The following is a 112,575-nucleotide window of genomic DNA, read 5'->3' as shown; positions in this document are numbered from 1 at the left end:
CTCGCGCCGCGCAGCCCCGCTTCAATACGCGCTATGAAACGCCGCCCCTGACCCTTCTGGCCGAGCCGAAGAAGCAGGCGAGCGGCGTCAAGCTCCCGCAGGAGGCGCTCGAGCACAACGCGCGTCTGCTCGAAGGCGTGCTCGAGGATTTTTCCGTCAAGGGCGACATCATCAACGTCCGCCCCGGGCCGGTGGTCACGCTCTATGAGCTGGAGCCGGCGCCCGGCATCAAGAGTTCGCGGGTCATCGGCCTCGCCGACGACATCGCCCGCTCGATGTCCGCCATCTCCGCCCGTGTCGCCGTCGTGTCGGGGCGCAACGCCATCGGCATCGAACTGCCGAACCAGCGTCGCGAGATGGTCTATCTGCGCGAACTCATCGCCTGCGAGGATTTCGTCCGCTCCAACCACAAGCTCGCCATCGCGCTTGGCAAGACGATCGGCGGCGAGCCGGTGATCGTCGACCTCGCCCGAATGCCGCATCTCTTGGTCGCCGGCACCACCGGCTCCGGCAAGTCGGTCGCGATCAACACCATGATCCTGTCGCTGCTCTATCGGCTGAAGCCCGAAGAATGCCGGCTCATCATGGTCGATCCGAAGATGCTGGAGCTCTCCGTCTACGACAACATTCCCCATCTGCTGACGCCCGTCGTCACCGACCCGAAAAAGGCGGTCGTGGCGCTCAAATGGGCGGTGCGCGAGATGGAGGATCGCTACAAGAAAATGTCGAAGCTCGGCGTGCGCAACATCGACGGCTACAATGTCCGCGTCGCCGACGCGCAGGCCAAGGGCGAGACGATCACCCGCACGGTGCAGACGGGCTTCGATCGCGAGACCGGCGAGGCGATCTTCGAGCATGAGGAGATGACGCTCTCGACGCTGCCTTATATCGTCGTCATCGTCGACGAGATGGCGGATCTTATGCTCGTCGCCGGCAAGGACATCGAGGGCGCGATCCAGAGACTGGCGCAGATGGCGCGCGCCGCCGGCATCCATCTGATCATGGCGACGCAGCGCCCCTCCGTCGACGTCATCACCGGCACGATCAAAGCGAATTTCCCGACGCGCATCTCCTTCCAGGTGACCTCAAAGATCGACAGCCGCACGATCCTGGGCGAACAGGGCGCCGAGCAGCTGCTCGGCCAGGGCGACATGCTCTACATGGCGGGCGGCGGCCGCATTTCGCGCGTGCATGGGCCTTTCGTGTCCGACCGCGAAGTCGAGGACATCGTCGCCCATGTGAAGACGCAAGGCGCGCCGCAATATCTCGACGCCATCACCGCCGAGGACGATGTTGGCGAAGACGGCGAAGCGCCCCTGCCCGGCTCGATGGACGCGGAGGAAGGCGGCGATCTTTACGACCGCGCCGTCAATATCGTGTTGCGCGACAAGAAGTGCTCGACGAGCTACATCCAGCGCCGCCTCTCGGTCGGCTACAACAAGGCCGCTTCGCTCGTAGAGCGCATGGAGCAGGAAGGCGTCGTCTCCGCGCCTAACCACGCCGGAAAGCGCGAAATTCTCGTTGGCGGCGGCATCGACCGGGGCGCCTTCGATATCGAGGCGGCGGAGTAGGCTTCGCCCCCAATTCCGCCAACTTATGCTAGGAAGACGGCGACAGCTTCCCCAGAATCGGAACCCGCCGTGACATACGTTCACTTTGCCGCCCTGCTCGCCGCGCTTTCACTCGCCGTCCCGGCCGCCGCTGCGACCATCGCGCGCGCTGCGCCGCCGTCGCAGGGAGGCGTTCCGGCTGTCGCTGAGAATAAAGCAGCGGAGGCGAAGCCTGCCGGTCCCGCGGACGCAAGGTCGAAATCGGCTGAGGTCAAGCCTGAAGACGAGAAGAGCGGAGACGCCAAGCCCGTGACCGTCAAGCCCGTGACGGCCAAGCCCGGCGAGGCGAAGCCCGCAGAGCCCCCGTCAGCCGGGAAGAAGGGCGCCAAGCCATCCGCGCAGGGGCCCTCCCCCTCCTCTGCCGCCGCCACGATCGCGCCGCCGCCCGCGCCGGAGCCGGAGAAGCCGCTCACCCGCGCCGAAGCGCTCAAGCGCGCCAACGCATTTTTCAACGCTTCGCCGGTGATGACCGCCGATTTCGTGCAGATCGGCGGCGACGGCAAGCGTTCGGAAGGCAAGCTTCACGTTCAGCGCGCCGGCCGCGTGCGCTTCGAATACGCGCAGCCGGCGACGATGGAGGTCGTGGCCGATGGCGCGCAGGTCGCAGTGCGCGACCGTAAGCTCAACACGCAGGATCTCTACTTCATCACCCAGACGCCGCTCAAATTTCTGATGAAGGACAAGATCGACCTCGAAAAGGACGTCATCGTCGAGGATGTGAAGATCGACGATTCCGGCGTCACCGTCTCTATCGAGGACAAGGCGACCTTCGGCGGCACGTCGCACGTGCGTCTGATCTTCGACCCCAAGACCTTCAAATTGAAGCAATGGGAGGTGAAGGACCCGCAAGGCTATGAGACCTTGATTTCGGTCTTCAACATCGACCAGGCCAAAGTGCCCGATCCGGCGCTGTTCAAGATCAACAAATAAGCCGTTGCCGTCGGCCCATTTGGCGGTGATGATCGCCTTCGGGCGTTAGGCCGCCCTTTTCTTAGGCGCGAGCAGCTTGCGGTTCATCAGGACTTCCGCGATCTGAATGGCGTTAAGCGCCGCGCCCTTGCGCAGATTGTCGGAAACGCACCACAGAACCAGCCCATTATCGACGGTCGGGTCGGTACGGATTCGCGAGACATAGGTGGCGTCTTCGCCCGCCGCTTCATGCGGCGTGATGTAGCCGCCGGCTTCGTGCTTGTCGATCACCAGCACGCCGGGCGCCGCGCGCAAAATATTACGCGCCTCGTCCGCCGAAATCGGCTTTTCGAATTCGATGTTCACCGCTTCCGAATGGCCGATGAAGACCGGCACGCGCACGCAGGTGGCGACAAGCTTGATCTTGGGGTCGAGTATCTTCTTCGTCTCCGCCACCATCTTCCACTCTTCCTTTGTGAAGCCGTCCTCCATGAAGACGTCGATCTGCGGAATCAGGTTGAAGGCGATGCGCTTGGGAAATTTCTTGGCTTCGACGGGGTTGGCGACGAACACCGAGCGGGTCTGCGCGAAGAGTTCGTCCATTCCCTCCTTGCCCGCGCCGGAGACCGATTGATAGGTCGAGACCACGACGCGCTTGATCGTCGCCGCGTCGTGCAAAGGCTTCAGCGCGACGACGAGCTGCGCCGTCGAGCAGTTCGGATTGGCGATGATGTTCTTTTTGGAAAATCCCGCCGCGGCGGCGGCGTTCACTTCCGGCACGACCAACGGCACGTCAGGGTCCATGCGCCAGGCCGAAGAATTGTCGATGACGACGCAGCCCTGAGCGCCGATCCTGGGCGCCCATTCCTTCGCGACGGAGCCCCCCGCGGACATGAGACAAATATCGACGTCGGAGAAATCGTAGGAGTCGAGCACCTTGCACTTCAGCGTCCTGTCGCCGAAGGAGACCTCCGTGCCAATCGAGCGCGGCGACGCCAGCGCAACGACCTCCGAAACCGGGAAGCGGCGCTCGGCGAGAATATCGAGCATCTCGCGGCCTACGTTGCCCGTAGCGCCTACGACCGCAACCTTATACGCCATGATCAACTCCAGCCGGCAATCCCGGCGCTGAGATTTTTAGAATGGGAGGCCGACGGACATATTCCCCGAAGGCGAAACGCCAATAGGCAATCCGCCTTTTGGCTGGCTCGACTTCTCTTCTTCCTTCGGCTTTCCCCCGGGCGGCGCCTTGCCGGGGGACCAACCCTCAAGCTCGCCAAACTGGCGGTTGCCGCCGCCTCCCTGCTGCTGCTGGCCGGCGCTTGCGCCGGCGTTGGCGCGCGGGGATTGCTGCGCCTTCGCTTTCTTGGCCTTCGGCTGCGTCGTGACGGAACCGGAAGCGTCAGGCGCTCCGGGATCGGCTTGAAGCTGCTGCGCCGAGGCGGCCTGAGGGCCGCCGGCGATCAGGTAGGCGGCGATGAGAAGCGAGGCGCAACTACGACGAGCGCTGGTCGACATGGCGCAGATCTCCGAAGACGTTTGTTCCGTCCTAAACCGGCGGCGCGGCGGGATCAAGGCGGCCCCGCGCTCAGCGCGACTCCGCTTCGTCCTGGGCGATGGCCATGTTTTTGAGTTCCGCGATCGCCTTGGCCGGCGACAGGGACTTCGGGCAGACCTGGGTGCAATTCATGATCGTGTGGCAGCGATAGAGGCGGAAGACGTCGTCGACATAGGAGACGCGGTCATTCGTCGCTTCATCGCGCGAATCCTGCACCCAACGGAACGCCTGCAGCAGCGCCGCGGGACCCAGGAAGCGATCGGCGTTCCACCAATAGCTCGGACAGGCCGTCGAGCAGCAGGCGCACAGGATGCATTCATAGAGCCCGTCGAGCTTGGCGCGCTGCTCCGGCGACTGCAGCCGCTCCTTCTCGGGGGCGGGTCCGCCGCGCAGCCAGGGCTGGATCGCCGCGTATTGCTCATAGAAGATCGTCAGATCCGGCACGAGGTCCTTCACCACCGCCATATGCGGCAGCGGATAGATTTTGATCGCGCCGTCGATTTCATCCATGCCCTTGGTGCAGGCGAGCGTGTTCAGCCCGCCGATATTCATCGAGCAGGAGCCGCAGATGCCTTCGCGGCACGAGCGACGGAAGGCGAGCGTCGGATCGATTCGGTTCTTGATCCAGATCAGCGCGTCGAGAACCATCGGCCCGCAGTCGTCGGCGTCGATGAAATAGGTGTCGATCCGAGGATTGGCGCCGTCGTCGGGGTCCCATCGATAGATGCGCAATTCGCGCAGGCGCTCGGCCCCTTCGGGCTTCGGCCACGTTTTGCCTTCGGCGACGACGGAGTTCTTGGGGAGGGTGAATTCGACCATCTTAATACACCCGCGCCTTCGGCTCGATGTAAGCGACCTCATTCGTCATCGTGTAGCTGTGCACCGGGCGATAATCGATTGAGGTGGTCTTCCTCTCGCGATCGATCGTCGCGAGCGTATGCTTCATCCAGTTCTTGTCATCGCGATTCGGGAAATCCTCGCGCGCATGCGCGCCGCGCGATTCGGCGCGGTTGGCCGCGCTTTCCATCGTCGTGACGGCCTGAACGATAAGGTTGTCGTATTCCAGCGTCTCGACGAGATCGGAGTTCCAGATCAGCGAGCGATCGGTGATCTTGACGTCGGCGCCGTCGCGCCAGACGGCGTTGATCTGTTCGACGCCCTCGGCGAGGACCTCCCCGGTGCGATAGACGGCGCAGTGCGACTGCATCGTGCGCTGCATCCTGTCGCGCAATGTGGCTGTCGATGTCCCGCCGTTGGCGTTGCGGAAAAAATCGAGACGCGATAGCGCGAGATCGGCCGAATTCGCGGGGAGCTCCGGCTGCGTATCGTTGGGCTTGATGAGTTCGGCGGCGCGCTGCGCCGCGGCGCGGCCGAAGACGACGAGGTCAATAAGCGAATTCGAGCCGAGGCGATTGGCGCCGTGCACGGAAACGCAGGCCGCTTCGCCGAGCGCCATCAGACCCGGCACCACCTCGTCGGGATTGCCGTCGCGCTTGCGCAACGCCTCGCCGTGATAATTCGTCGGTATGCCGCCCATGTTGTAATGCACGGTTGGAATGATCGGGATCGGCTGGCGCGTCACGTCGACGCCGGCGAAAATTTTCGCGCTTTCTGAGATGCCCGGCAGCCGCTCATGCAGAATCTGCGGATCGAGATGCTCGAGATGTAGATAGGCGTGATCCTGATTCTTGCCGACGCCGCGGCCCTCGCGAACCTCGACGGTGATGGCGCGCGAAACCATGTCGCGCGGCGCGAGATCCTTCACCGAGGGCGCGTAGCGCTCCATGAAGCGCTCGCCTTCGCTGTTTGTCAGATAGCCGCCTTCGCCGCGCGCGCCTTCAGTGATCAGGCAGCCCGCGCCATAGATGCCGGTCGGATGAAACTGCACGAACTCCATGTCCTGCAGCGGCAGCCCCGCGCGTAGCACCATGGCGTTGCCGTCGCCGGTGCAGGTGTGCGCCGACGTCGCAGAAAGGTAGGCGCGGCCATAGCCGCCGGTCGCGAGCACGGTGAGCGCTGCGCGAAAACGATGGATCGTTCCATCATCGATCTTCAGGCACACGACGCCCCGACAGGCGCCGTCCTGATCCATGATGAGGTCGAGCGCGAAAAATTCGACGAAGAACTTCGTGTCGAGCTTCAGCGCCTGGCCATACATCGTATGGAGCATCGCGTGGCCGGTGCGATCGGCGGCCGCGCATGTGCGCTGCGCCGGCGGGCCGTTGCCGAAGTCCGTCGTCATCCCGCCGAACGGACGCTGGTAGATCGTCCCTTCGATCGTGCGCGAGAAGGGCACGCCCCAATGCTCCAGCTCATAAACGGCGGGCGGGGCGTTACGGCACATATATTCGATGGCGTCCTGGTCGCCGAGCCAGTCGGAGCCTTTGACGGTGTCGTACATGTGCCATTTCCAATTGTCCGGCCCCATGTTGCCGAGCGCGGCGGCGATGCCGCCCTGCGCCGCCACGGTGTGCGAGCGGGTTGGAAAGACCTTGGTGACGCAGGCGACATTCAGTCCCGCCTCGGCGCAGCCGACGACGGCGCGAAGGCCCGATCCGCCTGCGCCGACGACGACGACGTCAAAGGTGTGGTCGACGATCGCATAGGCGCGACCGCCCACCGACACATTTGATGCAGGACCCTTTGCAACCATTGATCAAGCCTTCTCGAATCTCATTCGCGCCGCGCGCAGCGTCGCTGCGTCGTCACAAGACGGGATCATTGCGATCAAAGCAGCGACGTCGCGCTGCTTCCTGCTCTCGCCTGTCACGTCGACGTCCGTGGATTGCATCGTCCGACTACTTCGGCGCAGCGATGAGGAGGATCGCGAGGACCCAGATCGCTGCGATGGCGCGCGACGCCCATGTGTTGGCGACGATCGCCTGCGCCTTCAACACTTTGTCGTGCACGTAATCTTCGATGATGTCGTCCATGCCTTGTCGCGCATGGATCATGCCGACCACGCCGAACGCAAGAAGCACCAGTGCGGGAAACGGTCTGCCGATTTCGGCGCGCACGCCTTCAAGCGACTTGCCGGCAAGTCCAAGAATCCACCAGGCGCTCAGCACGCCAAGCGGGACCAGCGCATAAGACGTCAACCGCATGAAGCGTGCGTGAGGCGAACCGCTATGGTCGGAGACATAGGCGTCGCCGGGTCCGGTTCGACCGCTCTTGAACCTTGTCGCAACCGTCATGAGTTCGCTCCGCTCAGCCCGCCAGCGTCTTGAAGATGAAGACGAGCAGCGTCAACAGGATGCCGCCAACGAGCGTCCCTTGCGCCAGCAGTTCCCGCCCTTTCGCGTCCATGTATAGCCCGCGGTCCCAGAGCGCGTGACGCACGCCGCCGAGCAGATGGTGGAAAATCGCCCAAACGATCATCAGCACCAGCAGATTGCCGATGAAGCCCGACCCGATCCAGGACACGGCGGAGAAGGCGCCGCCGCCAACCGCGGCGCCGAGCAGGAACAGCGCCAGAAGCGCCATGCCGACGTAAAGCCCCGCGCCGGTGATTCGATGCGCGATCGACATCATCATCGTCAGGATGGGCTTGAAGACCGTCAGATGCGGCGACAGCGGCCGCCGCGCGGCGAGCCCGTCAGTGTCGGCGTCTGCCATGTAGAACCCTCTCGCGTGCGGCCGATTTCTTCTCGGAACGCTTCCAAAGCAGATAGTTCAATTGTTGCGGCGCCGCAACTACGCGGGCGGCGCCTTCGACGGCCACATATGCAAAAGCCCCGTCGCCGGGGCTTTTGTCGCTCATCCTTGTAGCATTCGCGTTCAGTAGGCGGCCATTGGAGGGCCGGGAGGCGCAAGCAGCCAGTTGAAGCGATAATTGACGCCGGCGCGCACAGTATTGAGATGCGCGCGCTGCTGGGATTCGACGATGAAAGGCGCAACATAGATAGAGTCGTAATTCGCGCCGATGTTTGTGTAGAGATATTCGACCTTCGCCGACCAGTTCGGTAGGAAGGCGTATTCGAGCCCTCCGCCCGCCGTCCACCCGGTTCCCACGCGGGCCTGAGAGCCAAGCCACCCGTAGTTGAGACGCAGGTCGCCATAGGCGAAGCCGCCCGTGCCGTAAAGGAGCAGCTGCGCGTTCAGCAACGACACGCCCGCGCGCCCGCGCACTGTGCCGAACCAGTCGACGCTGCGCGTTGCGCCCCACCCCTGATTGCCGCCGCCGCCGACGCCCGATCCTTGAAAATCGGTTTCGAGACCGACGACGAAGAGCGGGGTCAGCTGATAATTATAGCCGATCTGGGCGCCGCCGACGACGCCGCCACTGTTCGACGCGCTCGAGGGCGCCAGCCAATGTCCATAGTCGTATCGATCAAGCCACCCGCCGCCAAGATTGAGACCGGCGTAGACCCCGGTCCAGGTGAAGATGGGCGGCGGCGGATAATAGACGGGCGGCGGCTCTTTGCGCGAAGGCAGGTCTGCGGCCGACGCCGACAGGACGGAGAGGCAAGCCGCGACGGCGACGCCGAAAGCTCGTTTTTTCATGAGAACCTCGATGGTGCGTTCTTTGAAACGCCAGCGCCCCCGCCAGTTCTGAAATGAATGATCAACAATGGCGCAATTGCGATAATTTATCGTTCATTTTCAATGTTTAATTGACATGCTTAGCCATCCGTTAACCGGCCTGAATTCCGCCGTGAAGTTCTTAACGCGCCAGCTCCCCCCGGCGTGGGGACCGGCCGATCCGACCGCCGCCCGCCGCGAGCCCGACGAGCGCCAGCGACGCCAAAAGCGCGCCCGCCCAGAAGGCGGACGCGGACCCAAAGGCGTCCCAGAGCGCTCCGGCGCCGGCGCTGGCTGCGAGCAGCGCGACGCCGCTTGCAAGGTTGAAAACGCCGAAGGCCGAGCCGCGTAACGCCGCCGGCGCGACGTCGGCGACGAGCGCGGCGAGGAGACCTTGGGTGAGGCCCATGTGCAGGCCCCAAAGCGCCACGCCGAGCCACACGAGCGGCATATGATCGGCGACCGCCAAGGCGGCGTCGGCGGCGACCAGCGCGACAAGGCCCGCCATCAGCGGCGTTTTTCTGTCGCCGCGATCCGAGAAGGCGCCAACCGGATAGGAAGCGCCGGCATAGACGACGTTCATCACAACGAGCACCAGCGGCGCGAGCGCCACCGGCAGTCCGACGTCGCGCGCCTTCAGGATCAGAAAAGCCTCGGAAAAACGCGCCAGACTGAAGACGACGCCGATCGCCACAACGATCCAGAAGGGGCCACCGAGCCGACGGACTTCCTCGATGTGCAGCGGAAAACGCGCCGGCCGCGGCGGCCGGGAGGCTTCCGGCTCGCGCACGCCGAACGCCAGGACTACGACGGCGAGAGCCGCCGGAATCGTCGCGATCCAGAACACGAAGGGGATGCTGTTGGCCGAGAACCACATCGCGGCCACAGCGACCGCCGGCCCGAGAAAGGCACCAATCGTGTCGAGCGACTGGCGAAGTCCGAAGGCCGCGCCGCGAATGGAGGCCGGCGCGATATCGGCGACGAGCGCGTCGCGCGGGGCGCCGCGTATGCCCTTGCCGACGCGATCGATGAAGCGGGCGGCCATGACCCAGGCGACATTCGGCGCCAGCGGGAACATCGGCTTGGTGAGCGCCGCAAGCCCATAGCCGATGATCGCCAGCTGTTTGCGCCGTCCGAACCAGTCCGACAGCGCGCCCGAAAAGATTTTCACGATCGAGGCGGTCGCCTCGGCGACGCCTTCGATGATTCCGACTTCCGCCATCGAGGCGCCCATCGCGCCGACTAGATAGACGGGCAACAGCGCGTGGATCATCTCGGATGAGAAATCCATGAGCAGCGAGACGAGCCCGAGCGCCCAGACGCCGGAAGGTATGGCGCGCAGACGCGAGACGCCGCTGGAGTCGTTCATGAACTTACAAGGCTCGCGCGCGCTAACCTCTCCCACGGAGAGGGTCGGTCCAAAGGACCGGGATGAGGGTCATGGCCACTTCGCAATACGCAAACTCACGCGAAGCGGAAACCCCTCACCCGGTTGCTTCGCAACCACCCTCTCCCGACGGGAGAGGGTTGGCGCGCGCTGCATTAATAGCGCGCGTTAAGCGCTACGCTTTCAGCGCCTGCGCCAGCCGGGCGATCCCGGTCTCGATCTCTTTTTCGGTAAGCGCGACGAAGCCGAGCATCAGCAGCCGATCGCCGCCATTGATGTCGTCAAAGCGCAGCGCCGAGCCCGTCGCCAGCGAACAGACGCCAACGCCGGCGGCAAGGCCTCTTTTCTCCACCTCGGCGGCGTCCGGAAAACCGTCCGGCAGCTTCCACACGAGATGCATGCCGGCCTGGTCGCCATAGATCTCGCAGTCGCCGAAATGATTCCGCAGCGCGCCCAGCAGCGCGTCGCGCCGATCGCGATAGAGCTGGCGAATGCGCCGCAAATGGCGCCCGAACTCGCCGCTCGACATGAAATCCGCCATCGCCGCCTGTTCGAGCCAGCTTTGGCCGTTGTTCATCAACATTTTCATGCGCCGCCCGGCTTCGGCGAGACGGCGGGGCAGCACGACATAGCCGAGCCGCAGGCCGGGTCCCATGCACTTGGAAAAGGTGCCGAGATAGATGACGCGCTCGTTGCGATCGAGCCCCTTCAGCGCCGTCAGCGGCGAACCGACAAAACGGAAGTCGCTGTCATAGTCGTCTTCCATAATGTAGGCGTCGTACTGCGTCGCCCAGGCGAGAAGCTCGAGCCGCCGCTGCAGGCTCATGGTCACGCCGATCGGATATTGGTGCGACGGCGTCACATAGGCGACGGCGCCCCTGGTTTTCGGCAGCCGCGACACGTCGAGTCCGTCCTGGTCCACGGGCACTGGATAAAGCGTCGCCCCAAGGCTTTCGAGCACGAAGGCCGCGCCCTGATAGCAGGGCGATTCGACCACTGCGGTTGACCCCGGGGTCACGAGCAGCCGGCCGACGAGATTGAAGCCGTCCTGGCAGCCGCCGACAATGACGATCTGCTCCGGATCGGCGACGACGCCGCGCGCCGGCGCAAGATGTTTGGCGACGGCGCGCCGCAGCTCCATCAATCCTGCGGCGTCATTGTAGCTCGTGAGATTGGAGCCGACCGCCTTCAGCCGATTCTTGATGTGATGCGACCAGGCCTTGAGCGGAAAGGATCGCGCGTCCGGCCGGCCCACCCAGAAATCGGCGGCGAGACGACGACGCTCTGGGTCGGCGAGGCGATGAGTGCGCAAAACACCGCAGGGCGGTGGAACGTCAATCGCGGCGCCCTGCTCTTCCTTCTGCGGCGCGCGGTGATCGGCCGACAGAAACGCTGTGTCCGGCAGATCCGGCGAAACGAAGGTGCCCACATAGGGCTTCGTGCGAATGTATCCTTCGGCGATCAGCCGCTCATAGGCCAGCACGGCCGTATTGCGTGAGACGCCAAGTTGGCTGCTCAGCTCGCGCGTGGTCGGCATCGGATCGTCGCATTTGAGCTGACCGTTGAGAATCATCGAGCGGATCTGATCGAAGATCTGGTTCTGCAGAGTGTTCTTGTCTGACTCAGCCAGAATGATCGACAGTTGCACATGCCCGCTCTTGACGATGGGCGCTGGACGATCCGTGGTCGTTAAGGTCATCGCTGCAATCTCCCCTGGGCGGAAGCTAATGCGCTTCTAACCCGCGCGCATAGGTCCACAGGGAACGTAAGCATTGGCGCCAACTTTCGAGCCCATTGCTAACTAGCACGCCAGCCAGAGAGGAGAACCGTTTCGATCTGGCGCCATCAGGTTGCTTGCTCCTGGCGCTTTTACTTGGACGCACATTGGGGAAAGCTGCGTTCGTCCCAGTTAGAAGCGCCTGAGCAAAGGGAGACCAAAATGCCGTTTTCGAAGTCGCGCTTCGTGCCCGTGGCGTTTTGGGTTGGCTTTTTGGCGTTAGGTCTTGCGACCAACAGCAGTCATGAGCAAAAGGCGCGCGGGGTCGCCCACAGCAGGCAGGAGATGAGCGTCGCCAGCGCCTCGGCCAAGCGCCTGCCCCTGCTGATCCAGGATCGCAATCAGATCGTTCGCGACTGAGCGCGCGGACAGATTTGCTCCTCTGCGCCGCGCGAGCGGCGTTTTTTTTTGCGCTGAATTCCTATGGTTTGCGCAGGGGCACGAGGCGATTCAGCACGGTGATGGACAGGAAGCCGCCGACCCAGGCGCCCACCGCCGCGAACGCCACATAGGCCCAGTTTGACGTATAGCTGATCACCGCAAAGGCCGAGAGCAGATACCAGATGCTGCTCCAGCTCGCGGCCGCGACGCGCCGACGCTCCGACACGGCGGCGTTGAAGAACACATAGACCGCATCGGTGATGGCGGTCGAGACGGCGACGCCAATTCCGATCAGCGGGTCAATCGCAGGCAGGTCCATGGTCTCCTCCGCTTTCGCCCGGTCAGGGCGAACGGGAGCAGCTATGGACGCCGCAATGGACCGAGGCAATCGACAGGGCGAACGCGCCTTAGCCGCGAGCATTTATTCAGCGCCGCCGACCTGAGCGGGCTCCTTTCCACACGCCCAAATGCATTTCTTCGCGGATTTGCCATCGCAGAACGGCTGATAAAGGACGTAGTACCAGACCGAGTAAGGGATCTGACCGTAAGGGCGCGTCGGGGCGCCCCCTGGCGTGCGAAGGATCGGCAAGCACTTTTTGAGCGCCTTTGCTTGATCTTTCGACTGAGCCTCGCCGGCGGCAAAGGTGAGGCCAAGCAGGATGAGGAGTTGATACTTCAACATATGCCGGCCCTGCATCTTCAACCGAAGCAAGACGCCAGATGGCGCGCGGATATGCTGGGGCAAGCGACCAGCTACAGTTTTGCGCGCCACGTCGGGGTGACGCACGCTTTTTTCCAGGCTTTGTGGCGATGGCGAACCGAAATAGGCCGCTTGGATGGTGGGCGCGACAGGGATTGAACCTGTGACCCCTACGATGTCAACGTAGTTGATTAGAGATTATCTGGGTTTATCCTGCTTCCATGACTTTACCAAGCAACTGATTTATGAGATATTCCCCCTTACGTTCATGTATCGAGTTTACCCGGATTTTCCGCATTCTGCTTCCAACCTGCTTCCAAGATCGGCCCCGCCCATGCCCAGGCTCACCAAGACGGTCGTCGACGCGCTCGACCCAGCCGGCAAGAATTCCTTCGTTTGGGATAGCGACCTTTCCGGCTTTGGCGTCCGCCTCATGGCGTCAGGACGGATGACCTATGTCGTGCAGTATCGGACCGCCGCGGGTGCGACCCGCCGGCTGACGCTCGCCAGTGTTGGCGCCATCGCGCCAGACGAAGCGCGCAAAGTCGCCCGGCTTCGGCTCGCCGATGTGGCCCACGGCCGCGATCCGTCCGAAGAGCGGCGCGCAGCCCGTGAAGCCAGCCGGCCGATGACCGTCGCCGAGCTGTGCGAGCAATATCTCCAGGCCGCGCGCCATGGGCACGTCACGACGCGCTTCGGCCGATCGAAGCGCGCCGCGACAGTCGCGATCGACGAAGGCCGCGTCTCACGTCACATCGTCCCGCTCATCGGCAAGAAGCCAGCCGGCGAGCTGACACGCGCTGACATTCAGCGCATGGCCGACGCCATCGCCGCCGGCAAAACGGCGACTCATGTCAGGACGCGAGCCCGCGGCGTCGCGCGCGTCACCGGGGGCCCGGGAACCGCCGCGCGCGTCGTGGAACTGTTAGGCGGCGTCTGGACGTGGGCCGAGAAGCGCGGATTGGTGTCGGGACAGAACCCGGCGCGCGGCGTCGACAAGGCCCGCGGCGAGGCCCAGGAGCGCGTTCTTTCGATCCATGAGCTTGGCGCGCTCGGCGAGGCGATGGAACGCGCCAGAGAAGCCGCGCCTCTCGCTGTGGGCGCGTTGCGCCTGATAGCGCTCACCGGCCTGCGGCGCGACGAAGCTTGCGGCCTACGATGGAGCGAAGTGGACTTCGAGGGCTCGTGCCTTCGCTTGGCGCAGACCAAGACCGGCCGCTCAACGCGCGCGATCGGCAAGGCGGCGATCGAGCATCTGCGCTCCCTGCCCCGCCTCAGCGACGAATTCGTATTCCCGAGCCGATCGGGCAAGACCTACGCGGACCTGAAGAAGCAGCTCGCGGCGATCTTCGACGCCGCAAAGCTGACCGACGCGCGATCGCAGGCACTGCGCCGGACGTTCGCGACGTCGGCGGACGAGGCGGGCTACGGCGACGCGACGGTCGGCGAGCTGCTTGGGCACGCGAAGCGCGGAGTGACGCAACGATCCTATGTGCGCCGGCCAGACGCGGCGCTTGTCGCCGCGGCAACCAGGGTCGCGCAGACGATTGCCAACGCGATCGACCGGACCGGCGGAAAAGTGGTCGCGCTACACCCGCTGGGAATTGCAACAGATGGTTGAGAACCCTTCGCTACAACCGCGTTTCACAACCGCGTTTCACCACTCTCGCTGGCAGGCCACTTGAAACGCAGATGAAACGCTGGCGCGCTAACATATTGTTTTTGCGTCACGTTTCACTTTTCTCGCCGATTAGTCGGAAAAATGAAACGCGGATTGAAACGCGAGCCATCTAAAACATTGTTTTTACACTACGTTTCAATGAAACGCGGTGAAACGCAGGGTGAAACGCCGCGTCACGTTTCATTCACCCCCCTTAAGGGGTGAAACGTGAAACGCGGCACGAAACGCGGTTGAGAAATCCGGCCATCATTCTCGCCTCTCTGAGGCACCACCATGCGCCCCGTTCCCCGCCCCGCCCCACCACCTTCGCGACGCTCGAACGGACATGCGCCATCTGCCCGGCGGACTTGTTCCTCGCGCGCGCGTAGGATCGGCCGTGTGAAAGAACGACTTGCGGAACGTCATCGCGCTGACAGCAAAAGCGCGATCTTGGGTAGAAAATCTAGCCGCCCAATCCGCCGTATGGGTAGATTTCATACTCGTTTTCTTCTTTAAAATCAGTTATTTACATCAAACGCAAGCGCTGCTATGAAGATGCAGCCGGGCTAGACGTTGCAGCGCCGAGCCCGGCTTATCCACAGCTCGTTTCGGAGACCGAACCATGGCTAATGCTCAACATACCCGAATTGCGTGCGCGCAAGCATCCCCGCGGCGCGCCGGTCCGTCCGGCGCGGACCCGATCTTTGCGGCGATCGCCGCGATGAAGCGCGCGACGACTAAATACATAGCCGCGGAAGCCGAGGCCGAGTTATCCGCCACTCACGACGAAGCTGCGGATGCCGCATGTAGCGCTAAATTTGACGCCGAGTTCGCCGTCATCGGCATGGAGCCGACGACGCGCGCGGGCGCCATAGCGCAGCTGCGCGTCCTCGCCACGCTCCTCGACAGAGAGACGCCGGCCGACGCCGTCGTGGTGGGGACCAGCGAGACGATCCGTCGCGCGCTTGCCGTCGTCGAGAGGAACGTGCGCTGATCGTCGGCGGCCGCAACTGAACGCTGACACAGGGCGCGCGAGCATGTCTCGCCGCCTTTTCCCGAGGGGCTGTGCAGACTGGCGGGGCGCCGGCTGCCCATCGAACGCCACAAACAAATCACTCAACAACGAACATCTCGCAATTTCAGCGCCTTGTCGCAAAGGTAAAAATAATACACCAAAAGTCTGCCGCGGCTTGATAGATGACATACAGCTGGCAAAACTGACGTTTCGATGCATAACCTATTGAGTTGACTCTTGCACGTTGAGCAACGTTGGACGAATACTTTGGTATATTTTATACCCTTTACCGCATATATTTTCTACCACTTTGGCTTTTATTTATATCCCTGGTATCATCTCCGTATATTCAATAAAGCGGAGACGCGACGTGACCGCCCCTAAGAAACTAATCACGCCCGAAAAGGCCGTTGAGCTCTTGCGCGAGCGCTATGGTTTCGGGTCGGTCGCCTCGCTGGCGAAGTGGAGAACGATCGGCGGCGGCCCGTGTTTTCGAAAACTTGATCGGTTCGTTCTTTACGACCCCGACGAACTAATTGCGTGGGCCGAGGCGAAGATCAGCGCACCTTTCTCGTCCACCAGCGAGGCCGGAAGCGGCCAACCCTGCCCCGAAGGTCGTCGCCGTGGCAGGCCAAGGAAAAGGCCACAAGAAGAGCGTCAGGAGCCCGCCGGGACGGCGTAGTCGAGTGCAGGAGAGTAGCGAGTTAGTCGCAGCCGCCGGCACCAAGGACGCCGACAATGAACGCCCCCGCCATTGCCGCGAAAGCCGGTCGCTCCCGCGAGATTGAAGCGACCGGCCCGAGCGCGAATTACAGCACAGACGAAACGAAGCTAGCGCCGGGACCGTCGAACGTCGCCGCACCGTCGTTGCTGCAATGCGCCCGCGCGACGCTCTATGCGACGCTGCCCACGCCCGAAGGTAACGCGTATCGCCGCGAGATCGGAACCGACTGGCGCACGATCGAAGCGGCGTGCGGATGCCTTGTCGTCGCCCCCGTGAAATATGCAGCGGATCGGACGTTCGATTTCCTCGAGCCCCACGAGCGAGGCGGCGTAATGTCAGCCGTGATCGAGTGCTTCGGCGCCGACCGCGTCGACACGATCGACCTTTGCGCATGGCCGCTCAACCGCCCCGAAAAATTCGCGACCTATCTGCGCCGCGCCGATGGTCTCGGGGTGCACGCTCCAGTCGACGGCTATTATTTCGGCGGCGGTGGCCTGCATGTCTTCCGAACCCCGGAAGCGTGGCTCCGCGCGCACTGCTACGGCTCCGTGATCCTCAACTCGGCAAACGCTCCGCGCTGGCTCGCGGCGGCGAAGGGAAATATCGCGGCCGAGGACGTCGAGCACGGGCGCGAAATCGCGCGCGCACTGCATGGCTTCTTCGATCCGCGCCGCATCCTTGCTCCGCTCGCCGGGAGCGCCGCCGCGTGAACGACTTCGCCCCTATCACCGATGAGCGGCATTACGCGCCAGCGCCGAACGATCGCCGCGGAAGCGGGAGGTCGCGCCCCGAGCGCTTTAAGCTCACGCACTTCGATGACGTAACGCCGGACCTCAGCGCTGACTACCGGATTAAGGGCGTGCTTCCGGAAACCGGTTTGGTCGTGGTTTGGGGTCCGCCGAAATGCGGAAAATCTTTCTTTGTGCACGATATGACGATGCACGTCGCCCGCGGTTGCGAATACCGCGGACGAAAAGTGAAGCAAGGCGGCGTCGTTTATTGTGTCCTCGAAGGGCAGCGCGGGTTTCGGCGACGACTTGAAGCTTACCGCCGCGAGAAGATGAACGGCGAGCGCAGCGCGCCATTCCATCTTATGGAGGCGCCGCTCAACTTGGTCGCCGATCATGTCCATCTCGCTGCTGCGATCCGCGAGCAAGTCGCAGAAGAGCCGCCGGTTGTGATTGTGCTCGATACCCTTAATCGATCGCTTGTCGGATCGGAGAACGACGACAAGGACCTTGGCGCTTATGTTCGCGCGGCAGACGCGATAGGCCGAGAATTTAAATGCCTCGTAATCATCGTTCACCACTGCGGGCATGGCGGAGATCGTCCGCGCGGACATTCGTTACTCGGCGGGGCGCTCGATCTTCAAATTAGCGTGAAACGTGACGCGGCAAACAACGTCATTGCCGAAATAGATGCGGCCAAAGACATGGACTCGGGGCTCGTCATAACAAGCCGGCTCAAGCAGGTGCAGATCGGCATAGACGACGAAGGCGACGCTGTTACGTCGTGCCTCATCGAGCCGGTCGACAATGCAGAAATTGCTAATCGACCTTCCACACGCGGCGACAAGGGCTCCTTGCATAAAGCATTCATCGAAGCTTACGAGCGTCTCGCCGACAGCGCGAAGCCGACCCCTGGATTTGACGGCAAGCCTGTCAGGAAAGTTGACGCGGACGATCTGAGAGAAGACCTGAGGGACCGCGGTTTTCTCGAAGTCGACGACGATGGAAATATCACCGACACCGGCCGGCGTAATTTATTCCGAGCCAAGAAGTCGCTGCTCGACGCCAAGCGCTTCGCGGAGACGGGACGCAAAATTTGGAGGATCGCGCCTTGACCCGCCGCCTCCCTAACCGCCGCGCCCATGAAGCGTTTGCTTTCACCTTTCGCGGCCTCTCCTACGCGTCCGGCGTTGGCGCTCTCGACTTGCTTGCGGAGAATTCTCGATGACCGCACGCGCCCTCGTCACAGGAACGCTATTCCGCGCGCCGGAGCGCAAAGTCTCGCGCGGCGGTAAACCCTATGTCAGCGCAACGATCCGCGTTCGCGAAGGCGATGCATCGCAATTCTGGCGAGTGACGATCTTTTCCGAGAGCGCTGGCGAAGAAATGATGAGCCTGTCAGACGGCGATGCCGTGTCAGCGCAGGGCGCCATGCGCGCCGAACTCTATCGCCCTGACGACGGCGAGCCGCGACTTTCGCTTTCTATCATCGCCGATCAAGTTCTCGCCCTGCGGCAGCCCGCGCGCAAGCGCGAGAAACAGCCCGCCGACGCGCCCGGCAAATCAACCGCCTGCACCGATCGCTCGACCAGCGCAAGACCCGTCAGCGGCCATCGCTCGCCCTACGCCCCGCACGGGATGCACGAGACCGACCGCTCGCTCGACGACGACATTCCTTTCTAAGAGGCGCCCGAACATGATCAGCTCTGCGACCAACCCGCGAAAGGCCGAAGCGCTGGCGAAACTGCGCCGCGGCAAAATCACGATCCCACAAGCCGCCAAACTCACGGGCGCGCCGATATCGGGCGTCGTGGGCTGGATGAAGCTCGCCGGCCTGGAAATCCCCGAGGAATATCGGCGGCCCCGACGCGCGCCGCGCGTGGTGCGTTGAGACCAAAATTGCTTCGCGCGTAGAGATCAGCCCGACTGGATCAGAACCGGCCGATAGCTGATATGAACGAGACGCAGGAAACCGAAGCGCCGCGGAACCGACTGCAGGTTCTCGGCCATCAGCGCGCGTCGAAGAAGAAGCCACTGACCGTGCTCGACGCAAAGGCGCAATTGCTTATTTCTTATTTAATTCATGGATGCCAGCACGACTACGTCACACAAATCACGAGAGCGGCGCCAACCGAGTTCGACCCTGACGCGCGACGGCCGCTCGAACCCGGCGAGCCGATGAAGCTCGAAGAGGCGGCCGACCTGTTGCGCATTCGCCGGCGTCACGCGCGCTGGATCATGGCGCAGCCGATCGCACAAAAAGAACTTGCGCTGCAGCTGCAGTCATTGCGCTCAGGAATGAAAGCGCAGGCTTTGATGACGGTGGGCGAGATCATGACCGAACGCGGCGAGAATTCTGCGGCCGATAGAAAGGTCCGTCTCGCCGCGGCGCAAACGATCATGGGCGACGAAGCGCGCGGACCTGCCGTCAACGTCAATGTGGGGGTCGGCGTCCAGCTTACCGCGGGCATAGTCGTGAGATTGCCGGCCAACGTTCCGCAGACGCCTCTCGAAAGCGGCGCCGAGCCCAGATCGATCATCGACACGCACCCGCTGACACGCGAGCAGCGAATGCTCACGCGCGTGGAAAGCAACGAGGTCGCCGATGACTGACATGCGCGCATTCATCAAGAGCCTGCCGAATGCGGGCGACCTCGACCCCGCTAAACGCACGGCGAACGAACGCGAGATCGAACGCCGTGTAAGCTCGTTGCCGGCCAGCGAGCGCGCGAAGTTTGAGACGACGCTCCGGGATATGGCCAGCGAGCAACATCGCAGCCTGAATTTCGAGACGAAATGGACCGCGGCGCGACACGACGCGGCGCTGAAAGAGCAGATCACCCAAGGAAGGGGAGAAAAATAGATGGCGAATATTCTTGCAACCATCGCTGGCCCGGCCGGCATTTTGAGCGCGCTGGACTATCGTGCCGCGCAGCGCAACGAGTCGCGAGCTAAACTCTTGTCGCGCGCCGGCATAACGCAAGGCGACTGGGATGCGCTCGCAACGGCGCTCGGCGGCGCAAACGCCGTGAACTTGCGCCGTCTCTTGAATGCGTCTCAGGCGGCGCTTTGCGTGATTGAGCAATCGACCGCCATCCCGGAGGGCAGTTCAGCCTCCCACAACGGTCCCATTGTCTCGAGCTTCGGCGACTTGAGCTAATGACCGACGCGCCGCCCGACCGACCATCACCATGGGCGCCGTGCGAGCGCGTCTTTCCCCTAGAAGGATATCGCCGCCCGCAAACGGCAGAGGAAATCTGGCAGGAACACGTCGATCGCAACTGGCAGCGGCGTAACCTTCCCACCGAGGACGAAGAACGCGAAGCAATTCGCAGGAAGCGCTCAAAGCGTCGAGTTTGGTGAACATGCGCTAGCAGTGCGATTGTAAAAGGAAAAGAGCAATGGAAAATCGTGGTTACGTTCGATTTGTTGGCGGCGAGACAAAAGCCTTCGCCAGCACGTCGAAGCCGAAAGGAATTCTCGCCAGCATCTTGCGCACGCTTGAGACTCGCGGCGTCGGCCGGCGTCAGATCGAAGACGCAGGCGTTGACCTTGAAGCTATGAAACAAGCCTTCGCAAAGATCGACGAGCGTCAATTCCAAATGTTGCTCAACCTCGATAGCTTTCACCCCGTCCAGATCGTCACAATCGAGGCGATGGAGCGGCACGCTCAGGGCGTGCCGATAGACTCGCGCGACCCCGGCACGATGTTTGGCCGGTTCTGACATGGAAGTCGGGCGGCCTGTCAGCCTCTATGCGCTGAACATTTCGTCGGTCGGCGCTGACATCGCCGGGCTGCATGCTATCCTGTTGCGCAGCCCGGCGATCCGTGACGCGCTTTCGTTCATTCCCTACCAGTATTTCGTCAAATCCGATCGCAGCGGCGGCGAACTCGCGCGGCTCTTGCAGCCGGTCATCCCCGCCCACTTCGCCGTGCTCGCGCTGCGCCCCACCGAGAGCAGCGGCGTGCTTCCCCCGCATGCGGTCGACTGGATCGAGCACGAGCCGTCGCCGACACGCGGAGAGGCCCATCAGCCTTCGCCTTTCGACATTGCGATGTTGCCTTCGCTGGACTGTCTTCTCCCCACCGAGGCCGAGCGGCAGATGCACGCCATGATCCTGGCCGAACCCCAGGGAGTCGCCTGACATGGGTCTCGCCTCCGGCATTTCTCTCGCTGCAACGGGCCTGCAGGCGTTCGGCTCCTACAGTCAAGGCCGCACAGCCGCCTCGAACGCGCGCGCGCAGGGCCAGAGCACGGGGTTCTCGCGCTTCTATGACGCCATGCAGGCGCAGGTCGCGGCGCAGGCCGGAGAGTTGAAGGCGACCGAGACTGACACCTATCTGCGCCGCCGCACCGAGGGCGCGCTGGCGAACATCGATGCGGTGCTGGCGGGAACTGGAACCGTCGACAGCTCGCCGTCGTCATGGGCGGTCAAGAACCGCTTCGAATACCTTGCCGACGAGGCCCGCACGACGCAGACTGGCAATATCCGCCGGCAGGTCACGGCCGATCGCAACGCGGCGCAGCTCTATGCGCTGAGTGGCGTGAATGCGATCAACGCCGCCAACGACAACGCGGGCGCATTAGACGTGACAGGCCTGCTCTTCGCGGGCGGATCGCTCTTCAAGCGCTTGCCCAATTCCGGGGGCGGCCAGTACTACTGAACAGTCGCAAGCCGGACTGACGACGAAGACGTGAAGCACATCGCCAACAATCTCGGCATGGCTCATGCTGGCCCGGCGCCGAAGGTGAACGCCAGCGAAAGCAGGATCAATTTGTCCGACCTTCCATGGCCAACCATTAAGCGCCTCAACGAATTTACGGAACTCGACAGAGAGGTTTACCGTAGGGCATGGGAGCGCCGGCGGCCTTACTTGCCCAAGCAGACGTAATTGAAGCTCGCCGAGCTGGTGCCAGCGCCCAGCGTGATGGTGAAGGAGGCCGCCGCCGGAGGCGAGACGCGCACCGTCGTTCCAACTGCAGCGGCATTGGCAGCTGTGACGGTGCAGGCAGCAGCAGTCGGGTAGGCGTTGGCGAAGGTAAGCGTGCAGGCGGTCGGAGACCCCGTGCCTGTCGTGAAATTGCCGCTGACGTTGGTTGAGTTGGCGTCAACGGCAGGGGTTGTCCCGCACGACGAGGGGACCGGGACCGCGCTGGCGGAGATAATGTTTCGGCCGATAAGGTTTGTCAGGGATGTGACGTTGCCCGCCGCGTAGAAACTCTGGTTCGACACCAGCAGATTTGACGCCGCGTCACCCCAGAGCCTGACCGACGAAGTCCCATCGGATTTCATCCACGCGATTTCAGCGAGCGACGGCAACTCCGCGAACACACCGCCGCCGGAAAGGCCATAAGTCTTGTCAACGGCTCCGTCGAGCAGAACAAAGCCTTTTTGGGCGATCGCCGTAGCAGGCAGCCCAGCGCCGACGCCCCCGGCCATGAAACCGAACGCCGTGATTTCATGCGGCACATTGTAGGTAGCGGTGTGCACGCCGGACTGCGACCCGCTCGCGTTGATCGCCGCGCCGCCGGGGGTCGCCGACACCTGATAGGTATCGGCGGTCTTGTTGATGATGTAGTAGGTCGTTCCCGCCGTCAGGCCAGTCGGCAGCGCTCCTGTCGTCGTGAATGTGATCGTGTCGTCATTTTTTCGATTATGCCCGACATGCGTGATAATGCCGGGAGAGGCAATCGAGATTGTGACCGTGCCGGACCCGCCATTAGCCACGCCCGTCGTCAGCAAGAACGGATAAATCAGACCGGCCGATACGGTGTTCAGCGCTGCATAGGGGCGAAGGGTTTGGAACGTCGGACGTAGGTTTATCGCATCAAACTGGTTTGTTGCGATGCCTTCTCCCTTTGCGGCTCTGATGGCTCGAACGTCCACGCCAACTGCGATGCCGTTCGCATCGTCGTTGACGCCGATAAACACGCCGCCCTCGGCCCCGGCAGTCGGCGTTCCCGTCCATGTCCTATAATCACTGGTTCGCGCATAGCCGGTGATGGCAAGCGCTCCCATAGGAGAGCCGGCGGCAAGCGTGGCGACGGAGGTCGCGCGCGGCACATATTGCTCGATCCACGAATAGGGCGGGTTGGCGCCGGCGTAGCCGGCGCCGCCGCTGGACAGCGCTGCCTCGCCGAAAAAGCCCCGGTTAAAGCGATGCACTTTGCCGATCGTCGGCGTGCCGTAGAAATCGCCTTCGAAAAACCGCTGCAACGAAGCGATGATAGTGCTGGCGTCTGTGATCTCCCCCTTTGTATTGATCGTGGTTACGAGAGGGGAGCCCCAAGTGTTGGTGGCGGTCCACACATTGTTGGCGTTGAGCCGCGGGATGTTCGGGATGTCTGCTAAAGAAAATACATCGACCACGCGCGATTTTCGCGTCGCCCCAGACTGCACAACCGGGAAATACTCATTCCCTATCAGCGGTGTCGCCGCTGTCGGTAGCGAGCTGATCGGCAGCGTCGACGTTTGGGCGAGCGCGGAGACGGAGAGGGCCGCGAGAAAGGCGGCGGCGAAGAGGGAGGCGAGTTTCGATTTCATGCGAAGCATGAGGGAGCGGGAAGCGCCGAGTTTCAACGCACCGGGGGGCGCACTTTTCGGTGGCATCGATGAACTGCGCGGGTGCGTGGCGCTGACCGAGCCCGGCTACTCCCTCGTCTCGCGCTGTTTTTTGAACGGGATCATCTGCCACGAGTAATCGAAATTCAGGATGTCGGTGTTGATGATGATCACGCAGGCGCCGTGGGGGTCCCTAAGTTTGACGATCCGGCGTTTGCCAGCGGTCGAAATGGTCGCGGAGAAGGGCTGATGATTGAAGGTGCTGGTGCCGAACCTGTTCAGCCGCTCAATGTTCTCCGGCGAGAAAAACGCCAAACAGTCTTTCACCCGCTCGGCAAACCGCACATAGTTCTTATCTGCAAGTTGCAGGCTCGCCACCGTCGCGTGACGTTCGGCGTCGGTCATCTCCGCAATGAAATCGATGGCGTCGGCTTCGTCTCCCTCAAAATTGAGGAAGCTGATGTTCCGCTCGACGTCGTGAAGCTCCTTGATGGGGTGGTAACTTTTCATGACCGCGGTAGTGCCCGTCATGAAGCCGAAGTCCACGTCGCGGGTTTCCGCGGCGGAGTCGCCGTGACCACGAAAGCCGGCGGGCCCGTAGTATCCGTCGCTTTCCTCATCTTCCGCGCTGCGGATGATGTCATGGAGGACCAGCCGCGCGTTCGCTTTTTCCTTGATGGCCCTGAGCCTAGCTTGCAGGTCGGGCATGTCTCTCCTCAACGTACGATAAGCCGTCAGGGTCTGCTCTGCCACAGACCTAGCAGCGCGAACCGTGTCACGCTTCGATGAGAGAAACTTGAAAGCCTCCATAAGGTAGCTTTCTTCGTAGTACTTCCGCTCCTCGCGCTTGAATTGCCGTTCCGCCTGGACTGCATGGTCGGCGCAACATCTTCCTATTACTGCTGCCACCTTCATTCCTGGCACGTAAACAAGGTCTCCTTCGAGGAACCTATTTGGTGTGCACATGGGACACGGGGCCATGTCGCCATTAGGGCGTTTCTTGCCGTCGATCTTGACATGTCGAAGGATTATGTACTCGGCATCCTTTGGGATTTTGCCGTGGTACAAGTCTGGATGTTTTTCCGGCTCTGCCGTCTTACCAAGAAACTCTGTTACATCATCACAGAAAATCTTAGTCGGTCGGCCATTGAATACTCGGTGACCCATCGGCAGCTCCGTTCGAACAAAACCAGAAGATCATGATCTGTTCTGCAACGCGGACCTACAACGAATCATTCTCTAGCGGCTTCCGCCCCACAAGGCAACGGAGATATTACTGGATATAGTGGCTCAGGGCTTTATATCCGCATGATTTTGATGCAAATCTCCCGCTCAGGCCGAGCTAAGTAATACCGCCGCTGTCAGGTCTTCTCGCAAGAAAAAACACAGCTTTGCCTTGCCGTTGGCGTATCCAGCTTGCGTCGTAGGTCTAAGGTCGAACGCAAGGCGCGAGGCGCAGCTACGCTAAGTTTCGCGGCATTCATTTCGGCTGCTGGGCTTCGATCGCCTTCACGCCGAATTTTGCAGCCTCCTCGGCGCCGGCGTTCGGTCCCTCGGGCGCGCAGCGTGTCGTCGGCGGGCTCCCGCACTTGCGCCAATATCCGCCCAGCAGAGGCGGCCTGAAGCCATCCGCAGGCTGCTGGAAAAGGTTTGGGCAGCGAGATCGCGCGCGTCGACCGGCCGTCAGAACTGAAAAACGCTGACAATAGCCAAATCGGTTGCTCTGTTCTCGTCCACATCCTCCTGGATTGAGATCGCATATTTTCCTGGCAGACCAATCAAGTCGACCGAATAGGCGGTGAAGAATGAAAAGCCTTGCCGCTCTTCGAGGAGCTTCTGAACTTTGTATAATTTTTCGACTTCGGCCTTAAGCGCCGAAGGCAGGATGTTTCGAGCGCCGACGCTGCAATTGTCGCTGGCAAACCCGTCGATAATTTTCTTTCCGGCGAAGACAAAATACATCCCGTCAAGAGTGTTAGTTGCTTTGTCCACTCTTGCCACCAGCCATGAAGCGCTATTGCTCCCGCCAGCCAACAATTTACTAAACTCATCATGAATATCGCGAGTGGCGAGAGCCGATCTCCACTCAGGAGGACGATCAAATATCTTTACTGCAGATGATATCTTCTCGCCATTTATCCCAGTCATGACGCAGACCGTATCGAAAATCCTGAGCATGTCGCGCGGCTGCTCGAGCGCGGCAGACTCCGTTGTGAATGTCGCCAGCAAAGCAATTAACGCGCATCTCTGCATCCGCCCGCCCCGAGTTAATCGCACGCCTTCCTGCCTCGCGGCAGTCGCGCCAGACGCAAGAGCGCCAAGCCTATCCTGCGCTTGGCGCGACTCGCCCTTCGTTCTATGATGCAGCCTTTCCAGCATCGAGGTTTGAATATGCGAATTTTTTTGATCCTGATCTCGACGTTGATCCTAAGCGCCTGCGCTACGACCATCCCGGTAGCCGTCATTACGCACGATGGGCATATCCTGCGCGGAGAGAATACAGTCTCGATGGCGAGCGGCACGTTTTCCGTGTCGGACGGGAGGCTGACTTGCACAGGCAGTTACAACCCGCTCAATGAGTCGCGCACGATCACGGTGACGGTGACCTGCAACGACGGCCGAACAGGGATCGCGATCGCTACTCGCGATACACCAATGAGCGGAGGCGGAAAGGTGACCCTGTCAGACGGATCGGAGGGAACATTTATTTTTGGCGATGCGGCCAGAAAAATTTAGTGGCGGACGCCTCTCAAAATTCCTGACACGCCCAAAATTTCCATGTCAGCCGGGGTTCGGCGAGGGAGACTTGCGCGGGGGAGACACGAGATAGGGGTCGGCGACTGACTTTTCCCCCACCCCGGCCCTTTCGCGAGAGGCCCCCGGGGGGGCGGCGCTGACTGCGCGAATTACGCTGCGAGGTTGGCTTGGTCGGCGGCCTCGGCAATCTTGCGGTCGAGGCGGCCGTCCACGCGGTGAAGAGTGCGCGAGGCAGCGAGGCGCTTCGTGAGTGACGGGATCAGCGCGTCATCCGCAACCAGCGTGAGACGCAACCCCAGGACGGCCAGGAGCGACGACAAGGCAAGGTCGCCGATCGGCTCCGACTCCTCGAGCAGGTGCGGCGCATCTTCGAGCGCGACGACGAGCTTCATGCCCAACGCGCCCAGGAGGGCCGCAAGCGACATATGGCCGAAGTTCTTCATGCGGCCCGGCCCGAGAAGCTTTGCGGCGTAGCCCGATTGAGTGCCCGCTGCGTCGTCCAGTTCGAGCATCGTGAGGCCGACCTGGCGTCTGCGCTCAGCAATCGCGCGGCGTAGGTCGGCAGTCGTCTGGACGATCGTGTAGGGCTCCACGAGGCCTCCGCGTGCAAATCATGTCGCGCCGGGAGTCTATCGCAAGCGCGGCCTGCTTCCAACCTGCTTCCAATGTGAGGGGGTGTTTTCCGAAGCTTTTCGTAAGCTTTTGATTTTTATGGTGGGCGCGACAGGGATTGAACCTGTGACCCCTACGATGTCAACGTAGTGCTCTCCCGCTGAGCTACGCGCCCCCAGGCCCGTGGGCCGGAGCGCCCGTCTATACTGACGTACGCGGCGACGCGCAAGCGGGCTTCGCCTGCGACGTTGGGAATCAGCCTTGACCGCAAGCCACGGAAAGAATTGACGTTCCGTAAAGGCCGTGGGCTTCGCGTGCAAAAGTTTTGTGACGTTGGGCGATTTCGAGTCTTGCGGCGCGCCCGCTTTGTGGCAGACTTAACGCCGCTCCCGCTTGTCGAGCGGAGAGAAGTTAAGGAGGTTTCGCATGTCCTTGCAGGGCCATATCGTCGAACTCCAGCGCCGCCATGACGCGCTCAAAAAGGAGATCGAGCAGGAACAGCTGCATCCCCAATCGGACGAATTGAAGATACTGGAACTCAAACGCAAGAAGCTGCAGATCAAGGACGAGCTCGCCAAATTGTCGATTAGCGAAACGCGACATTAGCGTTTCCCTTCGCTCACTTTCTGCTTCACGCCATGGGCGGAGAGAGATCTCCGCCTTATTTTTTTGGGCGTTCGCGCCGCGGCGCGCGATTTGCGAGACCCGGTCCTTATGCCCGTCACCGAGCTTTATCGCCCCGAGACGTTACACGAAGGTCTGGGTGAGCCCTTCTTCGACCGCGTCGCACCCGCCACGTTCCCCGAACATCGACTCCGCTACCGCAATCAGCGCTGGGCGGCGCGGGTCGGCCTCGACGGGCTGAGCGATGCGGAGTGGATCGAGCATTTGGGGCGTTTTTCGCCGCTCCCGGGCGGGTTCGCGCATCCGCTGGCGCTGCGCTACCACGGCCATCAGTTCCGCGTGTACAACTCGGATCTCGGCGACGGTCGCGGCTTCCTCTTCGCCCAGCTGCGCGACGCCAAAGACGGCCGTCTGCTCGATCTCGGCACCAAGGGCAGCGGCCAGACTCCCTGGTCGCGGCGCGGCGACGGGCGGCTGACGCTCAAGGGCGGCGTGCGCGAGATTTTGGCGACGGAAATGCTGGAGGCGCTCGGCGTCGACACCTCCAAGACCTTCAGCCTGATCGAAACGGGCGAGGCGCTGATGCGCGGCGACGAACCCTCGCCGACGCGCTCTAGCGTGCTGGTGCGCCTGTCGCATTCGCATATTCGCATTGGAACGTTTCAGCGCCTCGCGTTCCATGACGACGCCGCGGCGATCGAGAGGCTGCTCGACCACGTCTGCCGCCACTATTTTCCCTCTATCGCCGATCTGCCGGCGCCGGAAAGAGCCCTCGCCTTTCTCGAAGAGGTCACAGCGCGGGTCGCGCGGCTCGGCGCCGGCTACATGGCGTCTGGCTTCGTTCACGGCGTGCTGAATTCCGACAATATCAACGTCACCGGCGAGAGCTTCGACTATGGCCCATGGCGCTTCGCGCCCGTCTACGACCCGACCTTCACCGCCGCCTATTTCGACGAAAGCGGGCTTTACGCCTTTGGCCGTCAGCCCGGCGCGCTCGGCTGGAATCTGTCCCGTCTGGCCGAATGTTTGATCCCCCTTATCGGGCTAAAGACCGCCGAAAAGGTTCTGGCGACCTTTCCCACGCGTATCCAGCAGGAGTTTCGCGCGGCGCTGCTCAATCGGCTCGGGCTCGCCTCGGCCGGCGAGGAAGCCGACGCGGCGCTGGCGAAGGCCTTCGTCGATTTTCTGACAATGACGCAGGCGCCCTTCGAACGGACCTTCTTCGACTGGCGCGGCGGCATGGCGTCCGCCGCGCGCGCCAAACACAGTCCGTCGGCGGCGCATTACGAAGCGGAAGCTTTCACGCCGCTGCGCGCCGCTTTGGCTGAACACGAGCCGGCGCCGACTGCGCGCCTGGATCACCCCTATTTCAGGGGCGCGGCGCCCTGTACGATGCTCATCGACGAGGTCGAGGCGCTTTGGGCGGCGATCGCCGAGCGCGACGACTGGGCGCCGCTCTACGCCAAGATCGCTGCAATCGAGGAGATGCGGAGCGCCTATGAATGACGACAGAGCAATTTGCTTGAACGCGCCATGGCTGCGGCGCGATAATTGCGCTCTAGAGCCATCGATTCCCCAGCGTTCAATGGCGCTCAACGGCGGCTGTCAATGAACGACACGAGCGATATCGACATGAGCGCGACCCGCGCTGAAGTCGCACGGCTTCGGCTGGAGCATCACGATCTGGAGACCGCGATCGACGCATTGCTGGCGGTCGGCGTCGCCGATCAGCTGCAGATTCAGCGGCTGAAAAAACGCAAGCTGCTGCTGCGCGACCGCATCGCCTATCTCGAAGACCAGCTCACGCCCGATATCATCGCTTAAGCTGGTTTCCTCTTCCGCCGCCCCGATCGCCGATTACCGTCCGGGCAGGAAGCCGAGCGCGCGGAGCAGCAGCGGCATGGTCAGGCCCTGGACCACAATCGAGAAACCGACCACTGCAAAGGTGGTGGCGACGATTTCGTCCCGTAGCGGCAGATCGTCGGAGAGCGACAGCGCCAGAGCGAGCGCAAGGGCGCCGCGCAACCCGCCCCACCACAGCACATGCTGCTCGCGCCACGAGATCTTCCATCGTGACGCGAAGAACAGCGAACTCAGCGGATAGACGGTGACGGCGCGCGCCGCCAGAACCGTCGCGATCGCCAGAGCCAGAGGCGTCGCTCCGACGGCGCCGAATGGAATCGCGGCGACATCCGCGCCAATCAGCAGAAACACCACTGAATTGGCGAGGAAGGCCGCGAAATCCCAGAAGGACAGAACGAATTCGCGTCCCTTGAGACTGATGTAGCCGCCTTCCTGCTCGCTCAAGAGGCCCAGATTGCCCATGACGAGGCCAGCCGTCACCGTCGCCAGCACGCCGGAGACATGGAAGTACTCAGCAACGAGGAAGGAGCCGAATGCGGCGATCGTCGTCAGCGCCGCTTCGATCAGATGTTCGGAGGTGCGCAGCGAGACGAGGATGGCGGCGCCGCCAAACAGCGCCCCGACGACGACTCCGCCCAGCACGATTTTCCCCAGAGTCAGTGCGGTGGCCACGGCGGTCTGATCCGCGCCGCCGCTGCGCGCATAGGCGAGCGCCATGACGAAGAGCACCGCCGCCGCGCCATCATTGAGCAAGCTTTCGCTTTCGACCAGGAGCCGCATACGGCCCTTGATCCTGTTGTCCTTGAACATCGCGATGATTGCGACCGGATCCGTGGCGGCGATCAGCGCGCCGAAAACGATCCCCGAAAATAAAGGCCATCCCAGCAGCGTGGTCATCGACGTGGCGACGAAAGCCGCGGACGCCAGCGTTCCAAGTCCGGCGAGCGCCAGCAAAGGCAGCGAGTCGCGAACCAGTTCGCGCCAGGACAGAGTCAGCGCCGCCTCAAACAGCAGCGGCGGCAAGATCAAATCGAAGATCAGATCATGCGTGAGATGCGGCGCGAAGTCGGCGCCCGACAACGCGACGACGGCGCCGACGATGACCAGCCCGACGGTATAGGGCAGTCTGATTTGTCGGGCGGCGATCGCCACGATCATCGCCACCGCCAGCACCGCGACCGCTTGCCTCAGGCTTTCGTCCATAATTCGTCCACGCCGATAGAGAGAATGCTGTGGAGTCTTAGCGCGGGCGCCGCACTCTCGCGAAGCGAAATCGGCCCCCGATCGACACAGATCGCGCGCTTGCCTATCGAGAAGCCATCGTCTATGCCGCATGGCTTCCCTTCGTAAAGGAATGCAGAGTGGGGAAGTCGAAACCGCCTGTCGCCGTCATCATGGGGTCGCAATCCGACTGGGCGACGATGCGCCACGCGGTGGAAACTCTCGCGGCGCTCGATATCGGCCACGACGCGCGCATCGTTTCGGCCCATCGCACGCCCGATCGACTGGCGGCGTTCGCGAAGGGCGCCGAATCGGAAGGCTTCCAGGTCATCATCGCCGGAGCCGGCGGCGCCGCGCATCTGCCGGGCATGACAGCCGCGATGACGCGGCTGCCGGTCCTCGGCGTGCCCGTCGAATCGGAAGCGCTGAAGGGCCTCGATTCGCTGCTCTCGATCGTGCAGATGCCGGGCGGCGTGCCTGTGGGAACCCTCGCCATCGGCAAGGCCGGGGCGATCAACGCCGCGCTGCTCGCCGCCGCAATTCTTGCCCTCGCCGACAAGGCGCTCGCCGCGCGACTCGCCGACTATCGCGCGCGTCAGACGGACAATGTAGCGGCGACGCCGCGCGACGGCGCTTGATGCTCGCGCCGGGCGCGACGATTGGCATTCTTGGCGGCGGCCAGCTCGCCCGCATGCTGGCGCTGGCGGGCGCGCGGCTCGGACTGAAGGCGCATGTCTTCTCTCCAGTGTCCGACGATCCGGCCTTCGACGTGTGCGCCGCCCGTACGCAAGCCGGCTTTGACGACGAAGCCGCTCTCGCCGCCTTCGCCGAATCTGTCGACGTCGTGACTTACGAATTCGAGAACGTGCCCGCCCGCACGGCGCACGTGCTCGAGGCGCATCGGCCGGTGCGGCCCAATCCGAAGGCGCTGGCGCTCACCCAGGACAGGCTCGTCGAAAAGCAGTTCGTGCAAAGCCTCGGAATCGCGACGGCCGACTTTGTCCCGGTTGACAACGCGGGCGCGCTTGCGCGCGCCGTCGCGCAGCTCGGCCGCAACTCGATCCTGAAGACGCGGCGCCTTGGCTACGACGGCAAAGGTCAGACTCAGTTGCGCGACGGCGGCGACCTCGCGGTCGCCTTTCGCACGCTTGGCGGCGCGGCATGCATTCTGGAGAGCGTCGTGCCGTTCGAGAAAGAAGTGTCGGTTGTCGCCGCGCGTGGATTGCACGGCGAATTTCGCGCCTATGACGTCTCGGAAAACCTCCACGAGCATCACATTCTGGCGATGACCTTGGCGCCCGCCGAGATCGCCGACGAAACGGCGACACAGGCGATCGACATCGCTCGGCGCCTCGCCGAGGCCGCCGATTACGTCGGCGTGATCGCGGTCGAATTGTTTGTCGTCCGCGATGGCGGCCGCGAAACCTTGATCGTGAATGAAATTGCGCCGCGCGTGCATAACTCCGGACATTGGACGCTCGACGGCGCGTTGACCTCGCAATTCGAGCAGCATATGCGCGCGGTCGCCGGCTGGCCGCTCGGCGCCACGCGCCGGCACGGTCGCCGCGTCGAGATGCGCAATCTGATTGGCGACGACGTCGACGCATGGCCGGAGCTGGCGCGTGAAGACGGCGCCTGTCTGCATCTTTACGGAAAAAAAGAGACGCGCGCGGGCCGCAAAATGGGTCATGTGACGCGCGTATTCAACGATTAGATCAGCCAGTCCCGGGCGCTCTCGAGGATGGCTGCGACTCCCGCGTGCTTGATTTTTCTCTGCGCGGTGATCGCATAGAATCGCTCAGTGACGCCGTCCAGCGTCGCGATATATCTGACGCCATATTGCTCCTCGACCTGAGCGCGAACGGCGGTCGGCGCCATGAAGACGCCGGCGCCCCCCGCCCCGAATGTCTTGAGCAGGGCGCTGTCCTCGACTTCCGCGACGATCTTCGGAAAGAGACTGTTGGCGTCCAGCCATTGGTCGAGCGAACGGCGCAACGCCGTGTTCGTCGTCGGCAGCAAGAGCGGCGCGCCGTCAAGGCAACGCGGGAAATTCTTCCGATAGCGCTGCTGCAGTTCGAGCGTCGCAAATGCAGCCACCCCGCATTCGCCGATCGGATGATTGTAGATCCGCGCATCCGCGGCGCCTGTCGCAGGCCAGTCTGAAAACACGAGATCGACTCCGTGCACTGGCAGTTCGGCCAGGAGGCGCTCGGTCTTATCCTCATGACAGACGACTTGATTATGCGCGGCGAGAGCGGGTTCGAGCAGACGATAGACGAGGAGTTTCGGCAGGGCGTTGGAGACGCCGACGCTCAGCCTGACGCTTACCGCCCCGGCGCGGTTCTTCAAGGCGCTGCCGAGTTCGCGGCCCAGCGAAAATATTTCGTCGGCGTAATTGAACACCGTGCGTCCGGTTTCGGTCATCACGAGATTGCGGCCTTCCTTGCGGAAGAGCTGCGCGCCGATCGACTCCTCCAGAACCGCGATCTGGCCGCTGATCGTCGGCTGCGCCAATCCGAGCTTTTCGCTGGCGCGGGTGACGCCGCCCTCCCGGGCGACGTTCCAGAAGTAGAACAGATGCTGATAGTTGAGACGGTCCATGGTTCCATAGCTTTTATCGATGTAACTAATTTATATATCCTTATTTTCAATATCAATCCCCTGCGCCATCTTTGATGACGTCAGCGTCGCGGCGGCGCTCGACGAAAAGGAGAACAGGCAATGGCGCATCGCTCCGCACTCATCGCGCTGGCCTTGGCCGGTGCGCTGGCGTCGCCCGGATTCGCCAACGGGCGCGAATTCATCGACGGCGCTCCTGGACACTGCCTGCTCTGCGACCTTTTTAGCCAATTGAGCAAGCGCAACGCAGATGCGGATTGCCGACCGCCGACGGCCGACGACCTGGGCGCATCGGAGCAGGCGGATGAAGGAATCGGCGGCCTGAATTGAGGCGGCCGCCAGAGACGCTCGGGCTGTTTTCATGCGGTTGGAGCGCGACTTCACCGGCGCGATCTCACGCTAAGCAATAGGAGTTCAAGGTGCAGCGGTTAATCGAAGGCCTACACCACTTCCAGTCGCAGGTGTTCGGTAGCCAGCGCGAATTATTCGAACGCCTGGCCCAAGGCCAGGCGCCGGAGACGCTGTTCATCACCTGCGCCGATTCGCGTATTGACCCATGCCTGCTCACCCAGTCGGCGCCTGGAGACCTTTTCATCCTGCGCAACGCCGGCAATCTCGTGCCGCCCTACGGCGCCGTACGCGGCGGCGAAGCGGCGACAATCGAATTCGCGATCGCCGGCCTTGGCGTCAAGGACATCATCGTCTGCGGCCATTCGCATTGCGGGGCGATGAAGGGCCTGCTCGATCCGCCGCCGGCCACAGCCTTTCCCGCGCTGAGCGACTGGCTGTCGCACGCCGAAGCCACACGGCGCATCATGCACGAAAAATACGCGGACAGAACCGGGGCAGAACAGCTCAACGTCGCCATCCAGGAGAATGTGCTCGCGCAACTCGAAAACCTGCGCACGCATCCTGTCGTCGCCTCCGCTCTCGCGCAAGACAAACTGAGGCTGCATGGCTGGGTCTACAAGATCGAGACAGGCGAAGTCTTTGTTTATGACCCCGCGACGCGCCAGTTCGCGCGCGCGCCGACGCCGTCGGAAGCGCCTGCGCGCGAAGAGAAAGAACGCGTCAGCGTCGAGGTTTGACCTCGCGCCGCTTCCGCGAACCTGTACCATTAAAGGATGCGAAAATGTCTTTAGAACTTGATGTCGCGCCTTCTCGTCTCTCGAGGATTAAAGACGACGTCTTCGCTTCCATCGTCGTGCTGCTCGTCGCCCTTCCCTTGTCGATGGGTCTCGCGCTCGTCGCCGGCTTTCCCTTCGAGAACGCCGCCGCCGTCGGCCTCATCAGCGGCGTCATCGGCGGCATCGTCGTCGGCATGCTTTCGGGCTGTCCTCTGCAAGTGAGCGGCGCGGCGAATGGCGCGGCAGTGATGGCCGCCGTGTTCATTAAGGACCTCGGCTTCGAGGTCTTCGGGCTCATCGTGATAATGTCGGGCGTGATTCAGATTGCGGCCGGCGCCCTGCGCTTCGGACCGGTGTTCCGGGCGGTCGCGCCCGCGCTGATTCAGGGCATGCTCGCCGGAATCGGCTTGCTGATTTTCGCGTCGCAATTTCATGTAATGGTCGACGATACGCCGCCCGGGACGGGACAGGAGTTTGGCGGCGTCATCAATCTCTGGTCGCTGCCGCTTGCCGTCTGGAAGGGCGTGACGATGGAGGCGCACCAATCCGCCGCCGTAATCGGGCTGCTCACCGTCGCCGTTATTCTCTCGTGGCGCCGCTGGGCGCCGAGATGGCTGTCCTTTCTCCCCGCCCCGCTTATCGGCGTAGGCCTGGCGACGGCGGTCGCGGCGTTCTTCGCCCTCGACATCAAATATGTCCCGGCGCCGGACGATCTTTTGGCTGCGGTGAATTTGCCGACAACTCACACCCTTGGCAGGATCGGCGACGGCGCGCTGTGGGCGGCGGCGCTGTCGCTCGCGTTCGTTTCGAGCGCGGAATCGCTTTTGACGGCGACCGCCGTCGACGCGATGCAGCGACGCACGCCGCGAACCCGCTACAACAGGGAGCTGGTGGCGCAGGGCGTCGGCAATTTCCTTTGCGGAATTCTTGGCGTGCTGCCCATATCGGGCGTCATCGTGCGCAGTTCGGCCAATGTCACGGCGGGGGGGCGCACGAGACTTTCGACCGTGCTGCACGGCCTGTGGATTCTGCTGTTCATCACCCTCGCGCCTGACGTGCTCCGCATCATCCCCGTGGCGAGCCTCGCGGCAGTGCTGGTCTACGCGGGGATCAATCTGATCAATCTCGGATTCGCGCGCTTTCTCTGGGGTCAGGACCGTATCGAGACCGGCATCTACGCGGCGACGTTCGCGACGGTGGTCGCGACCGACGTATTGACCGGCATTGCGGTTGGCGTCGGTCTGGCGGTCGCGCGCTTGCTCTACACCTTCTCGCATCTCAACATCCGCAGGGAGCAGATCAACGGCATGACCGTGATCCACCTAGAGGGCGCCGCGACTTTCATACGGCTGCCGCAACTCGCCGCCGCTTTCGAAGCCCTGCCGCGGGGCGCGCGTCTCCATGTGCATCTCAACGAGCTGAAGTATATCGATCACGCCTGTCTCGATCTGCTCGCGAGCTGGGACGAGCAACTTCGCAGCGACGGCGGCGAACTGGTGCTCGATTGGGATGCGCTGCACGGCCTGTTCCGGGAGCGGGCGCGTCCCACGCCAACATCAGTCGCGGCCTGATCTACCATCTCTGTGGTTTGACTGGCGTGAGAGGAGTCGCTCCAATGCGCTGGGTGCTCGATTTCCACGGAGACGGCGGTGTCAGCGGCGACAATTCACAGGACGAGGCGGGTCGCCGTTTGCGGCGGGTCCTTGCTGGGAATTTTCGCGACGGCCGGCCCAGCGGCGGCCGTCGACGAAGATTTCAGGATCTGGGAAAACGTCACGACCATCGCCAAGCTCGGCTCGATTGATCCGAGTCTGGAAAAATGGCGGCTGTGGCTGGAAAGCCAGGGGCGCTTTCGGAACGATGGCGCTACCGCCGATCAGGCGCTCGGCCGCGCCGGCGTCGGCTATGCGCTATCCGACAAGGCCAGCCTGTGGCTCGGCTACGCGCATATCGCGACCTTTCCGCAAGACGCCAAAACGCAACATGAAAATCGGATCTGGCAACAGGTCCTGCTGACCGACAAGGCCGCCTTCGGCGACCTGACAAGCCGCACGCGCCTTGAGCAACGCTTCATTCAGAACGTGAACCCCGTCGAATGGCGCCTGCGCCAATTTGTGCGCTTTTCGCATCCGCTCTGGGAAAACGCCCCGTTGAGCGCCGTGCTCTGGGATGAGGTGTTTGTGCGGCTGAATTCAACGACGCCTGCAACGCGATTTGGCTTCGATCAAAATCGCGGCTTCGCCGGCCTCGGCTATAGTTTCAGCGAGAAGGCGCGCGTGGAGATCGGCTACATGAACCAGCTCATCCAATCGCGCGTCGTCTCGCGGCGAGAGCAGCGGTTCGATCACCGGATGAATCATATTCTCTCGGTGAGCATGTTCCTCAATCTGTAGCCCGCCGTCAGCGCGCGACGCCTTTTAGGCGAACTCCATGATCACGGCGTCGACAGCAAGACTGTCGCCGGCCTTCGCCAGGATCTTCTTGACGGTCACGTCGCGCTCGGCGCGCAGCACGTTCTCCATCTTCATGGCTTCGACCATGCACAAGGCTTCCCCGGCCTTGACCTCCTGACCTTCGGTCACGTCGACGGTCTTCACCAGGCCGGGCATCGGACACAAAAGGTGCTTGGAGGCGCCGGCGTCCTTCTTCTTCGGCATGAAGGCGACAAGTTCCGCCTCGCGCTTGGTATAGACGCGCGCCGTGACGTCGACCCCCTGATGCGACAGCGCATAGCCGTTGAGGATGGGCCGCGCCTGCACATAGACCGTGCGGCCGTCGACATCCCCTTCGAGCACGAGTTCGCCCGGACGCCACTGGGTCGAAACGCGATGGGCGCGCTGATCGCCGTCGGCGAAACGCACGATGAGCGCTTCGCCCTGCGCCTCGACGCTGACGTCGAATCTCTGATCGCCGAGCATGCACACGCGTTCGCGCTCGAATTCGACCGGCCGTCCGCCGCGCAACTGCCCGGAGATCTTGCGTTTACGCTCATTGCCGATGTGGTCCATGAGCGTCGCGATCGCGGCAAGCGTGTGCGCCAGATCTCCGCGAGGCTCGGGCGAAGAAAATCCTTCCGGATATTCTTCACTGATAAAGCCGGTCGAGAGATTGCCTGAGCGCCAGCGCGGACTCTGCATGAGCGACGACAGAAACGGAATGTTGTGCCGGATTCCGTCGATCACGAAGCGATCGAGGGCGTCGGCCTGCGCCACGATCGCCCGAAGGCGGTCCGGCGCATGCGTCACCAGCTTGGCGATCATCGGATCATAGTGGATCGAGATTTCGCGGCCTTCGGTGACGCCAGTGTCATTGCGCACGGTGACGCCGCCTTCACGCTTCTCTTCCGGCGGCCGGTATTTGACCAGTCGTCCGACCGAAGGCAGGAAGTTGCGCGTGGGGTCCTCGGCATAAATACGGCTCTCGACCGCCCAGCCGTTGATCTTGACGTTTTCCTGCTTGAGTTGCAGCGGCTCGCCGGCCGCGACGCGGATCATCTGCTCGACAAGATCGATGCCGGTGATGAGTTCCGTCACCGGATGCTCGACCTGCAGGCGCGTGTTCATTTCAAGGAAGTAGAAGCTCTTGTCCTGACCGGCGACGAATTCGACCGTGCCCGCCGAATCATAGTTCACGGCCTTGGCGAGCGCGATGGCCTGCGCGCCCATTTCGCGACGAGTCTTCTCGTCCAGCAGCGGCGACGGCGCTTCTTCAATCACCTTTTGATTGCGGCGCTGAATGGAGCACTCGCGCTCGTTCAGGTGGATGACATTGCCGTGCTTGTCGCCGAGCACCTGAATTTCGATGTGGCGCGGATTGACGATGAATTTTTCGACGAAGACGCGGTCGTCGCCGAAGGAAGACGCCGCCTCCGAACGCGCGCGCGTGAAACCTTCGATCACTTCGGCGTCGGTGAAAGCGACGCGCATGCCCTTGCCGCCGCCGCCAGCCGACGCTTTCAGCATCACCGGATAGCCGATGTCCCTGGCGATCGTAACGGCCTCTTCGGCGTTCTCGATGACGCCAAGGTAGCCGGGCACGACGCTGACATTGGCGGCGGAGGCGAATTTCTTCGACTCGATCTTGTCGCCCATCGCCTCGATGGCGCGAATATTTGGGCCGATGAAAACGATGTTCGCCTCTGCGAGCGCATTGGCGAAGGCGGCGCGCTCGGACAGAAAGCCATAGCCGGGATGCACCGCCTCGGCGCCGGTTTCCTTACAGGCGGCGACGATCTTATCGATCAGCAGATAAGACTGGGCGGCGGGGGGCGGGCCGAGACGGACGGCCTCGTCGGCCATTTCGACATGCAACGCGTCGGCGTCGGCGTCGGAATAGACGGCGACGGTTGAAAGTCCCATGCGCTTCGCCGTCTTAATGATGCGACAAGCGATCTCGCCTCGATTGGCGATTAGAATTTTACGAAACATGCGCGCCCCAGTGCCCCAATCCCTCAACTAATTGGCGCCGGACGCTCAGAAAACGCGGCCGACGCCTTCAGCGTTTAGCGCTTGGCGTCGCTCTCGTCGTCAGGCCGTCGCTCCTGAACGGCGTCGACGATTCCGAAATTCCGCGCCTCTTCCGCCGACATGAAATGATCGCGGTCAAGCGTGCGCTCGATCGTCTCATAATCCTTGCCCGTGTGACGGACATAGATGTCGTTGAGGCGCTTTTTGACTTTCAGAATGTCTTCCGCGTGGCGCTGGATGTCCGACGCCTGACCCTGAAAACCGCCGGACGGCTGATGAAGCATGATGCGCGCGTTGGGGAGCGCATAACGCAGACCGTCGGCGCCCGCGGCCAGCAGAAGCGAGCCCATCGACGCCGCCTGCCCGACGCAAAGCGTCGAGACCTTCGGCTTGATGAATTGAATCGTGTCGTAGATGGCGAGGCCGGAGGTCACCACGCCGCCCGGCGAATTGATGTAGAGCGAGATTTCCTTTTTGGGATTCTCGGACTCCAGAAACAACAGCTGCGCGATGATCACCGACGCCATGTGATCTTCGATCGGCCCGGTGATGAAAATGATGCGCTCGCGCAGCAGGCGGGAATAGATGTCGAAACCGCGCTCGCCGCGCGAAGTGTTCTCTATCACCTGTGGGATGAGATATTGGCTGTAGTTTTCGATTGGGTCGCGCATCGCGTATCGCCTCTGTGGTCCGGCGGAGGCTGATGCGCCTGCGCCGTGAACTCTTGACCCGTCATATATCTGCGCCCGCGCCGGACGCAAAGACTCGATTGCGGCCGTCACGCCACGATTTCCGCAGCGCGCCGTGCGCATGAGCCTGAGATCCCGGATTTCCTCGCGGAGCGCCGCCGCCTGCGGGGAAGACAGCCGGACGACCGACTATTCCTCGTCTTCCCTGAACAGCTCTTCGCGGGAGACGGTCTTGTCGGCGATCTTGATCAGCTTGGAGAGGTGGTCGACGACGCGCTCCTCGTAGATCGGGGCGCGGAGCTGGGCGAGGGCCTGCTCATTGTTGCGGTAATAGTCCCAAACCGCCTTCTCCTGGCCTGGGAACATGCGCGCCCGCTCGACCAAAGCGTCAGTCAGATCCTTTTCGTCCACCTTCACTTCGGCGCTTTTTCCGATCTCCGCCAGTACGAGCCCCAACCGCACGCGTCGTTCGGCGATCTTGCGGAACTCGGCCTTCGTCTCTTCCTCCGTCTTGCCGTCTTCGGCGACGGATTGGCCTGCCCGCTGGCTTTCCTGCTCGTGCTGGCCCCAGATATTGGCGAATTCCTGCGCGACAAGGCTCTCGGGCAGCTCAAAGGAATAGCGTCTGTCGAGCGCGTCGAGGAGCGCGCGCTTCATCTTTTCGCGCGACGCCTTGTCGAAATCGGCTTCAAGATTGCCGCGAACGGCGGTCTTCATCGCTTCGAGCGACTCGAAGCCGTATTTCTTGGCGAGCTCCTCGTCGAGCCCGAGCGTCTTTGGCGCCGCAACGGACTTCACCGTCACGTCGAACTCGGCATCCTTCCCGGCGAGCTGCTTGGCCGCATAGTCCTCGGGGAACCGGACCTTGACGACCGGCTGGTCGCCGGCGGCGGCGCCCTCGAGCTGCTCCTCGAAACCGGGGATGAAGGTTCCCGCGCCCAGCACCAGATCGACGTCCCCGCCCGCGCCGCCCTCAAAGGGCTCGCCGTCGAGCTTGCCGGTGAAATCAATCGTCAGTCGGTCGCCCTTCTCCGCCTTGCCCCCTTCGGGCCTGGCCTCGAATTCCTGAGCACGATCGGCGAGAGATTGCAGCGCCTTCTCGATATCGTCATCCGCCACTTCGGCGACGGGACGCTCCAGGGAGATGTCGTCGAAGGCGCCGATGTCGAACTTCGGCAGCGTTTCGAACGTGACGACATAGGAGAAATCGCCTTCTGCCGTTAGCGCGCGCTCGACTTCCTCCTGCCCGCCGGGGAAATCGATCTTCGGCTCGAGCGCGATTCGCAGCTCGTTTTCCTCGACGATCTTGCGGTTGGCGTCATTGACCGCCTCCTGCAGCACGTCGCTCATGATGCTCTTTCCGTAGAGCTTCTTGAGATGGCCGATCGGCGCCTTGCCGGGACGAAATCCCTTGATCTGACTCTTCGCCTGGATCTCGGTGAGCTGGGCGGCGAGCTTGGCGGCGAGTTCGCCGGCCGGCAGGACCACCTTGTATTCCTGCTTCAAGCCCTCCGAGGAGGTCTGCGTTACTTGCATCTCGATTAGCCTTCTTGATGACTGCGACGTCGCCGGCGCGCGACGACGATTATGCGACTGCCACGGTAGGCGGCTCTGGTGCGGGCGGAGGGAGTCGAACCCCCACGACTTTCGTCACCGGAACCTAAATCCGGCGCGTCTACCAGTTCCGCCACGCCCGCGATCGGCGGTAGGGCCGCCTCAATTCCCTGCCCGTGAACCGGGATCGCTTGAGATGAAATCGAACCGTTCGACTCCCTCTCAAACGATCCTGTTCCCCCGAAAAGGCGCAGTCCCTTGCGCGTCTGAAGGCGCGCCAAGGCGCTCCCAAGCGCGAACTCGATTCGTCGGGCGTCGCTCTATAGCATGGACGCGGCGCGATGCCAGCCGCCGCTGGCTATTGTGGTGCCACGCGGTGATCCGCCCCCTCGAGGCCGCGGATCAGCGTAATGACCTTTTCATGACCCTGGGGATCGCGCCATTTGGCGTTGCAGAGCGTCGGACCGCAGACGACTTCCGGAAACTTATATAGGGGCTTGCCGCGGGCGGTTTTCAGCCCGTAGCCGACGTTGGGCTTCCAGCCGCCGGCGATCAGCGACTGGCGATAGTCGGAATAGCCTTGCGAAGCCTGCGCCCACGCGGCGAGCGGCAGTAACCCGCACGCGCTGCAGAAGCCTAAAATAGCGGCAGTCTTCTTCATGCGCGCAGCGCTCATGTCTCTAGCCTCCTCGTGTTTTGGCCGTTCTCGCGCTCCCCTCACGGCGCGTGAGACGTTGAAGCTCTCAATCATTGCCCAACGGGCCGGGCTGCGCCATAGCTAGATGGCGATGTCACAACCTCTCTCCCGCCGCGTCGTTCTTTCCGGCGTCGCCGCCAGCCTGGCGGCGCTTCCGGCGATGGCGCAGTCGCCGCCGCGCTCCCTGCGGCAGCTCGAGGCCCGGCCGGGGAAGGCGCGCCTGTCCGGCGGCGGCGACACCAGTATTCTCGGTTTCGACGGGATCACGCCGGGGCCCGTCCTGCGCTACCAGCAGGGCGACGAACTCGCCGTCCGTTTCCTGAACAAGCTTGATCAACCCGCCACCATTCACTGGCATGGCTTGCGGGGCGACAATGCGATGGAGGGCGTCGCGCCGCTGACGCAGGCGGCGGTCGCGCCTGGCGGGTCCTTCGATTACCGCCGCACGCTGGCCGATCCCGGCCTATTCTGCTACCGGCCGAGCGTCTACGGCGCGACGCCGGAGCTTGTCGGGCGCGGCCTCAAGGGCCTGCTGGTCGTCGATGAGCCGACGCCGCTGCCCGCAGACGCCGACCTGCTCCTCGTCCTCGACGACTGGCGGCTTGATGACGCAGGCCAGATCGTCGGCGGCTTCAACGATGCGGCGGCGGCAAGCGGCGTCGGCCGGATCGGCCCGCTGCTCTGCGTCAACGGCAAGGCTGCGCCAGCCTTGCAGACCCTGGCGCCCGGCGCCAGGGTGCGGCTGCGTCTGGCCAATCTTAGCAATGCGCGCATCATGGTGCTGTCCCTGGCGGGCGCGCAGCCTTTCGTGATCGCCATCGACGGCCAGCCGTGCGACGCCTTCGAACCCATCAAGCGCAGCATTCCCGTCGCGCCTGGAGCACGTTTCGAGCTGATGTTCGACATGCCGGAGACCGAGGGCGCCAAGGCCAGTTTGATCTTGCGCGGACCGAATGGCGAGGATCGCGACCTGTTCGTTGCGGACGCCAAGGGCGCAAAGGCGTCGAAGCGTCCGCCGATAGCGTCGCTCCCGCAGAATGCGGCGCTTCCTGCCGAGATTAAGCTTGCGAGCGCCAAAAAAGTCGATCTCGTAATCGAACCGCGCAGGAATGCGGCGGGCGCCGCCTGGACGATCAATGGCGCGTTGACGAAAGGCTACGAAGGCCAGCCTCTCTTCAAAGTGGCCCGCGGAACCCCGGTGACGCTGGGATTCGTCAATAAGTCGGGAGCGGCGCTCGCGATGCATGTTCACGGGCAGTGCATGCGCCTTCTGCATGACCTTGATGACGGATGGGAGCCCTATTGGCGCAACGGCGTGATCGTTCCCCCCGGAAAAACCAAGCACGCCGCCTTCCTCGCCGAATCGCCTGGAAAGTGGGCCATTCATGATGATATTCTGGAGCACGAAGCGAGCGGACTGGCGACTTGGTTCGAAGTCGCCTAGAGCAAGCGTCACAAAGGTTAATAGAACACCGAATTAGACCCACGTTTTTTCCGTCTGTTCAGACCTTCGTCTGAACTTCTGTGACGGAAAATGCTTCGAATACGAGTTGAAGGCATTGCCAAATGCTGGATCAAACTCACTTGAAGCTTGGCGGCTTAGCCCGCCCGCGCCGCCGCGCCTTGCGTCGGGACCCGGACGGCTCTTTTTTTTGCGTCATCGAGGGGGGAGGCCTTGGCCCCGAAGTACCGGATATGATCGGCGCCGCGCACCTACGGCACCCTCCCCAAGATTTTCCGCACTGGCGCTTCGCACACCTAGAGATTGAATATGACGCGCCGACGCAATCGGTGTGGATGAATTATCGCGCAGACTCGCCGCACTGTTACACTTTGCGGATGTTGCAGGAGGCGATCGAGTTCCGCGACGCGATCAAACGTCTGGCGGAGACGGAGGGCTCGAAGTGGCCGATCCGCTACATCGTGATGGCCTCGAAGAAGCCGAATGTATTCAGCTTGGGCGGCGATCTTGCGACATTCGTTTCCTGCATCAGGAACAATGACCGTGATTCCCTGTTAACCTACGCCTACGCCTGTATCGAGGTCATGTACACGCTGACCTCGGCTTTCGATCTTCCTGTCCTGACGCTGTCCGTCGTCAGGGGACAGTGCATGGGCGGCGGCTTCGAAGGGGCGCTGGCCACCGATTTTGTCATCGCCGAGGAGAGCGCGCGTCTTGGAGTGCCCGAGATTGCCTTCAACACCTTTCCGGGAATGGGCGCGGTGACGTTTCTCACCAGGCGCGTGGGGCCGGCGCGAACACAACAGATTCTCTCGGCCGGCCGCGTTTATACGGCGCGCGAACTGTTCGATCTCGACATTGTCGACGTCGTCGCGCCGGAAGGCCGGGCGCTCGAAACCGCCCATGAGTGGATGTTCGACCCCGACGGCGCGAACTGGCGGCGCCGTCAGGCCCTCGTCAACTTTCGCAAGCAGTGTTTCCCCGTGCGCAAAGAAGAATTGCTTCGGGTGGTCGAGCTTTGGACGGATTGCTCCATGGCCATTTCACGGCACGACCTGCGTTATATGGAACGGCTTGTTTCGGCGCAGTCGCGTCTTCCCCGCGACGAGCTTCCCTCCGGCAAGGGCGAGGCTTTGAAAGAGCCGCCGCCTTCCAAAGAGGATTAGCTCATGCTCGTCCGCGCGAAGCCAGCCGCCAGCGAAAGCACCGATGTTCAAATCCATAGCGACTTGGTTGAAACCCTGTTCGGCACCGCCGGTTCGTTTTTTGCGGGCCTTCTCGGCGGCCTCATCGCGCCGGCGCTCGCTTGGCTCCTTCTCGGCGATCGAATCTACCTCTACTTCGTGGTGTTGATCGCCGTTCTCGGCGCCTTTCGCCTGTACGTTTTCTTTGCGCATGCGAGCACGCCGGTCTCGCTTCGCCGACGGGATTCGCTGGAATGGGAGAGGCTCTACGCGATCGGCGCGGTCGGCTTCATGACGGCGGTCGGTGTGTCCGTCGCGGTCCTGTTCTACAATCACTACAACGACGTGCTCGGCATTTACAGCATCGTCATTATGATGAGCGGCCTTAGCGGACTCGCGGGTCGCAACGCCGGCCGTCCCTGGATCGTTCTCGCGCAATCGCTCGGCCTCGCGCTTGCGATCGCCGCGATGATGCATGAAGAACGGCGCTACCTCGGCCTTGCGCTGATTGTCGTGCTGCTGATCGTGTCCATTCATTCAACGACGAAATTTCTGCACGGCAATCTGGAATCGGCGCTGCGCAACGGCTTGGACGCCACCCGCCAGCGGCAGAAATTCAGCCTCGCGCTGAACTCGATGACGCACGGCCTGTGCATGGGCGACGCCGACCTGTCCGTCACGGTCGTGAATCGCCGCGTGATCGACTTCTTCGGCATCGTGGCGGCGGCGACGCCGATCCGGCTCGAAGCGCTGGCGCATGCGATCGGCAAGAGCGTCGGCATGTCGCCGCAGGAAGGCAAAATCTTTTTTGAGCGATGGAAGCGGCACGTCACAATGCCGCGTGCGAACATCTTCACGCACAAGCTCGGCGAACGTTTTTTTGAGTTTCACTGCGAACGCGCCGAAGCGGGATCCTTCATTACCGTCATCGAGGACGTGACGATCCAAAAGCGCGCGCTCCGTGAGATCGAGCGCATCGCGCATTTCGACGATCTGACCAATCTCCCGAACCGCTATCAATTTCAGGAGACGCTAGAGGAGGAAATGGTTCAGCTCAGGCAACGCGGGCTCCACGCCGCGCTGCTCAACATTGATCTCGATCGGTTCAAAGACGTCAATGACACGCTGGGCCACTCCATCGGCGATCAGCTGCTGTCTGCGGTCGGAGCGCGTCTCGCCGCCTGCGTGCCGCATCCGCATGTCGTGGCGAGGCTCGGCGGCGACGAGTTCTGCGTGCTGCTGCGCGCCGGCGAACAGCTTTCTGACGTTGATGAACTCGCCGCCAACATACTTGCCGAGATGCATCGCACCTTCATCGTCGAAAACCACGTCATCAACATCGGTGCGAGCATCGGCATGGCTGCGGCGCCCAAAGACTCGGAGACCTCCGGCGGCCTGCTCAAATGCAGCGATCTCGCGCTTTACCAGTCGAAAGCCGAAGGGCGCGGCAAGGCGATTTGGTATTCCCAGGAGATGCAAGATGCGCTGACCCGAAAGCGGGCAATCGACACCGAACTGCGTCACGCGTTCCTGGCGAACGAATTGATCGTCTACTATCAGCCGGTCGTCGATTCCCGCACCGCGACCATCGTTTCCATGGAAGCGCTGCTGCGATGGCGCCACCCGACCCGAGGAATGATCTCACCGGGCGAATTCATTCCTGTCGCCGAAGAAACCGGCATGATCATCGAACTCGGCGCCTGGGCGCTGCGGCAGGCGTGCAATGACGCGAAGTCGTGGCCTTCGAACGTCCGTGTCGCCGTCAACATCGCGCCGAGGCAGTTCCAACAGAAGGATCTCGCCGAGATGGTCGCGGCGACGCTCCGCGAATCTGGATTGGAGCCCGATCGTCTGGAGCTCGAAATCACCGAAACGACGCTCATGGTGTCAGATGACGTCGACAGTAAATTACGCGAGATCGAAGCGCTCGGCGTCCGTCTCTCGCTCGATGATTTCGGAACCGGCTACAGCAGCCTCGGCTATCTCAATCGTTTCCCGGTCAAGAAGGTTAAGATCGATCGCTCCTTCGCGCGGCAGGCGATCGAGTCGCCGAAGACGCAGGCGATCATTTCGGCGATCTCCGCGCTGGCGCGGGATCTGTCCATCGATCTCGTCGCCGAGGGCGTCGAAACTGACGCTCAACTCGCCTTCATGGCGAGCAAGAATATTTTTCTCATTCAGGGATATCTATACACGAGACCGCGGCCAATCGAGGAGCTGAGACCGCTCCTCAAGTATTGGCGCGACGCGCCGCGCCTCGTCAGCGCGGCGTGATTACGCTCAACAAGCATCAGTTGCGCTCAAGCGCCACCAGGCTCCGCCGATCAACCCCAGGTTGCACCATACGTTGCGCGCGAAAAATCGCGTGCGAGGCGTTATAGCGTCGACCGAATTGAGCGAGGTAGCGCTCTATCGCAGCGGCGCCATTCTGCGGTTCGACGACGTCTCTGACGATCAGCAGTTCATGGGCGTCTTCGGCGGCGACCGCCGTATTGCTCTCCATGAGACGTTCCGCCTTGACGAAGCCGAGCGTCCGGCCAACCGCCGCGTAAAGTCCCATGAGATCAGAGGGATCTCCCGAGAAGGAGAATTGCGCGTCCCTTTCGGCGACGATGGCGGAGCAATGCATCGCGAAGTCGAAATCGGAGCCGCTCATCAGGCCGCGCGCCCAGGCGATCGTGATCACCGGCGTATCGACGATCAGCTCGGAATTTTCGGCAGCCATCTCTCCGAAACCCTCGGCCGGCCTCGGCGCCTCTTGCACGCCATGCGCGAAATCATAGACGAGGTAGCGGAGCTCGTTCAGCTCGCCTCGGTCGATCGCCGATAAAATCTCGGTGATTGTACGGATCGTTAGCGCGTCAAAACCCGGCCGAGTCTTGCGCAATACTAGAGCCTGGTGGTCTTTCAACCAGATGGTCGAAAGGCAGCCGCCGGTGACAGAAAGTTCAGCTTGGTCGCGCAGATAAGGAAAGTTCAACATGTTTCCCGCCATAGTTGGTGAAGGCTCGATTAAGTTAAATGAAAATTTAACTTCGCCAACCCTGGCGCTCATGATTGCATTGAAATTGCGCCGAAGTTACGCCAAGTGCATGACGTTTAAGCAACTTCTCTAACGGCAGCTTCTTACGAAAAAACATCGTCAGGCGACAAATTTGTACAATAAAAGGCCGCATAAACTTTTTTCGCGCGCGTGTGGCCCTTGGTCGCGGGACAAGTGAGCCCAGCTAATTTATATTAACTAAAGCGCTGCTGGAGGTTCCGGAATCTCGACCGTCGCAGCTCGCATTCGCTCAAAGGGTGTGCGAAAACTGGCGCGTCGGAACCGGACCTGCGCGCCAAGAAGAGACCGCTCATCGCAGAGCGGCCGGTTCAGAAGGGAGAAAACCAGATGATCATGCGATTTTTCGCGGTTTTGCTGTTCGCGGCGGCCGGCTGGGTCACGCAAGCACACGCGCATGGCGACGTCGGCATCAATCAGGGCCAGTGCCTGATGAAACTCGGCCCCGATACAATGACTTTCACAGGGTATCAGCCGCAAAAGTCGCGCGAACAGTTCTGCGACGACATTCCAGACGCCGGGCCCACCATTATCACCCTGGATGCGCAGCAGGACGAACTGCGAGACATGAATCTCGAAATGCGCGTCGTCCGCGACGTGGGCCAGAAGGACGACACCGAAAATCTCGAGGCGAATACTGAGTATTATTCTCCGCCCAAGAAGTATAAGTCTGGCACACTCACCTTCGAACACGTCTTTCCGCAGGAAGGCAAGTTCATCGGACTGGTGAAGGCGAAAAGCGACGATGGCGCGAAAGAATATGTCGCTCGCTTCCCCTTTTCTGTCGGCTTGACCCAATCCAGGGAAATAACGATCGCCGTGTTCTTCGCGGGTCTGGCGCTGGTTGGCTTCGGGCTCTGGTACAAGAATCAATTCATCGACAAGAAGAAGTCTGCGCCGAAGGCATAAATCGGCTTCAGCTGAGCAGCTCTACTCGACCGTCGCGTAAGGTTACGCGGCGGTCCATTTGTTTGGCGAGCTCCAGATTGTGAGTCGCGATGAGCGCGGCCAGTCCGGTGCTGCGCGCAAGCGCCAATAAAGTCCCGAAAACATGCTCCGCGGTGCGCGGGTCGAGATTGCCCGTCGGTTCGTCGGCAAGCAAAAGATGCGGCGCGTTGGCGACCGCGCGGGCGATGGCGACGCGCTGCTGTTCGCCGCCGGAAAGCTCCGAGGGACGGTGCGACGCGCGGGGTCCCAGACGCAAATAGTCGAGCAATTGTTGCGCCCGTAGGCGCGCTTCATTCGCGCTCAGGCCATTGATCATCTGCGGCAGCGCCACGTTCTCGAGCGCCGAGAACTCCGGCAGCAGATGGTGGAACTGATAGATGAAGCCGACGGTGGCGCGCCGCAGACGCGTGCGCTCGGCGTCTGACATGCGCGACGTCGGCGCATTCTTGATCAGCACTTCGCCGCCGTCCTGGCGCTCCAAGAGTCCGGCGATATGGAGGAGCGTCGACTTGCCGGCGCCAGAGGGCGCCAGCAGCGCGACCGTCTCGCCCGGGTAGATGGACAGATTGATGTCCATCAGAATGTCGAGCCGCGCCTCGCCCTCGCGATAGTGGCGCGCGATGCTGCGGAATTCGAGAACGGCCTCGCTCATCGCGACTACTCGTGGCGCAGCGCTTCGATCGGATCGAGCGATGCGGCTTTCCAGGCTGGATAGATCGAGGCGAGAACGGCGAGCGTGAGCGTCATGGCCACGATCGCCGTCACCTCGCGCGGGTCGACGATCGCCGGCAACCGCGAGAGAAAATAAAACTCCGCGGGGAAGAGATTGGCGTCGAAAAGCTTATTAACCCCGAGGCGGATGGTGTCGAGATTTTTCGCCAGCGCCAGACCTAGCGCAAAGCCGGCCAGTGTGCCGACGACGCCGATCGAAGCTCCGATAATCAGGAACACGCGCAGGATCGCGCCTCGCGTCGCGCCCATCGTGCGCAGTATGGCGATATCCTGAGTCTTGTCCTTCACGAGCATCGTCAATCCGGAGATGATGTTGAAGGCCGCGACCACGACGATCAAAGCGAGAATGATGAAGAGGATGTTTTTCTCGACCTGCAGCGTGTCGAAGAACGTCTTGTTGCGCTGGCGCCAATCGGTGATGATCAGCGGCCGGTCGATCGCCTTTTCGACGTTGATGCGAAAATCGTCCATCTTCTCGGGATCGGTGACGAAAGCTTCAACGACGGTCGCCTCATTCTCCCTGTTGAAGAAGAGCTGCGCCTCGGTGAGCGGCATATAGACGAAGACGCTATCGAATTCGGACATGCCGATAGAGAAGATCGCGACGACTTTGTAGGCTTTGATGCGCGGCGCGACCCCGAAAGGCGTCTGCGCCCCCTTGGCGATGAGCAGGCTGACCGAGTCGCCGACGCCGACGCCGAGCGTCTCCGCCAACCGCTGACCGATGGCGACGCCGCCGGCCTTATCGAATCCCGCGAGCGCGCCGCTCTTGACGTTGCCCGCCACGCCGGGAAGCCGCGTCAGGTCCTTCTCGCGCACGCCGCGCACGAGCACGCCCGATTGGCCGAACTGAGTCGATATGCCGGCCGCGCCCTCGACCATGGGAATTGCAAGCTGGACGCCGGGCAGCTTCGCCGTCTTCGCGGAGACCCGGTCCCAGTCCGTGAACGGAGTCTCCACCGCCTGCAAAAAGGCGTGGCCGTTGATGCCGATGATCTTGTCCATCAGCTCGCGATGGAATCCGTTCATCACCGAGGTGACGACGATGAGAGTCGCGACGCCCAGCATGATGCCGAGGAATGAAAAGCCGGCGATGACCGAGACGAAGCCGTCGGCGCGGCGGGCGCGCAGATAGCGCAGCGCCACTATCCGCTCGAAGGCCGAAAAGGCGCCGGCGCCTTTTGCCGGTTGCGCCGCTTCGGTCATGCCTGAGCCTGTCTCATTGCGGCGACGATGCGGGTGACGGCGTCCTGAGGCGCAAGAAGCTCCCGCTCTCCGGTGCGGCGCTGCTTCACCTCCACCTTGCCCTCAGCGAGGCCCTTGGGCCCGACCAGGACCTGCCAGGGCAGACCGATGAGATCGAGAGTCGCGAATTTTGCGCCGGGACGTTCGTCGCGGTCGTCATGCAGCACGTCCAGTCCCGCGTTCTCGAGCTGCTCGACGAGATCGGCGCAGACCTTGCCGGTCGCCGGGTCTCCGACTTTCAGATCGGCGACTCCGACATGGAAGGGGGCGACGGATTCGGGCCATATGACGCCATTGTCGTCATGGCCCGCCTCAATAATGGCGGCGGCGAGGCGCGACGGTCCGATGCCGTAGGAACCCATTTGCACGACGACCTCCTTGCCGTCCGGTCCGTTGACGACGGCCCTCATCGGTTCGGAATATTTGGTTCCGAAGTAGAAAATATGGCCGACCTCGATGCCGCGCGCCGCGACCCGCGCGTCCTCGGGAACCGCGGCGAAGGCGGCGGCGTCATGCATCTCGCTCGTCGCCGCGTAGCGGCTGGTCCATTTGTCGACGACCGCCTGCAACGCCGCCGCATCGTCGAAGTCGATCGAAGCGGGCGGCGGCGCGAAGGACAGAAAATCTTTGTGGCAAAAGACTTCGCTCTCGCCGGTCGAGGCGAGGATAATGAATTCGTGGCTGTTGCCGCCGATGGGGCCCGACTCGGCCGCCATCGGAATGGCGGTCAGGCCCAGGCGCGCGAAAGTGCGCAGATAGGCGACGAACATCTTGTTGTAGGAGTGCTGACCGGCTTCCGCCGTGAGATCGAAGGAATAGGCGTCCTTCATCAGGAATTCGCGCGAGCGCATCACGCCGAAACGCGGCCGCACCTCGTCGCGAAACTTCCACTGGATATGAAAGAGATTGAGAGGCAGATCTTTGTATGAGCGCACAAAGGCTCGAAAGATCTCGGTGATCATCTCTTCATTAGTCGGGCCGTAGAGCATCTCGCGGTCATGGCGGTCGGCGATGCGCAGCATTTCCTTGCCATAGGCGTCATAGCGCCCCGACTCGCGCCACAGATCGGCAGACTGAATAGTCGGCATCAGACATTCGATGGCCCCGGCGCGGGTCTGCTCCTCGCGGATAATGGCGTTGATCTTGTTTAAGACCCGCAGCCCGAGCGGAAGCCAGGCGTAAATGCCGGCCGACTCCTGTCGGATCATGCCCGCCCGCAGCATCAGCCTGTGCGAGACAATTTCCGCCTCTTTCGGCGTCTCGCGCAGGATGGGCAGAAAATAGCGGGAAAGGCGCATGTGGGATCCAGTGGGGCGAATCGAAGGAGCGGCGAACATAGCCCGTTCGCCGCCCGGAAAAACGGCGCGGGCGGAGCTTTTGAACCCGGCGTGGCCAAAAACGCAAGCCGAAGGCGCCTTCCCTTTTAGCCGAGCCCCGCCCATTTCGGGATCATGAACGCTTGAGGAGGCCGGCATGAGCGAGGCTATGGGCAAGGCTAAAGGTGAGACTGCGAACAGACATCCCTGGGGAAGCGTACGCGACAATCCCGAGTTCAGTCGCTTCGAACTCGACATCGACGGCGAGACGGCGCTCGCCTATTACCGCATCGACAATGACGTGATGGTCTTCACCTCAACGCAGACGCCGCCAAGCCTGCGCGGTCAGGGCGTAGCCTCAGAGCTCATCCGCAACGCGCTGGAATTCGCGCGCGCCCGCGGCCTGAAGGTTCAGGGCGATTGCGCTTTCGTCGCGGATTATGTGGAAAGACATCCTGAATTTCAGGATCTGCTGCCCTAAGCGATCGACTCACCGGCGGCCCTTCTGTGCTCCGGTGTCAAAAAAGAGGCCTCGACACTGCGTCGAGACCTCTTCATTTTGTTGCCTAGCTTGATGGCGCTGGCCTATTTCACCACCGGCATGGTGTAGGACAAACCGCCGATATTGCCCTTGTCGCCTTTGAAATGCGCATGGCACATCACGCAGTTTTCGGACACGACGGGTATCCCCGTCGCCATGCGCAGATAGCGCTTGCCGTCCTTTTCCATGATCTCTTCATAGGCCTGCTCGCCGCCGCCGCGCAGCCTTTTCGCCGCCGTCTTTTCAAAGGCGTCTTTAGGCTCGTCGTCGGGATCGCCGACTTTGTCCGTCAGCCCGATCAGCCTGACGTCGTACCAGCCGTTCTTTTTCATCGCGGCGAAGAGCGCCTTGGCCGCCGACGCGGCGGATGGGTCCGACGGGTGTTTGACGTAAGTTTCGTCGATCAGCACCACGGCCGTCTTGAAGACGTCATCGAGCATTTTGATGTGCTGCCGCGTGCGCTCGATCTCGGGATCCTTGATCGGGGCGGCGTTTTCGGCGGATGCGGCGAGCGTCACGCCGGCCAATCCGCCGACCATCGCAACCGCCATAACAATCTTTCTCTTGATTCCCTTGGTCATCTCTTCCTCCCGGCCCCGGGCGACCGCCTGTGGGCGCATGGCGCCAACTTCGCTCACGACTGCTGCGTGACGGTCATTGGATGAACGCGGGCGGAAAAGGTTCCCGAATTTTTATGTGGCGATGACAATCGCGCCAAAACGGCGCGCACGCTTTGGGCGCAGCGCGCCCCTCCGAAAGGAAACGCCTCCATGACGAAAGGGCCGATGTCCTTTTCCAGCTGGTCGCGAATGAGACGGCGGGCGCGATGCAGGCGAGTTTTTACGGTCTCCGGCCGTAGTTCGAGGATGTGCGCGACCTCGGCGACGGAGAGCCCCTCAATGACGCGCAGGACGAAAACCAGGCGAAAATCCTCGGGAAGCCTCTCGGTCGCCTGCTCGACGAGGCGCAGAATTTCGCGCTGGGCCAGAGATTTCTCGGGATCGTCGCAGTCTTTCGCCTGTGATGAGAAAACGCCGTCCGAGTCGCTTTTCTGCGCGCCGAAGACATGAATGAGCTTCGCCCGGCGCCGGACTCGCAGCCGCGCCGCGGCCTCGTTGATCGTGATCCGCGCGAGCCAGGTGGCGAGCGCGGCCTCGCCGCGAAATTCGTCGAGATGGGTGAAAGCCTTCAGGTAGGCCTCCTGGACCACGTCCTCGGCCTCATGACTATCGAGCACGATGCTGCGGGCGATGCGGTAGAGACGGCGATTGTTGTCCGCCATGATGAGGCGCAGCGCCTCTTCTTCACCCGCGAGAGCGCGGGCCGCCAGCCGGCGCTCGTCGCGCCGATCGGTCTCTTGCGTCAGTTGCGTGGCATGCGCCGTCCCGTCCATTGATTGGTCCTCTTCGCCAATCAAGGATAGGCCTTCTCGCGCGTGCCCATAGATCCAGTGGAGGCGCATTGGTGCTGGCCAGCGCCGAGCGCGCCATTGGGCCTAAAGGTCCGAGCCGACCGCTCCTTCGTCGCGGATTATTGCCCCTTCTCCCACTTTACGAACTATTTTGGCGGCAGCGTTTCAATAAAATCGACCGCGAGTTGCGCATAGCTGGAAAGCTGAGCATCGGTCCGAATGGCCTCGGGGAGTATTGTAGCCCATCCCTTCATAACCTTGCCCGTCAAGTCCATGGGCTTGACGCCTTCGCGGGTCAGTAACTCCTTAGCTCGCGTTTCGCCGACACGAAGAATTAGGTTCGTGTTGTGGACGCCAATGCACATGTTGCCGTTTAGAGTGAAGCACGCGCCGCCAAACATGCGGCGCGCTTCGACGTGCCGGTGGCGCGCGAGAACAGCTCGTAGTCGTTCAACAAGAGCGGGGTCGGACGCCATTCGGGCCTAGCCCTTCATCATAGGCGGCATTTTTTCGAAGCGCGGCAAATTTGTATCGGAGATATCCCAAGACGCGCCGCGGCTCGCGTAAACGACCATTTGAGGTTTGAACACCTCGAGATCGTCGAGGCTCGACGCCCTGAGGAAGATCAAATCGGGCATTGCGTCGTTTAGCGAATATATCGGCGCGCCGCAGCGAGGGCAGAAAGCGCGCGAGACCACATGCCCGCTGTCAGCCGGTTTGTCGTAGACGGTTACGTCCCCCGATATGGTCACAGAGGTGCGAGGAACGGCGAGATGCGAGCTATGACCCGTCCCGCTGCTCTTGCGGCAATCAGCGCACTGACAATGACCGGACATGAGGGGATCGGCGTTGCATTCATAATGGACAGCGCCGCAAAGACAGCGGCCTTGGAAGGGTCCCGGCATTGGATTTCCTCCTCGATTGTGCGTTCATGCCGCACCAGATTAGATAAGTGACTTGTTGCAAGTCACTGCCAGCCAACGATGCGCGCCTTGAAAAAACTCAGGTCGGGATGCCCGATAGCCACCGCTCTCGATATTTTTGGCGACCGATGGACGCTTGTCATCATGCGCGATCTTGCAATGGGGAAAACGCGGTTTGGAGATTTCTCTCAATCCCCTGAACGCATTCCGACGAACGTGCTGACAGATCGACTCTTACGATTGGAGGAATTCGGACTTATCGAGAAGAGTCCTTATCAGGAACATCCAATCAGGTACGACTATGCCGTGACGCAGAAAGGAGCCGAATTGCTGCCCGTGCTGCAAGCCGTTTGCAAATGGGCGAATAAGCATCTGCCAGGCACATGGAAAACGCCGGATAAGTTTCTCTCGCTGAAGCCGTCAGACCTCACGGTTAAAAAAGCCAACCAGTGAGTAGGCTGACGCCATATCAGTTAAACTTCCGCCTCGGCGGCCAGCTCCAGCCATTGTTCCTCGGCGGCGGCGAGCGCCTGCGCGAGTTCCTCGCGCTGCGACGCCAGCCGCGCCGCCTCCTGCGGATTGCGCGCGAAAGCGTCGGGCGCGGCGAGCGCCTCGTCGACGCGGGCGATAAGCTGCGTGAATTTCTCGACGCGCGCCTCGGCGGCGGCGAGCTTGCGCCGCGCCTGCCCGGCGTCGCGGCGCTTCGGCGCCTCTTGCTTTGATCCCTCTTGCGCCGGCGCAACGGGAATGCGCTTGGGCTCTTCATCGCGCGATTTCGAGAGCACCTGCCGCGCATAATCGTCCATATCGCCGTCAAAGGCGCGCACGGTTCCGTCGTCGACCAGCCACAGGCGATCAACGCAGGCCTCGAGCAGATAGCGGTCATGCGAGACCAGAACGACGGCGCCCTCGTAATCGTTGATCGCCTCGATCAGCGCGGCGCGGCTGTCGATGTCGAGATGGTTCGTCGGCTCGTCGAGGATCAAAAGATGCGGCGCGTTGAAGGTGGCGACGCCGAGCAGCAGCCGCGCCTTTTCGCCTCCCGAAAGCTTGGCGATAACGGTTTCGGCGCGCGCGCCGGAAAATCCGGTCTGCGCCGCGCGGCCGCGAATGCGCGCCTCGGGGGCGCCCGGCATCAGCCGCGCGAAGACGGCGTAAGGCGTCTCGCCCTCATTCAGATCATCGACCTGATGCTGCGCGAAAAATCCCGCCTCCAGCTTCGGCGCGCGCACCATCTCGCCGCTGCAAGCCGCCAGCCGCCCGCCAAGCAATTTGGCGAAGGTCGACTTGCCATTGCCATTGGCGCCGAGCAGGCCGATGCGATCGTCGTTCGAAATCGACAGCGTGAGCCGCGACAGCACGATTCGATCGCCATAGCCGACCGCCGCTTTCTCCAGCGCGATTATCGGCGGCGACAGCGGCTTTTCGGGCGACGGCAGGCGGATCGGCAGGACCGAATCGTCCACGATCGCCGCGATCGGCTCCATTTTGGCGAGAAGCTTCAAGCGCGACTGCGCCTGGCGCGCCTTCGTCGCCTTGGAGCGGAAGCGATCGACGAAGGCCTGCAGGTGTTTGCGCTGCTCTTCCTGCTTCTTGGCGCCCTTGACGGCGAGGAGCTGCGCCTCGCGCCGCTGCTTTTCGAAGGAGGAGTAGTCGCCCTTATAGAGCGTCAGCTTTCCACGCTCGAGATGCAGAATATGCGTGGCGATGTCGTCGAGCAGATCGCGGTCGTGGCTGATGACGACGACGCTCGCCGGATAGCGCGACAGATAATCGACGAGCCACAGGGTGCCTTCGAGATCGAGATAATTGGTCGGCTCGTCGAGAAGCAGCAGGTCGGGCTGCGCGAACAGCACCGCCGCCAGGGCGACGCGCATGCGCCAGCCGCCGGAGAATTCCGACAGCGGCCGGCGCTGCGCCGCGGCGTCGAAGCCCAGCCCGTGCAGGATGGCGGCGGCGCGGGCGGGCGCCGAATGGGCGTCGATGTCGGCGAGCCGCGTCTGAATGTCGGCGATGTCGTGCGCATCATGCGCGGCCTCGGCCCGCGCCAGCAGGTCGGCGCGCTCGAGGTCCGCCGCCAGCACGAAGTCGATCAGCGCCGTCGGACCGCCCGGCGCCTCCTGCTCGACGCGCCCGAGCCTTGTGCGGGCGGGAATCGAGATCGCGCCGCTTTCCGGGGCGATCTCGCCGCTGATCAGCCGGAACAGCGTGGTCTTGCCGGCCCCGTTACGGCCGACGAAACCCGCGCGGGAGCGTCCCGGCAGGAAAACCCCGGCGTGGTCGAACAGCAGCCGGCCGCCGAGCCGGTAGACGAGATCGTTGATCGTGAGCATTGCTGCGATGCTTAGGGCCTGGCCCCAAGGGGTGCAAACGCGAGGCCATGCGCGGCGATCTGGCGCCGCCGGTCGGCCTTGTCTTGCGCCGCCCGCGCCTCTATACACGCCCTCGCGCCGCCGCCATGCGGCCGCGCAGCCGCGCCCATCGTCTAGAGGCCTAGGACGTCGCCCTTTCACGGCGAAAACAGGGGTTCGAATCCCCTTGGGCGCGCCACTTCGGAACAAAACTGGGAATGCCAAATCCCGCCGTGTTCCTGCTTGATGCGGCGACAAGCGTGCGCAGGGGCGCGCTCTTGTGGCCCGTGCACGATTGATTCGGCGCCAAAATGCTATGCGGCCCATCCCACCTCAATATTTACATATGAGGGTGGCGGCGATGGTCGTTGGCTCGCCATGGAAGAGAGCGCCGTTTGAGGTCCAGTTCGGGCGGTTGGTGAGATTTGCCGCGTTGAGTTCGATTTTGAGATTGTCGTTGAAGCTGTAGGCGAGCGTGGCGCCGAGCATCTGTTGCGGCGCCAGGGTGAAGCCGTAGGTGTTGGGCAGCGTCGCCTCGAGGCGGCTGGCGTAATAGTAGCTTGCGCCGAATTCGAGCCCTTTCAGTTCGCCCGTGTCGAAGGCGTAACTGGCGGAAAAACTATAGACGCGTCTTGGCGCGCCCAGAAGATCGCTGCCCTGTTGCGAGGGGATGTTGTCGTCCTTCGACACGAGCGCATGCAGGAAAGTGGCGGCGGCGTTAATTTTGAGGTTCGGCAGGATCTCGCCGCCGAGATTGACCTCAACGCCATGGCTGTGCTGCTGGCCGGTGACGACCGAATAGAAGCCGCTCGGATTGGCTGGATTGGGGATCGCGACATTGTCGCGGGTGATGTCGAAGAGCCCGACTTCGAAACTCATCTTGCGATCCAGAAACTCGCGCCTGAAGCCGAGTTCATACTGGGTGTCCTGCTGCGGCGGCGGCGCTTCGCCGCTTTGAATGCGCACGCCGGTGTTGGGGATCAGCGATTTGCCGTAAGCGGCGAAGAACTGCGTCTCTTCGTCGGGCCGATAGAGAATGCCGGCGCGCGGCGAAAAATAGCCCCTGGTCCCTTTGCTCAAACTCGATGTCGGCTCGCCGGTCAGCGCCCCGAGCGGGTCGAACACGCGTTCGCGCTGGGCGAGGAGATCGTAGCGCCCGCCGATCAGGATGCGCCAATTCTCGTTGAGATCGATGAGGTCCTGGCCGTAGACCGAGCGGCTGATAGCGCGCGCCACGCCATTCGACCACAAGGCGCCGGCGTAACTGACGCCCGGCGAGTAGACGGGCGCGAAGATATTGAGCGGCGCCGCCTCATAGCGCGCGACGTCATTATTGTAGCCGAAATAGAAGTCCCAATGTTCGAGGCCGAGAAACACCGTATGGGACAGGAAGCCGGTGTCGAAGCGGCCATTTAAGCGCAATTGCGCGTCGAAGCTGCGGTTGGCGGTCCGCGCGCGGACCGGATTGCCGAAGACGACCGACTGGAAACCGTCATAGCCCCAGCCGGTGAACCAGCCCCAGCGGCTGGCGTAGAGAAAATAATCGACGACCGCGGCGACCTTCCAGTCGGCGTTGAAAGCATGCTCATAGCTGAAGGTGAGATCGTCGAAGAAAGGCGTCTCATGCTCATTGGCGGGAAGCCCAGCGTAGAATTCGCGCGGGATGTGCAGGAAGACCGGATCGGCCGGCACGCCATCGCGCCACACCCGCCGGGCGCCATTATGTTCGGCGCGTAACGTCGCCCGATCGCCGTTGTCGGCCGTGAAGGCGATCATCGGCGCAACGTCAAAAGTGCGGGAGCCCACGAAATCGACGAAGCTCCCCAAGCTCTGCGCCGAGCCGGTGAGGCGAAACAACAGGCTCTTATCATCGTTGAGCGGCGTATTGACGTCCACCGTGAGACGGCGCACGGCGAAGCTGCCAAATGTCGATGCGGCGCGCGCGAACCTCTCCTGCGTCGGCGCCTTTCTGATGTAATTCGCCGCGCCGCCATAGCCTCCGAGCCCCTTGCCGAACAGCATGGCGCTCGGACCTTTGAAAAATTCGACGTGATCGACAGTCGAGAGATCGACGTCCTGGGCGGTGAAGCCATGTGACGCGCCGTCAAAGAGCGTCACGCCGGCCGGAAAGCCCCGCATGACGAAGCTCGGCGAAAAAGCGGAGTTTGTCGCCGGTTCGTTGACATAGACGCCACTCTGGTCACGACCCAGCGTTTGCGCATTGGGCGCGTCGGAGCGCCGCTCGACTTGGCTGCGCTCCTTGTTACGTTCCTTGTTCTGTTCCTTGCCTTGCGGCCTGCTCTCGTCCGTAGCGCCGGTCTCTTCCTTATCGCGCTGTTTGTGGTCGCTTTGCAGTTTCTCCTTGCGCGCCTCCTCCCGCACTTCCTCGGCGCGCGCCTGCGCGGCGCCGACGCATAGGCAAAGCAGAGCGGCGAGCGTCGCCTTCATTCCGCGCTAGGCGGTGGCGCCTGCCGGCGACGCCCGGCGCTCAAGCGGGCGGGATGTCTGCGCTGAAGCGCGACTTGCGCCAGCGGCGCGATGAAGCTTGAGGCCTCGCCATCCTCGGCGATGGCGAAGCGGCACATCACGCCGCCCGCCGCGCCGGCGTCGAAAATATCGAGGACGACGAGCCGTGGCGCGCCGCGCGTGACGACGCCGCGTTCCCGCAGAAAGCCGATGAGCGCCTGCTTAGGATGCGCCGAGAGCGGCAGCGCGCGGCGCAGATTCTGGACAAGACTTCCCTTCTTTGCACAATCGAAATCCAATTGTCGCTCCATCGCAATAAACAACACATCCGCATCAAAACTGCAGGCCGTCACTCCGCCGGCGCAGGCTGCGGCGCCGTACGCCGCTCATGCGCCAACCGCGCCGCCCGCTTCTTCCACCAGATGTAAACGCCCGTGGCGGAGAGCATCACAATGACAAGGCCAAGGAGGCAAACGAAGATGCGATAGGGAAGACCAAAGAGATTAGCCATATGCAGTTCGACCAGCCAGGTGGTCAGCGTCGTTCCGCTGCGTTGCCCCGTGGGCAGGCTAAGGGTCTTCAGTTCGCCCGAGCGCGAATCGAACAGGATCGAGGTCGAACCCGCCTTGTCGCCGATGTCGCGCGACGAGCGCACGCGATATTCGTAAAGGCCCTTGTCGCGCAGATTGTAGAGCGCCAGCGGGCGTTCGATCGTAAAGTCGTGTCGGCGCCCCTGCTCCGCCATCAGCCGCTCGCCGGTCGCTTGCGCAGCTTCCCATTCCATCGGCGCGCGCGCATCATTCTGCGGCGTTCCGTCCTGCGCCCAGACGGGCGCCTCGTAATCGAGGACGAGTTGCGTCGCGCGCGTATAGAAATTCGGCAGTGTGAAAAACACGCTCGACCAGGCGTAGACGAGCAGCATCGCCCAGAGCCACAGACCGCTCGCGCGATGCAGATCGAAGTTGGCGCGATAGAAAGAGCTCTTGAGCTTGATCAGCCAAGACGGCTTCCAGCGGACGAAGAACCCTTTTCGTGAACGCTCGCCGCCCGCCGGCAACGTCAGGTAGAAGCCGACGAAACAATCAAGCGTCCAGATGAGCGCCACCGCGCCGAGTATCCAGTCGCCGATCCCGCTCATCGCGAGATACATGTGCAGGCCATAGACGAAGGGCATGATGTCGTTCTTGCGTCTCGGCAATCCATGCCACGTAACGCGCCCGAGTTCATGGCCGTCGACCGGATCGAGGTGCAGAAATTCGAAATCGAGCGGCGACGCGCCGTCGCGCGCCTCCATGCCGATCGAGACCGAGCCTGGATGGCCCATGTAGACGGTCGCTGCGCGCGCCTGCGGGACGATGGATTCGGCGCGGCGCGCCAGCGTCGCCGCGTCGAGCTCTATCCCAGCGCGTTGAGCGGGATAAAGTTCCGGCGTCAGCCAGTGGTTCAACTCGCCCCAGAACGCAAGCAGGCTTCCCGTCAGGCCGACCACGATCAGGAAGCCCGCCATCGCCAATCCCGCCCAGCGATGCAGCCATACGAACAGCGCGCGCGGCATCGCTAGAACTCCACTCTGATCTGCCCAGTCGCGGTGAAGGGATTAGCGGGAATGGCATTCAGCGGTGGAACATTGTAGTTGAAGAAATCGTCCACACCGGTGAAATACTGCGCGTTATTGATGTTCTTGAGATTGAGTTGCGCCGTGAGCTTATAGCCTTCGACCAGCGTCGCGTAGCTCGCGAAGGCGTCGAGTCGCGCCCATCCCGGCAGCACAAAGGTATTTTGGATATCGCCCCACGCCCGCGTCGAGGCCGTTACGCCGCCGCCGACACGCAATCCGAGGCCGTTGTCGCCAAAAGAGTAGGTCAGAAAGATTTTGCCCGAATGGCGCGGCACATTATCGAGGTGGTTGCCGAGAAGGCCGCCACCTTCTCCGAAGATCGTGGCATCGAAAAAGCCAAAAGGGTTCAATCGATTCACCGGATTGTCGGCGATAACCTTCGCGTCGATAAATGCGTAGTTGCCCACGATGGTCATGCGTTCGGTAACGCGGCCGATTACGTCAACCTCGATTCCGCGGCTGCGCTGCAATCCGGCAAGCTTCTGCGCGATCGGGGCCAATGACGCGAAATCCCGTGTCGGCACCCCGGATTTGGTGATTTGGAAGACGGCGAGCGTGGCGCTCAGGCCCGGCAGAGGCTCGGCCTTCAGACCGACTTCCCATTGCAGGCCGCGCTGCGGCCCCAAAGGCTGTCTGTCGGCGGTAAAGCCGTTGTTCTGGCCGAAGGATCTTGAGTAGCTGCCGTAAACGCTGACCTGGGGAAGGACATCGTAGACGACGCCAGCGCGCGGACTCCAACCCCTGTCGATGGCCGTCGGCGACCTAAGTCGACTGGCGATCGCCAAGTCCTTGCTCGCATCGTAAACGCCGCCGCCGTTCTCAAAGCTCGAAGATGTTCCTATCGTTAGGTCCGCTACGTCGTATCGCACGCCTGCGAGCACATGCAGACGATCAAACCATGTGACATAATCCTGGACATAAAGCCCTTTTTGTCTGGCGAGAACAGACGAATGAAATTTGCCTCCCGATCCAATTTGTGAATCGAAATAGGCAAAGGACGGGACCGTTCCATAGATCGGGGAAAAAATGTCTATGGGATACAGGGCGGCGCCGTTGGCGAAGTAGTAGTCGTAATAGGTGTTCAGATAATCGAGCCCCATCAGAAATGTGTGTTTGCCGCCGAGCGCCTCAAACTTTCCTTCTAGGTCAATATTCGTGGAGAATGTCTGGGCGGAGGCGAACTGGTATTGCCCGATGCGTTGCAGCGTGCGCCCATCCGCGTCGACGCACATCGGCGTCACGCAGAGCGGCGTGATATTGGGCTTATCGAAAATGGGGGCGGCGGCGTAAAGAAAGCGGTTGGTGACCTTCCAATCCTCATTGAGATTCTGACGGAGTTTATAACTGATTAGATAGTTCTCGAAGCGGTCGCGCGGATCATTAGCCTCCTGGAACGAGCGGCTCAACGGGACTGGCGCGGGTCTCGGCCCGATTGTCGGGATCCCGACGTCGCTTTGCGCCTTCAGACCTGAATACTGTGCTTCTAAGGTGAATTCGGTCCAGGCGCTTGGACGGTAGCTTACCACCGGCGCGACGAGCACGCGCTCGCCACCTCCCGAAAATCCGCGAAATGAGCCATTGTTCTGATAGGCGCCCGAGAAGCGATAGGCGAGCCCTGGAACTTCAGCGACAGGAGCGGTGAAATCCCACTGCGTGCGATACCAGTTGAACGATCCGAACTGTTGATCGACAACGTAGCGGGCCCGATCGAGCGGCTGCTTGGTCACCAGATTGATCAATCCTCCGGGCTCGGCGCGTCCGTAAAGTATCGACGCCGGCCCCTTGAGCACCTCAATGCGCTCCAGATTGGCGGTGTCGAGCATGCCGGGGTTGACATTGCCGAAGGACAGATTGTTGCGATAGATATTGAGGCTCTGAAAGCCGCGAATCTTGAAGTTGTAACCTTCCACCTCATTGTTGTTGGACCGCACGCCCGGCACGTTCTCTAGCGCTTCCTGGACCGTTGTATTGTTTTGGTCGATCATCACTTGCTTGGGGACCACATTTACCGACACAGGAGTTTCCCTGATTGGGATGTCGGTCTTAGTGGCGGTAATGGCGTCGTTTACGACATAGCCTTCAGCGGGCGTCTTCGGCTCGCTCGGAAAATTGGACGGACCCGAATCGGATGTTGCGGGCTCTCCCGTTGGTGGTCCCGACACGTGAGTCGATGGCGGGCGCTGCCGCCCTCCGATGCTGATCGTAGGCAAGGCTTGCTGAGCGCGGGCGCATTCAGAGGCGAAGGCGAGCAACAGCGCGACGGCGGAAACGCCGCGCAGGAGAACGGACGAGTTCATTGAGAAACTCCAGAGCGACGGTCACGGCGCTCGAGCAGACGAGAAGAAAAAGCAGGTTGAGCTTAGGACGCGAGTCGCGAATCAGGCCTGCCGCGGCGGGGCGCGCGAGGACCAGGCGCTCGCCCAACCGGCAAGCGCGAGTCGGCTGCGTGCGGAAGCGCGCGGCTTAGCAGGATCAGCCCCCGATCGGTTCCACGACGCTAGGCTAAACGCCGTTGCCGCGAGACCAAACGACGCGTGTCCGTCGCAACTCGCCAAGCAACAGAGCCCAGCCAAAGAGCACTTATGCGGGTAACCGTCGCTCGCTGGCGAGCGCGTGTCATCTTGCGCACAATCGACGACGGCCGCGATCGAGACTGCGGCAATCTCTGCATGAGAAGCGCTTCGCGCCCAGGACGAGGCGAAAACAATACCCTGAATCGCCATGACAAATGCGATAAGGCTGAGCAGGATCGCGCGGATGCGTCCGAGGCGCCTGCGTGCGCTCTCGTTCGTCGTTGTCGTATGGCGTGGAATTTGCCGCATCATCGCCGTGCTTCGCCTGGTGGAGAATAAATAGCCAAAGTGGGACTGATGCGCCTGACATGGGTCTGACGCGAGAAATTTTGGCGCGAATTCGAAACGCTGTGTCTTTCGGGCAACAGCCGGCCGTTCGCGGGGGTCTGTCCTGTCTTGCGAATTTAGCGACCAAATTCGATAATCGACGGCGCGAAGGGGAGCGGCGCCCACATGCGGATATTGTTGGTTGAAGACGAGCTGGATGCGGCGCGTTTGACGGCGTCGTTAGTCGCCCAAGCCGGTTTCGACGTTGATCAAGCCCGCTGTCTGAGCGCTGCGCGAGAAGCCGTCGAAGGCTCGAATTACGACCTCCTTCTGCTCGATCGTCGTCTTCCTGATGGCGATGGCCTGTCGCTCATGCCGCTCGCGCGAGAACTACGGCCAGGCATTCGTATCATGATGCTGACGGCTATGGACGACATGGCGGACAAAGTGTCGAGTTTCGATCTCGGCGCCGACGATTATGTGACGAAGCCATTCCAGGGAGAGGAGTTGGTCGCGAGAATACGGGCCTGCGTTCGGCGTCCGGGAAGCGGCGCGCCAAAGCCGATCGTCGTGGGCGCGCTATCTTTTGACCCGACGACGCGTGACGTCCGTATCTCGAACAGAATCGTCACGCTGCACCGGCGGGAATTGGTCCTGCTCGATTCTCTTCTGCGGCGCGTCAATCGTGTGGTTTCGCGCGAGACTCTTCTCGACGAGGTCTTCTCTCCACACGACGACGTTCAGGACAACACGCTCGATATGGCGGTGTCGCGCTTGCGGCGACGGCTCATCCTGTTGAACGCTGGCGTCGCCATTCACACTATTCGCGGCGTTGGCTATATGGCGACGGAGCCGTTCAATTGAGACGGCATTCGCTCGTATTGCGCATTGTCGGCTGTCTATTCGTTGCACAGATTATAGCCTTTCCGATCGCTTGGCTGGTAACGATCGGCATCGGCCTTACGGGAGTAGAATTTTTCGCCACATCGCTCGATGAGTTGTCGGCGATTCGCGCAAAAAAGCAGATCATCGCATCGTTGGCGATGAATGAAGATAAAATGCTGGAGATCAGGCCGACGCCGGACCTGCTAGAAGATCTGAAGCGCGCGCCGACTATGAAGTTCGCGGCGTTCCGAAGCCTGAGCCGTGACCCAATCGCCGGTTCCTCGCCAGAGCTCATCGCGATGCTGAAGCCTCTCATCGAGATCAGCCCGACCCATGTGCATTTCATCCTGCCTGGCGATCCAAGCGCTATTCGTGCGGGCCTTATGGAACCAGAATGGACTCCCTTCGGGCGCCTTCACATCGCCGTCTACGGACAGAAATTTCGTTGGGGCGACATTGTCGACGCCGCCATTGAGGAAACGCGCTGGTTGACAGCCTACCTGGTCATGGCAATTTTGATGTCGGCAGGCGCGGCCTGGTTCGCCGTGCGGTGGGGATTGAGGCCGCTCAGACGCGTGGCGGTACAGGCGTCACGAATCGACATGAACAGCCTGGACCAACGCCTCGATGCAAATGACGTATCGAGCGAAGTTGGACCCCTCGTCGACGCGGTAAACGACGCTTTGGCGCGGCTCGACGCCGGCGTCGCCCGACAACGGCGTTTTACGGCAAATGCGGCGCATGAACTCCGCACGCCCATTAATGTGCTCGGCGTGCGACTTGATGCGCCTGAGGAGCCGACCTTTAAGAATGATCTAAAACGCGATCATTGGCGAATACGCAACATCGTCGAGCAACTGCTAGCTTCCGCGCGGCTCGATCAACAATCGACAAAGCTTGATCACACGATCGACCTCGTCGCGTTGACGAGAACCATCATTGCGGACGCAGCTCTTCTGGCGCTGAAGGCGCGGCGCCAGATCGTTCTCGACGCGCCCAGCGCGCCTGTTCTTATAGAGGGGAATCGGCCGGCGCTTGAATCCGTCATCTCGAACGTTATCGACAATGCTCTTCGCGCCGAGCCGGAAGGCGGCACGGTACATGTTCGCGTCGCCGAGAACGCAACGCTGGAAGTGATCGATCACGGTTGCGGCGTCGAGAAGGCGGATCGCGATCTCATCTTCGAGCCATTTTGGCGGAAGAATGACTCGATCCCTGGCACGGGCTTGGGGTTGGCCATCGCCAAGGAGCTGATCGAGGCGCATAATGGTCGCATCTGGGTCGAGGCGACGCCAGGCGGCGGGGCGACGTTCAAGCTGTCATTTAACAACCCGAAGGCGGCCTGACTAACCGGCGGAGTGCAATATCTCACGGAACCGAAAATTTATTGTCGGAGTTGCGCTTTTTTTTGCCGTTCTGCTTCCTCTCCAGAGCGGTGCGCAAGATCCAATTGATCGCGTCACCGGTTTCGAGCGCGAAGCGATCCACACCGCCGCCTGGCCTGGCGGCAAAAAGGTCGCGGTCAGCTTCGCGTTCTTCGTGGAGGAGTTCGGATTCGGCCAAGGTCCGATCTTCCGCCCAGATCTTGCGTCCCGCAATCCTGACCTCGTGAACGAGGCGTTCCGTCAATATGCAAGCGACTGGGGCATTGTCCGCGTCGGCCGGCTATTTCAAGAACTTCACGTGCCGCTCACTGTAGTGGTGAACGCGGAATTTTTCGGCAGGCGCCCATCCGTATGGAAGGAGTTCCGTTCGATGCTGCCGAACGCGCCGATCGTCGCGCACGGCATGAACAACACGACCCACATGTTGCCGCTCCGGAGTGGGATCGCCGCGCAGAAGGCGTACATTCGCCGCACATTGGATCTCATCGCCGAAGCTACCGGCGTCAAGCCGACCGGCTGGTCGAGTCCGAGCGTCTACGCCAATCGCGACACGATGCGGGCGATGGCCGCCGAAGGCGTCGCCTACACGCTCGACCAGATGGATTCCGATATCATCTCACGTTTGAAGACGCCGGAAGGTTCGCTCATCCTGCTGCCCTATCCGACCGTTACAGTCGACATGGGGCAATATCTTGCGCGGATGAAGACGACCCGAGAGATCGAGGCGCTCTGGTTGGACTATGTATCGGAACTGGTCATTGAGGCTCGCGCCAACCCCGCGCGAGGCGCCACGACTGTGGTCATCGGAATTCATCCATTTGTCGTCGGCACGCCTGACGGAGCCCTGGCGCTGCGGCGCGTTCTTTTGCGCCTGAAGTCGGAGGACGCAGTATGGCTGGCTGACGTCGACGCCATTTTGCAGGCGGCTGGCCTGAGATGAGCGTAGCCCGTGGCGTTCGACTCGCCATGGCGCAATGAAGCTGGCCCCCGCCGCAAACTCAGGAACATTTCGCGCCGTGATCGCGGCTGGGGGGTCGAATTCACGGAAGATCGCTCAAGCTCTTCGCGCCGGGCCCCGGCGTGATCAGCGTCGGCCATTGGTGCGAGCCGAACGGCACTTGCGGCGGCAGCACCACATTCATCTTGCGCTTCGCGTCTTCGTCGATGATCGCTTGACGCGCGTCTCCGCCCATCAATTCAAAATCCATGAGATGGTAATCGCCGAAGAATGCGGCGCCCACCGAGCGGTCGGCGATGATGCGCGTCAGCGATTCCAGCATATCGTCGGGCGTCGTGGTGAAGGATATCGTCTCGATCAGCATCAGGCGATCATTGATGGCCTCAGGGCCGAAGAACTGCGCGAGCACGCTAAACAGGACATTGTTCTGGCGCGCGACATAGATCGTATTGCTCGCCGCATAGGTTTTGTCCCAGTCGGCGCCAAGCGTCTCTTTCCAACCGGCAATGACATCCATCCAATGAGCGACCTGGGTCTGCGCCGCCCAGGCGATATTTTTCTTCAGCAGCGGCGACTGCTTCTTGGCGAATTTTTGCAGGCCTTCCGCTGAGATCGCGTTGTTCTTCAGACACTCGTCCATGAACGCGATATTGTTCTGCAGAATGCTTCGATTGTTTGTTCGCCAGTCTTTTTGCATGCCGCTCGCGTCAAGCGTGTCGAGCGCGGATCGCATGCGGCTCCTATACGCCGCCAAGGCGCCGCGCCAAGTCGTGTCCTTGGGACTGTTCAGATAGGGAACGACGACTTCGGCCAACGCCATGGTGCTGTGGCCAACCGATTTCAACAACTGGTAGACGATCGGCGCCTGCGGCGCCTCAATCGGCGCCATGCCGGGGCGATAAAGGATAAATCGCCCGCCGGCGCCGGAAAACAGTCCGAGAATGACCGGATGCTTCGCGAGGATGTTTTTCTTGAAGATCTGCGCGGCGTCGCCATACAGCTGGAACATCGTCGTATTCAGCTGCAGCACATTTTTGTTGGCGATGTCGGCGGGGCTGGCCGTCTCGGCGCCGACAAGTCCTGTGAAGTAGCTTGGCAGCTCCGTCGCGCACGCGGGCGAAGCCGATAATCCAAAAACGACAACCGACGACAGCAGCGTGCGAAGACGGCTTGTCGCGAGCGTGGTGGGCATCATGAGACTCTCCAGTGAGATGAGGACAGCAAAGGCGCAGGGTGACCGTCACGACGATAGATGCGGGGACATCGTGCGATCGCCGCCGGAAGCCGCGCCGTTCGCTTATCCTCCGCTATTTCGGGCACACTGCCCCGGTGTTGATCCAAGCTTCGACGAGCGCCCCAGCCTCCTTCTGCGTTCCCGGCGCGGGTTGGCGACCAAATCCGGGCGACCAAGCCCAGCCTACGAGCGTGTCGCCGCCAATGTGGCGTGCAAGCGCCTCCAGCGAACGGCCGCCGTTGCGCGCCTGATCTTTGATCTGCGCGCAGATCTCACCGAGCGTTTTGCCTTCCCAGCCCATCTCTCGCGGCGCGAGACGCCATTCGTGGTGACCGGGAACGCGGCCGGGATCAAAATTGGCGTCCTGATGGCAGATCGGACAGCGCATCGCCGTGAGGCCTCGGCCATCCGGTCCCCGCTCGACCGGCGGCTGGTGACTCCGGCCCAGTTCGCCCTGATGCGGGCGATCGCCGGCGGGATGGCAATTGACGCAGCGCGGGTTGGTCAGGACTTTGCCGAGTTCGGTAAACAAAGCCGCGGAACGCGCCGCGGCGTCGCCGATGCCGGCAAAATTTTCTGGGGCTGCAAGCGTCGCCGATCGGCAGTCGGACGTCACGCATGTCATTAGCCCCACGACCGCTGCGAGAACCGCAAATTTCATCTTCGGTCCCCCTCCTGCGCCGCACTCATGCGAAACGCCGTTTCGCTACGTCAGATATCGTCCCGGATCGGCGAGAACGACGGCGCGCATAGCCTCGTGATATTTGAAGTAGCCGGTGCAGCGGCACAGATGTCCGTCAAACGCGTCCGCGATCGTTTTCTCGAGATCGGCGCGCGCCACCGGCGTCTTCGCCAGACGCTCCAGCAGAACCTGTCCCTCGTTCAAGAAGCCGGCTGTGCAATAGCCGCATTGGAATGCGAAATGGTCGATGAACGATCTTTGCAGCGTAGTGAGTTCGCCGTTCGTCGCATGGCCTTCCACGGTACGAATGGATTTCCCGTTGAAGCTCGTCGCCGGAACGATGCAGGTTGGACTGGTGTGGCTCGTCCCGTCCGGATCGTCGATGATCACTGCGCAACTGAGGCACTGCCCGGCGCCGCAGCCAAACTTGGTGCCGGTGAGCCCAAGGCTCTCGCGCAAGAAGTCATTCATGGTCAGCTCGTCGCGCACCTTCACCGGGCCATATGCGCGTCCATTGATCCTCATGCGCACAGTCGTCACGTGAGCGCTCCCTTGAGCTCTTGTTGAGTCACCGGCAAGGCGTGGAAGCGACGCCCCGTCGCGTCGAAGATCGCGTTTAACAACGCGGGAACGATGGGAATCATAACGACCTCAGCCATGCCCTTTGGCGGATCGTTCGGCAGCGGGGGCAATATTTCGATCTCGAGCGCTTGCAAAGGCAGGTCGGACCCGCGCGCGATCAGGTACTGCCCGAGATTCCATTGCCCGTTGCCGGGACCATCTTCGTAAAGCGGCAGCGATTCGAGCAGCGCGTAGCCGACGCCCATCGCGAAACCGCCCTGCGCTTGGCCAAGAACGATTTCGGGCGTCAGCGCGCGACCACATTCGAGGACAGTATATGCCCGGTCGATGCGCAAGGCGCCGGTGTCGCGTTCGATCTCGACACGAACCAGCGCGCCGCACAACGATGTGTAGGAGGTCCCGATCCGGTTGAACACGGTGGGCGGGTATTTGACGTCGGCGCGATCTAAGCGAACGAATTTTCCTGAGCCTTTTCGCACCGCCAGCGCATCAATTTCCGCCGTCCACTCTTGCCCGCCGATCGCAAAGGTCGCTTTCGACCATGACCAGCGCGAGAAGCTGTGCGCCATCGCCGCTGTCACGCCTTTACGCGCATGGGCTCTTGCGGCGATTTCCGATAGCGGCAAGGCTCTCAGCGCCGGCATCACCAGCCGCCCCTGCTCCCAACGCGCCGCGTCCCAATTCGCGGCTCTCGGATCGGTTGGCGCGAGTCCCCACAGTTCGAGCGCCGCGGGCCACAAGCCGAACCGATATATGACGCGGGCGGCTTCGGACGCCGAATGAGTCCCGACGTGCGCGCCAATCGAGGAACTGGTTGGCGAACTTATCGCCGGAACCCAGCGCGGATCGCGTTGCGCGGCGTCCTGCGTCGCCTGGTCCATCGTGTAAGGGTCGCCGGAGGTGACGAGCCCGAGCGCGGCGAAACGGTCGACTTCCGCGACGGCGACTTCGTCGGCCACGGCGCCGAGATGGGCCGCGACTCGGTTCGCAAGCGCCGTCCCTATGCCGTTCCCCATCTCGACGTGATCGCAGCGGATCGAGATCCGACCCTTTGGGTCGACCTCAACTGACGACAAAGAAGTGTCGGCGCCACTGCCGTAATCCTTGGTGACGCAAGCCACGCCCGTGCCGACAACACTCCCTGGGCGCCGCCCACGCGCTTTCTCTTCGGCGCGCTGTCGCCAGATCGCATGCTTCTCGAGTCTGTCGAGGATCTCGGGCGTGCGAACCACGACGTCATACGTGTTCCCCGCCATCGTCCGACCGCCGGTCTTCAGCGCGTTGCGTCGGCGAAATTCGATCGGATCAATCGCCAGCGTCGACGCCGCCTCGTCAATCAACACTTCCAGCGCCGTCATCGTCTGCAGCGTGCCATAGCCGCGCATCGACCCGGCCGTCACGCCGCGTGAATGCAGCGCGACTGTGGTGACGTCGACTTTTGGAACATCGTAGATGCCTATCGCGGCATTGGCGGAAACCGCCGCCACGCTCGCCGAATAATTGGCGAGGCCGCCGCCATTCAGCACATGGTCAGCGGCGAAGGCGGAAATTTTGCCTGTCGCTCGATCGACGCCGATGCGTGTGCGCATCTTGAACGCATGCCGCTTAATTCCCCCCTGGAACTGCTGATAACGATCTTGGGAGAGCCGCACGGGGCGACCGGGAAGGAACATCGCCGCCAGCGCAACGTAAAGCGGGAATGGCGTGTGGTCGCGTCCCCCAAATCCGCCGCCCATATAAGCGAAGTGCGCGTTGATATGCGCCGGCTTGAAGTTGGCGCGGGCGTTGCCCAGCAGAGTTGCGACGGAGGTTGCGGCGTCGTACGGCGACTGCACGCCGAGAACGAGTTCGAGGTTTTTGCGCTCAGCATCATACCAGGCGAGACCGCATTCGGGCTCGAGAAACATTGGATCAACGGATTGGGTCTCGAATTCGCGGTCGAGAACGAGAAGATTTGGAGTGTCGGCCTCAAGTTCGGCGCGGATCTCTTCGCCGTAGCTTGCCGCATTGGCGTAGGCTGCCCCTGTCGGCACGGGGAGCCGCGCCCATATTGGGCCGCCCCCGTCTTGAAAGAACCCTGGACTGACCCAGCCATCCTTGACTGGCGAGTACACGTCGGGCGCGTCAGGCGTCGCGCCGGCGACGCGCGTGAATCGAAACGCGCCGTAGTCGCGCTCGACGACGGGACCCGTTTCGGCGCCGAATTTCAGAAGCGTTTCGTTGCGTAAGGCAAGCCGCCGCGCCTGATCGAAATTGTCGAAGCTTTCATAGATCAACAGAGCCGCCGGCTGACCGAGATACAAGGGCGTCTTGCCAACCGGGCAGAACAGGTCGCCTGAATAGAATTTAGGAACGCGAGCGCCGATGCGCGCGAGATCAGCTGCGGTAATTATCACGGAGGGTTTCAAAGCGCCGCTCATGCGCGCGAGATCGACGCCCTCGTAGATATGCGTGGCGTTCGCCGTCCGGATGAGCATGGCGTGCGCGGTATGCGTCGGCCATCCCGGGAGATCCGCGGCGCGGAAATCGGACGCGTACAGCTTCGCCCCTGTGACTTTGGCGACTCCATCAATCCGGCCTGCGCCCGTGGCGGCCGGATTCCAGCGCTGTCTTCCGGGCAGCGTCTCGCGTGCGGCGAATTCAGGTTCATTCGCTAGGGCAAGACGCGACAGGCTGAGCGCAATGCCGCTCGCGGTGACCAATTTGGCGAACTCGCGTCGAGAAGCCTTCACGCTCCGACCTCTTGGTTCCACCTCGGCGACCGCCAACGGCGATGCTTTCATTCGCACGGGCATAGATCGCCAGCAAGCTCGGCTCTCCGCGCCTTGGCGTTCCGCTGATCCCCCCGAGATCAATCCGACCCAATTGACTCAGTCGCCGTAAGCGCTTCGCGCGAGGGGTTGGCATCGACTGCGACAGCGTTATCGCGGTCGTCGATCACAGCGAAGGGATCGCGCCTGCGACGAAGTGCCGGCCGACGAGCCTCGCGCCCGCTACGCTGCGGCGCGCAGTTGCGCGACCCGCACCGGCACGGGCGGATGCGAGAAATAGAAGGTGGCGTAGAGGGGGTCGGGCGTCAGCGTTGCGAGGTTGTCGCGCGTCAGCCGGGTCAAAGCCGAGATCATCGGCTCCTTGCCGACGATATCGCGGGCGAAGGCGTCGGCTTCGAACTCCGCGCGGCGTGACCGCCACGCGAGCAAGGGCGACAGGACATGCGAGATCGGTTCTCGTGCAAGCAGCAGCGCGACAAGCACCACGCCGGAGTCATTCGGCAGTCCGAACCAGCCGGCGAAGACATCCGAGCCGAAGGCCCACCACAGCACCGCGAAACCAACGAAGGCGATCGCGGCCGCCAGCGCCAGCATCTGCCGCACATGGCCGAATTTGAAATGGCCGAGTTCATGAGCGAGAATCGACTCGATCTCGTCCGGCGAATGTTTCTCGAGCAGCGTGTCGAAAAAGACGATGCGCTTGGCCTTGCCGAAGCCGCTGAAATAAGCGTTGCCATGCGTGGAGCGCGTCGAAGCGTCCATCACATAGAGGCCGTTCGACTCAAAGCCGCATCTGGCGAGCAGCGCCTCCATGCGCCGCTTCATGGCGCCGTCCTCAAGCGGCGAAAATTTATTGAAGAGCGGCGCGATGACGGTCGGATAGATGACTGTCATCGCAATCGCGATGGCGATGAAGACGACATAGGCGATGAGCCACCATGTGTTGGGGGCGGCGCCCAGAAGCCAGAACATGCCGAAGAGCAAGGGCGTCGAAATGGCGAGTTCCAGCGCGCCGGACTTTGCTTGGTCGACGAGAAACTTTTGCGGCGTCAGCCGATTGAATCCGAACCTGTCTTCGAGCCAGAAGGCGCGCGCTGCGGCGAAGGGCATGTCGATCAAACTGCCGATCACGCCGAAGACGAGAACGAACAGAACGCTGCGAACGAGGCCCGGTTCGACGAAGGCGGCGATCGCCGCATAAAGCGGCGCGAGCCCCAGCGCCAACCACGCGATAGACATCGCGGCGTCGAAAATCGTTTCGGCGACGGAAAATTTTGTTTTTGCGATCGTGTATTCGGCGGCGCGGCGATGATCGTCGAGCGTGACTTCTTGCGCGAAATCCGGCGGCACCTGATCGCGATGGGCCTCTACCGTCGCGGTCTGCCGCATGCGCAGATACACGCCAAGTCCAGCGGAGGCGGCGATCGCCAGACAAATCACGACGCCCATTGCGCTCATTCTTCTCTCCCGCAAACTTTCATGCGGCAATATAGGAAAGCGCGCCCGGCTTTGCGAGAGCGCCGCCTTATGTCGCGCCAAGCTGGGCCGCTGCGCGCGCGCTCGTCGCTAAAGCTGATCTCGCCTTTCATGCAGACGAGAACCGTTGCAGTGAAACGAAAGCCTGGACACCGGTATGTCGATCCGTCTGCGATACGACGGCTGCAGGGGGCGATCCGGCATGAAGAACGCTGGTCGATTCTGCTCGATGTCTATAATTTGGCGATGACGCCTGCGACTCTCCTTAAGGTTGAGAACGCCCAGCGGAGGCGCGAAACGGAGTTCGCCATTGAGACTGTCGTTCGCCATCGCGACGATCGCCGCCCTTCAAGGAGCGGCCGGCGTGTCTCTCGCCGCCGCCGCGGCCCATGCCGACGCGAGTCCTTTTCTCGCCACGGCAAGCCAATTTCTCATGATCCACGCCGCCGCCGGCGTCGGCCTCGCGGCGCTTATCCGCACGACGCCGCGAGCAAAGGCGAAATGGCTCGCCGCTATCGCGCTGGCGCTCCAGGCGGGGGTCACGCTGTTCGCGGGCGACCTTGCCGCCCGGGTCTTTTTATCGGGAAGGCTGTTTCCTTTCGCCGCGCCGACCGGCGGCGGGCTGACGATCCTGAGCTGGTGCGCTCTGGCCGTCTGGGCGGCGTTCGCCATGTTCGCAGCAAATTCGCTGCAAAAGCCGCCCGAAAGCTAGACAACTGCGGCATTCCGCCCCACCATTTATTCATGTCGGTTTCCAGCTCCGGCCTTTCGTCTTCGGCCGCTCCGAGAGATGACTCCCAGCGCACGAGCGATCCTTTGCTCGGGCGACGGCTGCTGATTGTCGAAGACGATCCCTATATCGCGCTGGCGCTGGAAGAGACGCTCGCGGAATTCGGCTTAGTTATCGCGGGGATGGCGCGCAGCGTCGACGAAGCGGTGCGGTTGTCCCGCGAGGATGGAGTCGATCTGGCTTTGCTCGACGTCAATATCGGCCACGAAAGGATTGATCCGGTCGCCGACGCGCTCGCCGCCCGCGGCTGCCCCTTCATTTTCACGACGGGATGCGGGCGCGCAGGACTGCCCGAGGCGCATCTTGAGCACGCCATGGTCGAAAAACCATTCTACGTCGAGGAGATCCTGACCGCGCTCCGCAGCGAACTGTCGCGCGCCGAAGCGCGCTAGGCTCGGCCATTCGCCACTATATCGCCGCCCTTGGCCGCGACAAGCGACGTCCGAAGACTCGCTTCAGGAGCACGGCTGCTGCCCTCCGCCATAACCGACAAGCCTTCCGCATCGCTGAAAGCGCGCCGCCCTTCAGGCGCTGCGCTTCGGCTATTGGCGACGTCCTTGGCGGCGGGGGCAACCCTGGCGGCGATCGCCGCCGTTGTTGCGCCGTGGCTGTTCTCGCCCGGCGCTCTCATGGACGCCGTCGCCGACCAGCTCCAAGGCTCTTCGGGGCTTTATGTCGCCGCGCGCGGCCGAACGAGCTTCTCGCTCTTTCCGCGTCCGAGCATTGCCGTCCAAGGCGTCGCTTTCGCCGACCGGAATGGCGCGCTGCTCATCGAGTCGAGCGAGCTTCGCGGCGACGTCGACGTTCTGCCGCTGATCGCGGGGCGCCTCAAAGTCGCCTCGGTGAAGCTCGTCCGGCCGCGCGCCCGCATCGATCTGGACAAAAAGCCGGCCGGCGTGGCCGGCGTAGCCGCCCGAGCGGCCGCCGCAAAGCCGGCGACGCTGGAAGCTGCGGCGGCCGATAATGTGCGGTTTGGGGTGGTGTCGATCGTCGACGGCGACGCTCGGATCACCTACCGCGGCCGCGTCTACGCGCTGGAGCGAATCAACGCGAATTTTGAATGGCGCCGCATCGGCGAGGCGGCGGCGCTGACGGGCGCGTTCGATTTGAACGGCGAACGGCTCGAGGCGATCTTCTGGGTCGCGCGTCCAGGAGCGCTGTTGCGTGGAGAACCGTCCGTCGTGACGGGCCGGCTTGACGGCGAGAGCCTTCGGGTTGAAGCGCAAGGCGTGGGACAACTCGGCGCCAACGCCCGCTTCGAGGGGCGCGCGGCGGCCAGCGCGCCTTCGGTGCAACAGGCGCTGCAGCTCTTTGGCGTCGCCGCTCCCCTGCCCGGCCCCTTCACTGACGCGCAATTCTCCGCGCAAGCGACGCTCGCGCCCGGAGAGGCGCACTTCAAGGGCGCACGTCTATTTGTCGACGGAAACGAATTTCGCGGCGATATCGACCTTCAGAAGGAGGATGGCCGCCCGACGCTGACGGCGGCCATCCAAAGCGAGTTCCTCTCCCTGCGGCCGTTTCTCGCCGACGCGCCGCCGCTTGTCGCCGCGAACGGACAGTGGAGCAAGCAGCCGTTCGATCTCCCGGACCTCTCCGGCGCCGACGTCGATCTGCATCTCGCCGTCGGCCATGCCAGACTTGGCCGGCTGAAAGTCGAAGACGCCGCCATCGAAGTCACGTTGCGCGACGGCGCCGCCGAGTTCGCGATAACGCAGGCGCACGCCTATCGCGGCGGGCTCAAGTTTCGGGCTTCCATCGCGCCGTCGCCCGACGGGCTGGCGCTGCGCGCCAATGCGCAAATGACGGCGGTCGAAGCGGGCCCGCTGCTCTGGGACGCTTATGGTAAACCAGTTCTGGCGGGCTCGCTTAACGCGACTCTCGCGGTCGACGGCGTCGGCGACCGAATGGCGACGCTGATGCAAAACCTGAACGGGCGCGCCAGCGTCGCTCTGGTCGACGGGGAGATCTCCGGCGTCGATCTTGAGAAAGCGCTCCGCCGACTGGAGACGCGGCCCCTATCGAGCGCGTTTGACATCCGCTCGGGCCGTTCGACGCTCGACGCCGCAAGCGCCGCCGTAAAGATAGAGAACGGCGTCGCGGACATCTCCGAGGGCGTCGCGCGCGGACCCGGCTTTACGCTTGCCTTCGGCGGCTCGGCGCGCCTCCCGGAGCGCCACCTCGCAGTTAAAGCCATCGCGCGCGAAGCCGACAGCGGCGGACAAACCGCCGACTCTGCGCCGGGCATCGCGCTCGAACTCGCCGGCCCCTGGGACGAATTGGCGTTGGGGCTGGACGCGCAAGCCTTCATCCGTCGCTCCGACGCGGCCGCTCCGCTGCTGCCGCGACTGGACCCGCCGCCCCCTAAGGAACCCGCGGGGCGATGACCCGGGAAGGTTAGACGTCCTCCAGCTGCGTCTCGTGCAGCAGCCTCGTCAGTTCGTCGGGGATATCGAGATAGCGGAAGCGGCGAAGCTCAAAACCAACCTCAACGACGCCCCATGGCGGCGCATAAGTCCGCCAGGGCGAAACTTCGCCGAGAATGACGACGTGACCGCCATCTATGCCGCGGGCGATCCGCGCAACCGTGTAAATAACGCCACGGGCCAAGCCCTCGCAACGGCCATAGGGGCCCGCAGTCGCGTCTACGCAAACTACCTCGGCGCCGGGAGGCGTTTCAGGACTAATCATTTGGCGACCTCGTTCTGCGGCGCGATGAACGCGCGCTCCTAAAATTAATTATGGAGCGCGCGCCGGCCGACGAAAGAGCCGACGCGCCGCATAGCGATCACCAGACTTTCAAAAAGCCTAAAAAGCCTCGCTTCAGCTTCTTGCGGTCGAGTGCGCTGAGTTCGTCGTAGACGCGGCGCGCCGACGCCCGCAATTCCAGAAGCCTGTCATCCGAGACGTCGAAATCAAGAACGGCGGATTTCAACTCGCGGCGCGCCTGGTCCAGCCGCGCCTGCGCATCCGCAATCAACGCATTCAGCATCGTTACCCTCTTCGATGTGATGTCGCCCCAACTATACCGCAACTGCGAAGAAACCGAACCCAAATGCAGCGCGTATTGACCGCGCGGCCTGCTTCTTCTGCGCTATCGTTAAGTGCGCGCCTTGAAATTATGGCGCCAAATTCTCGCGTGAGAAAGGCGAGGCCTCGGAGGGAATCGAACCCCCGTACAAGGATTTGCAGTCCTCTGCGTAGCCACTCCGCCACGAGGCCTTAGCACGGCGTGCGCCGCGTGCGACCGCTCATACAGGAGGGCGTGATGGCGAGCAAGCCAGCTCGCGCGTCCGCGCATCAGTAGGGACGGCCGTCCTTGTGCGTCATGATCCAGTGGCCGTCCGGGCCGAGCGCCGCAGCGAGGTCGTCGTCGGGATAGGTCGCCGCGTCGCCCGCCGACCGGTCGCCAATTTCCAGATAGACGACGTCGCGCTCGGTTCTGTTGACGAGGCAGTGGGCTGCGCCCTGCGCGGGGAAGCCCGCGCACATGCCGGCGCGCAGGAGTATCTCCTCGTCGTCGCGCAGGAGCGTCGGCTCTCCCTCGAGGATAAAGACGAATTCGTCCTGCCGGCTGTGGCGATGCTTCAGCGCCGACTGCGCGCCGCGGGCAAGCGTCGTGAGATTGACGCCAAAATTGGTCAGGCCAAAAAAGTCGCCAAGCGACCGTTTCTCGCGGCCACGAACCCGCGCCGCGAACGGCTCGGGATAGCTCGAGCGCTTGGCCCGAGGGGCGACATCCACCGCCTTGACTGCGGCCGACAGGGACCTGCTCGGCTTTTCCATGGCGCAGCTTTCCTTCCGGCCCCTGGACTAGTCAATTTGACAGGGGGCGCCCATTTTGACCATCTTCCGCCGCTCGCCAAGCCGGCGCACCTCCTGGAATTATCACGAAATGAATGTCGTCATCGTCGAATCAGCGGCCAAAGCGCAGACGATCAACAAATATTTAGGCAAGAATTTCAATGTGTTGGCATGCTACGGCCATGTTCGCGACCTTCCCGCCAAAGACGGATCGGTCGACCCCGACCAGGATTTTCTCATGGTCTGGGAGATGGACGCCAAGGGCGCAAAGCGCGTCGCCGCCATCGCCGAGGCGGTGAAGGGCGCCGACAAAGTCATCCTCGCAACCGACCCGGACCGTGAGGGAGAGGCCATCTCCTGGCACTTGCTGGATATTTTGAACAAGAAGCGCGTGCTCAAGGATAAGAAGATCGAGCGCGTCGTCTTCAACGCGGTCACCAAGTCGGCGATCCAAGAGGCGATGGCGCATCCGCGCGAAATCGATCAGGCGCTGGTCGACGCCTATCTCGCGCGCCGCGCGCTCGACTATCTCGTGGGCTTCACCCTGTCGCCGGTGCTGTGGCGCAAACTCCCCGGCGCCCGTTCGGCCGGCCGCGTGCAGTCCGTCGCGCTTCGCCTCGTCTGCGACCGCGAACTCGAGATCGAGAAATTCGTCGCCCGCGAATATTGGTCGCTCGTCGCCCATCTGAAGACCAAGGCGGGCGAACCCTTCACGGCGCGGCTGGTCGGCGCCGACGGCAGGAAGATTTCGCGGCTCGACATCGGCGCGGGTCAGGAGGCCGAGGACTTCAAGAAGGCGCTGGAGACCGCCGCCTTCGTGGTGCGCTCGGTCGAAGCGAAGCCGGTGAAGCGCCACCCTTACGCGCCCTTCACGACCTCCACCCTGCAGCAGGAGGCCTCGCGAAAGCTCGGCCTCGCGCCGGCGATCACCATGCGCATCGCCCAAAGACTCTATGAAGGCGTCGACATTGGCGGCGAGACGGCGGGTCTCATTACTTATATGCGAACCGACGGCGTCGACATGGCGCCCGAGGCGGTCGCCAGCGTGCGCGGCGTGATCGGACGGGAATATGGCGAGCGTTTCGTTCCCAAGGTTCCGCGCAAATATACGACGAAGGCCAAGAACGCGCAGGAAGCCCACGAGGCCATCCGCCCGACCGACCCGGCGCGATTGCCCAAGGAAGTGGCCAAATATCTCGAACCCGAGCAGGCCAAGCTCTATGAGCTGATCTGGACGCGCACCATCGCCAGCCAGATGGAGTCGGCCGAGATGGAGCGAACCACCGTCGACATTGACGCCAAAGCCGGCGCCCGCGCGCTCGAGCTGCGCGCGACGGGTCAGGTCGTTCGTTTCCCGGGCTTCCTTGAGCTCTATCAGGAAGGCCGCGACGACGGAGAGGACGAAGACGGCGGTCGCCTGCCGGCGATGGCCCAGGGCGAGCCCTGCGCGCGCGAAAAAATCGACGCCACCCAGCATTTCACTGAGCCGCCGCCGCGCTTCACGGAAGCGACGCTTGTCAAGCGCATGGAGGAACTCGGCATCGGGCGCCCTTCGACCTACGCCTCGACGCTCGCCGTGCTGCGCGACCGCGACTATGTGCGGATCGATAAGAAGCGCCTCGTGCCCGAGGACAAGGGACGCCTCGTCGTCGCCTTCCTCGAAAGCTTCTTCTCCCGCTACGTCGAATTCGACTTCACCGCGGATCTCGAAGAAAAGCTCGATCTCGTCTCCAACAATGAGATCGACTGGAAGCAGGTGCTGCGCGACTTCTGGAAAGATTTCTCGGCGGCCGTCGACGGCACCAAGGATCTGCGCGTCAGCGAGGTGCTCGACAGCCTCAACGAGCTGCTGGGCCCGCATGTCTTCCCCTCAAAGGAGGACGGAAGCGATCCGCGCCTCTGCCCCGCCTGCAACAGCGGTCAGCTCTCGCTCAAGATCGGCAAGTTCGGCGCCTTCGTCGGCTGCTCCAACTATCCCGAGTGCCGCTACACGCGAACCCTGTCGCCGCCGACGGGCGACGCCGCCGACGCGGCGAGGCCGGGCGTGAAGGTCCTGGGCGTCAATCCCGAGACGGGCGCGGAGGTCACGCTGCGAGATGGCCGCTTCGGCGCCTATGTGCAGGAAGGCGAGCAGGAGGAAGGCGGCGAAAAGCCCAAACGCGCGTCGCTCCCCAAGAGCATCAGGCCTGACGATCTGACGCTGATGCAGGCCATCGCCCTGCTCGCGCTGCCGCGCGAAGTCGCGAAACATCCGACGAGCGGCGATCCGATCGTCGCCGGCATCGGGCGCTTCGGGCCCTATGTCCAGCATGGCAAGACCTACGCCAATATCGGCCGCGACGACGACGTGCTGAGCATCGGCGCCAACCGCGCCATCGATCTCATCGTGCAAAAGGAGTCGGGCGGCGGGGGCTCCCGTTTCTCGCGCGGTCCGGCGGAGCCGGCGCGCGTGCTGGGCGATCACCCCCAGGGCGGATCGGTGACCGTCAAGGCAGGCCGTTTTGGTCCTTATGTGAACTGGGGCAAGATCAATGCGACGATCCCACGCGCCATCGATCAGGCGTCGCTGACGCTGGAACAGGCGCTCGAGCTTCTCGCCGAGAAGGCCGCCGGCGGCGGCGCGACGGGCGGCGGGGGACGCTTGCTGGGCGAGCATCCCGAGGGCGGCAAGGTCACGGTGCGCCCCGGCCGCTTCGGCGCTTACGTCAACTGGGGCAAAATCAACGCGACGCTGGCCAAGGGCGCCTCGGCCGACGACGTGACGCTCGAAGAGGCCCTGCAATTGATCGAAGCCAAGGGCGGCGCGCCGAAGAAATCGGCGAAAAAAGCGCCGGCCAAGAAAGCGGCCGGTAAGAAGGCGCCGACCAACGCCAAGAAGAAAATCGAAGACAGCGACGAGGCGCCTTTTGATGAATCGCAGCCCGTGAAGGTCGCGCCGACGGTCGCAAAGAAAGCTGCAGCCAAGAAGGCGCCCGCCAAAAAGCTGGCGACGAAAAAAGCCGCGGCGAAGTAGAGGAACGCGCTCTCGAATTTCGCCGATCTTTAAGCAGCGTTTCAACTTTGCCGCCGGCGTCCTATATGTGTGATGCCGAGTCCGGTTGAAGTGCACGCCCGCCGCGTCGACGGCGATTTTATTGCCTCTTTTGAGCGAGCCCTTGGCGAAAGACGACACAGCAAAACACACGCCCTCTCGCGAAGACATCTTGGCCTTCATCACCCGCGAAACCGAGGCGGGCGGCCCGCGCAAGATCGGCGTGCGTGAAATCGCCCGCGCCTTCGGCGCTGCCGGCGACGACCGCATCGCCATCAAGCGCCTGCTCGCCGAGATGGCGGATGAAGGCCTCCTGGAAAAGCGCGGCAAGCGCGTGAACCGCAAGGGGACGCTGCCGCCGGTGGCGCTCGTCGACATCATCGCGCGCGACCGCGACGGCGAGATGGTCGCCGCGCCGGTCGAATGGGACGAGGACGAACTGGGGCCGGCGCCACGCATCCGCATCCACGCGCCGCGCCGGGCCCGGCCGGGCGAGCCCCTGCCCGGCGTCGGCGACCGCGCGCTGGTGCGCGCCGAGCCCGACCGCGACGCCGGACCGGACGAGCCGCCCTATGTCGGACGCGTCGTCAAACTCCTGTCGCGCCAGCGGCAGCGTGTGCTCGGCGTGCTGCATATCGAAGCGAATGGCGCCGGCCGCATCGAGCCGATCGACAAGAAGCAGGCCGGACGCGAACTCGCCGTCGCCGCCGCCGACATCGGCGCAGGCAAGCACGGCGACCTCGTCTCGATCGATCTCGTCGGCAAGACTCGCTTCGGCGCGCCGCGCGCCCGCGTGCGCGAAACGCTCGGCTCGGTGACGGGCGAAAGGGCGGTCAGCCTCATCGCTCTGCGCGCGCATGACATTCCGGATGTGTTTCGCGCCGAGGCGACAACGGAGGCCGAGCGCGCGCAGCCCGCGTCTCTGCACGGCCGCGAAGACTGGCGCGATCTGCCGCTTGTCACCATCGATCCGCCGGACGCCAAGGACCACGACGACGCGGTTCACGCCGCGCCCGACAGTGCGCCGGACAATGACGGCGGCTTCGTCCTGACGGTCGCGATCGCCGACGTGGCGCATTACGTGACGCCGCGCTCGGCGCTCGACCGCGACGCCTTGGAGCGCGGCAATTCGGTCTATTTCCCCGACCGCGTCGTGCCAATGCTGCCCGAGCGCATCTCCAACGACCTGTGCTCATTGCGGCCCAATGAAGATCGGCCGGCGCTCGCCGTGCGCATGCGCGTCACCAGCAAGGGCAGGAAGATCGACCATAGCTTTCATCGCGTGATGATGCGCTCGCACGCCAAGCTCGCCTATGCGCAGGCGCAGGACGCGATCGAGGGGCGCACGGATGAAACCACGAAGCCGCTGCTCACCCCGGTGCTGCGGACGCTTTACGCCGCGCATGAAGCGCTGCAGCACGCACGCAGTCTACGCGCGCCGCTCGATCTCGATCTGCCCGAGCGCAAGATCCTTTTGAAGAAAGACGGCTCCTTCGACCGCGTCATCATTCCGCCGCGGCTCGAAGCGCATCGGCTGATCGAAGAATTCATGATTCTGGCGAATGTCGCGGCGGCCGAAACCTTGGAGCAGCATCGCCAACAGCTGATCTATCGCGCGCATGACGAACCTTCGCGCGAAAAGGTCTCGGCGCTCTCGGAATTTCTCGCGACGATCGGCGTCAAGCTCGCCAAGGGCCAAGCGCTGCGCCCCGCGCATTTCAATGTGATTCTGGGTCGCGTGAAGGGCCTGGAGCACGAGAACATCGTCAACGAGATCATTCTGCGCACGCAGGCGCAGGCTGAATATACGCATGAGAATTACGGGCACTTCGGCCTCAATCTGCGCCGCTACGCGCATTTCACCTCGCCGATTCGCCGCTACGCCGATCTGATCGTGCATCGCGCGCTGATTCGTGCGTTGAAATTCGGCGAAGGCGCCTTGCCGGAAATGCCGGTTGGCGAACTTGCGGAGATCGCCGCCCGCATCTCGGCCGCCGAGCGGCGCGCCATGGCGGCGGAGCGCGAGACCGTCGATCGGCTCATCGCGCATCATCTCGCCGACCAGATCGGCGCGCGTTTTCAGGCGCGCATTTCCGGCGTCACGAGATCCGGTCTGTTCGTGCGCCTCGCCGAGACAGGGGCCGATGGATTCGTGCCGGCGGCGACGCTGGGCCGTGAATATTACGCCTATGACGAGGCCGCCCATGCGCTCACCTCGCGCTCCGGCGTCAGCTACCGGCTGGCGGATATTATAGAAGTGAAGCTGATCGAGGCGGCGCCGATCGCCGGCGCCTTGCGCTTCGAAGTCGTGAGCGGCGGCGAACGCCGCGCGCCGCCGCGGGCGAGCGCCAAACCAAAGGATCGCCGGCCGTCAGCGCGTGCGAAGAAGAATCGGTAGGCCCCGCGCGCTTTACGCGCCCCTCGCGCAGATGAAGACCTGTCGGCGCCGGCCCCAGCACTCGCCTGTCCTATAGACCTTGCCGAGGCTGCGGCCGCCGAGGCTCGCCGTCCACGTCCGTCCATGATCTTGCGTCAGAACAAGCGCGTCGTCTCCGGCGTTGAGCGTCAGCGTTGAGCGCCTGGGCTGGCGGAGCATGCAGCTGCGCTCGAAGAGAACCCGTCCATCTATCTTGACGAAGCATTTGGCGCGGCGGCCTTCGTCGGCGGGCGCGTCCTGGCGTTGACTTTCGCGCGCCGCGGTCCGCGCCGCTGGCGCCTCGTCGCCCGGCTCCGCCGTCGCGGCCGCATCAATTGGCGGCGCGTCGTCGAAGGCGGTGTTCGGCAGCGCCGCATCGAGCGGCGGGACCGTCGCGGCGCCGAGCGCCGGCGCGGCGGCAGGAACGTCGGTTTTTGGAGGCGGCGGCAGCGGCTCGGGCAAGGGCTCCGCCGCGGCCTGGGCTTCCAGAAGCCGCTGTTTTAGCTCCTTGGAGTCGGGCGTCGGCGGCGTCGGAGACGCAATTGTGTCCGGCGGGACGCTAACGGTAAGCGCCGAGGATGGCGCGACGTCGGCGGCCTGTGCGGCCTCGGTCACGGGCGCCTGCTCCGGCGCCGGCGTCGGCTGCTCGATCCGCACAGGCGTCGTCGGCGTTTCCACTTGACGCAGCGTCGCGCCATCGGCGCGCGGCGCGGGCGCGCCTCTCATCGCGAGAGTCGCGACGACGACGCCTCCCAGCAGGATGGCCCCGGCGACGACATAAAACCAGATCGGCGCTCTGAACGACGCGGCGCCCTGGACCGCGCGCCACTCGCCAGCGACGTCGCTCGAAAAATCCTTGATCCAGCCCATCGCGCGCGTGTTGCGGAAGGGCCTCTCCAAGCTTTCGAGCTCTCTTAAGAGGCGCCGCTTCTCTTGGAGTATCCGCCGTTCAAAATTCTCCAACTCCGCGACTTTGCGCCGCTTTTCGAGTGTTACGCTCATACTACTCACTCCAAGCGCGTTCGCGTGAAGGCGAAGGAAGTACTTCTTCACGACGATACATGCAGGCTCTGCGCTCGACGGCGCGCGCCAGCACCAGCTACTTACGAGATATTTCTCCCCGCCCGAGTATTGCCGCGCAATTCGCCGGAGTCGTTCCGGCCCTACGCTGCTCCTCTTGTGGATTAACCAACAAAATTATGGCTGTTCTTTGCCGCATCCTCTTGACGAGGCGCGAATCGCACTCGACTCAGGTCGGCCCCGCGCGCCTTCTTGACATCGTTCGCACCGCACGTATGTTGCCGGCCAATTCGCTCCCGGCGCGCTCAGCGACCGGGACGATTTCATTTCTCTGATAGACTGGGATGAGCGATGGCCAAGTCCGCCATGATCAAGATCAAGCTCCTGTCCACGGCGGATACGGGCTATTTCTACGTGACGAAAAAGAACGCGCGCACGAAGACGGAAAAGCTCGTTTTCAAGAAATACGATCCCGTCGTGCGCAAGCACGTGGAATTCAAGGAAACCAAGATCAAGTAAGCGCGCGCAGATAACGCGCGCGCCTGGCCGCAAGCGCGCGCAGATAACGCGCGCGCCCTGTCGAGGCGTTCGTCACAACCGCTGGTCTAGCCAGGAGGAGCGTCGCCGCAGGGGGACGCTTCGAGAATTTTTGGCTGGAGAAGAAACCGCTTTGGGGAAGGCGGCCGACTGACGATGGCTTCAAGGAGGCCACTCCAACCACCGCCAGTCGGCCAACCCCACGGACCCAGGAGATGCGGCGGACCTGAGCACTCCGCAGGGTATTCGAAGTTGTGCCGAATACGCATCAAACGCTTACGCACGCCATGGGTCTTCTTACAGGCCCTTCGACGCCGCCAGACGCGCAACTCATTTGGCGCAGTCACGTTACTCCGGCTGCACAAAAATGCAACTATCTGATATGAAATTTCACAGACGCTGAGTTGTGAAGCGTTTGTGCGATATCGAAACAAATAACATCGCGCTGCGATGAACGCGGCGCCGGAGGAGTAGATGGCTTCTGGATTCCGCTTTGTTCTCGGCGTCGTGGCCGGCGTCTCGATCGCCCTGACGCTTTCCGCTTGCGGCGATCATATGCCCGGCGACGCCACGGGCGCGAAGGTGTTGCGCAATCTTCTGGAGAAGAATGGCGTGGACGCCAAGCTCGTGTCCTTCAAGAAGGTGCAGGGCCGCGAAGTGAAGCGCGAGAACGTCGACGCTTACGAATTGATGTATGAGGCTGAAATTCTGTTTCCCGAGGGTTTTGAAGCCAAATGCGCTGATGAGCGCGAGCGCGGAACATGCGCCTTTCTCGGCCTCGACAACGACCGGACATTCATCAAGGCCGAAGTGCACACGAGCGAAGGAACGCTTCATTTCGTGAAGAGCGAAAAGGGCTGGATGGCCGAGGATAGCAACGCCTATTAGCGCCGTGCAGGCGCTCGCGCCGATCGTCATCATTCCGGCGCGTCTGCGCTCGACGCGTCTGCCCGGCAAGCCGCTCGCCGACATCGACGGTCGGCCCATGATCGTCCATGTCTGGGAGCGCGCATGCGCCGCGGCGCTCGGACCTGTCGTGGTCGCGACCGACTCTCCTGAGATCGCGCGCGCGATCGAGTCGGTCGGCGGACACGCGGCGCTCACGCGCGACGCTCACGTCTGCGGCAGCGATCGCATCGGCGAAGCCTTGCGGGCGCTCGACCCGCAAGGCCGGCATGGCGCCGCCGTCAATCTACAAGGCGACCAGCCCTTGCTTGCTGACGGAGCGCTCGAAGCGGCGCTCGCGCTTCTCGACGATCCGGCCGTCGACATCGGCACCCTCGCCTGCCCGGCGCGCGCCGAAGACGCGGGCGATCCCAACGCCGTCAAGCTCGTGGGAGCTCCGCTCGCGCCTGGTCGGGTTCGCGCGCTTTACTTCACCCGAGCGCCCGCCCCTCATGGCGATGGACCGCGATTGAAGCACATCGGCGTTTACGCCTTTCGCCGCGCCGCTCTGGAACGATTCGTATCGCTGCCGCCCTCCCCGCTTGAACTGCGCGAAGGGCTTGAGCAGCTGCGCGCGCTCGAGGCCGGCATGCGCATCGACGCCGCGCTGCTGGACAAAGGCGCCCCATCGGTGGATACGGAACGCGATTTGACCGCGCTGCGCGCCGCGGCGTGCGAACAGGACCCAAAGTGACGCAATATATCGCCTATCAAGGAGAGCCCGGCGCGAATTCCGACCTCGTCTGCCGTCAGGCCTATCCGCAACTGACGCCGCTTCCTTGCGCGAGCTTCGAGGACGCCTTCGCGTCGGTGACCGAGGGGCGCGCCGTGCTCGGCATGATCCCGATCGAAAATTCCATCGCCGGACGCGTCGCCGACATTCATCATTTCCTGCCGCATTCCGGTCTGCATATCGTCGGCGAGCACTTCCTGCCGATCCATTTCCATTTGATGGCGCCCAGGCGCGCGACGCGGCAGGGGCTCAAGAGCGTCTACAGCCATGTCCATGCGCTGGGTCAGTGCCGCCGCGCCATCCGCGAACTCGGCCTCGCGGCGCATACCGCCGGCGACACCGCCGGCGCCGCCCGCGAAGTCGCCGAATGGGGCGATCCGACAAAGGCCGCGATCGCGCCGCGACTCGCCGCCGACATCTACGATCTCGACGTGCTGGCGGAGAATATCGAGGACGAGGCGCATAACACGACGCGCTTCATCGTGCTGTCGAAGACCAAGCAATGGGCGGCGCCGAACGCGGGTTCGACCATCACCACCTTCATCTTTCGCGTGCGCAACGTGCCGGCCGCGCTCTACAAGGCGCTCGGCGGCTTCGCCACCAATGGCGTCAACATGACCAAGCTCGAAAGCTACATGGTTGACGGCGAATTCGCCGCGACGCGCTTCCTCGCCGACGCCGACGGACATCCCAAGCAGCCGGCGATGGCGCGGGCGCTCGAAGAACTGCAGTTCTTCTCCAAGGAAGTGGAGATTCTCGGCGTTTATCCCGCGAGCGATTTCCGCCTCACCAATATCCGCGCCTTCGCCTTTGGGGATTGACAGGCCTCAAGCGCAATTGCTTTCCTTGCCGGCCTTCTTCAGCGGGAACGGACTGTCGCCCCAAGCGACGCTTCGTTCGCGCCATGAGCGACGTCCTTCGAGACGCAAGCGCCCGTCGGAACGGCCAAAATGATTTTCAGGAGCAAGCGCTCGAAGGGAACAGCCCATGGCCGTCGCCTATGATCCCAATAATATTTTCGGCAAGATCCTGCGCGGAGAAATCCCTGCGCATAAGGTCTACGAGGACGACGTCTCGCTGGCGTTTATGGATATCATGCCGCGCGCCGAGGGCCATGTTCTGGTGATTCCGAAGGAGGGCGCGCGCGGCCTCCTCGACGTCTCGCCGGAAACGCTCGGCCAATTGATCAAGCGCGTGCAGCATGTCGCGAAGGCGATCGAAAAGGCCTTTGCCTCGGATGGCCTGACTCTGCATCAATTCAACGAAAGCGCCGGCGGACAGGTGATCTATCACCTGCACTTCCACCTGCTGCCGCGTTGGGAAGGCGTCGCCTTGCGCCCTCCGGGGACCATGGCCGAGGATGCAAAGCTCGCGGAACAGGCGGAGAAAATTCGCGCCGCCATGGCGCCGTTCGAAGGATGAGGCCGCTGCGGCGCGGGCTTGCCTGATCGGGCAAGCCTTTGACCAGGCAAGCCTTGCTGGAAGACCTATTCTTCGCCGACTTTCGCCGGCCTCAGCGCCACCGGGCGCAGCAGGAAAGACGGCACGTGGTCGCCCAGTCCAATGACGGGCGGCCCATCGTCTTCATGATGGCGCGGGCGGCGCTCACGACGGTCTGCGACAGGCGCCCCGGCCGGCGCCCCATAGGCCGGAGGCCGGAGACTTTCTCCCTCCGCCTTGGCGCGGCCGCCGCGCGTCCGGCCCATGCTGACGGGCGCCTCGCGTTCGGCGGCTGGCCGGCGGTGGTGCGCGCCCGCTTCGCCCTCGACGGCGGCTGGCCGGCGGGTGACGGGCGCTTCGCGTTCGGTGGCGGCTGGCCGGCGGTTAATGCGCGCTTCGCCCTCGGCGGCGACTGGCCGGCGTCCGCGCTCCCGGCGCGGGCCGCGTTCGGCCCGCTCGCCGCGGCGCTCTTGCGGGCTCGTCTCCATGGGCGGCGGCAAGGCGTCGAAGCCCGGCCCCTCCCAATCGATCGCCTTTCCGATCAGGCTCTGGATCTGGTCGATGTATTTCATGTCGTCGCCGGTGACGAGCGTGATCGCCACGCCCGACCGGCCGGCGCGGCCGGTGCGGCCGATCCGGTGCACGTAATCTTCGCTATGAGTCGGGACGTCGAAGTTGAGCACATGGCTCACGTCCGGAATGTCCAGGCCGCGGGCCGCCACATCCGAACACACGATCAGCGACACATCGCCGTTCTTGAACGCGTCGAGCGAGGCCATCCGCGCCAGCTGATCCATGTCGCCGTGCAGGGCGCCAGCGGAAAAGCCGTGTTTGACGAGCGAGCGATGAAGGGTCGCCACGTCGCGCTTGCGGTTGCAGAAAATGATCGCGTTCTTGAAGTTATCGGCGTCGCGAATGAGCTTGCGCAACGTCTCACGCTTGTCGGCATGGCCTCGCGAAGCAACGAGAACTTGCCGGATCGTGGTCGCCGTCGTCGCGGCGCGCGAGACTTCGCAACGGATCGGATTATGCAGAAAGGCTTCGGTTAGCCGCGTGATTTCCGGCGGCATGGTCGCAGAGAAGAAGAGCGTCTGCCGCGTGAACGGCACCAACTTACAGACGCGTTCGATGTCGGGAATGAAGCCCATGTCGAGCATACGGTCGGCCTCGTCGATGACGAGAATTTCGATGCCCGTAAGCAGCAGCTTGCCGCGATCGAAGAAGTCGAGCAGACGGCCCGGCGTTGCGATCAGCACGTCGGCGCCGCGCATGATTTTGGTTTCCTGCTCGCCGAAGGCGACGCCGCCGATCAGCAGCGCGACGTTGAGACGATGGTTCTTGCCGTATTTGGCGAAGCTTGCTTCGACCTGCGCGGCAAGTTCGCGCGTCGGCTCGAGAATAAGGGTTCGGGGCATTCTGGCGCGGGCCCGGCCGCTTTCGAGACGGCTCAGCATCGGCAGGGTGAAGGCGGCGGTCTTGCCGGTGCCCGTTTGGGCGATCCCGAGAATGTCGCGCCCCTGCAGGGCGGGTGGAATAGCCTGCGCCTGAATTGGCGTGGGGGTCGTATAGCCGGACGTTTGGACGGCTGCGAGAACCTTTTGGGAAAGGCCCAGTTCTTCGAATGTCATTAATTATCCTGAATTACGGCTCGCATGTGCGGAAATTCCGCTTGCGCGCTAGCCGTAAAGAAGCGCGCGTGGATTGTTGAGAGAAGTCGCCGTCGTCGCCGCAACGGCTATCTGGCCCGCCGACGGTCCGCCGCAAAGAAGCGCGGGCGATAGCCACGGGAATGCTTTAAGGGCAATCGCCAGATTGTCAATAAATATATGCGCCTGTCGGGCCGCGCACACGAGGGTTGGTCGCAAAAAAACTAATGATCGGCGATTTCGCCAGCTTCGCCGCAAGGCGTTAACGCTTTCCGTCCTTTGCGCCTGTCCGGGATCGCACCTGTCGGCAAACGGTCGATGTCGGCCTCGCGTTGTCCGGTCGGCGCCGGCGCCTCGGTTTGCGGCGCCGCCTTGGCAAGACCGGGCAGATCGGCTCCTGATCCCCGGGAAAAGCCCGCGGGCGCTAGCGCTTCTGGAGGCTCAAACATATTTGAGAGCAACTTGGCGCCGAGCACGCTGCACAAACAAGCGGCGATCGACAGCGCCGCGAGACTCCAAACGCCCGCCGGAAGTCCGGCGCGGGGTTGGCTTAAACGGCGATGCTCGACGGTTCGACGCACTTGAGAGCCTGAAGGTTAGCGGTGTGACGCTAATCTTGCGTAGGTAAATTTTTTATTGATGCAGCTTTCGACAAAACTCGGCGACGGCGCGCCGCGCGACCCCTTGCCAAGCCGGAGGGAAAGCTCAAAACTAGCGATATTCTTGATTTCCCTCACCGTGGAAATGGCCCAGATTCTGCGAGGCGACCCTAAAAGAACCACTGTAACGACCTACATGAAAAGGATCGAAAGGGTGAAGACGTGGCGGCGGAGGACTTAACGCTAGCGATGGCGGCCAATGCGCCGCGAGCGGCCAAGGAGCCGCGCAAGGGAGGCGACGTCGGTCCCGGGGCCGGAACCGCCCTCGTCACGCGAACGCGTCCTCAGACGCGCAAGCCCAATATGTATCGGGTGCTTTTGTTGAATGACGACTACACGACGCAGGAGTTCGTGGTGATCGTGCTGCGGAAATATTTCAACAAATCCGTGGAGGAAGCCACGCGCATCATGCTCCACGTTCACAATCACGGCGTCGGCGAATGCGGCGTTTACACCTACGAGGTCGCTGAGACCAAAGTCACCCAGGTCATGGATTTTGCAAGGAAGCATCAGCATCCTCTGCAATGCATCATGGAAAAGAAATAGGACGAGCGCATGCCGACCTTCTCGCGCAATCTCAAGCAGACCCTCGACCGTGCGCTCGCCTCCGCCCGGGAGCGGCACCATGAATATGCGACGCTCGAGCACCTGCTGCTGAGTCTCGTCGAGGACGTCGACGCGTCGGCGGTGCTCCGCGCCTGTTCCGTGGATCTCGACGTGCTGACCAAGAATCTGCGCGACTACATCGATCGTGAGCTCGACAACCTCGTCAACGAAGACGCGGATGAATGCAAGCCGACCGCCGGGTTCCAGAGGGTCGTGCAGCGGGCGATTATCAGCGTCCAATCGTCCGGCCGCGAAGACGTCAGCGGCGCCAATGTTCTTGTCGCGCTGTTCGCCGAGCGCGAAAGCCACGCCGTCTATTTCCTGCAGGAGCAGGACATGACGCGCTATGACGCCGTCAATTTCATCAGCCATGGCATCGCCAAGCGTCCGGGACTTTCGGACGCCAGCCGGAGCCCGCGCGGCGTCGAGGACGACGGCGAGCGCAGCGAAGGCCGCGAGGGCCGCGACGGCGAGAGCCGCAAGAAGGAAGGCGCGCTCGAGGCCTATTGCGTCAATCTCAACAGGAAGGCGCGCGACGGCCGCATCGACCCGCTGATCGGCCGCGAGCCGGAAGTGCTGCGCACGATTCAGGTCCTGTGCCGCCGGCAAAAGAATAATCCCCTGCTCGTCGGCGATCCCGGCGTCGGCAAGACCGCGATCGCCGAAGGCCTCGCGCGTAAGATCGTCTCGAACGAAGTGCCGGAGGTTCTCGCCGGCGCGACGGTGTTCGCGCTCGATATGGGCGCGCTGCTCGCCGGCACGCGCTATCGCGGCGACTTCGAAGAGCGCCTGAAGCAGGTCGTGAAGGAAATCGAGAATCACAAGAATGCGATTCTCTTCATCGACGAGATCCATACGGTGATTGGCGCGGGCGCCACCTCGGGCGGCGCGATGGACGCCTCGAACCTTCTGAAGCCCGCCCTGGCGCAGGGCGTTCTGCGCTGCATCGGCTCGACGACCTACAAGGAATACCGGCAGTATTTCGAGAAGGACCGCGCGCTCGTTCGCCGCTTCCAGAAGATCGACGTCAACGAACCCTCGATCCCCGACGCGATCGAAATCGTGAAGGGGCTCAAGCCCTATTTCGAGGAGTTCCATAAGATCCGCTACACCAACGACGCGCTGAAGGCGGCGGTGGAACTCTCGGCGCGGTATATTCACGACCGCAAGCTGCCGGACAAGGCGATCGACGTGATCGACGAAACCGGCGCGGCGCAGATGCTGGTCGCGGAAAACAAGCGCAAAAAGACCATCGGACTAAAAGAGATCGAAACGACGATCGCCACCATGGCGCGCGTCCCGCCGAAGACCGTCTCCAAGGACGACGCCGAAGTTCTCGCGCATCTCGACGAGACGCTGCGGCGCGTCGTCTATGGGCAGGATAAGGCGATCTCGGCGCTGACGTCGGCGATCAAGCTCGCGCGGGCGGGTCTGCGCGACCAGGAGAAGCCGATCGGCTGCTATCTCTTCTCCGGACCGACCGGCGTCGGCAAGACGGAAGCCGCGCGCCAGCTCGCGACATCGCTCGGCATCGAGCTCGTGCGCTTCGACATGTCGGAATATATGGAGCGTCATACGGTGAGCCGGTTGATCGGCGCGCCTCCCGGCTATGTCGGCTTCGATCAGGGCGGACTGCTGACCGACGCCATCGACCAGCATCCGCATTGCGTGCTGCTGCTCGACGAAATCGAGAAGGCGCATCCCGATCTCTACAACATCCTGCTGCAGGTGATGGATCACGGGAAGCTGACCGACCACAACGGCAAGACGATCGACTTCCGCAACGTCATCCTCATCATGACGACGAATGCCGGCGCGCAGGATCTTGCCCGCACGCCGATCGGCTTCACGCGCACGCGCCGCGATCTCGACGACAGCGAAGCGATCAATCGGCTGTTCGCGCCGGAGTTCCGCAATCGTCTCGACGCCATCGTGCCTTTCGGTCATCTGCCGGTCGACGTCATCAAGCGCGTCGTCGACAAATTCATCATGCAGCTCGAAGCGCAGCTTGCCGACCGCAACGTCACCATCGAGCTCACCGACGAAGCGCGCAGCTGGCTCGTCGAGCACGGCTATGACGAAGCCATGGGCGCCCGGCCGATGTCGCGGGTCATTCACCAGCACATCAAGACGCCGCTCGCCGACGAGGTGCTGTTCGGCCGTCTGAAGAACGGCGGCGCCGTGCGCGTCGTCGTCGTCGGCGACGATAGCGGAACGAAGTCGCTGGGCTTCGTCTTCCCGGAGGGTCCGGTGTTGCCGCGGCCTGAGCGCGATATCTTCGAGGCCGGCAAGAAGCGCGCGGCGGAGGAAGCCGCATCCGGAGATGATTCGGCGATTCGCGCTGCTGATGCGGAACGCGACGAACGTCCGGCGCCGTTGAAGAGCTAAACGCCTAACGGGCGCGCGCCGCACAACAAACAGGGGCCGCTTCGCATGCGCTGCGAGGCGGCCTTTTTTTGAGGAGAGACGTGGCCGCGACGGGCTTTTTAAACCGTTCGCGCTTTCTTGGATTTCGCCGGCGCCGCCACGGATGGTTTGCGCGCCATCGCTTCAGCGAGATAACGCCCGGTGTGGCTGCGCGTTTCCTTGATGATCTGAGACGGCGGTCCCGCCGCGACGATTTCGCCGCCGCCGTCGCCGCCCTCCGGCCCCATGTCGATGATCCAGTCCGCCGTCTTGATGACTTCGAGATTGTGCTCGATCACGACCACCGTATTGCCCTGCTCGACAAGCTCATGCAGCACTTCGAGCAGCTTGGCGACGTCGTGGAAATGCAGACCCGTCGTCGGCTCGTCGAGAATATAGAGCGTGCGGCCTGTGGAGCGGCGCGACAGCTCCTTGGACAGCTTGACGCGCTGGGCCTCGCCGCCCGACAGCGTCGTCGCCTGCTGGCCGACATGGATGTAGTCGAGGCCGACGCGTTTTAGGGTTTCCATCTTGTCGCGGATCGACGGCACCGCCTTGAACAGAGTCGCCGCCTCCTCGACCGTCATGTCGAGCACGTCCGCGATGGACTTTTCGCGATATTTCACTTCGAGCGTCTCGCGATCGTAACGCTTGCCCTTGCACACGTCGCAGGTGACGTAAACATCGGGGAGAAAGTGCATCTCGATCTTGATGACGCCGTCGCCCTGGCAAGCTTCGCAGCGCCCGCCCTTGACGTTGAAGGAGAAGCGCCCCGGCGCATAGCCGCGCGCCTTCGCCTCGGGGAGACCCGCGAACCATTCGCGGATGGGCGTGAAGGCGCCGGTATAGGTCGCCGGATTGGAGCGCGGCGTGCGGCCGATCGGCGACTGGTCGATGTCGATGATCTTGTCGATCTGCTCGAGGCCTTCGAGGCGATCGAAGGGCGCCGGGTGCTCATGCGCGCCGGACAGTCGCCGCGCGATGGCCTTGTAGAGCGTTTCGATGACGAGCGTAGACTTGCCGCCGCCCGAGACGCCAGTAACGCAAGTGAAAAGGCCAAGCGGCACTTCCGCCGTAACCTCCTTGAGATTATTGCCGCGCGCGCCAAAGAGCTTGAGCCAGCGCCCGGGCGTCGGCTTGCGCAGCTTGTGACGAAGGATCACCTGCTTCTCGCCGGTCAGATATTGCCCGGTGAGCGAAGCGGGATCATTCATGATCTCCTGCGGCGTGCCCTGCGCGACGATTTTGCCGCCGTGAATGCCGGCGCCGGGTCCGACATCGACGACATAGTCCGCGGCGAGAATCGCGTCTTCGTCATGCTCGACGACGATGACGCTGTTGCCGAGATTGCGCAGCCGCCGCAGCGTGTCGAGCAGACGATCATTGTCGCGCTGATGCAGCCCGATCGACGGCTCGTCCAGCACATAGAGAACGCCGGTCAGCCCCGAGCCGATCTGCGACGCGAGGCGGATGCGCTGGCTTTCGCCGCCCGACAGCGAGCCTGAATTGCGCGACAGCGTCAGATAGTCGAGGCCGACGTCGACGAGAAAATTTAGCCGGTCGCGAATCTCCTTCAAGATGCGGAAGGCGATTTCATTGCGCTTCTTGTCGAGCGCGTCGGGCAGCGCGCGAAACCAGTCGAGCGCGGCGCGCACCGAAAGCTCCGAGACTTCGCCGATATGTTTGCGCGCGACTTTGACGGCAAGCGCTTCGGGCTTCAAGCGAAAGCCTTCGCACGCGAGACACGGCGTCGCCGACATGTAGCGGCCGATCTCTTCGCGCGCCCATTCGCTGTCGGTTTCGAGATAGCGCCGCTCGAGATTGATGACGACGCCTTCGAACGGCTTCTTCACATCATAGGCGCGAAAACCGTCGTCATAAGAGAAGCGGATCTCCTCCTCGCCCGAACCGTAGAGAATGACGTTCTTCGCCTTGTCGGAAAGCGTCTCCCACGGGACGTCGAGCCGAAACTTGTAATGCTTGCCGAGCGCTTCAAGCGTCTGCTGATAGTAGGGCGAGGTCGATTTCGCCCAGGGCGCGACCGCGCCTTTGCGCAGCGTCAGCTTTGGATTGGGCGCGACGAGGTCGGCGTCGACCTTCTGCTCATGGCCGATGCCGCCGCAGACCGGGCAGGCGCCGAAGGGATTGTTGAACGAAAACAGCCGCGGCTCGATCTCCGGGATGGTGAAGCCCGACACGGGACAGGCGAATTTCGACGAAAACAAAATGTGATGCGGCGCGTAATGCGTTGAGACGTTCGCCGCCGCCTGCACGGGCGCGAGCAGAACATTCTGGCCCTTTGGCGCGTCGGCGAATTCGACGACGGCGAGGCCGCCCGACAAATCGAGCGCGGTCTCAAAACTGTCGGCCAGTCTCGCGCTCATGTCGGGACGCACGACGATGCGATCGACCACGACATCGATGTCGTGCTTCAATTTCTTGTCGAGCGCCGGCACGTCGGCGATCTCATGATAGGCGCCGTCGATCTTGAGGCGCTGGAAGCCTTTCTTCGTATATTCGGCGATCTCCTTTCGGTATTCGCCTTTGCGGCCGCGCACGACCGGCGCGAGCAGATAGAGCCGCGAGCCTTCCGGAAGCGCCAGCACGCGATCGACCATTTGCGAGACGGTCTGGCTCTCGATCGGCAGGCCCGTCGCCGGCGAATAGGGCACGCCGACTCGCGCCCAGAGCAGACGCATATAGTCGTGAATCTCGGTGACCGTGCCGACGGTCGAGCGCGGGTTTTTGGATGTCGTCTTCTGTTCGATGGAGATCGCCGGCGACAGCCCGTCGATCTGATCGACGTCGGGCTTCTGCATGATCTCCAAAAATTGCCGCGCATAGGCCGACAGCGACTCGACATAGCGGCGCTGGCCTTCGGCATAGATGGTGTCGAAGGCGAGCGACGACTTGCCCGAACCGGACAGGCCGGTGAACACCACCAGCTTGTCGCGCGGAATCGTCAGATCAACGTTCTTGAGATTATGTTCGCGCGCGCCGCGAATGGAGATGGATTTGGAGTCAGCGCTGGAGTTAATTGATGCGCCCGCTCGCGCGTCCTTTTGCTTGATGATCGCCATTCACAAAGGCCGGAAGGAGAGTGGAAGCGTCATTTAGGCGCTGAGCAAGGCAAATGCCACGCGCCGCCGCATAAATCCATCTGAAGCTCATCCGATGCTCGATCAGCTCGCTTGCAATGTCAGCCTTGATATCGCGCCCGCATAGCGATATCATTGATATCAAATGCGGAGGCTGGCGTGCCTGACATTCTGTTGAGAGACGTTCCCCCGGAAATGAAGCGCCAGATCGAGGATCTAGCGCACGGGCATAAGCGCAGCATTTCGAGCCAGGCGAAATTGTTGCTCGAACGCGCTTTGTCTCAGGCTGTCCGGCCAGAGCGCGCCCGAGCGGCCGGAGGACTTGGAACGCGGCTCAAAAGTCTCGTGTCGCAAGAAGATTGGACGGACGATTTCATTCAGCCTCGTGATCAAAGCGACCGCGCCCCGCCAGATTTCGAATGATCTTGCTCGACACGAACATCGTCTCTGAAATGATGAAGCCGATGGGCGACGGTAACGTGCGGCGCTGGATGGACTCCTATTCTGAGCTCGATTTCTTCATCGCGACGCCAGTCATCGCGGAGCTTCGTTTTGGTCTGGCGCTGCTGCCTGAGGGGCGAAAGAAGGATGTTTTGACCAAAGCCTGCGACGCGATCGAAGAGGAGATTTTCGCTGGCCGCATATTGGCGTTTGATCAACGCGCGGCGCACGCCTTCGCCCGTTTGCGCGCTAGACGCAAAATGCGAGGCAACCCGCTCGCCGTCATGGACGCGATCGTTGCGAGCATCGCCGCCGCCCACGCAATGACGCTCGCGACGCGCAATGTTGCGGATTTCGTCGATCTCGACATCGCCGTCGTCAATCCGTTCGAAGCGCGCTAGCGATGCGCTTTGGAAATCCCCCGCCGTCATTGCGAGGAGGCGCAGCCGACAAAGCAACCCAGAGGCGGCGGTGGACGGCTGGATTGCTTCGCTTCGCTCGCAATGACGGGCGGTTTCGACGCGAAAGGTGATACTAAAGTATGCGTTGCTCCCGTTACGCGCAGCAGGCGCCAATCCCCTCATGACCGCCAATCCCTCCGCTACCCGCAAGCCACTTTACCGCCACCTCTATGTCCAGGTGCTCGCGGCCATTGCGCTTGGCGCGCTGTTCGGCTGGCTGGCGCCGCACGCCGCCGCGCAGGACTGGGTGAAGGCGCTCGGCGACGGCTTCGTCAAGCTCATCAAGATGGCGATCGCGCCGATCATTTTCTGCACGGTCGTCTCCGGCGTCGCCCATATCGAGGACGCGCGCAAAGTGGGCCGCGTCGGGCTCAAGGCGCTCCTCTATTTCGAGATCGTCTCCACATTCGCCCTCGCGCTCGGCCTGCTGATCGGAAATCTTGCGCAGGTCGGCGCCGGCTTCGCCGGAAAGCCCGACCCTTCCGCCATCGCCAAATATACGGCGCTCGCGGAAAAGCGCGGCGGCGTCGATTTTCTTCTCGACATCATTCCCGACAGCGCGATCGGCGCCTTCGCCAAGGGCGATATTTTACAGGTTCTGCTGTTCTCGCTGCTTTTCGGCTTCGCGCTCTTAGCGCTCGGCGAGCGCGGCCGCGCGCTGCGGGTGATCATCGACGACGTCGGCCACGCCATGTTCGGGGTCATCGCCATCATCATGAAGGCGGCGCCGATCGGCGCTTTCGGCGCCATGGCCTATACGGTCGCGAAATATGGCTCAGCCGCGCTTCTGTCGCTCGCCGGACTCGTCGGTCTGTTCTATCTCACGGCCGGGCTCTTCGTCGTCTTCGTGCTGGGCGCCATTGCGCGCACGGCTGGCTTCAACATCTTCAGCCTAATCGCCTATCTGCGCGACGAGCTGCTCATCGTGCTCGGCACGTCCTCATCGGAAAGCGCCCTGCCCGCTCTGATGGAGAAGCTGCAATGGCTCGGCTGCTCGAAGTCTGTCGTCGGACTCGTCGTGCCGACCGGCTATTCCTTCAATCTCGACGGCACCAACATCTATATGACGCTGACGACGCTGTTCATCGCGCGCGCGATGGGCGTCGAGCTCGATCTCTCCCATCAGGCGACCATCCTCATCGTCGCAATGCTGACGTCGAAGGGCGCGAGCGGCGTTTCCGGCGCGGGATTCATCACTCTGGCGGCGACCTTGATGGCGGTCGATCCGCAACTGGCGCCGGGCATGTCGCTTGTCCTCGGCGTCGATAAATTCATGAGCGAGTGCCGAGCCTTGACGAACTTTATCGGCAATGGCGTCGCCACCATCGTGGTCGCCGCCTGGGAGGGCGAGCTGGACCGCGCGCGGCTGACCGCAGGGCTCGCACGCAAAATTGATCCTTCCGATGTCGCGATCGGCGTCACGACGGAGTGAGGCCAGAGGCCCGCAAGCGCTAAGCTTCGGAAAAAGAGAACAAAATTCCGCTGTGCTTGCGCGATCTTACGACCGCTGCTAGAACAAAAATCGAACGTTCCGGGGTCGAGAGGCGCAACCACATCATCTGTGGACAATCCGAGCCGGCGCGCCCCAGGACCGGCCTTTGCACTAGAGTGCCACGCGTCAAAGCAAGCGGAGAGCGACATGGCGGGCAGCGTCAACAAGGTGATCCTGATCGGCAATCTCGGCCGCGATCCGGAGGTGCGGACGCTGCCGTCCGGCGATCGCGTCGTCTCCTTCTCGGTGGCGACCACCGAGTCCTGGCGCGATAAAAACACCGGCGAGCGCAAAGATCGCACCGAGTGGCACAATGTGTCGATCTTCAACGAAAATCTCGGGAAGATCGCCGAGCAATACTGCCGCAAGGGCTCAAAAATCTATCTCGAGGGCCAGTTGCAGACCCGCGAATATACCGACAAGGACGGCAATCAGCGCAAGGCGACCGATGTCGTGTTGCAGCGTTTTCGCGGCGAGCTGACTCTGCTCGACAGCAAGGGCGGACGCAGCGAGGGCGACTACGACAGCGGCTATAGCCAGAGCGGCGGATCCTTTGGCCGCTCCTCGCCGATGGAGCGCGGTCCCACCGAGCGGCGTCCCGCCCCCGCCGGCAAGCTCTCCGACCAACTCGACGACGACATTCCTTTCTGATCCCGGAAGCGCTCTAAGAGCGACCGCGCGACGCATATTCCAGGATGATGTCAGCCGCCCGAGCGCTCGGCGTCCGGCCTGTCTCGAGCAGGCGCGTGCGGACGCGCTTGAAGGCTGCGAGCTGCGCTTCGCGCGCCACGCTCTCGCGCAAGAGCGGCCTCAGCGCCTCGGCGAGCGCGCGCGGCGTCGCCGCCTCCTGCAGGAATTCCGGCACACTATTCTCGCCGATGATGAGATTGGGCAGCACGATTGATTCGACTTTGACGAGAAAGCGCAGCAGCGATTCGACGCGCGAGACCTTATAGGCGACAGCCATGGGAACGCCGGCGAGCGCCAGCTCCAGCGTCGCGACGCCGGACGTCACAAGTGCGGCGCGCGCATTTCGAAACGCGGCGAATTTCTCCGCCTGGCCAATCAGACGCGGCGTCAACGGCCATCCCCGCAGTTCGCGTCGCAAGGTCTTCTCAACATTCGGCGCGACAGGAATGACGACCTCGAAGTCCGCGCGTTCGCGCAAAAGCAGTTCGAGCGCCTCGCCGTAGATCGGCGTCATGCGCCGCACTTCCGCAAGACGCGACCCGGGCAGAACGAGCAGCGACCGCGCCACGCCGCGATCGTGAGAAGGCCGCGTCAGCTCGTCGAGCCGCTCGACGAGCGGATGGCCGACATGGACGCATCGCGGCCCGCCAAGGCGAGCATGCGCCTGCGGTTCGAAGGGCAGCAGCGCCAGCAGGCAATCGACATAGTCGCGCATCGCGCGCGCGCGGCCGGGCCGCCACGCCCATACGGTCGGGCTGACGTAATCGACGATCGGCAGGTCAGGTCGGGCGGCCCGCACCCGGCGCGCGACGCGATGGGTAAAATCCGGCGCGTCGATGATGACGAGACAGTCCGGCGCCTGATCGGCGACCGCCCGCGCCGTCTGTGCGATGCGCCGGACAAGGCGCGGCAGCCGCGCCAAGACGGGAATGAGGCCCATCACCGCGATGTCTTCTAGCGGAAACAGCGAAACGAGGCCTTCGCGCGCCATCGCCTCGCCCCCGACGCCGGAAAAAACGGTCTCCGGACGCGCGGCGCGCAAAGCCCGCATCAGCGCTGCGCCAAGTTGATCGCCAGAGGCTTCGCCAGCGACAAGGAAGATGCGCGGCGCGCTCATGGTTCGGCGCGCGCGCGAGGCGCGCAAAGCGGCCGCGTCGAGGGCGCCCGCAGAAATTCGACGATCGCCGCAATGTCGGCGTCGCCGGCGAAATCTCGCGACAGACAGTCGATGCGTTCGCTCAGCGCGCGCGCCTCTTGCGCGAAGAGCAGGCGATACGCCCGGCGTAGCCGCTCGATGCGCTCCGGCGCAAAACCGCGCCGCTGCAGGCCGACGCGGTTGAGGCCGAAAAGATGGGCGCGGTTGCCCGACGCGAGCGTAAAGGGAATGACGTCGCCTTCGACGCCCGAGAGGCCGCCGACGAAGGCATGCGCGCCGATACGCACATTCTGATGCACCGCCGTCGCGCCGCCGATCATCGCATGGTCCCCGATCTCGACGTGGCCGCCCAGCAGAACCTGATTGGACAGTATCACGTCGTCGCCCAGCCGACAGTCGTGAGCGACGTGCGAAGAGGCAAGAAAGACGCAGCGCGCCCCGATACACGTGCCCTGGCCCACGCCTGCATTGATGGTCACGCCTTCGCGAATGACGCATCCCTCGCCGATCGTCAGCACGCCTTCCGCGAGCGCAGCCTTGATATCCTGCGACGGCAGTCCCACGGCGGCGAAGGGGAAAATCCTCGCGCGCGCGCCAATGCGCGTAACGCCGCCGACGACCACATGGGAGTGGAGAGTCGCGCCGTCGCCGATCTCGACGCCGGCGCCGATATGGCAAAAGGGGCCAATGGCGACGCCGACGCCGAGCCGCGCGCCGTCTTCGACCACAGAGGACCGATGAACCGAAGGGCTCAATGTCGCACTCGCCGCGTCGACGCTAGCCGCCCATCATGACGCTGATCTGCGCCTCGCAGACCAGCGCGCCGTCGACCAACGCGCGCCCAGAATACCACCAGATGTTTCGCTTCTGCGCGGTTTTGGCCATGTGGAATTCGACACGGTCGCCCGGCGTCACCGGCTTACGGAATTTCGCATTGTCGATCGTGACAAAATAAACGAGACGCGACCGATCCGCGCCTTTCAGCGCGCGGATGGCGATGACTCCGGCAGTCTGCGCCATCGCCTCGATGAGCAGGACGCCGGGCATAATCGGACGCTCGGGAAAGTGCCCCTGAAACTGCGGCTCGTTGACCGTGACGTTCTTCACGCCGACGCATGATTCGTCGCCGCGAATGTCGAAGATTCGGTCGACCAGCAAGAACGGATACCGATGCGGCAGTTGGCTCATGATCTGCATAATGTCGGCGCTCTCCAGAGTCGCGCCGGCCGCGGCCTCGGGCATTTTTTCCTCCTCCTCGAGGGCATGGCGAGCGCCATCCCAGTTCTTGCTTGTTTTCGCGTCGGCTTGTCTTACGTCGGCTTGTCCTTGCGCGCGAGTCGGTCGAGCAACGCCGCGCTGCGCAAGAACCGCCGCAATGGGCGCGCTGGCGCGCCGCCGACCCGCGCCCCCGCCGGCAGGTCGCGCATAACCCCGGATTTGGCGGCAACCGCTGCGCCTTCGCCGATCGTGAGGTGGCCGGCGACGGCGGATTGTCCGCCAAGCGAGACGAAATCGCAGATCTCACAGGAGCCGGCTACGCCCGATTGGGCGACGATGGCGCAAAAACGGCCGATCACCACATTGTGGCCGATCTGCACGAGATTATCGATTTTGGTTCCCTCGCCGATGATCGTGTCGCGCGACGCGCCTCGATCAATCGTCGTATTGGCGCCGATCTCGACATCGTCCTGCACGATCACGCGACCGACCTGCGGCGTCTTGAGATAACCTTGGCGCGTTGGCGCGAAGCCGAAGCCATCCTGCCCAAGCCGCGCCCCCGGGTGAATGACGACGCGGTCGCCGATCAGCGAATGGGTGAGGCTCGCATGCGCGCCGATTGAACAGTCGCGGCCGATGCGCACATTCGGACCGATCACCGCCTGCGGCCCGATAATCGTTCCGGCGCCGATCTCGGCGCCCGGCCCGATCACGGCGCCGGGATCAACCACCACGCCTGGTTCGAGTCGCGCCTGCGGATGCACCGCCGCTCCCGGAGAAACGCCGCTGGATTGGAATAAGGAGCCGGGCCGCAGCGCGTCCGGAAAGAGATGCGCGGCCGCGAGCGTCATCGCCCGCTGCGGATCGTCGACCACGAGCGCGACGACGGACTTGGGCAGCAGATCAAGATGGCGCGCGCGCAGGAAGCAGGCGGTCGCTCGGCACTCCAAGAGGGCCTTGCGATAACGCGGGTTGTCGTAGAAGCAGAGGTCGCCCGGCCTGCTCCAATCGAGCGTGGCCACGCCGATGATAAGGGGCGGCGGCGCAAGCTCGCCCGACGCTTGCGCGCCGTCAGGACCGCCGCGAATCTCGGCCCCGGCGATCTGCGCAATTTCGCTCAAAGGGGCGGGTCGCGCCAAGGGAAAGAAGGCCGCGGCGCTCACGCTACAAAATCCAGCGCGGCAGCCCAAGCCAAGCCTTCAGCCGTCCGCCGGGCGCGGTTCGCCCGGCGATCGTCTCCGATCATCAGAAGTTGGTGCCGCCGCTGAACCGGAAGTTCTGAGTGATATCCTCTTTCGCCTTCGAGGTCACGACCGCATAGTCGAAGCGGATCGGCCCCATCGGCGAATTCCAAAGCACCGAGGCGCCCACGGACGACCGAACCCTGAAGGAGTTGGCATTCGGCACAACGCAATTGCCCTGCCCGAAGCCCGCCTCCGGCGTATAGGCGCCGATGCAGGTCACGCCGGGAATCGTGGGCAGATTGTTGGCGTAGTTCGTCTTACCGCTAAAATTCCATAGCGAACCGGCGTCGGCGAAGACCGCCCCTCTCAGCCCCAGATCCTTGGGCAGGTACCAGAAGGGGAACTGAACTTCGAGCGATGCGCCAACATAGTTGGAGCCGCCGAGTGAGTTGCCGCGATTGTTGTTGAAGCTCGTCAGAACGTTCGAGTCGCGTGGGCCGATGCCGCCCGGCGCGAAGCCGCGCACCAGGCTGGGGCCGAGGTTGAAGTTGTCCTGAATGCGCGGCTTGTAGCCGCCGAAGGTCGACAGATCGCCGCCCTGCAGACGGGCGATGCCGACCACATCGTCGATATAGGGAATCTCACGGAAGTAGCGAATGTCGCCGGTCGTGCGCAGATAGCGCGTGCCGCCGCCAAGACCCGCAACGTCCTGATTGAGCGTCGCCAGCCAGCCGTTATGCGGGTTCTTGAAGTTGTCGATGGTGCTGTAGTTCAGCGAATAGCCGACGAGCGACGTCAGCAGCCCCCCCTGCGACTCCTTGATCGCGAGCGACGCCTCGCCGTTCGACTGACAGTTCACGAAGAGGCTCGTCGTCGGCATGAAGGGACTGAACCCCGGCGTGTAGCCCAACACCGGCACCAAACAGTCGTTGTAAGGACGATTCTTGTCGTTCGGGATTGAGATCGTCGTTTGATAGATCGAGTAGTGCGGCGAGAAGCTGAGCTCTTCGGTGATCGGGATGCCGAAGCGCAACGTGCCGCCGTAGGACGTCGAGCTGTAGATCGAGTAGTTATAAGCGTCCTGTTGACGCACGAAGACGTCGAAGCCGGCGGCGATGCGCTGGTCGAGGAAATAAGGCTCGGTGAAGCTGAACGTCACGCCGCGGGCGATCTGGCCGCCCTGCACCGAAAGGCGAACCGCTTGGCCGCGACCCATGAAGTTGCTTTCCGACACCGACACTTCGGCGATAAAGCCCTGGTTGGTCGAATAACCGCCAGAGATGCCGAAGTTGCCGGTGGGCTGGTCCTCGACGTCGACGTTCAGGATCACGCGGTCCGGCGCTGAGCCCGGCTCATTGGTGATTTTCACCTTCTTGAAATAGCCGAGGCCATTCAGCCGGCGTTCGGCGCGGTCGATCAGGACGCGGTTATAGGCGTCGCCCTCGCCGATATCGAACTCGCGGCGGATGACGTAGTCGCGCGTGCGCGTGTTGCCGCGAATGTTGATGCGTTCAATGTAGACCCGGGGTCCTTCCTCGAGCAGGAACTGGATCGCGACCGTCTGATCGGCCGGATTGCGTTCGCCGCGCGGGCGCGCCTGGGTGAAGGCATAGCCCTTCCGGGCGATTTCGCGGGTCAGCGCTTCGACGGTCTTCTCAACCGCGTCGCCGTTGTAGACGTCGCCCGGCGCAAGCCGCAGCAAATCATTCAACGCGGCGCCGTCCACGTCGGGAAGATGGGATTCGACGCTGACCGTTGACACCCGATACTGCGGGCCTTCGTTCACGACGATGCTGATGATGTAGCCGCCAGCCGCCGGATCGAACTGCACGTCGGAGCTGATCACGCGGAAATCGGCGTAGCCGTTCTTGAGATAGAATCGACGAATGAGTTCGAGGTCCGCGGCGATACGGTCGGGATCATAAACGTCGCTTGTCTTGAGGAACGACAGGAAGTTCATTTCCGTCGTCTCCATCATGCCGACAAGACGGCGTGTGGAGTAGACCTCATTGCCGATGAAACGGATCTCCTTAACGCCGGTCTTGTCGCCTTCAACGATGCTGAAGACCAGGTCGACGCGTCCGTTCGGCAGATCAACCGTCCGAAAGCTCACTTTCGCCGCAGCGCGTCCCGACCGGCGATAGACTTCCGTCAATCGCGCGACGTCGGCCTCGGCCATCTGCGGGTTGAATTCTGTGCGGGCGCGCGAGCGCACCTGCTCCTGCAAGATGTCAGTCTTGACCTTGCTGTTGCCCTCGAACGCGATGCGATTGATGTCGGGCGCGGCGAACGCCGGAACGCTAAACGCCAGCAGAGCGGCCACAACCGCGAACAGGAACGATGATTTCCAAATGCCGCTGATAGAGCGCATGTAGTGCAGGTCCTCGTCGCAACGTCGCCGCCCGGGCCGCGGCACGAAACTCATGTAAATGCGCCGACGATCGGCGCTTCGCCAGCGTTGAGCGATTCCTTCTACAAGGTTTACCCGACCCTGCAAATGCAGAATAAATGTTGTTGCCGCAATTTGTCGAAGGCGTGACGTTAAAGCCACGATTCATGGTCAGCGCATGGTTAAGACGTGGCGCCGCAAACGTCATCATGTCCAAATTACGACAGGAATCGCGCGCTTACACGGCGTACTGCACGTCACGTCGTTGCAGCGGCTGCGTGCGCTAAAGCAGATCCGAAGAAGTTGACGGATTTTTTCGATGAGAACCTGCTCCAGCATTTTTATTTGGAGCGATTCCTATCGATCACCTGATTCCAAATGATCTTGGAAGCGCTCTAGGAGCCTGAGCCGGTGAGCTTGTGAATGAGCCGCGCGATGTCGTTATAGGTCGAGAAAATCATCAGCGCGCCGACCATCGCGAGACCCACTCGGAAGGCGACTTCCTGCGCGCGCTCGTTGAGCGCGCGGCCGCGCGCCGCCTCAATCGCGAAGAACAGCAAATGTCCGCCGTCAAGCAGCGGCACAGGCATAAGATTGAGCAGGCCGATCGAGACTGAGAGAATCGCGATGAGGCTCAACAGCGGCGCGATGCCGACCTTGGAGACCGCCTGCGCCATTTGCCCCGAGACTTGCGCGATGCCAATCGGTCCGGAGAGCTGATCGGCGCTCTCCCGTCCGGTGATGAGTCCGCCGATATAATTTCCGGTGCGGCGCACGACCGTCCAAGTTTCCTGCACGCCCATCGCCACCGCGTCGGCAGGTCCGTAGCGTTCCCGACGGATGTCGGCTGCGGCCTTTGACGCCTGAATGCCCAACATGCCGATTCGGATTTTGCCGATCGCGCTCTCAACCTCGCGCAGGGCGGGAACGACCGGCAGCGTCAGCTGCTCATCGCCGCGTTGAATCACGAAAACGAGTTTTTTGTCGGCCGAACTCGAAACGATTTCCTGCAGATTCGAAAAGGAGTCGACCGGCGCGCCGTCGACGGTCAGCACCAGGTCTCCGGCCATGAAGCCCGCAGCGGCGCCAGCCCCGCCAGGCGTCAACGAACCGACGCGCGGCGCATAGACCGTCCGCCCATAAACCCCGAAGAGAATTGCGAAAATCGCAATCGCCAGAATGAAATTCGCAAAAGGACCGGCGAACACGATGGCGGCGCGCTTCCATACCGACTGCGCCGCGAAGGTCACCGCGCGCTCGCTCTCGGGCATCGCGCGCACCGCTTCGGGGTCCGGCGCGCTGGCGGCGTTGGCGTCGCCATGGAAGCTGACATAGCCGCCGAGCGGTATGCTGGCGATGCGCCAGCGCGTGCCGAGACGATCCACCCGAGACCACAGCTCCGGTCCGAAGCCGATGGAAAAGGCGTCCACCTTCACGCCGCACCAGCGGCCGACGATGAAGTGCCCAAATTCGTGCACAAACACGACCAGCGTGAGAACGAGCACGAAGGGGATGAGATAAAAGGCGAAGGTCGTCAGGAGGTCTAGCAAAGCGCTGTCTCGCAGGTCTCGCTTGCGCCAACCCTGTCGGCGGCGCGCGCCATGATCACTGAAGCAGCATGCCTGATGCGGCACGCCCGGCCAAGGCCGATCGTGATCTTTCTCTGACAATATGGTCCACCGCGAGGGCATCCTCAACTGTCGCGGGCGCATTTGCGGTTCCATCGCGCAAAGCGGCCTCGCAGGCCTCGGCCACATGGCGAGCGATTCCGTCGAAGGAAATGCGGCGATCGAGGAAGGCTTCGACGGCGATTTCATTGGCGGCGTTGAGCACGGTCGGCAGGCCGCCGCCGGCGCGCAGAACCTCGAGCGCCAGTTTCAGCGCAGGAAACCGATCAAAATCAGGGGCTTCGAATGTCAGGGTGGCGATTTTCGCCAGATCGAGGCGCGGCGTCGGGGTCGTCAGCCGATCAGGATAGCCCAGACAATGGGCGATCGGCGTGCGCATGTCCGGCACGGCGATTCCCGCGGTCACCGAGCCGTCGGAAAAGGCGACAAGGCCGTGGATGATCGACTGCGGATGGACCACGACTTCGAGCTTTTCCGCCGGAATGCCGAAGAGATGATGAGCCTCGATCAGTTCGAGCCCCTTATTCATCATGCCGGCCGAGTCGACGGTTATTTTCGGGCCCATCGCCCAATTGGGATGGTTGAGCGCCTCCTCGACGCTCGCCTCGGAGATGCGCTCCTTGCTCCAGGTGCGGAAGGGGCCGCCGGAGGCCGTGACGATCATGCGTTCGATGCGGGAGGCGTCCTCGCCGCCAAGCGCTTGGAAAATGGCGTTGTGCTCGCTGTCCATCGGCAGCAGCCGCACGCCCATTTCCGCCGCCATCCGCATGAAGGGCACGCCGGCGCAGACGAGACATTCCTTATTGGCGAGCGCCACGTCGCGGCCGGCTGCGAGCGCGGCGTAGGTCGGCTCTACGCCGGCGGCGCCGACAATGGCGGAGACCACGAGATCGGCGTCGCGCAGCGCGGCCTCGATGACTGCCTCGCGACCCGCGGCGACCTGAGTGTTGGTCCCGGCGAGCGCTTCCTTGAGCGCCGCATAGGCGCTCTCGTCGCGGATCGCGGCGAATTCAGCCCTGACCGCGCGGGCGACGCGCGCCAGCGCCTCGACATCGCGGCCGCCCGCCACCGCCGACACCGAAAACCCTTCCGGATCGCGTTCGAGAAGGTCGACCGTCGAACGGCCGATCGAGCCCGTCGCGCCCAGCAGCACGATGCGGCGCGGGACCGGCGCCCGCGGCTGGGCCGGGGCGTGCGCGTGAATCTGTCCGTTTGCTAATGCCATTGGCTCCGCCCTACCAGAAGAAAAGACCGGCCGCCACCGATGGCGCGCCGCGCAGCAGGCCCACCGCCGCCGCGAAGGCGCTGGCGAAGATGAAGCCGTCGAGCCGATCCATGACGCCGCCATGGCCGGGAATAAGCTGGCTCGAATCCTTCACCCCAAAGCGGCGCTTGACCGAAGATTCGAAAAGATCGCCGACTTGCGAAAAGGCGGCGGCGGCCAGTCCGACCAGGAACACACGCCAGTTCGCAAGTTGCGGGCCGGCGCCGAGGTAAACTGCGACGAGACCAAGGAATGCGCCGCAGAGGACGCCGGTGATCGTGCCGGACCATGTCTTCCCCGCCGAGACGCGCGGCCAAAGCTTGGGTCCGCCGATCAGCCTGCCGCCAAAATAGGCAAAGATATCGGTGCCCCAGACCACGGCGAACAGGAAGGCGATCGCGAGCGCGCCGACATCGGCGGACTCGCGCAAGAGACATACGGAGAAGGCGAGCGCGCCGGCGTAGACGACGCCCGTCGCCGCCCAAAGCCGACGCTCGGCCCCCGCCAGCGCTGCGCCTGCAAGGGCAAGGAGCGCAATCGCGAGCGCGGCGGCGCCGGGCATGGAGACGCGTCCGAACGCCATTGCGGCGGCGACCGCTGCTCCACCGACGGCGATCCTGGCGGCGCGACCTTCGCCGCCGATCAGGTTCTGCCACTCCCAACTCACCGCGAAAGCGGCCACCAGCCAGAAGAGCGCAAAGACGTCGCCGCCAAGATAGAGCGCGCCGAGCGCGGCGATGACCATCGCTGCGGCGGAAGCGACGCGCGTACCAAGGTCGGCGAAGCCTCCGGCAGACGGCTTTCCGGGAGATTGCCCGGCGCTGCTTATGTCCCTTCGATCCGCCGTCATGAAGCGGTCTTGGCGCTGCGCGCCGCGGCTTCAAGCCCGCCGAAGCGCCGATCGCGATGGGCGTATTCGGCGATCGCGGCCGCCAGCGCCCCCTCGTCGAAATCGGGCCAAAGAATCGGCAAGAAGACGAACTCGGCGTAAGCCGCCTGCCATAGCAGGAAATTCGACAGCCGCTGCTCGCCCGACGTGCGAATAATCAGGTCGGGATCGGGAATGTCCGCCGTGTCCAGCCGCTGCGCGATGGCGTCGGCGTCGATCTCCTCGGGCGTCAGTCGGCCTTGCGCCACCATTTCCGCGAGCGCACGGGCCGCCGCCGCGATCTCCTGCCGCGCGCCATAGTTGAACGCGACGACGAGCGTGAGCCCGGAGTTCGCCTGCGTCATCTGCTCGGCCTCGCGCAGCAGGTCCGAGATGTCGGGCGCGAGCTCGGCGCGCGCGCCGATGACCCGCACGCGCACATTGCTGGCGTGCAACTCCGCCAGATCGTTGCGGATGAAGCGATGCAGCAGCGAGAGGAGGCTTTCCACCTCTTCGCGCGGGCGCGACCAGTTTTCCGCCGAGAAGGAATAGACGGTCAGATAGCCGATGTTGAGCTTGATCGCCGCCCGCACCGTGCGACGCAGCGCCTCGACGCCGCGCCGGTGCCCTTCGAATCGCGGCAAGCCCCGCTTGGCCGCCCAGCGACCGTTGCCGTCCATGATCAGCGCGACATGACGCGGCGCCGCGCGCGCGCGCTGCGCGTTCGTTTGCGCCTCCAGAATGTCGCTTTCCGTCATATTCGGGTTCCGAATGGCCATGGGGAGCTGCGCCAGGCGACGTCTCAGCTTCCTAGACCTGCATGATTTCCTTTTCCTTGGCGGCGAGCGCGGCGTCGATCTCCTTCACCGTCTCGTCCGTCGCTTTCTGCACCTCTTGTTCGTGGCGCTTCTCGTCGTCCTCGGGAATCGCGTGATCCTTTAGCAACTTCTTGAGAATGTCGAGGCCGTCGCGGCGCACGTGGCGCACGGAGACCCGCGCCTCCTCGGCGTATTTATGCGCGACTTTGACGAGTTCCTTGCGGCGCTGTTCGTTCAGCTCCGGCATGCGTATGCGCAAGTTCTGACCTTCAACGGTCGGCTGAAGACCGAGATTGGCCTCGCGGATCGCCTTGTCCACGGCGATGACCAGCGCCTTGTCCCACACCTGCACCGAAAGAAGACGCGGCTCGGGCACGCTGACGGTGGCGACCTGATTGAGCGGCGAAACCTGCCCATAGGCTTCCACATGAATCGGATCGAGCAAACTCGTCGAGGCGCGTCCCGTGCGAAGCCCGCCGAATTCGTGCTTGAGCGTCGCGACCGCGCCCTGCATGCGGCGCTTCATATCCGCAAGGTCAAAAATTTCCGCCATGTTCACAACCTGTCTTTGATCTGTCGCCGCTCTCACGAACACTCGCGCGGCTCGGCTTCTTATGTTTTCCAATGTGGCGCGTCGAAAAGGCGCACGCCGCCGCCCTCGCCGGCGCTGCGGCTCCGCGGCGCAGGATTTATTGCACGATTTCTCGTCGTGCGCGAAAGGGGCTTACGGCGCTACGAGGGTGGCGCGCGCCCGACCGGAAAGCGCCATGTCGATGGCGCCGGCCTCGGCGATCGAAAAGACGAGAATTGGGATCTTATTCTCGCGGGCGAGCGCGAAGGCCGCCGTATCCATCACCGCCAGGTTTCTGGCGATCGCCTCGTCATGGCTCAAACGGTCGTAGCGCTGCGCGGTCGGATCGCGCTTGGGATCGGCGGTGTAGACGCCGTCGACCTGAGTAGCTTTGAGCACCGCGTCGGCGGAGAGCTCCGCGGCGCGCAACACCGCGCCAGTGTCCGTCGTGAAGAAGGGATTGCCGGTGCCTCCGGCCGCAATGACGACGCGTCCCTTGGCCAGATGATGCAGGGCGGCGCGGCGCGAAAAGGACTCGCATATGGACGGCATGGTGACGGCGGAGAGGCAGCGCGCCTGCCGCCCCTGACCTTCGACCGCCTGCTCCAGCGCCAGCCCGTTCATCACCGTCGCCAGCATGCCGATCGAATCGGCGCGCGCGCGCTCGATGCCGGTGTCGGCCCCCTTGATGCCGCGAAAGAAATTGCCGCCGCCGACGACGACGGCGATCTCATGCCCCGCGTCCGCGGCGGTCGCGAGGTCGGCGGCGATGCGGGCGAGCGTGACGGCGTCAAGCCCGTGCGGCGCCGACCCCTGCAGGGCTTCCCCGGACAGCTTGACGACCACACGCTTGAATCGTCGCGTCGACGTGAGGTCGGACATGAGGCGGATCTCGCTGACTGAGGCGGGGCGCGTTCTTCTTACGGACGCCGAGCGGCGCCCGCAAGTGAGGCAGTCGTGACGCACAGGCGCAAGCGGGCCAAAGCCCCAAACAAAAACCTTAGCCCACGGGCCTAACTGCTGTTGCCGCCGTGTTCCGCACGGCACTATCGGAAGCTCAAAGCCTCTGTCGTAGGCGCACCCAAAACTGCAACTTGCAAGAATTGCTCATTCATCTTTTTTTAGGGCAACCGTCTTGAACACACTCCACTTTCCTCGGTCGCGTCCGGATGGCCAACCTATAGAAAGCTAACATCTAACCGTTTTCATGGAACCCCATCGTAGAAGCCTCGGCATCGGCAAAGATCAGGTGGTAATATACACAGCCAAATTCCCCAACAAACAAAGGCTTGCAATTTGACATCGTCCAGAATTGAGCACATGAAGCCCGAAGATGTTCGGGAACATCTATCACACGCAGGCCTCATCCTCTTGTCGTTCGAGTTACTAAAAAAACTCGTGATCGAGAGGGTCAAGAACTTCTATGCCAATAC

At 62.8% G+C, this 112,575-nt stretch carries 106 protein-coding genes and 5 tRNA genes (2 of these 111 only partly in view); 51 read left to right on the top strand and 60 right to left on the bottom strand.

What is annotated here, in order from left to right:
• Nucleotides 1–1,571 carry the 3' portion of an FtsK/SpoIIIE family DNA translocase gene (locus A3OO_RS0109945; protein ID WP_018407695.1) on the top strand. It extends 910 nt beyond the left edge of the window, so the window shows 1,571 of its 2,481 coding nt (coding positions 911–2,481); the start codon falls outside the window, past its left edge; it ends in the stop codon at nt 1,569–1,571.
• A 69-nt stretch (nt 1,572–1,640) separates the two neighbouring features.
• On the top strand, nt 1,641–2,540 hold the full coding sequence (locus A3OO_RS24560) for an outer-membrane lipoprotein carrier protein LolA (RefSeq protein WP_018407694.1): 900 nt from the start codon (nt 1,641–1,643) through the stop codon (nt 2,538–2,540).
• Between the two features lie 45 nt (nt 2,541–2,585).
• Here the strand turns inward: A3OO_RS24560 and A3OO_RS0109935 are convergent, their stop codons facing one another.
• The 9 genes from A3OO_RS0109935 to pdxR all read right to left on the bottom strand — a co-directional run bounded on the left by A3OO_RS0109935 (nt 2,586) and on the right by pdxR (nt 11,684).
• Nucleotides 2,586–3,620 (bottom strand): aspartate-semialdehyde dehydrogenase, encoded by a 1,035-nt coding sequence (locus A3OO_RS0109935; RefSeq protein ID WP_026222862.1) that lies wholly within the window; start codon nt 3,618–3,620, stop codon nt 2,586–2,588.
• Between the two features lie 36 nt (nt 3,621–3,656).
• The gene (locus tag A3OO_RS0109930) at nt 3,657–4,037 is read right to left on the bottom strand and encodes a hypothetical protein (protein ID WP_018407692.1); all 381 of its coding nucleotides are present in this window, start codon (nt 4,035–4,037) and stop codon (nt 3,657–3,659) included.
• 70 nt (nt 4,038–4,107) lie between these two features.
• Nucleotides 4,108–4,896 carry a succinate dehydrogenase iron-sulfur subunit gene (locus A3OO_RS0109925; protein ID WP_018407691.1) on the bottom strand — a complete coding sequence of 263 codons (789 nt, stop codon included), beginning with the start codon at nt 4,894–4,896 and terminating at the stop codon, nt 4,108–4,110.
• A gap of 1 nt (nt 4,897) precedes the next feature.
• The gene (sdhA, locus tag A3OO_RS0109920; RefSeq protein WP_018407690.1) at nt 4,898–6,730 is read right to left on the bottom strand and encodes a succinate dehydrogenase flavoprotein subunit; all 1,833 of its coding nucleotides are present in this window, start codon (nt 6,728–6,730) and stop codon (nt 4,898–4,900) included.
• A 145-nt stretch (nt 6,731–6,875) separates the two neighbouring features.
• Nucleotides 6,876–7,271 (bottom strand): succinate dehydrogenase, hydrophobic membrane anchor protein, encoded by a 396-nt coding sequence (gene sdhD, locus A3OO_RS0109910; protein ID WP_018407688.1) that lies wholly within the window; start codon nt 7,269–7,271, stop codon nt 6,876–6,878.
• A 13-nt stretch (nt 7,272–7,284) separates the two neighbouring features.
• Nucleotides 7,285–7,692 (bottom strand): succinate dehydrogenase, cytochrome b556 subunit, encoded by a 408-nt coding sequence (sdhC, locus tag A3OO_RS0109905; protein WP_018407687.1) that lies wholly within the window; start codon nt 7,690–7,692, stop codon nt 7,285–7,287.
• Nucleotides 7,693–7,854: 162 nt separating this feature from the next.
• Nucleotides 7,855–8,580 (bottom strand): outer membrane protein, encoded by a 726-nt coding sequence (locus A3OO_RS0109900; protein ID WP_018407686.1) that lies wholly within the window; start codon nt 8,578–8,580, stop codon nt 7,855–7,857.
• Nucleotides 8,581–8,740: 160 nt separating this feature from the next.
• Entirely contained in the window at nt 8,741–9,967 is a 1,227-nt protein-coding gene (locus A3OO_RS0109895; protein WP_018407685.1) for an MFS transporter, read from the bottom strand.
• Between the two features lie 193 nt (nt 9,968–10,160).
• The gene (gene pdxR, locus A3OO_RS0109890) at nt 10,161–11,684 is read right to left on the bottom strand and encodes a MocR-like pyridoxine biosynthesis transcription factor PdxR (protein ID WP_018407684.1); all 1,524 of its coding nucleotides are present in this window, start codon (nt 11,682–11,684) and stop codon (nt 10,161–10,163) included.
• A 240-nt stretch (nt 11,685–11,924) separates the two neighbouring features.
• On the opposite strand from pdxR, the gene A3OO_RS0109885 reads away from it, so the two are divergent.
• A complete protein-coding gene (locus A3OO_RS0109885) occupies nt 11,925–12,122 on the top strand; it encodes a hypothetical protein (protein ID WP_018407683.1) in 198 nt (65 codons plus the stop codon).
• A 61-nt stretch (nt 12,123–12,183) separates the two neighbouring features.
• Here the strand turns inward: A3OO_RS0109885 and A3OO_RS0109880 are convergent, their stop codons facing one another.
• The 3 genes from A3OO_RS0109880 to A3OO_RS23545 form a co-directional block, all read right to left on the bottom strand.
• The gene (locus A3OO_RS0109880; RefSeq protein ID WP_018407682.1) at nt 12,184–12,462 is read right to left on the bottom strand and encodes a hypothetical protein; all 279 of its coding nucleotides are present in this window, start codon (nt 12,460–12,462) and stop codon (nt 12,184–12,186) included.
• A 102-nt stretch (nt 12,463–12,564) separates the two neighbouring features.
• Nucleotides 12,565–12,825: a hypothetical protein gene (locus A3OO_RS0109875; RefSeq protein ID WP_198008784.1), complete on the bottom strand. Its 261-nt coding sequence runs from the start codon at nt 12,823–12,825 to the stop codon at nt 12,565–12,567.
• 155 nt (nt 12,826–12,980) lie between these two features.
• A tRNA-Leu gene (locus tag A3OO_RS23545) sits at nt 12,981–13,102 on the bottom strand.
• A 75-nt stretch (nt 13,103–13,177) separates the two neighbouring features.
• Here A3OO_RS23545 and A3OO_RS0109870 point away from each other — a divergent pair.
• From A3OO_RS0109870 to A3OO_RS0109815, 12 genes are all read left to right on the top strand, one after another.
• Nucleotides 13,178–14,464 (top strand): tyrosine-type recombinase/integrase, encoded by a 1,287-nt coding sequence (locus A3OO_RS0109870; RefSeq protein ID WP_018407680.1) that lies wholly within the window; start codon nt 13,178–13,180, stop codon nt 14,462–14,464.
• A 661-nt stretch (nt 14,465–15,125) separates the two neighbouring features.
• Nucleotides 15,126–15,497, top strand: a complete 372-nt coding sequence (locus A3OO_RS0109865; RefSeq protein ID WP_156824790.1) for a hypothetical protein — start codon at nt 15,126–15,128, stop codon at nt 15,495–15,497.
• A 759-nt stretch (nt 15,498–16,256) separates the two neighbouring features.
• Nucleotides 16,257–16,952, top strand: coding sequence for a hypothetical protein (locus A3OO_RS24000; RefSeq protein WP_018407677.1), 696 nt, complete (start codon nt 16,257–16,259; stop codon nt 16,950–16,952).
• Nucleotides 16,949–18,085, top strand: a complete 1,137-nt coding sequence (locus A3OO_RS21445; RefSeq protein ID WP_018407676.1) for an AAA family ATPase — start codon at nt 16,949–16,951, stop codon at nt 18,083–18,085. The genes A3OO_RS24000 and A3OO_RS21445 overlap by 4 nt, the downstream gene beginning before the upstream one ends.
• A 109-nt stretch (nt 18,086–18,194) precedes the next feature.
• Complete coding sequence (locus A3OO_RS0109850; protein WP_018407675.1) at nt 18,195–18,653, top strand: single-stranded DNA-binding protein; 459 nt, start codon at nt 18,195–18,197, stop codon at nt 18,651–18,653.
• A 13-nt stretch (nt 18,654–18,666) separates the two neighbouring features.
• Entirely contained in the window at nt 18,667–18,861 is a 195-nt protein-coding gene (locus A3OO_RS0109845) for a hypothetical protein (protein ID WP_018407674.1), read from the top strand.
• A gap of 62 nt (nt 18,862–18,923) precedes the next feature.
• Nucleotides 18,924–19,583: a hypothetical protein gene (locus A3OO_RS0109840; protein WP_018407673.1), complete on the top strand. Its 660-nt coding sequence runs from the start codon at nt 18,924–18,926 to the stop codon at nt 19,581–19,583.
• Nucleotides 19,576–19,833 carry a hypothetical protein gene (locus tag A3OO_RS0109835; RefSeq protein WP_018407672.1) on the top strand — a complete coding sequence of 86 codons (258 nt, stop codon included), beginning with the start codon at nt 19,576–19,578 and terminating at the stop codon, nt 19,831–19,833. Before A3OO_RS0109840 ends, A3OO_RS0109835 begins: the two co-directional genes overlap by 8 nt.
• The gene (locus A3OO_RS0109830; RefSeq protein ID WP_018407671.1) at nt 19,834–20,130 is read left to right on the top strand and encodes a hypothetical protein; all 297 of its coding nucleotides are present in this window, start codon (nt 19,834–19,836) and stop codon (nt 20,128–20,130) included. It begins immediately after the preceding gene.
• Between the two features lie 241 nt (nt 20,131–20,371).
• Nucleotides 20,372–20,695: a hypothetical protein gene (locus tag A3OO_RS0109825; protein WP_018407670.1), complete on the top strand. Its 324-nt coding sequence runs from the start codon at nt 20,372–20,374 to the stop codon at nt 20,693–20,695.
• A complete protein-coding gene (locus A3OO_RS0109820) occupies nt 20,682–21,116 on the top strand; it encodes a hypothetical protein (RefSeq protein ID WP_198008782.1) in 435 nt (144 codons plus the stop codon). Before A3OO_RS0109825 ends, A3OO_RS0109820 begins: the two co-directional genes overlap by 14 nt.
• 1 nt (nt 21,117) lies before the next feature.
• Nucleotides 21,118–21,636: a hypothetical protein gene (locus A3OO_RS0109815; protein WP_018407668.1), complete on the top strand. Its 519-nt coding sequence runs from the start codon at nt 21,118–21,120 to the stop codon at nt 21,634–21,636.
• Between the two features lie 206 nt (nt 21,637–21,842).
• On the opposite strand, the gene A3OO_RS22580 is transcribed toward A3OO_RS0109815, so the two are convergent.
• From A3OO_RS22580 to A3OO_RS23535, 3 genes are all read right to left on the bottom strand, one after another.
• Nucleotides 21,843–23,516: a hypothetical protein gene (locus A3OO_RS22580; protein WP_198008781.1), complete on the bottom strand. Its 1,674-nt coding sequence runs from the start codon at nt 23,514–23,516 to the stop codon at nt 21,843–21,845.
• A 105-nt stretch (nt 23,517–23,621) separates the two neighbouring features.
• Complete coding sequence (locus A3OO_RS23995) at nt 23,622–24,701, bottom strand: hypothetical protein (RefSeq protein ID WP_018407666.1); 1,080 nt, start codon at nt 24,699–24,701, stop codon at nt 23,622–23,624.
• 516 nt (nt 24,702–25,217) lie between these two features.
• Nucleotides 25,218–25,913 (bottom strand): hypothetical protein, encoded by a 696-nt coding sequence (locus A3OO_RS23535; protein WP_026222861.1) that lies wholly within the window; start codon nt 25,911–25,913, stop codon nt 25,218–25,220.
• Nucleotides 25,914–25,925: 12 nt separating this feature from the next.
• Here A3OO_RS23535 and A3OO_RS22575 point away from each other — a divergent pair, with 12 nt between their 5' ends.
• Nucleotides 25,926–26,270 carry a hypothetical protein gene (locus A3OO_RS22575; protein WP_026222860.1) on the top strand — a complete coding sequence of 115 codons (345 nt, stop codon included), beginning with the start codon at nt 25,926–25,928 and terminating at the stop codon, nt 26,268–26,270.
• 170 nt (nt 26,271–26,440) lie between these two features.
• Here the strand turns inward: A3OO_RS22575 and A3OO_RS0109790 are convergent, their stop codons facing one another.
• Together A3OO_RS0109790 and A3OO_RS0109785 are read right to left on the bottom strand one after the other, a co-directional pair.
• The gene (locus tag A3OO_RS0109790) at nt 26,441–26,884 is read right to left on the bottom strand and encodes a hypothetical protein (protein WP_018407663.1); all 444 of its coding nucleotides are present in this window, start codon (nt 26,882–26,884) and stop codon (nt 26,441–26,443) included.
• 119 nt (nt 26,885–27,003) lie between these two features.
• Nucleotides 27,004–27,078, bottom strand: a tRNA-Val gene (locus A3OO_RS0109785).
• Nucleotides 27,079–27,329: 251 nt separating this feature from the next.
• Here A3OO_RS0109785 and A3OO_RS0109780 point away from each other — a divergent pair.
• From A3OO_RS0109780 to A3OO_RS0109770, 3 genes are all read left to right on the top strand, one after another.
• Complete coding sequence (locus A3OO_RS0109780; protein WP_018407662.1) at nt 27,330–27,509, top strand: YdcH family protein; 180 nt, start codon at nt 27,330–27,332, stop codon at nt 27,507–27,509.
• A gap of 108 nt (nt 27,510–27,617) precedes the next feature.
• Nucleotides 27,618–29,033 (top strand): protein adenylyltransferase SelO, encoded by a 1,416-nt coding sequence (locus tag A3OO_RS0109775; protein ID WP_018407661.1) that lies wholly within the window; start codon nt 27,618–27,620, stop codon nt 29,031–29,033.
• Between the two features lie 102 nt (nt 29,034–29,135).
• Nucleotides 29,136–29,351 carry a YdcH family protein gene (locus A3OO_RS0109770; protein ID WP_018407660.1) on the top strand — a complete coding sequence of 72 codons (216 nt, stop codon included), beginning with the start codon at nt 29,136–29,138 and terminating at the stop codon, nt 29,349–29,351.
• A 33-nt stretch (nt 29,352–29,384) separates the two neighbouring features.
• Here A3OO_RS0109770 and A3OO_RS0109765 read toward each other — a convergent pair whose 3' ends face one another.
• Nucleotides 29,385–30,593, bottom strand: coding sequence for a cation:proton antiporter (locus tag A3OO_RS0109765; RefSeq protein WP_018407659.1), 1,209 nt, complete (start codon nt 30,591–30,593; stop codon nt 29,385–29,387).
• A 191-nt stretch (nt 30,594–30,784) separates the two neighbouring features.
• Between A3OO_RS0109765 and purE the strand changes: the two genes are divergently transcribed.
• Both purE and A3OO_RS0109755 read left to right on the top strand, forming a co-directional pair.
• Complete coding sequence (purE, locus tag A3OO_RS0109760; RefSeq protein WP_018407658.1) at nt 30,785–31,249, top strand: 5-(carboxyamino)imidazole ribonucleotide mutase; 465 nt, start codon at nt 30,785–30,787, stop codon at nt 31,247–31,249.
• Nucleotides 31,249–32,325, top strand: coding sequence for a 5-(carboxyamino)imidazole ribonucleotide synthase (locus tag A3OO_RS0109755; RefSeq protein ID WP_018407657.1), 1,077 nt, complete (start codon nt 31,249–31,251; stop codon nt 32,323–32,325). Before purE ends, A3OO_RS0109755 begins: the two co-directional genes overlap by 1 nt.
• Here the strand turns inward: A3OO_RS0109755 and nhaR are convergent.
• Nucleotides 32,322–33,212 carry a transcriptional activator NhaR gene (nhaR, locus tag A3OO_RS0109750; protein ID WP_018407656.1) on the bottom strand — a complete coding sequence of 297 codons (891 nt, stop codon included), beginning with the start codon at nt 33,210–33,212 and terminating at the stop codon, nt 32,322–32,324. The two genes, A3OO_RS0109755 and nhaR, sit on opposite strands and share 4 nt — an antisense overlap.
• A gap of 120 nt (nt 33,213–33,332) precedes the next feature.
• Between nhaR and A3OO_RS0109745 the strand changes: the two genes are divergently transcribed.
• The 4 genes from A3OO_RS0109745 (at nt 33,333) to A3OO_RS0109730 (ending at nt 36,750) form a co-directional block, all read left to right on the top strand.
• Nucleotides 33,333–33,560: a hypothetical protein gene (locus tag A3OO_RS0109745; protein WP_018407655.1), complete on the top strand. Its 228-nt coding sequence runs from the start codon at nt 33,333–33,335 to the stop codon at nt 33,558–33,560.
• Nucleotides 33,561–33,649: 89 nt separating this feature from the next.
• A complete protein-coding gene (locus A3OO_RS0109740; RefSeq protein WP_026222858.1) occupies nt 33,650–34,318 on the top strand; it encodes a carbonic anhydrase in 669 nt (222 codons plus the stop codon).
• Nucleotides 34,319–34,362: 44 nt separating this feature from the next.
• Nucleotides 34,363–35,928, top strand: a complete 1,566-nt coding sequence (locus A3OO_RS0109735) for a SulP family inorganic anion transporter (protein ID WP_018407653.1) — start codon at nt 34,363–34,365, stop codon at nt 35,926–35,928.
• A 132-nt stretch (nt 35,929–36,060) separates the two neighbouring features.
• On the top strand, nt 36,061–36,750 hold the full coding sequence (locus tag A3OO_RS0109730; protein WP_018407652.1) for a DUF2490 domain-containing protein: 690 nt from the start codon (nt 36,061–36,063) through the stop codon (nt 36,748–36,750).
• 24 nt (nt 36,751–36,774) lie between these two features.
• Here A3OO_RS0109730 and A3OO_RS0109725 read toward each other — a convergent pair whose 3' ends face one another.
• The 5 genes from A3OO_RS0109725 to A3OO_RS0109705 form a co-directional block, all read right to left on the bottom strand.
• Nucleotides 36,775–38,784: an acetyl-CoA carboxylase biotin carboxylase subunit gene (locus A3OO_RS0109725; protein ID WP_018407651.1), complete on the bottom strand. Its 2,010-nt coding sequence runs from the start codon at nt 38,782–38,784 to the stop codon at nt 36,775–36,777.
• 74 nt (nt 38,785–38,858) lie between these two features.
• Entirely contained in the window at nt 38,859–39,494 is a 636-nt protein-coding gene (locus tag A3OO_RS0109720; RefSeq protein WP_018407650.1) for an ATP-dependent Clp protease proteolytic subunit, read from the bottom strand.
• A 207-nt stretch (nt 39,495–39,701) separates the two neighbouring features.
• Nucleotides 39,702–41,048, bottom strand: a complete 1,347-nt coding sequence (tig, locus tag A3OO_RS0109715; RefSeq protein ID WP_018407649.1) for a trigger factor — start codon at nt 41,046–41,048, stop codon at nt 39,702–39,704.
• A gap of 76 nt (nt 41,049–41,124) precedes the next feature.
• A tRNA-Leu gene (locus A3OO_RS0109710) sits at nt 41,125–41,209 on the bottom strand.
• A 215-nt stretch (nt 41,210–41,424) separates the two neighbouring features.
• Complete coding sequence (locus A3OO_RS0109705) at nt 41,425–41,742, bottom strand: hypothetical protein (RefSeq protein WP_018407648.1); 318 nt, start codon at nt 41,740–41,742, stop codon at nt 41,425–41,427.
• A gap of 106 nt (nt 41,743–41,848) precedes the next feature.
• On the opposite strand from A3OO_RS0109705, the gene A3OO_RS0109700 reads away from it, so the two are divergent.
• The 3 genes from A3OO_RS0109700 (at nt 41,849) to A3OO_RS0109690 (ending at nt 46,683) form a co-directional block, all read left to right on the top strand.
• The gene (locus A3OO_RS0109700) at nt 41,849–43,207 is read left to right on the top strand and encodes a multicopper oxidase family protein (RefSeq protein ID WP_018407647.1); all 1,359 of its coding nucleotides are present in this window, start codon (nt 41,849–41,851) and stop codon (nt 43,205–43,207) included.
• 251 nt (nt 43,208–43,458) lie between these two features.
• Nucleotides 43,459–44,391, top strand: coding sequence for a crotonase/enoyl-CoA hydratase family protein (locus A3OO_RS0109695; RefSeq protein ID WP_026222856.1), 933 nt, complete (start codon nt 43,459–43,461; stop codon nt 44,389–44,391).
• Between the two features lie 3 nt (nt 44,392–44,394).
• Nucleotides 44,395–46,683 (top strand): putative bifunctional diguanylate cyclase/phosphodiesterase, encoded by a 2,289-nt coding sequence (locus A3OO_RS0109690; RefSeq protein ID WP_018407645.1) that lies wholly within the window; start codon nt 44,395–44,397, stop codon nt 46,681–46,683.
• A 16-nt stretch (nt 46,684–46,699) separates the two neighbouring features.
• Here A3OO_RS0109690 and A3OO_RS0109685 read toward each other — a convergent pair whose 3' ends face one another.
• On the bottom strand, nt 46,700–47,392 hold the full coding sequence (locus A3OO_RS0109685; RefSeq protein ID WP_156824788.1) for an enoyl-CoA hydratase-related protein: 693 nt from the start codon (nt 47,390–47,392) through the stop codon (nt 46,700–46,702).
• 408 nt (nt 47,393–47,800) lie between these two features.
• Between A3OO_RS0109685 and A3OO_RS0109680 the strand changes: the two genes are divergently transcribed.
• The gene (locus tag A3OO_RS0109680) at nt 47,801–48,379 is read left to right on the top strand and encodes a hypothetical protein (protein ID WP_018407643.1); all 579 of its coding nucleotides are present in this window, start codon (nt 47,801–47,803) and stop codon (nt 48,377–48,379) included.
• A gap of 7 nt (nt 48,380–48,386) precedes the next feature.
• Here the strand turns inward: A3OO_RS0109680 and A3OO_RS0109675 are convergent, their stop codons facing one another.
• The 3 genes from A3OO_RS0109675 to proS are packed head-to-tail and all read right to left on the bottom strand — an operon-like array spanning nt 48,387 to nt 51,693.
• Complete coding sequence (locus A3OO_RS0109675; protein WP_018407642.1) at nt 48,387–49,070, bottom strand: ABC transporter ATP-binding protein; 684 nt, start codon at nt 49,068–49,070, stop codon at nt 48,387–48,389.
• A gap of 5 nt (nt 49,071–49,075) precedes the next feature.
• Entirely contained in the window at nt 49,076–50,356 is a 1,281-nt protein-coding gene (locus A3OO_RS0109670; RefSeq protein WP_018407641.1) for a lipoprotein-releasing ABC transporter permease subunit, read from the bottom strand.
• Nucleotides 50,353–51,693 carry a proline--tRNA ligase gene (proS, locus tag A3OO_RS0109665; RefSeq protein ID WP_026222854.1) on the bottom strand — a complete coding sequence of 447 codons (1,341 nt, stop codon included), beginning with the start codon at nt 51,691–51,693 and terminating at the stop codon, nt 50,353–50,355. Before proS ends, A3OO_RS0109670 begins: the two co-directional genes overlap by 4 nt.
• A 175-nt stretch (nt 51,694–51,868) precedes the next feature.
• On the opposite strand from proS, the gene A3OO_RS0109660 reads away from it, so the two are divergent.
• Complete coding sequence (locus A3OO_RS0109660; protein WP_245257145.1) at nt 51,869–52,192, top strand: GNAT family N-acetyltransferase; 324 nt, start codon at nt 51,869–51,871, stop codon at nt 52,190–52,192.
• A 104-nt stretch (nt 52,193–52,296) separates the two neighbouring features.
• On the opposite strand, the gene A3OO_RS0109655 is transcribed toward A3OO_RS0109660, so the two are convergent.
• The 4 genes from A3OO_RS0109655 to A3OO_RS21425 all read right to left on the bottom strand — a co-directional run bounded on the left by A3OO_RS0109655 (nt 52,297) and on the right by A3OO_RS21425 (nt 54,568).
• The gene (locus A3OO_RS0109655; RefSeq protein ID WP_018407638.1) at nt 52,297–52,833 is read right to left on the bottom strand and encodes a c-type heme family protein; all 537 of its coding nucleotides are present in this window, start codon (nt 52,831–52,833) and stop codon (nt 52,297–52,299) included.
• Between the two features lie 53 nt (nt 52,834–52,886).
• Nucleotides 52,887–53,645, bottom strand: a complete 759-nt coding sequence (locus A3OO_RS0109650) for an RNA polymerase sigma factor (protein WP_156824787.1) — start codon at nt 53,643–53,645, stop codon at nt 52,887–52,889.
• 164 nt (nt 53,646–53,809) lie between these two features.
• Complete coding sequence (locus A3OO_RS0109645; RefSeq protein WP_026222853.1) at nt 53,810–54,139, bottom strand: TfoX/Sxy family protein; 330 nt, start codon at nt 54,137–54,139, stop codon at nt 53,810–53,812.
• Between the two features lie 6 nt (nt 54,140–54,145).
• Entirely contained in the window at nt 54,146–54,568 is a 423-nt protein-coding gene (locus tag A3OO_RS21425) for a GFA family protein (RefSeq protein WP_040573399.1), read from the bottom strand.
• 78 nt (nt 54,569–54,646) lie between these two features.
• Between A3OO_RS21425 and A3OO_RS0109635 the strand changes: the two genes are divergently transcribed.
• Entirely contained in the window at nt 54,647–55,039 is a 393-nt protein-coding gene (locus A3OO_RS0109635) for a winged helix-turn-helix transcriptional regulator (RefSeq protein ID WP_018407634.1), read from the top strand.
• 20 nt (nt 55,040–55,059) lie between these two features.
• Here the strand turns inward: A3OO_RS0109635 and A3OO_RS0109630 are convergent, their stop codons facing one another.
• A complete protein-coding gene (locus A3OO_RS0109630; RefSeq protein WP_018407633.1) occupies nt 55,060–56,919 on the bottom strand; it encodes an ABC-F family ATP-binding cassette domain-containing protein in 1,860 nt (619 codons plus the stop codon).
• A gap of 141 nt (nt 56,920–57,060) precedes the next feature.
• On the opposite strand from A3OO_RS0109630, the gene A3OO_RS0109620 reads away from it, so the two are divergent.
• Nucleotides 57,061–57,136, top strand: a tRNA-Glu gene (locus A3OO_RS0109620).
• Nucleotides 57,137–57,270: 134 nt separating this feature from the next.
• Here the strand turns inward: A3OO_RS0109620 and A3OO_RS0109615 are convergent.
• The 4 genes from A3OO_RS0109615 to A3OO_RS0109600 are packed head-to-tail and all read right to left on the bottom strand — an operon-like array spanning nt 57,271 to nt 63,273.
• Nucleotides 57,271–59,385: a TonB-dependent siderophore receptor gene (locus A3OO_RS0109615; RefSeq protein WP_018407632.1), complete on the bottom strand. Its 2,115-nt coding sequence runs from the start codon at nt 59,383–59,385 to the stop codon at nt 57,271–57,273.
• The gene (locus tag A3OO_RS0109610) at nt 59,382–59,702 is read right to left on the bottom strand and encodes a hypothetical protein (RefSeq protein WP_040573787.1); all 321 of its coding nucleotides are present in this window, start codon (nt 59,700–59,702) and stop codon (nt 59,382–59,384) included. The genes A3OO_RS0109615 and A3OO_RS0109610 overlap by 4 nt, the downstream gene beginning before the upstream one ends.
• Nucleotides 59,703–59,752: 50 nt before the next feature.
• Nucleotides 59,753–60,958: a PepSY-associated TM helix domain-containing protein gene (locus tag A3OO_RS21420; RefSeq protein WP_018407630.1), complete on the bottom strand. Its 1,206-nt coding sequence runs from the start codon at nt 60,956–60,958 to the stop codon at nt 59,753–59,755.
• Nucleotides 60,959–60,960: 2 nt separating this feature from the next.
• Nucleotides 60,961–63,273, bottom strand: coding sequence for a TonB-dependent siderophore receptor (locus tag A3OO_RS0109600; protein WP_245257143.1), 2,313 nt, complete (start codon nt 63,271–63,273; stop codon nt 60,961–60,963).
• 774 nt (nt 63,274–64,047) lie between these two features.
• Here A3OO_RS0109600 and A3OO_RS0109595 point away from each other — a divergent pair.
• From A3OO_RS0109595 to A3OO_RS0109585, 3 genes are all read left to right on the top strand, one after another.
• On the top strand, nt 64,048–64,725 hold the full coding sequence (locus A3OO_RS0109595; protein ID WP_018407627.1) for a response regulator transcription factor: 678 nt from the start codon (nt 64,048–64,050) through the stop codon (nt 64,723–64,725).
• Nucleotides 64,722–66,092 carry a sensor histidine kinase gene (locus tag A3OO_RS0109590; RefSeq protein ID WP_018407626.1) on the top strand — a complete coding sequence of 457 codons (1,371 nt, stop codon included), beginning with the start codon at nt 64,722–64,724 and terminating at the stop codon, nt 66,090–66,092. Before A3OO_RS0109595 ends, A3OO_RS0109590 begins: the two co-directional genes overlap by 4 nt.
• A gap of 193 nt (nt 66,093–66,285) precedes the next feature.
• Nucleotides 66,286–67,071: a polysaccharide deacetylase family protein gene (locus tag A3OO_RS0109585; protein WP_245257142.1), complete on the top strand. Its 786-nt coding sequence runs from the start codon at nt 66,286–66,288 to the stop codon at nt 67,069–67,071.
• A gap of 100 nt (nt 67,072–67,171) precedes the next feature.
• Here the strand turns inward: A3OO_RS0109585 and A3OO_RS0109580 are convergent, their stop codons facing one another.
• From A3OO_RS0109580 to A3OO_RS0109560, 5 genes are all read right to left on the bottom strand, one after another.
• Nucleotides 67,172–68,284, bottom strand: coding sequence for a hypothetical protein (locus A3OO_RS0109580; RefSeq protein ID WP_018407623.1), 1,113 nt, complete (start codon nt 68,282–68,284; stop codon nt 67,172–67,174).
• Nucleotides 68,285–68,396: 112 nt separating this feature from the next.
• Nucleotides 68,397–68,984, bottom strand: coding sequence for a hypothetical protein (locus A3OO_RS0109575; RefSeq protein ID WP_018407622.1), 588 nt, complete (start codon nt 68,982–68,984; stop codon nt 68,397–68,399).
• A 45-nt stretch (nt 68,985–69,029) separates the two neighbouring features.
• Nucleotides 69,030–69,530, bottom strand: a complete 501-nt coding sequence (locus tag A3OO_RS0109570; RefSeq protein WP_018407621.1) for a (2Fe-2S)-binding protein — start codon at nt 69,528–69,530, stop codon at nt 69,030–69,032.
• Between the two features lie 11 nt (nt 69,531–69,541).
• The gene (locus tag A3OO_RS0109565) at nt 69,542–72,370 is read right to left on the bottom strand and encodes a xanthine dehydrogenase family protein molybdopterin-binding subunit (protein ID WP_083909803.1); all 2,829 of its coding nucleotides are present in this window, start codon (nt 72,368–72,370) and stop codon (nt 69,542–69,544) included.
• A 210-nt stretch (nt 72,371–72,580) separates the two neighbouring features.
• Complete coding sequence (locus A3OO_RS0109560; RefSeq protein WP_026222847.1) at nt 72,581–73,816, bottom strand: M48 family metallopeptidase; 1,236 nt, start codon at nt 73,814–73,816, stop codon at nt 72,581–72,583.
• A gap of 328 nt (nt 73,817–74,144) precedes the next feature.
• On the opposite strand from A3OO_RS0109560, the gene A3OO_RS0109555 reads away from it, so the two are divergent.
• From A3OO_RS0109555 to A3OO_RS0109545, 3 genes are all read left to right on the top strand, one after another.
• Nucleotides 74,145–74,546 carry a DUF423 domain-containing protein gene (locus tag A3OO_RS0109555; protein ID WP_018407618.1) on the top strand — a complete coding sequence of 134 codons (402 nt, stop codon included), beginning with the start codon at nt 74,145–74,147 and terminating at the stop codon, nt 74,544–74,546.
• 104 nt (nt 74,547–74,650) lie between these two features.
• Entirely contained in the window at nt 74,651–75,016 is a 366-nt protein-coding gene (locus A3OO_RS0109550; protein ID WP_018407617.1) for a response regulator, read from the top strand.
• A gap of 165 nt (nt 75,017–75,181) precedes the next feature.
• On the top strand, nt 75,182–77,008 hold the full coding sequence (locus tag A3OO_RS0109545) for an AsmA family protein (RefSeq protein WP_026222845.1): 1,827 nt from the start codon (nt 75,182–75,184) through the stop codon (nt 77,006–77,008).
• Nucleotides 77,009–77,018: 10 nt separating this feature from the next.
• Here the strand turns inward: A3OO_RS0109545 and A3OO_RS0109540 are convergent, their stop codons facing one another.
• The 4 genes from A3OO_RS0109540 to A3OO_RS0109525 all read right to left on the bottom strand — a co-directional run bounded on the left by A3OO_RS0109540 (nt 77,019) and on the right by A3OO_RS0109525 (nt 78,407).
• On the bottom strand, nt 77,019–77,312 hold the full coding sequence (locus tag A3OO_RS0109540) for a hypothetical protein (protein ID WP_026222844.1): 294 nt from the start codon (nt 77,310–77,312) through the stop codon (nt 77,019–77,021).
• A gap of 97 nt (nt 77,313–77,409) precedes the next feature.
• Nucleotides 77,410–77,613: a hypothetical protein gene (locus A3OO_RS0109535; protein ID WP_018407613.1), complete on the bottom strand. Its 204-nt coding sequence runs from the start codon at nt 77,611–77,613 to the stop codon at nt 77,410–77,412.
• Between the two features lie 159 nt (nt 77,614–77,772).
• Nucleotides 77,773–77,843 (bottom strand) — tRNA-Cys (locus tag A3OO_RS0109530).
• A 78-nt stretch (nt 77,844–77,921) separates the two neighbouring features.
• Complete coding sequence (locus A3OO_RS0109525) at nt 77,922–78,407, bottom strand: cupin domain-containing protein (protein ID WP_018407612.1); 486 nt, start codon at nt 78,405–78,407, stop codon at nt 77,922–77,924.
• 109 nt (nt 78,408–78,516) lie between these two features.
• On the opposite strand from A3OO_RS0109525, the gene topA reads away from it, so the two are divergent.
• Both topA and rnr read left to right on the top strand, forming a co-directional pair.
• Nucleotides 78,517–81,438, top strand: a complete 2,922-nt coding sequence (gene topA, locus A3OO_RS0109520) for a type I DNA topoisomerase (protein ID WP_026222843.1) — start codon at nt 78,517–78,519, stop codon at nt 81,436–81,438.
• Nucleotides 81,439–81,580: 142 nt separating this feature from the next.
• On the top strand, nt 81,581–83,854 hold the full coding sequence (gene rnr / locus A3OO_RS0109515; RefSeq protein ID WP_156824786.1) for a ribonuclease R: 2,274 nt from the start codon (nt 81,581–81,583) through the stop codon (nt 83,852–83,854).
• A 12-nt stretch (nt 83,855–83,866) separates the two neighbouring features.
• Here rnr and A3OO_RS22570 read toward each other — a convergent pair whose 3' ends face one another.
• A complete protein-coding gene (locus tag A3OO_RS22570) occupies nt 83,867–84,874 on the bottom strand; it encodes a hypothetical protein (protein ID WP_026222842.1) in 1,008 nt (335 codons plus the stop codon).
• A 369-nt stretch (nt 84,875–85,243) separates the two neighbouring features.
• On the opposite strand from A3OO_RS22570, the gene rpmG reads away from it, so the two are divergent.
• The 5 genes from rpmG (at nt 85,244) to A3OO_RS0109470 (ending at nt 88,529) form a co-directional block, all read left to right on the top strand.
• Nucleotides 85,244–85,411 carry a 50S ribosomal protein L33 gene (gene rpmG, locus A3OO_RS0109500; protein WP_014892635.1) on the top strand — a complete coding sequence of 56 codons (168 nt, stop codon included), beginning with the start codon at nt 85,244–85,246 and terminating at the stop codon, nt 85,409–85,411.
• A 492-nt stretch (nt 85,412–85,903) separates the two neighbouring features.
• Complete coding sequence (locus A3OO_RS0109490; protein WP_018407608.1) at nt 85,904–86,317, top strand: hypothetical protein; 414 nt, start codon at nt 85,904–85,906, stop codon at nt 86,315–86,317.
• A 4-nt stretch (nt 86,318–86,321) separates the two neighbouring features.
• Nucleotides 86,322–87,068 carry a 3-deoxy-manno-octulosonate cytidylyltransferase gene (locus tag A3OO_RS0109485; protein WP_018407607.1) on the top strand — a complete coding sequence of 249 codons (747 nt, stop codon included), beginning with the start codon at nt 86,322–86,324 and terminating at the stop codon, nt 87,066–87,068.
• Nucleotides 87,065–87,928, top strand: coding sequence for a prephenate dehydratase (locus tag A3OO_RS0109480; RefSeq protein WP_018407606.1), 864 nt, complete (start codon nt 87,065–87,067; stop codon nt 87,926–87,928). The genes A3OO_RS0109485 and A3OO_RS0109480 overlap by 4 nt, the downstream gene beginning before the upstream one ends.
• 166 nt (nt 87,929–88,094) lie before the next feature.
• A complete protein-coding gene (locus A3OO_RS0109470; RefSeq protein ID WP_018407604.1) occupies nt 88,095–88,529 on the top strand; it encodes an HIT family protein in 435 nt (144 codons plus the stop codon).
• 65 nt (nt 88,530–88,594) lie between these two features.
• On the opposite strand, the gene A3OO_RS0109465 is transcribed toward A3OO_RS0109470, so the two are convergent.
• Complete coding sequence (locus A3OO_RS0109465) at nt 88,595–90,175, bottom strand: DEAD/DEAH box helicase (protein WP_018407603.1); 1,581 nt, start codon at nt 90,173–90,175, stop codon at nt 88,595–88,597.
• Nucleotides 90,176–91,041: 866 nt separating this feature from the next.
• Between A3OO_RS0109465 and clpS the strand changes: the two genes are divergently transcribed.
• Nucleotides 91,042–91,398 carry an ATP-dependent Clp protease adapter ClpS gene (gene clpS, locus A3OO_RS0109445; RefSeq protein ID WP_018407599.1) on the top strand — a complete coding sequence of 119 codons (357 nt, stop codon included), beginning with the start codon at nt 91,042–91,044 and terminating at the stop codon, nt 91,396–91,398.
• A 9-nt stretch (nt 91,399–91,407) separates the two neighbouring features.
• The gene (gene clpA, locus A3OO_RS0109440) at nt 91,408–93,846 is read left to right on the top strand and encodes an ATP-dependent Clp protease ATP-binding subunit ClpA (protein ID WP_018407598.1); all 2,439 of its coding nucleotides are present in this window, start codon (nt 91,408–91,410) and stop codon (nt 93,844–93,846) included.
• A gap of 98 nt (nt 93,847–93,944) precedes the next feature.
• On the opposite strand, the gene uvrA is transcribed toward clpA, so the two are convergent.
• Nucleotides 93,945–96,944 carry an excinuclease ABC subunit UvrA gene (uvrA, locus tag A3OO_RS0109435; protein ID WP_018407597.1) on the bottom strand — a complete coding sequence of 1,000 codons (3,000 nt, stop codon included), beginning with the start codon at nt 96,942–96,944 and terminating at the stop codon, nt 93,945–93,947.
• A 437-nt stretch (nt 96,945–97,381) separates the two neighbouring features.
• Here uvrA and A3OO_RS0109425 point away from each other — a divergent pair, with 437 nt between their 5' ends.
• From A3OO_RS0109425 to ssb, 3 genes are all read left to right on the top strand, one after another.
• The gene (locus tag A3OO_RS0109425; RefSeq protein ID WP_018407595.1) at nt 97,382–97,804 is read left to right on the top strand and encodes a type II toxin-antitoxin system VapC family toxin; all 423 of its coding nucleotides are present in this window, start codon (nt 97,382–97,384) and stop codon (nt 97,802–97,804) included.
• Between the two features lie 181 nt (nt 97,805–97,985).
• Entirely contained in the window at nt 97,986–99,296 is a 1,311-nt protein-coding gene (dctA, locus tag A3OO_RS0109420) for a C4-dicarboxylate transporter DctA (protein ID WP_018407594.1), read from the top strand.
• A gap of 207 nt (nt 99,297–99,503) precedes the next feature.
• Entirely contained in the window at nt 99,504–100,007 is a 504-nt protein-coding gene (ssb, locus tag A3OO_RS0109415; protein WP_018407593.1) for a single-stranded DNA-binding protein, read from the top strand.
• Nucleotides 100,008–100,020: 13 nt separating this feature from the next.
• Here ssb and lpxB read toward each other — a convergent pair whose 3' ends face one another.
• From lpxB to pyrH, 11 genes are all read right to left on the bottom strand, one after another.
• Nucleotides 100,021–101,163, bottom strand: a complete 1,143-nt coding sequence (gene lpxB / locus A3OO_RS0109410; RefSeq protein ID WP_026222840.1) for a lipid-A-disaccharide synthase — start codon at nt 101,161–101,163, stop codon at nt 100,021–100,023.
• Nucleotides 101,160–101,957: an acyl-ACP--UDP-N-acetylglucosamine O-acyltransferase gene (gene lpxA, locus A3OO_RS0109405; RefSeq protein WP_026222839.1), complete on the bottom strand. Its 798-nt coding sequence runs from the start codon at nt 101,955–101,957 to the stop codon at nt 101,160–101,162. The genes lpxB and lpxA overlap by 4 nt, the downstream gene beginning before the upstream one ends.
• Before the next feature lie 22 nt (nt 101,958–101,979).
• Nucleotides 101,980–102,444: a 3-hydroxyacyl-ACP dehydratase FabZ gene (fabZ, locus tag A3OO_RS0109400; RefSeq protein WP_018407590.1), complete on the bottom strand. Its 465-nt coding sequence runs from the start codon at nt 102,442–102,444 to the stop codon at nt 101,980–101,982.
• Between the two features lie 68 nt (nt 102,445–102,512).
• Complete coding sequence (gene lpxD / locus A3OO_RS0109395; RefSeq protein ID WP_026222838.1) at nt 102,513–103,583, bottom strand: UDP-3-O-(3-hydroxymyristoyl)glucosamine N-acyltransferase; 1,071 nt, start codon at nt 103,581–103,583, stop codon at nt 102,513–102,515.
• Between the two features lie 82 nt (nt 103,584–103,665).
• On the bottom strand, nt 103,666–105,975 hold the full coding sequence (bamA, locus tag A3OO_RS0109390; RefSeq protein ID WP_026222837.1) for an outer membrane protein assembly factor BamA: 2,310 nt from the start codon (nt 105,973–105,975) through the stop codon (nt 103,666–103,668).
• 413 nt (nt 105,976–106,388) lie between these two features.
• Nucleotides 106,389–107,543, bottom strand: a complete 1,155-nt coding sequence (gene rseP / locus A3OO_RS0109385) for an RIP metalloprotease RseP (protein ID WP_018407587.1) — start codon at nt 107,541–107,543, stop codon at nt 106,389–106,391.
• Nucleotides 107,544–107,598: 55 nt separating this feature from the next.
• Entirely contained in the window at nt 107,599–108,846 is a 1,248-nt protein-coding gene (dxr, locus tag A3OO_RS0109380) for a 1-deoxy-D-xylulose-5-phosphate reductoisomerase (RefSeq protein ID WP_018407586.1), read from the bottom strand.
• A gap of 10 nt (nt 108,847–108,856) precedes the next feature.
• Complete coding sequence (locus tag A3OO_RS0109375) at nt 108,857–109,735, bottom strand: phosphatidate cytidylyltransferase (protein ID WP_018407585.1); 879 nt, start codon at nt 109,733–109,735, stop codon at nt 108,857–108,859.
• Nucleotides 109,732–110,511 (bottom strand): isoprenyl transferase, encoded by a 780-nt coding sequence (locus A3OO_RS0109370; RefSeq protein ID WP_051080403.1) that lies wholly within the window; start codon nt 110,509–110,511, stop codon nt 109,732–109,734. The genes A3OO_RS0109375 and A3OO_RS0109370 overlap by 4 nt, the downstream gene beginning before the upstream one ends.
• Before the next feature lie 52 nt (nt 110,512–110,563).
• Nucleotides 110,564–111,124: a ribosome recycling factor gene (gene frr, locus A3OO_RS0109365; RefSeq protein ID WP_018407583.1), complete on the bottom strand. Its 561-nt coding sequence runs from the start codon at nt 111,122–111,124 to the stop codon at nt 110,564–110,566.
• Nucleotides 111,125–111,295: 171 nt separating this feature from the next.
• On the bottom strand, nt 111,296–112,024 hold the full coding sequence (pyrH, locus tag A3OO_RS0109360; protein ID WP_018407582.1) for a UMP kinase: 729 nt from the start codon (nt 112,022–112,024) through the stop codon (nt 111,296–111,298).
• Nucleotides 112,025–112,462: 438 nt separating this feature from the next.
• Between pyrH and A3OO_RS0109355 the strand changes: the two genes are divergently transcribed.
• Nucleotides 112,463–112,575, top strand: the beginning of a protein-coding gene (locus A3OO_RS0109355) for a hypothetical protein (RefSeq protein ID WP_018407581.1). 379 nt of this gene lie beyond the right edge of the window; 113 of the gene's 492 nt are visible here — the first part of the coding sequence; it begins with the start codon at nt 112,463–112,465; the stop codon falls past the right edge of the window.

Source organism: Methylocystis rosea SV97 (genome assembly GCF_000372845.1).
Classification (GTDB): Bacteria; Pseudomonadota; Alphaproteobacteria; order Rhizobiales; family Beijerinckiaceae; genus Methylocystis; species Methylocystis rosea.
Note: the sequence above shows the minus strand (reverse complement) of the source record. Positions and strands in the feature narration are given on the sequence as shown.

Bases quoted from the DNA above. Each gene is read 5' to 3' on its own strand.
- ssb (WP_018407593.1), top strand. From the start codon at position 99,504: ATGGCGGGCAGCGTCAACAAGGTGATCCTGATCGGCAATCTCGGCCGC.
- topA (WP_026222843.1), top strand. From the start codon at position 78,517: ATGAATGTCGTCATCGTCGAATCAGCGGCCAAAGCGCAGACGATCAAC.
- A3OO_RS24000 (WP_018407677.1), top strand. From the start codon at position 16,257: ATGAACGCCCCCGCCATTGCCGCGAAAGCCGGTCGCTCCCGCGAGATT.
- A3OO_RS0109770 (WP_018407660.1), top strand. From the start codon at position 29,136: ATGAACGACACGAGCGATATCGACATGAGCGCGACCCGCGCTGAAGTC.
- A3OO_RS23535 (WP_026222861.1), bottom strand. From the start codon at position 25,913: ATGCTGGAAAGGCTGCATCATAGAACGAAGGGCGAGTCGCGCCAAGCG.
- A3OO_RS0109845 (WP_018407674.1), top strand. From the start codon at position 18,667: ATGATCAGCTCTGCGACCAACCCGCGAAAGGCCGAAGCGCTGGCGAAA.
- A3OO_RS0109680 (WP_018407643.1), top strand. From the start codon at position 47,801: ATGATCATGCGATTTTTCGCGGTTTTGCTGTTCGCGGCGGCCGGCTGG.
- A3OO_RS0109630 (WP_018407633.1), bottom strand. From the start codon at position 56,919: ATGCTCACGATCAACGATCTCGTCTACCGGCTCGGCGGCCGGCTGCTG.
- A3OO_RS0109535 (WP_018407613.1), bottom strand. From the start codon at position 77,613: ATGCTGAATGCGTTGATTGCGGATGCGCAGGCGCGGCTGGACCAGGCG.
- A3OO_RS0109525 (WP_018407612.1), bottom strand. From the start codon at position 78,407: ATGGAAAAGCCGAGCAGGTCCCTGTCGGCCGCAGTCAAGGCGGTGGAT.
- A3OO_RS0109765 (WP_018407659.1), bottom strand. From the start codon at position 30,593: ATGGACGAAAGCCTGAGGCAAGCGGTCGCGGTGCTGGCGGTGGCGATG.
- A3OO_RS0109835 (WP_018407672.1), top strand. From the start codon at position 19,576: ATGACTGACATGCGCGCATTCATCAAGAGCCTGCCGAATGCGGGCGAC.
- A3OO_RS0109735 (WP_018407653.1), top strand. From the start codon at position 34,363: ATGTCTTTAGAACTTGATGTCGCGCCTTCTCGTCTCTCGAGGATTAAA.
- A3OO_RS0109700 (WP_018407647.1), top strand. From the start codon at position 41,849: ATGGCGATGTCACAACCTCTCTCCCGCCGCGTCGTTCTTTCCGGCGTC.
- A3OO_RS0109370 (WP_051080403.1), bottom strand. From the start codon at position 110,511: ATGACGGAAAGCGACATTCTGGAGGCGCAAACGAACGCGCAGCGCGCG.
- A3OO_RS22580 (WP_198008781.1), bottom strand. From the start codon at position 23,516: ATGAAATCGAAACTCGCCTCCCTCTTCGCCGCCGCCTTTCTCGCGGCC.
- A3OO_RS0109895 (WP_018407685.1), bottom strand. From the start codon at position 9,967: ATGAACGACTCCAGCGGCGTCTCGCGTCTGCGCGCCATACCTTCCGGC.
- A3OO_RS0109470 (WP_018407604.1), top strand. From the start codon at position 88,095: ATGGCCGTCGCCTATGATCCCAATAATATTTTCGGCAAGATCCTGCGC.
- A3OO_RS0109565 (WP_083909803.1), bottom strand. From the start codon at position 72,370: ATGAAAGCATCGCCGTTGGCGGTCGCCGAGGTGGAACCAAGAGGTCGG.
- sdhD (WP_018407688.1), bottom strand. From the start codon at position 7,271: ATGACGGTTGCGACAAGGTTCAAGAGCGGTCGAACCGGACCCGGCGAC.
- A3OO_RS0109645 (WP_026222853.1), bottom strand. From the start codon at position 54,139: ATGGCGTCCGACCCCGCTCTTGTTGAACGACTACGAGCTGTTCTCGCG.
- A3OO_RS0109670 (WP_018407641.1), bottom strand. From the start codon at position 50,356: ATGACCGAAGCGGCGCAACCGGCAAAAGGCGCCGGCGCCTTTTCGGCC.
- A3OO_RS22570 (WP_026222842.1), bottom strand. From the start codon at position 84,874: ATGAGCGTAACACTCGAAAAGCGGCGCAAAGTCGCGGAGTTGGAGAAT.
- A3OO_RS0109825 (WP_018407670.1), top strand. From the start codon at position 20,372: ATGGAAAATCGTGGTTACGTTCGATTTGTTGGCGGCGAGACAAAAGCC.
- sdhA (WP_018407690.1), bottom strand. From the start codon at position 6,730: ATGGTTGCAAAGGGTCCTGCATCAAATGTGTCGGTGGGCGGTCGCGCC.
- dxr (WP_018407586.1), bottom strand. From the start codon at position 108,846: ATGGCATTAGCAAACGGACAGATTCACGCGCACGCCCCGGCCCAGCCG.
- A3OO_RS0109815 (WP_018407668.1), top strand. From the start codon at position 21,118: ATGGGTCTCGCCTCCGGCATTTCTCTCGCTGCAACGGGCCTGCAGGCG.
- A3OO_RS0109425 (WP_018407595.1), top strand. From the start codon at position 97,382: ATGATCTTGCTCGACACGAACATCGTCTCTGAAATGATGAAGCCGATG.
- fabZ (WP_018407590.1), bottom strand. From the start codon at position 102,444: ATGCCCGAGGCCGCGGCCGGCGCGACTCTGGAGAGCGCCGACATTATG.
- A3OO_RS21420 (WP_018407630.1), bottom strand. From the start codon at position 60,958: ATGCCGCGCGCGCTGTTCGTATGGCTGCATCGCTGGGCGGGATTGGCG.
- A3OO_RS0109870 (WP_018407680.1), top strand. From the start codon at position 13,178: ATGCCCAGGCTCACCAAGACGGTCGTCGACGCGCTCGACCCAGCCGGC.
- A3OO_RS0109580 (WP_018407623.1), bottom strand. From the start codon at position 68,284: ATGATGCCCACCACGCTCGCGACAAGCCGTCTTCGCACGCTGCTGTCG.
- lpxB (WP_026222840.1), bottom strand. From the start codon at position 101,163: ATGAGCGCGCCGCGCATCTTCCTTGTCGCTGGCGAAGCCTCTGGCGAT.
- A3OO_RS0109685 (WP_156824788.1), bottom strand. From the start codon at position 47,392: ATGTTGAACTTTCCTTATCTGCGCGACCAAGCTGAACTTTCTGTCACC.
- A3OO_RS0109660 (WP_245257145.1), top strand. From the start codon at position 51,869: ATGAGCGAGGCTATGGGCAAGGCTAAAGGTGAGACTGCGAACAGACAT.
- bamA (WP_026222837.1), bottom strand. From the start codon at position 105,975: ATGCGCTCTATCAGCGGCATTTGGAAATCATCGTTCCTGTTCGCGGTT.
- A3OO_RS0109655 (WP_018407638.1), bottom strand. From the start codon at position 52,833: ATGACCAAGGGAATCAAGAGAAAGATTGTTATGGCGGTTGCGATGGTC.
- uvrA (WP_018407597.1), bottom strand. From the start codon at position 96,944: ATGGCGATCATCAAGCAAAAGGACGCGCGAGCGGGCGCATCAATTAAC.
- A3OO_RS0109900 (WP_018407686.1), bottom strand. From the start codon at position 8,580: ATGAAAAAACGAGCTTTCGGCGTCGCCGTCGCGGCTTGCCTCTCCGTC.
- A3OO_RS0109650 (WP_156824787.1), bottom strand. From the start codon at position 53,645: ATGGACGGGACGGCGCATGCCACGCAACTGACGCAAGAGACCGATCGG.
- A3OO_RS0109935 (WP_026222862.1), bottom strand. From the start codon at position 3,620: ATGGCGTATAAGGTTGCGGTCGTAGGCGCTACGGGCAACGTAGGCCGC.
- A3OO_RS0109925 (WP_018407691.1), bottom strand. From the start codon at position 4,896: ATGGTCGAATTCACCCTCCCCAAGAACTCCGTCGTCGCCGAAGGCAAA.
- A3OO_RS0109570 (WP_018407621.1), bottom strand. From the start codon at position 69,530: ATGAGGATCAATGGACGCGCATATGGCCCGGTGAAGGTGCGCGACGAG.
- A3OO_RS0109865 (WP_156824790.1), top strand. From the start codon at position 15,126: ATGGCTAATGCTCAACATACCCGAATTGCGTGCGCGCAAGCATCCCCG.
- rpmG (WP_014892635.1), top strand. From the start codon at position 85,244: ATGGCCAAGTCCGCCATGATCAAGATCAAGCTCCTGTCCACGGCGGAT.
- A3OO_RS0109880 (WP_018407682.1), bottom strand. From the start codon at position 12,462: ATGGACCTGCCTGCGATTGACCCGCTGATCGGAATTGGCGTCGCCGTC.
- A3OO_RS0109875 (WP_198008784.1), bottom strand. From the start codon at position 12,825: ATGTTGAAGTATCAACTCCTCATCCTGCTTGGCCTCACCTTTGCCGCC.
- A3OO_RS0109465 (WP_018407603.1), bottom strand. From the start codon at position 90,175: ATGACATTCGAAGAACTGGGCCTTTCCCAAAAGGTTCTCGCAGCCGTC.
- A3OO_RS0109930 (WP_018407692.1), bottom strand. From the start codon at position 4,037: ATGTCGACCAGCGCTCGTCGTAGTTGCGCCTCGCTTCTCATCGCCGCC.
- A3OO_RS0109705 (WP_018407648.1), bottom strand. From the start codon at position 41,742: ATGAGCGCTGCGCGCATGAAGAAGACTGCCGCTATTTTAGGCTTCTGC.
- clpA (WP_018407598.1), top strand. From the start codon at position 91,408: ATGCCGACCTTCTCGCGCAATCTCAAGCAGACCCTCGACCGTGCGCTC.
- nhaR (WP_018407656.1), bottom strand. From the start codon at position 33,212: ATGGACCGTCTCAACTATCAGCATCTGTTCTACTTCTGGAACGTCGCC.
- tig (WP_018407649.1), bottom strand. From the start codon at position 41,048: ATGCAAGTAACGCAGACCTCCTCGGAGGGCTTGAAGCAGGAATACAAG.
- A3OO_RS0109720 (WP_018407650.1), bottom strand. From the start codon at position 39,494: ATGCGCGACCCAATCGAAAACTACAGCCAATATCTCATCCCACAGGTG.
- A3OO_RS0109375 (WP_018407585.1), bottom strand. From the start codon at position 109,735: ATGACGGCGGATCGAAGGGACATAAGCAGCGCCGGGCAATCTCCCGGA.
- A3OO_RS0109745 (WP_018407655.1), top strand. From the start codon at position 33,333: ATGGCGCATCGCTCCGCACTCATCGCGCTGGCCTTGGCCGGTGCGCTG.
- A3OO_RS0109850 (WP_018407675.1), top strand. From the start codon at position 18,195: ATGACCGCACGCGCCCTCGTCACAGGAACGCTATTCCGCGCGCCGGAG.
- A3OO_RS0109490 (WP_018407608.1), top strand. From the start codon at position 85,904: ATGGCTTCTGGATTCCGCTTTGTTCTCGGCGTCGTGGCCGGCGTCTCG.
- A3OO_RS0109615 (WP_018407632.1), bottom strand. From the start codon at position 59,385: ATGAAGGCGACGCTCGCCGCTCTGCTTTGCCTATGCGTCGGCGCCGCG.
- A3OO_RS0109780 (WP_018407662.1), top strand. From the start codon at position 27,330: ATGTCCTTGCAGGGCCATATCGTCGAACTCCAGCGCCGCCATGACGCG.
- A3OO_RS22575 (WP_026222860.1), top strand. From the start codon at position 25,926: ATGCGAATTTTTTTGATCCTGATCTCGACGTTGATCCTAAGCGCCTGC.
- A3OO_RS23995 (WP_018407666.1), bottom strand. From the start codon at position 24,701: ATGGGTCACCGAGTATTCAATGGCCGACCGACTAAGATTTTCTGTGAT.
- A3OO_RS21425 (WP_040573399.1), bottom strand. From the start codon at position 54,568: ATGCCGGGACCCTTCCAAGGCCGCTGTCTTTGCGGCGCTGTCCATTAT.
- dctA (WP_018407594.1), top strand. From the start codon at position 97,986: ATGACCGCCAATCCCTCCGCTACCCGCAAGCCACTTTACCGCCACCTC.
- pdxR (WP_018407684.1), bottom strand. From the start codon at position 11,684: ATGACCTTAACGACCACGGATCGTCCAGCGCCCATCGTCAAGAGCGGG.
- pyrH (WP_018407582.1), bottom strand. From the start codon at position 112,024: ATGTCCGACCTCACGTCGACGCGACGATTCAAGCGTGTGGTCGTCAAG.
- A3OO_RS0109690 (WP_018407645.1), top strand. From the start codon at position 44,395: ATGCTCGTCCGCGCGAAGCCAGCCGCCAGCGAAAGCACCGATGTTCAA.
- A3OO_RS0109840 (WP_018407673.1), top strand. From the start codon at position 18,924: ATGAACGAGACGCAGGAAACCGAAGCGCCGCGGAACCGACTGCAGGTT.
- A3OO_RS0109885 (WP_018407683.1), top strand. From the start codon at position 11,925: ATGCCGTTTTCGAAGTCGCGCTTCGTGCCCGTGGCGTTTTGGGTTGGC.
- A3OO_RS0109755 (WP_018407657.1), top strand. From the start codon at position 31,249: ATGCTCGCGCCGGGCGCGACGATTGGCATTCTTGGCGGCGGCCAGCTC.
- A3OO_RS0109540 (WP_026222844.1), bottom strand. From the start codon at position 77,312: ATGATTAGTCCTGAAACGCCTCCCGGCGCCGAGGTAGTTTGCGTAGAC.
- A3OO_RS0109635 (WP_018407634.1), top strand. From the start codon at position 54,647: ATGCGCGCCTTGAAAAAACTCAGGTCGGGATGCCCGATAGCCACCGCT.
- frr (WP_018407583.1), bottom strand. From the start codon at position 111,124: ATGGCGGAAATTTTTGACCTTGCGGATATGAAGCGCCGCATGCAGGGC.
- purE (WP_018407658.1), top strand. From the start codon at position 30,785: ATGGGGTCGCAATCCGACTGGGCGACGATGCGCCACGCGGTGGAAACT.
- A3OO_RS0109675 (WP_018407642.1), bottom strand. From the start codon at position 49,070: ATGAGCGAGGCCGTTCTCGAATTCCGCAGCATCGCGCGCCACTATCGC.
- A3OO_RS0109775 (WP_018407661.1), top strand. From the start codon at position 27,618: ATGCCCGTCACCGAGCTTTATCGCCCCGAGACGTTACACGAAGGTCTG.
- proS (WP_026222854.1), bottom strand. From the start codon at position 51,693: ATGCGCCTTTCCCGCTATTTTCTGCCCATCCTGCGCGAGACGCCGAAA.
- A3OO_RS0109830 (WP_018407671.1), top strand. From the start codon at position 19,834: ATGGCGAATATTCTTGCAACCATCGCTGGCCCGGCCGGCATTTTGAGC.
- clpS (WP_018407599.1), top strand. From the start codon at position 91,042: ATGGCGGCCAATGCGCCGCGAGCGGCCAAGGAGCCGCGCAAGGGAGGC.
- A3OO_RS0109575 (WP_018407622.1), bottom strand. From the start codon at position 68,984: ATGAAATTTGCGGTTCTCGCAGCGGTCGTGGGGCTAATGACATGCGTG.
- A3OO_RS0109560 (WP_026222847.1), bottom strand. From the start codon at position 73,816: ATGAGCGCAATGGGCGTCGTGATTTGTCTGGCGATCGCCGCCTCCGCT.
- A3OO_RS0109695 (WP_026222856.1), top strand. From the start codon at position 43,459: ATGATCGGCGCCGCGCACCTACGGCACCCTCCCCAAGATTTTCCGCAC.
- A3OO_RS0109725 (WP_018407651.1), bottom strand. From the start codon at position 38,784: ATGTTTCGTAAAATTCTAATCGCCAATCGAGGCGAGATCGCTTGTCGC.
- A3OO_RS0109595 (WP_018407627.1), top strand. From the start codon at position 64,048: ATGCGGATATTGTTGGTTGAAGACGAGCTGGATGCGGCGCGTTTGACG.
- sdhC (WP_018407687.1), bottom strand. From the start codon at position 7,692: ATGGCAGACGCCGACACTGACGGGCTCGCCGCGCGGCGGCCGCTGTCG.